83 protein-coding genes and 3 pseudogenes (1 of these 86 running past the window's edge) are annotated in these 115,343 nt (G+C 50.1%); 36 read left to right on the top strand and 50 right to left on the bottom strand.

Annotation, left to right across the window (positions count from 1 at the left end; genetic code table 11):
* The 8 genes and pseudogenes from ACLJR2_RS12410 to ACLJR2_RS12375 form a co-directional block, all read right to left on the bottom strand.
* Window positions 1-4,565: the 5' portion of a DEAD/DEAH box helicase gene (locus tag ACLJR2_RS12410; RefSeq protein ID WP_001064275.1), read on the bottom strand. It extends 1,384 nt beyond the left edge of the window; 4,565 of the gene's 5,949 nt are visible here — the first part of the coding sequence; it begins with the start codon at window positions 4,563-4,565; the stop codon falls past the left edge of the window.
* Window positions 4,566-4,579: 14 nt separating this feature from the next.
* A complete protein-coding gene (locus ACLJR2_RS12405) occupies window positions 4,580-6,619 on the bottom strand; it encodes a kinetochore protein (RefSeq protein WP_227491006.1) in 2,040 nt (679 codons plus the stop codon).
* Window positions 6,558-7,361, bottom strand: coding sequence for a hypothetical protein (locus ACLJR2_RS12400; protein WP_001534548.1), 804 nt, complete (start codon window positions 7,359-7,361; stop codon window positions 6,558-6,560). Before ACLJR2_RS12400 ends, ACLJR2_RS12405 begins: the two co-directional genes overlap by 62 nt.
* A 35-nt stretch (window positions 7,362-7,396) precedes the next feature.
* Window positions 7,397-10,162 carry a hypothetical protein gene (locus ACLJR2_RS12395; protein WP_001534530.1) on the bottom strand — a complete coding sequence of 922 codons (2,766 nt, stop codon included), beginning with the start codon at window positions 10,160-10,162 and terminating at the stop codon, window positions 7,397-7,399.
* A 9-nt stretch (window positions 10,163-10,171) separates the two neighbouring features.
* Entirely contained in the window at window positions 10,172-11,257 is a 1,086-nt protein-coding gene (locus ACLJR2_RS12390; RefSeq protein WP_000099893.1) for a DNA cytosine methyltransferase, read from the bottom strand.
* A 169-nt stretch (window positions 11,258-11,426) separates the two neighbouring features.
* Window positions 11,427-11,921 (bottom strand): GNAT family N-acetyltransferase, encoded by a 495-nt coding sequence (locus tag ACLJR2_RS12385; RefSeq protein WP_000622310.1) that lies wholly within the window; start codon window positions 11,919-11,921, stop codon window positions 11,427-11,429.
* Window positions 11,918-12,211, bottom strand: coding sequence for a DUF1778 domain-containing protein (locus ACLJR2_RS12380; protein ID WP_001110462.1), 294 nt, complete (start codon window positions 12,209-12,211; stop codon window positions 11,918-11,920). Before ACLJR2_RS12380 ends, ACLJR2_RS12385 begins: the two co-directional genes overlap by 4 nt.
* Window positions 12,212-12,534: 323 nt before the next feature.
* A pseudogene (locus tag ACLJR2_RS12375) lies at window positions 12,535-12,612 on the bottom strand (helix-turn-helix domain-containing protein); the annotation flags it as partial.
* Window positions 12,613-13,165: 553 nt separating this feature from the next.
* Between ACLJR2_RS12375 and ACLJR2_RS12370 the strand changes: the two are divergent.
* Entirely contained in the window at window positions 13,166-13,918 is a 753-nt protein-coding gene (locus tag ACLJR2_RS12370; protein ID WP_000842409.1) for a non-specific acid phosphatase, read from the top strand.
* 247 nt (window positions 13,919-14,165) lie between these two features.
* Here the strand turns inward: ACLJR2_RS12370 and ACLJR2_RS12365 are convergent, their stop codons facing one another.
* Window positions 14,166-14,657 (bottom strand): GNAT family N-acetyltransferase, encoded by a 492-nt coding sequence (locus ACLJR2_RS12365; protein WP_000626100.1) that lies wholly within the window; start codon window positions 14,655-14,657, stop codon window positions 14,166-14,168.
* Window positions 14,654-14,947: a DUF1778 domain-containing protein gene (locus ACLJR2_RS12360; RefSeq protein ID WP_001110452.1), complete on the bottom strand. Its 294-nt coding sequence runs from the start codon at window positions 14,945-14,947 to the stop codon at window positions 14,654-14,656. The genes ACLJR2_RS12365 and ACLJR2_RS12360 overlap by 4 nt, the downstream gene beginning before the upstream one ends.
* A gap of 316 nt (window positions 14,948-15,263) precedes the next feature.
* Between ACLJR2_RS12360 and ACLJR2_RS12355 the strand changes: the two genes are divergently transcribed.
* The 3 genes from ACLJR2_RS12355 to rtsB all read left to right on the top strand — a co-directional run bounded on the left by ACLJR2_RS12355 (window position 15,264) and on the right by rtsB (window position 16,905).
* A complete protein-coding gene (locus ACLJR2_RS12355) occupies window positions 15,264-15,485 on the top strand; it encodes a hypothetical protein (RefSeq protein WP_043991167.1) in 222 nt (73 codons plus the stop codon).
* A 260-nt stretch (window positions 15,486-15,745) separates the two neighbouring features.
* The gene (locus ACLJR2_RS12350) at window positions 15,746-16,621 is read left to right on the top strand and encodes an AraC family transcriptional regulator (RefSeq protein ID WP_000921676.1); all 876 of its coding nucleotides are present in this window, start codon (window positions 15,746-15,748) and stop codon (window positions 16,619-16,621) included.
* Window positions 16,618-16,905, top strand: coding sequence for a transcriptional regulator RtsB (gene rtsB / locus ACLJR2_RS12345; RefSeq protein ID WP_001269916.1), 288 nt, complete (start codon window positions 16,618-16,620; stop codon window positions 16,903-16,905). The genes ACLJR2_RS12350 and rtsB overlap by 4 nt, the downstream gene beginning before the upstream one ends.
* On the opposite strand, the gene ACLJR2_RS12340 is transcribed toward rtsB, so the two are convergent.
* Entirely contained in the window at window positions 16,881-17,081 is a 201-nt protein-coding gene (locus ACLJR2_RS12340; RefSeq protein WP_001534538.1) for an ATP-binding cassette domain-containing protein, read from the bottom strand. The genes rtsB and ACLJR2_RS12340 overlap by 25 nt on opposite strands.
* A gap of 19 nt (window positions 17,082-17,100) precedes the next feature.
* Here ACLJR2_RS12340 and ACLJR2_RS12335 point away from each other — a divergent pair.
* Both ACLJR2_RS12335 and ACLJR2_RS12330 read left to right on the top strand, forming a co-directional pair.
* Window positions 17,101-17,303: pseudogene (locus ACLJR2_RS12335) on the top strand (hypothetical protein).
* A 7-nt stretch (window positions 17,304-17,310) separates the two neighbouring features.
* Window positions 17,311-17,578, top strand: a pseudogene (locus ACLJR2_RS12330) (hypothetical protein).
* A gap of 294 nt (window positions 17,579-17,872) precedes the next feature.
* Here ACLJR2_RS12330 and ACLJR2_RS12325 read toward each other — a convergent pair.
* Window positions 17,873-18,778: an SdiA-regulated domain-containing protein gene (locus ACLJR2_RS12325; RefSeq protein ID WP_001268200.1), complete on the bottom strand. Its 906-nt coding sequence runs from the start codon at window positions 18,776-18,778 to the stop codon at window positions 17,873-17,875.
* Window positions 18,779-19,080: 302 nt separating this feature from the next.
* Between ACLJR2_RS12325 and ACLJR2_RS12320 the strand changes: the two genes are divergently transcribed.
* Window positions 19,081-20,481: a DUF1996 domain-containing protein gene (locus ACLJR2_RS12320; protein ID WP_000773793.1), complete on the top strand. Its 1,401-nt coding sequence runs from the start codon at window positions 19,081-19,083 to the stop codon at window positions 20,479-20,481.
* Window positions 20,482-20,564: 83 nt separating this feature from the next.
* Here ACLJR2_RS12320 and ACLJR2_RS12315 read toward each other — a convergent pair whose 3' ends face one another.
* From ACLJR2_RS12315 to ACLJR2_RS12300, 4 genes are all read right to left on the bottom strand, one after another.
* Window positions 20,565-21,158 (bottom strand): molecular chaperone, encoded by a 594-nt coding sequence (locus ACLJR2_RS12315; RefSeq protein WP_001524257.1) that lies wholly within the window; start codon window positions 21,156-21,158, stop codon window positions 20,565-20,567.
* A 74-nt stretch (window positions 21,159-21,232) separates the two neighbouring features.
* On the bottom strand, window positions 21,233-22,006 hold the full coding sequence (locus ACLJR2_RS12310; protein ID WP_000544929.1) for a dimethyl sulfoxide reductase anchor subunit family protein: 774 nt from the start codon (window positions 22,004-22,006) through the stop codon (window positions 21,233-21,235).
* Window positions 21,999-22,625, bottom strand: coding sequence for a DMSO/selenate family reductase complex B subunit (locus ACLJR2_RS12305; protein WP_000816143.1), 627 nt, complete (start codon window positions 22,623-22,625; stop codon window positions 21,999-22,001). The genes ACLJR2_RS12310 and ACLJR2_RS12305 overlap by 8 nt, the downstream gene beginning before the upstream one ends.
* 13 nt (window positions 22,626-22,638) lie before the next feature.
* A complete protein-coding gene (locus tag ACLJR2_RS12300; protein ID WP_000403495.1) occupies window positions 22,639-25,068 on the bottom strand; it encodes a DMSO/selenate family reductase complex A subunit in 2,430 nt (809 codons plus the stop codon).
* Between the two features lie 374 nt (window positions 25,069-25,442).
* On the opposite strand from ACLJR2_RS12300, the gene ACLJR2_RS12295 reads away from it, so the two are divergent.
* From ACLJR2_RS12295 to fumA, 5 genes are all read left to right on the top strand, one after another.
* Complete coding sequence (locus ACLJR2_RS12295; protein WP_000682910.1) at window positions 25,443-27,074, top strand: sensor histidine kinase; 1,632 nt, start codon at window positions 25,443-25,445, stop codon at window positions 27,072-27,074.
* Window positions 27,071-27,790: a two-component system response regulator DcuR gene (gene dcuR / locus ACLJR2_RS12290; RefSeq protein WP_000611311.1), complete on the top strand. Its 720-nt coding sequence runs from the start codon at window positions 27,071-27,073 to the stop codon at window positions 27,788-27,790. Before ACLJR2_RS12295 ends, dcuR begins: the two co-directional genes overlap by 4 nt.
* Before the next feature lie 316 nt (window positions 27,791-28,106).
* Window positions 28,107-28,373, top strand: a complete 267-nt coding sequence (locus ACLJR2_RS12285) for a hypothetical protein (RefSeq protein ID WP_001530565.1) — start codon at window positions 28,107-28,109, stop codon at window positions 28,371-28,373.
* A gap of 146 nt (window positions 28,374-28,519) precedes the next feature.
* Entirely contained in the window at window positions 28,520-29,860 is a 1,341-nt protein-coding gene (dcuB, locus tag ACLJR2_RS12280) for an anaerobic C4-dicarboxylate transporter DcuB (RefSeq protein ID WP_000899149.1), read from the top strand.
* Between the two features lie 95 nt (window positions 29,861-29,955).
* Window positions 29,956-31,602, top strand: a complete 1,647-nt coding sequence (gene fumA, locus ACLJR2_RS12275) for a class I fumarate hydratase FumA (protein ID WP_000037190.1) — start codon at window positions 29,956-29,958, stop codon at window positions 31,600-31,602.
* 97 nt (window positions 31,603-31,699) lie between these two features.
* Here the strand turns inward: fumA and melB are convergent, their stop codons facing one another.
* Window positions 31,700-33,130 (bottom strand): melibiose:sodium transporter MelB, encoded by a 1,431-nt coding sequence (gene melB / locus ACLJR2_RS12270; protein WP_000028070.1) that lies wholly within the window; start codon window positions 33,128-33,130, stop codon window positions 31,700-31,702.
* 83 nt (window positions 33,131-33,213) lie between these two features.
* On the bottom strand, window positions 33,214-34,569 hold the full coding sequence (gene melA, locus ACLJR2_RS12265; protein WP_001534541.1) for an alpha-galactosidase: 1,356 nt from the start codon (window positions 34,567-34,569) through the stop codon (window positions 33,214-33,216).
* Window positions 34,570-34,837: 268 nt separating this feature from the next.
* Here melA and melR point away from each other — a divergent pair, with 268 nt between their 5' ends.
* The 7 genes from melR to pmrB all read left to right on the top strand — a co-directional run bounded on the left by melR (window position 34,838) and on the right by pmrB (window position 44,328).
* Entirely contained in the window at window positions 34,838-35,770 is a 933-nt protein-coding gene (gene melR, locus ACLJR2_RS12260; protein ID WP_000106992.1) for a transcriptional regulator MelR, read from the top strand.
* Window positions 35,771-36,002: 232 nt separating this feature from the next.
* Window positions 36,003-38,270 (top strand): arginine decarboxylase, encoded by a 2,268-nt coding sequence (gene adiA, locus ACLJR2_RS12255; RefSeq protein WP_001538051.1) that lies wholly within the window; start codon window positions 36,003-36,005, stop codon window positions 38,268-38,270.
* Window positions 38,271-38,567: 297 nt separating this feature from the next.
* On the top strand, window positions 38,568-39,329 hold the full coding sequence (locus ACLJR2_RS12250) for an AraC family transcriptional regulator (RefSeq protein ID WP_001217074.1): 762 nt from the start codon (window positions 38,568-38,570) through the stop codon (window positions 39,327-39,329).
* A gap of 139 nt (window positions 39,330-39,468) precedes the next feature.
* Window positions 39,469-40,806: an arginine/agmatine antiporter gene (adiC, locus tag ACLJR2_RS12245; protein ID WP_000093130.1), complete on the top strand. Its 1,338-nt coding sequence runs from the start codon at window positions 39,469-39,471 to the stop codon at window positions 40,804-40,806.
* A gap of 133 nt (window positions 40,807-40,939) precedes the next feature.
* On the top strand, window positions 40,940-42,583 hold the full coding sequence (gene eptA / locus ACLJR2_RS12240) for a phosphoethanolamine transferase EptA (protein WP_001534544.1): 1,644 nt from the start codon (window positions 40,940-40,942) through the stop codon (window positions 42,581-42,583).
* The gene (gene pmrA / locus ACLJR2_RS12235) at window positions 42,580-43,248 is read left to right on the top strand and encodes a two-component system response regulator PmrA (protein ID WP_000697899.1); all 669 of its coding nucleotides are present in this window, start codon (window positions 42,580-42,582) and stop codon (window positions 43,246-43,248) included. Before eptA ends, pmrA begins: the two co-directional genes overlap by 4 nt.
* Window positions 43,249-43,257: 9 nt before the next feature.
* Window positions 43,258-44,328, top strand: a complete 1,071-nt coding sequence (gene pmrB, locus ACLJR2_RS12230; RefSeq protein WP_001212189.1) for a two-component system sensor histidine kinase PmrB — start codon at window positions 43,258-43,260, stop codon at window positions 44,326-44,328.
* A 7-nt stretch (window positions 44,329-44,335) separates the two neighbouring features.
* Here pmrB and pmrR read toward each other — a convergent pair whose 3' ends face one another.
* On the bottom strand, window positions 44,336-44,425 hold the full coding sequence (gene pmrR / locus ACLJR2_RS12225; protein WP_000844399.1) for an LpxT activity modulator PmrR: 90 nt from the start codon (window positions 44,423-44,425) through the stop codon (window positions 44,336-44,338).
* Between the two features lie 69 nt (window positions 44,426-44,494).
* Complete coding sequence (proP, locus tag ACLJR2_RS12220) at window positions 44,495-45,997, bottom strand: glycine betaine/L-proline transporter ProP (protein ID WP_000919710.1); 1,503 nt, start codon at window positions 45,995-45,997, stop codon at window positions 44,495-44,497.
* Between the two features lie 467 nt (window positions 45,998-46,464).
* Between proP and ACLJR2_RS12215 the strand changes: the two genes are divergently transcribed.
* The 6 genes from ACLJR2_RS12215 (at window position 46,465) to yjcO (ending at window position 52,483) form a co-directional block, all read left to right on the top strand.
* Complete coding sequence (locus ACLJR2_RS12215) at window positions 46,465-46,800, top strand: zinc ribbon domain-containing protein YjdM (RefSeq protein ID WP_000056482.1); 336 nt, start codon at window positions 46,465-46,467, stop codon at window positions 46,798-46,800.
* A 119-nt stretch (window positions 46,801-46,919) separates the two neighbouring features.
* Window positions 46,920-47,363 carry a VOC family metalloprotein YjdN gene (yjdN, locus tag ACLJR2_RS12210; protein ID WP_001131301.1) on the top strand — a complete coding sequence of 148 codons (444 nt, stop codon included), beginning with the start codon at window positions 46,920-46,922 and terminating at the stop codon, window positions 47,361-47,363.
* A gap of 151 nt (window positions 47,364-47,514) precedes the next feature.
* On the top strand, window positions 47,515-47,949 hold the full coding sequence (gene phnO, locus ACLJR2_RS12205; protein WP_001549776.1) for an aminoalkylphosphonate N-acetyltransferase: 435 nt from the start codon (window positions 47,515-47,517) through the stop codon (window positions 47,947-47,949).
* A gap of 257 nt (window positions 47,950-48,206) precedes the next feature.
* Window positions 48,207-49,115 carry a lipid A hydroxylase LpxO gene (gene lpxO, locus ACLJR2_RS12200; protein ID WP_000457034.1) on the top strand — a complete coding sequence of 303 codons (909 nt, stop codon included), beginning with the start codon at window positions 48,207-48,209 and terminating at the stop codon, window positions 49,113-49,115.
* A 354-nt stretch (window positions 49,116-49,469) separates the two neighbouring features.
* Window positions 49,470-51,617: a formate dehydrogenase H subunit alpha, selenocysteine-containing gene (locus ACLJR2_RS12195; protein WP_011233236.1), complete on the top strand. Its 2,148-nt coding sequence runs from the start codon at window positions 49,470-49,472 to the stop codon at window positions 51,615-51,617.
* A gap of 176 nt (window positions 51,618-51,793) precedes the next feature.
* Window positions 51,794-52,483: a Sel1 family TPR-like repeat protein YjcO gene (gene yjcO / locus ACLJR2_RS12190; RefSeq protein ID WP_000771449.1), complete on the top strand. Its 690-nt coding sequence runs from the start codon at window positions 51,794-51,796 to the stop codon at window positions 52,481-52,483.
* Between the two features lie 157 nt (window positions 52,484-52,640).
* On the opposite strand, the gene gltP is transcribed toward yjcO, so the two are convergent.
* From gltP to nrfA, 7 genes are all read right to left on the bottom strand, one after another.
* Window positions 52,641-53,951, bottom strand: a complete 1,311-nt coding sequence (gltP, locus tag ACLJR2_RS12185; protein ID WP_000793278.1) for a glutamate/aspartate:proton symporter GltP — start codon at window positions 53,949-53,951, stop codon at window positions 52,641-52,643.
* Window positions 53,952-54,295: 344 nt separating this feature from the next.
* The gene (gene nrfG, locus ACLJR2_RS12180) at window positions 54,296-54,916 is read right to left on the bottom strand and encodes a heme lyase NrfEFG subunit NrfG (protein ID WP_000083236.1); all 621 of its coding nucleotides are present in this window, start codon (window positions 54,914-54,916) and stop codon (window positions 54,296-54,298) included.
* The gene (gene nrfEF, locus ACLJR2_RS12175; protein WP_000551702.1) at window positions 54,913-57,135 is read right to left on the bottom strand and encodes a heme lyase NrfEFG subunit NrfEF; all 2,223 of its coding nucleotides are present in this window, start codon (window positions 57,133-57,135) and stop codon (window positions 54,913-54,915) included. Before nrfEF ends, nrfG begins: the two co-directional genes overlap by 4 nt.
* Window positions 57,128-58,084, bottom strand: coding sequence for a cytochrome c nitrite reductase subunit NrfD (gene nrfD, locus ACLJR2_RS12170; protein ID WP_000186600.1), 957 nt, complete (start codon window positions 58,082-58,084; stop codon window positions 57,128-57,130). Before nrfD ends, nrfEF begins: the two co-directional genes overlap by 8 nt.
* On the bottom strand, window positions 58,081-58,752 hold the full coding sequence (nrfC, locus tag ACLJR2_RS12165; protein WP_001278030.1) for a cytochrome c nitrite reductase Fe-S protein: 672 nt from the start codon (window positions 58,750-58,752) through the stop codon (window positions 58,081-58,083). The genes nrfD and nrfC overlap by 4 nt, the downstream gene beginning before the upstream one ends.
* Entirely contained in the window at window positions 58,749-59,315 is a 567-nt protein-coding gene (gene nrfB, locus ACLJR2_RS12160; protein ID WP_000115065.1) for a cytochrome c nitrite reductase pentaheme subunit, read from the bottom strand. Before nrfB ends, nrfC begins: the two co-directional genes overlap by 4 nt.
* 111 nt (window positions 59,316-59,426) lie before the next feature.
* On the bottom strand, window positions 59,427-60,863 hold the full coding sequence (nrfA, locus tag ACLJR2_RS12155) for an ammonia-forming nitrite reductase cytochrome c552 subunit (protein WP_000101787.1): 1,437 nt from the start codon (window positions 60,861-60,863) through the stop codon (window positions 59,427-59,429).
* A gap of 431 nt (window positions 60,864-61,294) precedes the next feature.
* On the opposite strand from nrfA, the gene acs reads away from it, so the two are divergent.
* The 3 genes from acs to actP all read left to right on the top strand — a co-directional run bounded on the left by acs (window position 61,295) and on the right by actP (window position 65,452).
* A complete protein-coding gene (gene acs, locus ACLJR2_RS12150) occupies window positions 61,295-63,253 on the top strand; it encodes an acetate--CoA ligase (protein ID WP_000083878.1) in 1,959 nt (652 codons plus the stop codon).
* 238 nt (window positions 63,254-63,491) lie between these two features.
* Window positions 63,492-63,806 carry a DUF485 domain-containing protein gene (locus ACLJR2_RS12145; RefSeq protein ID WP_000999620.1) on the top strand — a complete coding sequence of 105 codons (315 nt, stop codon included), beginning with the start codon at window positions 63,492-63,494 and terminating at the stop codon, window positions 63,804-63,806.
* On the top strand, window positions 63,803-65,452 hold the full coding sequence (actP, locus tag ACLJR2_RS12140) for a cation/acetate symporter ActP (RefSeq protein ID WP_000832536.1): 1,650 nt from the start codon (window positions 63,803-63,805) through the stop codon (window positions 65,450-65,452). The genes ACLJR2_RS12145 and actP overlap by 4 nt, the downstream gene beginning before the upstream one ends.
* A gap of 38 nt (window positions 65,453-65,490) precedes the next feature.
* Here actP and ACLJR2_RS12135 read toward each other — a convergent pair whose 3' ends face one another.
* Window positions 65,491-66,180 (bottom strand): LrgB family protein, encoded by a 690-nt coding sequence (locus ACLJR2_RS12135; protein ID WP_001067096.1) that lies wholly within the window; start codon window positions 66,178-66,180, stop codon window positions 65,491-65,493.
* A complete protein-coding gene (locus ACLJR2_RS12130) occupies window positions 66,173-66,583 on the bottom strand; it encodes a CidA/LrgA family protein (RefSeq protein WP_000257347.1) in 411 nt (136 codons plus the stop codon). Before ACLJR2_RS12130 ends, ACLJR2_RS12135 begins: the two co-directional genes overlap by 8 nt.
* Window positions 66,584-66,686: 103 nt before the next feature.
* On the opposite strand from ACLJR2_RS12130, the gene ACLJR2_RS12125 reads away from it, so the two are divergent.
* Entirely contained in the window at window positions 66,687-67,574 is an 888-nt protein-coding gene (locus ACLJR2_RS12125) for a LysR family transcriptional regulator (protein ID WP_000354959.1), read from the top strand.
* Window positions 67,575-67,668: 94 nt separating this feature from the next.
* On the opposite strand, the gene ACLJR2_RS12120 is transcribed toward ACLJR2_RS12125, so the two are convergent.
* The 4 genes from ACLJR2_RS12120 to soxR all read right to left on the bottom strand — a co-directional run bounded on the left by ACLJR2_RS12120 (window position 67,669) and on the right by soxR (window position 72,580).
* On the bottom strand, window positions 67,669-69,315 hold the full coding sequence (locus ACLJR2_RS12120) for a Na+/H+ antiporter (protein ID WP_000402189.1): 1,647 nt from the start codon (window positions 69,313-69,315) through the stop codon (window positions 67,669-67,671).
* A gap of 149 nt (window positions 69,316-69,464) precedes the next feature.
* Complete coding sequence (gene ghxP, locus ACLJR2_RS12115) at window positions 69,465-70,814, bottom strand: guanine/hypoxanthine transporter GhxP (protein ID WP_000106901.1); 1,350 nt, start codon at window positions 70,812-70,814, stop codon at window positions 69,465-69,467.
* 346 nt (window positions 70,815-71,160) lie between these two features.
* Window positions 71,161-71,829, bottom strand: a complete 669-nt coding sequence (locus ACLJR2_RS12110; RefSeq protein WP_000958575.1) for a glutathione S-transferase family protein — start codon at window positions 71,827-71,829, stop codon at window positions 71,161-71,163.
* A gap of 292 nt (window positions 71,830-72,121) precedes the next feature.
* Complete coding sequence (gene soxR, locus ACLJR2_RS12105) at window positions 72,122-72,580, bottom strand: redox-sensitive transcriptional activator SoxR (protein ID WP_000412686.1); 459 nt, start codon at window positions 72,578-72,580, stop codon at window positions 72,122-72,124.
* 86 nt (window positions 72,581-72,666) lie between these two features.
* Between soxR and soxS the strand changes: the two genes are divergently transcribed.
* The gene (gene soxS, locus ACLJR2_RS12100) at window positions 72,667-72,990 is read left to right on the top strand and encodes a superoxide response transcriptional regulator SoxS (RefSeq protein ID WP_000019483.1); all 324 of its coding nucleotides are present in this window, start codon (window positions 72,667-72,669) and stop codon (window positions 72,988-72,990) included.
* On the opposite strand, the gene ACLJR2_RS12095 is transcribed toward soxS, so the two are convergent.
* Window positions 72,978-74,579 (bottom strand): EAL domain-containing protein, encoded by a 1,602-nt coding sequence (locus tag ACLJR2_RS12095; RefSeq protein WP_000083652.1) that lies wholly within the window; start codon window positions 74,577-74,579, stop codon window positions 72,978-72,980. The genes soxS and ACLJR2_RS12095 overlap by 13 nt on opposite strands.
* 562 nt (window positions 74,580-75,141) lie before the next feature.
* Here ACLJR2_RS12095 and ACLJR2_RS12090 point away from each other — a divergent pair.
* Window positions 75,142-75,423, top strand: coding sequence for a YjcB family protein (locus ACLJR2_RS12090; protein WP_000719058.1), 282 nt, complete (start codon window positions 75,142-75,144; stop codon window positions 75,421-75,423).
* Between the two features lie 277 nt (window positions 75,424-75,700).
* Here ACLJR2_RS12090 and siiF read toward each other — a convergent pair whose 3' ends face one another.
* From siiF to ssb1, 7 genes are all read right to left on the bottom strand, one after another.
* A complete protein-coding gene (gene siiF, locus ACLJR2_RS12085) occupies window positions 75,701-77,767 on the bottom strand; it encodes an SPI-4 type I secretion system protein SiiF (RefSeq protein WP_000358564.1) in 2,067 nt (688 codons plus the stop codon).
* Window positions 77,768-77,806: 39 nt separating this feature from the next.
* Window positions 77,807-94,486 carry a non-fimbrial adhesin SiiE gene (gene siiE, locus ACLJR2_RS12080; protein WP_001534556.1) on the bottom strand — a complete coding sequence of 5,560 codons (16,680 nt, stop codon included), beginning with the start codon at window positions 94,484-94,486 and terminating at the stop codon, window positions 77,807-77,809.
* Window positions 94,487-94,502: 16 nt separating this feature from the next.
* On the bottom strand, window positions 94,503-95,780 hold the full coding sequence (gene siiD / locus ACLJR2_RS12075; RefSeq protein ID WP_001081935.1) for an SPI-4 type I secretion system protein SiiD: 1,278 nt from the start codon (window positions 95,778-95,780) through the stop codon (window positions 94,503-94,505).
* The gene (siiC, locus tag ACLJR2_RS12070) at window positions 95,777-97,096 is read right to left on the bottom strand and encodes an SPI-4 type I secretion system protein SiiC (RefSeq protein ID WP_001534559.1); all 1,320 of its coding nucleotides are present in this window, start codon (window positions 97,094-97,096) and stop codon (window positions 95,777-95,779) included. The genes siiD and siiC overlap by 4 nt, the downstream gene beginning before the upstream one ends.
* Window positions 97,086-98,474, bottom strand: a complete 1,389-nt coding sequence (locus ACLJR2_RS12065) for a MotA/TolQ/ExbB proton channel family protein (RefSeq protein ID WP_000875183.1) — start codon at window positions 98,472-98,474, stop codon at window positions 97,086-97,088. The genes siiC and ACLJR2_RS12065 overlap by 11 nt, the downstream gene beginning before the upstream one ends.
* Window positions 98,471-99,103: an SPI-4 type I secretion system auxiliary protein SiiA gene (gene siiA / locus ACLJR2_RS12060; RefSeq protein WP_000389232.1), complete on the bottom strand. Its 633-nt coding sequence runs from the start codon at window positions 99,101-99,103 to the stop codon at window positions 98,471-98,473. The genes ACLJR2_RS12065 and siiA overlap by 4 nt, the downstream gene beginning before the upstream one ends.
* A 1,039-nt stretch (window positions 99,104-100,142) precedes the next feature.
* Complete coding sequence (gene ssb1 / locus ACLJR2_RS12055) at window positions 100,143-100,673, bottom strand: single-stranded DNA-binding protein SSB1 (RefSeq protein WP_000168322.1); 531 nt, start codon at window positions 100,671-100,673, stop codon at window positions 100,143-100,145.
* A 247-nt stretch (window positions 100,674-100,920) separates the two neighbouring features.
* Between ssb1 and uvrA the strand changes: the two genes are divergently transcribed.
* The 3 genes from uvrA (at window position 100,921) to ACLJR2_RS12040 (ending at window position 104,658) form a co-directional block, all read left to right on the top strand.
* The gene (gene uvrA, locus ACLJR2_RS12050) at window positions 100,921-103,746 is read left to right on the top strand and encodes an excinuclease ABC subunit UvrA (protein ID WP_000357725.1); all 2,826 of its coding nucleotides are present in this window, start codon (window positions 100,921-100,923) and stop codon (window positions 103,744-103,746) included.
* A gap of 131 nt (window positions 103,747-103,877) precedes the next feature.
* Window positions 103,878-104,333, top strand: coding sequence for a hypothetical protein (locus ACLJR2_RS12045; protein WP_000432211.1), 456 nt, complete (start codon window positions 103,878-103,880; stop codon window positions 104,331-104,333).
* Complete coding sequence (locus ACLJR2_RS12040; protein WP_000146597.1) at window positions 104,320-104,658, top strand: hypothetical protein; 339 nt, start codon at window positions 104,320-104,322, stop codon at window positions 104,656-104,658. The genes ACLJR2_RS12045 and ACLJR2_RS12040 overlap by 14 nt, the downstream gene beginning before the upstream one ends.
* Here the strand turns inward: ACLJR2_RS12040 and ACLJR2_RS12035 are convergent, their stop codons facing one another.
* The 6 genes from ACLJR2_RS12035 to dnaB all read right to left on the bottom strand — a co-directional run bounded on the left by ACLJR2_RS12035 (window position 104,659) and on the right by dnaB (window position 110,368).
* The gene (locus ACLJR2_RS12035) at window positions 104,659-105,015 is read right to left on the bottom strand and encodes an MmcQ/YjbR family DNA-binding protein (RefSeq protein ID WP_000155665.1); all 357 of its coding nucleotides are present in this window, start codon (window positions 105,013-105,015) and stop codon (window positions 104,659-104,661) included.
* A gap of 2 nt (window positions 105,016-105,017) precedes the next feature.
* The gene (locus tag ACLJR2_RS12030) at window positions 105,018-105,434 is read right to left on the bottom strand and encodes a secondary thiamine-phosphate synthase enzyme YjbQ (protein ID WP_000270390.1); all 417 of its coding nucleotides are present in this window, start codon (window positions 105,432-105,434) and stop codon (window positions 105,018-105,020) included.
* A gap of 128 nt (window positions 105,435-105,562) precedes the next feature.
* Entirely contained in the window at window positions 105,563-106,276 is a 714-nt protein-coding gene (gene aphA / locus ACLJR2_RS12025) for an acid phosphatase AphA (protein WP_000724435.1), read from the bottom strand.
* Window positions 106,277-106,462: 186 nt separating this feature from the next.
* Window positions 106,463-107,656, bottom strand: a complete 1,194-nt coding sequence (tyrB, locus tag ACLJR2_RS12020; RefSeq protein WP_000486924.1) for an aromatic amino acid transaminase — start codon at window positions 107,654-107,656, stop codon at window positions 106,463-106,465.
* A gap of 185 nt (window positions 107,657-107,841) precedes the next feature.
* Entirely contained in the window at window positions 107,842-108,921 is a 1,080-nt protein-coding gene (gene alr, locus ACLJR2_RS12015; protein WP_001147297.1) for an alanine racemase, read from the bottom strand.
* Window positions 108,922-108,952: 31 nt separating this feature from the next.
* Window positions 108,953-110,368: a replicative DNA helicase gene (gene dnaB / locus ACLJR2_RS12010; RefSeq protein WP_000918353.1), complete on the bottom strand. Its 1,416-nt coding sequence runs from the start codon at window positions 110,366-110,368 to the stop codon at window positions 108,953-108,955.
* 64 nt (window positions 110,369-110,432) lie between these two features.
* On the opposite strand from dnaB, the gene ACLJR2_RS12005 reads away from it, so the two are divergent.
* Window positions 110,433-111,416: a quinone oxidoreductase gene (locus ACLJR2_RS12005; protein WP_000235545.1), complete on the top strand. Its 984-nt coding sequence runs from the start codon at window positions 110,433-110,435 to the stop codon at window positions 111,414-111,416.
* Window positions 111,417-111,590: 174 nt separating this feature from the next.
* On the opposite strand, the gene pspG is transcribed toward ACLJR2_RS12005, so the two are convergent.
* From pspG to ACLJR2_RS11990, 3 genes are all read right to left on the bottom strand, one after another.
* Window positions 111,591-111,833 (bottom strand): envelope stress response protein PspG, encoded by a 243-nt coding sequence (gene pspG, locus ACLJR2_RS12000; RefSeq protein ID WP_000891417.1) that lies wholly within the window; start codon window positions 111,831-111,833, stop codon window positions 111,591-111,593.
* Between the two features lie 167 nt (window positions 111,834-112,000).
* Window positions 112,001-112,999 (bottom strand): tRNA dihydrouridine(20/20a) synthase DusA, encoded by a 999-nt coding sequence (gene dusA / locus ACLJR2_RS11995; RefSeq protein ID WP_001182218.1) that lies wholly within the window; start codon window positions 112,997-112,999, stop codon window positions 112,001-112,003.
* A gap of 87 nt (window positions 113,000-113,086) precedes the next feature.
* Window positions 113,087-114,397 (bottom strand): conjugal transfer protein TraF, encoded by a 1,311-nt coding sequence (locus ACLJR2_RS11990; RefSeq protein WP_001039342.1) that lies wholly within the window; start codon window positions 114,395-114,397, stop codon window positions 113,087-113,089.
* Between the two features lie 246 nt (window positions 114,398-114,643).
* Between ACLJR2_RS11990 and zur the strand changes: the two genes are divergently transcribed.
* On the top strand, window positions 114,644-115,159 hold the full coding sequence (gene zur / locus ACLJR2_RS11985) for a zinc uptake transcriptional repressor Zur (RefSeq protein ID WP_000416271.1): 516 nt from the start codon (window positions 114,644-114,646) through the stop codon (window positions 115,157-115,159).
* Window positions 115,160-115,343: the final 184 nt, after the last annotated feature.

Genomic DNA, 115,343 nt, shown 5'->3' with positions numbered 1-115,343 from the left:
TGTTTAAGCATTCCACTATAACCAGCAGTAAAATAACGTCTTTTATCCTGAACCAGAATTTTCCCGGGGGCAAATTCCTGTATCGCAATATCCAGATCGCGATCCATGCTGGCAAATTCGATTTCTTTTTCGCCTGTGCTGACGGGCCTTGTCAGCAAAAGGCGTGATCGGGTCGGCATGCCATACATTGGGAATTTACCGTGTTCCGCCAGCGCTTCTGCCAGTCCTTTCGCCTCCATTGCACTGTCGTTCAGTACGACGTTAATATCCTGAATCAGTTGTTCCGGTGTCAAAGGCTGAATAACTCTCTGGAACAAATGATGGTCTTGCTGCGTGCAAGTCCGGGCAAATTCATCGCGCGCCAGGATGGTTGCTTCGATGGCCTGCCGGATTTTTGGCAGCCAGTCCGTTTGGTTTTCTTTCAGCCAGTGCACCGGAAAAAACTCACCGTGGTTATCAGGGGCGTGCGCGTAGTCGTCAACCGGCCATTGGTGATCGGCTTTTTCCGTTTGCTGCCTTAACCATTTGAATGCCGACACCAGCCAGATTTTTCGTACCAGTCTCTGGCAGATCATTTCCAGCTTTGTGGTCAGAAACGGTGGCGGAGGGAGATCGCCGGTAATTTTTTCCGGATGGCGGAAGTAAAACAGATCGTGACTCTTGCTACGACACGCAGTTAATACGAATGAAAACGCTTGTCCACGTCGTCCGGCACGACCGACACGCTGTTGATAATTAAAGCGCTGTGGCGGCATGTTGGCCTGAAAGACCGCACGTAAATCACCAATATCTACACCCACTTCCATGGTTGTGGTTACGGAAAGCACATCTACCACGCGAGCTGCCCGGTCAAGATCTCGATCGGGCGCAAAATCTTTCATTCCTTCCGGCAAAATATCATCATCGTCGGCAATCAGAATACCTTTAAACCGGCGTAGCCTTGCCGCCGGGTTTTCGGTCATTCCAGTCAGCTCCTCTGAGCGCATCCGGTGAATACCAGAAGAATGTGAGAGACGTTTGCCGAGATAGTGTTGCATCTGGAGCGTTTTTGCCTCGCTGCCCGGCGTTTCTGGTAAAGGAGAGTAGCAGCGGGTACAGATTCCCGCGCCGATGTGCATGTGTATACGCCCACAACGGGAGCAGCGCCAGACGCGATCGGTAGGTTCCGCCAGGCGAAAGTGCATTTTACCAATATCAATAATACCGCCCTGATGACCCGCCAGCTCCAGTCGTCGGAGAAAACTATCAATTAAAGATAAAGGCTCGCCTCCTGAACGCTGGCATATCGCCTGCGTAAAGCGGTACAGGCGATTTCTACGATTGACATCGTGCGCTGAACTCCATGGGGTTTCTGGCTTTGTATATTGTGAAGGAGTAACCCGGTACGCGTCCGCCAACACACGAAACATTGCGTCATAAATCGCGAGATGTTCCCGTGAGTCGTTTCCGGTAATGGGAAGGCAGGGATAACCCCAACCGGACTCTTCCAGCGCGAAGTAGGTTTTACTGAATACGCTTTCCCCCACCAGCCGTTTCAGATCGCGTGAAATCTCCTGTCTTGCCACAAGCAGGTTGTCTTCATAGGATGGAAGCGCCTTCCAGCACCACTCCCCCTGCGCGTTCTTTTCAAAGAGTTGTTGCCATGCAAAGGTCAGCGTGCCTTCTCCATATTTTTCAGGATCGGGAACCGGGGCAATACCAGTACGATCGGAAGGGTGAATGCCTGCATCTACCTGCGCCCTTAACAGCAAGCCAAGCGGTTGGCCTGCATCCGGTGATTCAGGTTCGAGGATTCCACGCAGAGGTATGCTGTCAGTTTCAGGTTTTGATAATAACCCTCTGATTTTCTTCCGTTCATCAGCGAGTCGATCCATCTCATCCTCTTCCTCATCTGACCTTACGTTGAGGTTAATCAGTGTTTTGTTCCGTTCCTCTATCTCTGCCTGGCGTATTTTTAGTTGGTTATGGGACGGTTTATCAGCCGCAATGGACTGTAGCGAATGGACAACAATTTCTCGTCTGACGTCGTCATGATGACCCGATTCCAGATCGAGCGCCGCCCTGGCGGCATCCTGACGACTGTCTGAAAACGTTACCAGTTGCTCACGGTTACCCGATCGCTGTAGTTCCGCCATTAGCGAGCTGGCCAGTAGCTGTGTAGTTTTCGAAAAACCGACGCGAAAGCTACGGATTGGGGAGAGCTTACCTTTGCCGTATTTGTAGGATGTACCACATGCCGGACACTGAAAAGGTAGCGCCGTTCCCGGTGACTGGCTGGATGACTGGCCTCTTTCCGAGGAGGCAAATTCACCGGGTTTGACGTAATAGAACCAGCCCGCGATATGGTTTTCCGGTAGCGGTTTTAAGAGCGATACTGGGTGTTGAATAGTGGCGGTAAATGGATCGTAGCTGGCTTTTACCCAAGTACCAAAAGTATTGTCATTATCGCTGTTTAGCTCCTCATCTCCTTTCGGCCAGAAACGTTCGACGACGGGCATAAATAGCGCGTATTCTTCAGCAGATCGGCGTTCTACCATGACTGATTTTGCGTGTTCGGGCAGTTGTTCCGTATCCGGGTCGTTGGGTAAAAGTTCAATTCGACTTTCTGAACCGGAAAAGACCGAAGGTTTACCCCCCAAAAAGAGATTACCGCAACATTCACAATAGAGTAATTCGACACGCCGCGATTTTTTATCTTTGCCGTAACGTAAGCCGGACTCCACGGTAAGATCGCCAAAATATCTGTGATTAATTTCTTGCGCAGATGCAGCGCTAGGGACGGGCAATGGCGCGACATATAACCCCTCAAGAGCGCGCAAAAAAGCATGAGCGCGGAAACGTGGCGCACCGATATCATCAGGAAAGGCATGTGAAAACCATTGCGGCCAGTCTCCCTCAGTCGAACGTAACCAGATTAATGCCTGGAGCGCTTTGTCACTATGGGGTTGGGCGTTAAAAAGGCGTGAACTAAGCATTTTGATTGACGTAGCTCTCGGAGAATGATCGTCCGTATAGCAGCCACTTTCAAGCAGGTTGCCCGCCTGTAAAACGACACGTTGCGCTAGTTGTTCTGTAGAGGCTTCACTGGCTGTCATTCCCATGCTGCGGGCGACATTCTGCCAGTGTTGTAATGAGGTAAATGGTGCTTGCTGTAACTGAAGCACTGCGTGATAAAACGCCTCCAGCTCCCCCAGGAAAAGAGACATATTGCCCGGGGGAAGGGTGTCACCTTTAATAATACATTCTCTCCAGTCGCTGGAAGAGGCACCTGCGGGTAATCCCCGCTGACCGAACATCCCCCACAAATACTCGACGCTTTGATCACCTTCAGACCCTTCAACGGGTAAAGAGGCGCTGGAGGCCAGAATACGCAATTTGTGTCGGTGTTTCTCCTGATCCAGCCCCAGCCGGTTGATCAAATGTTTAAGTAAGTAGCTGACTTCGGTACCGGCGGTTCCTCGCTGTAGATGAAGTTCGTCAAGGATAAGATAAAAATAGGCATCAGGGTCACGCTCAATCCACTGTCGGGTTTGTTCAAAAATAGGATCGTCCACCTCACGAACCAGCATCGTTGAGAGCATGCTGGTGTTGGTGATCAGAATATCGGGCGGTGTCTTTTGCATTTCCCAGCGACTGAGAACCTCTCCGCCAGCGGTTCTGGGGAAATTAAACGATAATTCGTTATCCTTGTCCTGCTGCGCTTGTCGTACCGCCTCCTGATGGGTCTCTTCCATTAATTGCATATACTCACGCAGCTCAGTGATTTTTTTAGCCACGCGCTTTTTCTCATTTTTTTCTTCATTGAGTCGGGGATGTTTGAGCCAGCCAGTTACTTTAGTTGCGCTGGTATAACGGCCAAAAAAGATTCGGTTGCCACCAAAATGCGCATCCATGACATCATGAGCTTCCCTAGAATCCAGTGCCCGTCGCATACGTACCAGTTGATCTTCTACCAGGGCATTCATCGGGTAGAGGATCAGCGCGCGTACCGCTTTAGGACGTGCAGCGGCTTCATGCTCGCGCATGAAGCTAGGCTGTTTATCCGCTACCTTATGCCACCACGGTTGCCAGTGCTTCAACGCCGAGCTTTTCGGCCAACCAGTGGCTTCTTTTGCGATCTGCGCCAGAACCGGCAGCAAAAATGATTCTGTTTTACCGGAGCCAGTTCCGGAGGTGACGATGCCCGGCTTCCCTGGCTGTACCCCTCTTTTCAGCATGTCCAGTTGATGGGTATAAAGATTAAAACGTCCCTTAGTCGGATCTGTTTTATTGCAGGGCAGAAGTCCACCTAAACAGAGATCGATGAATGCATTCCTTTGCTGCGCATTAAACCCTGGCAACCATATCTGACCATGAGCATCATTTCGTAATTCACTGATAGTTAAGCCATAGTTATGATATCGGGGCATCGGTTCAAGAAATAGATCTGCGCATAATGTCCCTTGCTGTTCCAGTAACGCTCGCCGTCCAGACTGTATGTCTGATGAATCAATACGGAAGGCCGTTTCAAGATATGAAATATAAAAATCTCTTATTGATTCAAATGTTTCCAGTGGGTTATTCATTGTTATTCCTTTGCTTATAACTGGAAAAGGTGCTCAAGTACGCTTGCCGATTCGCCGATAGTCATTTCCTGAGCATATGGCCCTAATTCTGGGGCAAGAACGTCAATCGTGGTCGCAATATCTTGTGTTGTACTACGGCCGAGACCGTAAGCCAGACGGGCAACGGCTTGCGCTTGTTCATCAGGAAGTAAAGAGAGTAGCGCTGCTTTTAGCACTTCCCATGGCGCACAAGCCTGGTACTCTGGCCGGTGGTTGTCCACAAAGATTGTCTGCCATAGTTCTGGAGTAATACGAGAAGGCGTGATGTCAGTATTTTGCTCAAATGGCCGTTCATCCGACCATATATTCTCTGCCAGAAACAGGGGTAACTGGTAAGCAAGAGGAGCCTGTAATGGAAACGTGCTTTTCCCGGTGGTGAATGTGAGTACAAAAAGTATCGGGTGCCGAATGGGTAAATGTCGTAGAGCCTCCCGCCGATCCGTCCAACTGCATGCGGCAGGATGGGGAGTTCTGAATAAACACTCGTGGAGCTCAGGGAGCAGAGTTTCTGGCGGAGTGCGGTTAAAACCACGCAATTCAACGATGCTCGCCAGCCCAGCCTCTTGTTGTTGGGTCAAAAAATCACCCAACGTCATGGTAAGAGTGTCGCCAGATAAGCGGATCAGTGTGGGGGAGTTCATTAAATCACTGAAGCTAAAATGATCGCTATGTACCGACACTTCCCCCCAAACATTACCAGCTAAAAGATTCGCTAATGAGGCGATAGCCTGTTTTGTCTGTTTTCCCATCAATCCGACCGCAGGTGTAATACTCGCAGTGGCAATCAGACTGGATAATAAAGATTCACTTAGTCCCGTCGCCAGTGCCTCTTTTTCGATAGCCGATATCAGTTGATGCTTGCGAGTCAGAGCATTTGTCTCTGCTAATGGGAAATTAGAATTTGCTGATTCGGCTACAGGTTCTGAGGTTATTCGTTGTTGGGCAGGTTGCTCCTGTGCTGTTTCATTTTTGATTATTGCCCGCAGTAACGCTGCCTGGGCCAGCGTTTCCATTCCCGCTTGAGATGCGGCTTCGAAGGTCTTTTTTATCCGTTGTTCCAGTTCATTTTCTTGCTGACGTAGAGTTTTATTAATGCGATCAGTTTCTTTCTTCAATTTTTTCTTCTGATCGGCTATTTCATTTTCAAGCTGTATTTTCTTTTCAGATAATACCGTTATCGATTGTTTAATCTGGTGCTGTTCGTCTTCGTAACGAGCCAATATTTCCTGTTTCTCAATATTAATTTGCGTCTCAACCTCAGGTAAAGCCAGTAACTGTTGAGTCGTATCATTAAGAAAGGATCTCATATCTGCTATCTGTTCCAGATGAGATACTGCGCGAAGATAAGATGCCTCGTTATCAGACTCATGTTCAGCAATAAAATGAGTTAAATTTTGTAGCTGCCCTTTACTGAATTGAGGGAAATATTTTGCTGAATCAGTTCGTTTAAGCAGGCGTTTAATCCACGTGCTGGCTTCCGCGCAATCATATTTTTCACTTACCTTAGGGAGTTCAGTGATCACCGTGAGGGCATGAGAGTCAAGTAGTGTCTGAGGAACCTGACGATAACTCTCCAGCGGCATATCAAAATCATATTTTCTAGGATCCGGCAAGTCACCCGGTAATCTCAGGGATACGCCATCACTTAGCTGAAAAATGACCGGCGTATCGTTTTGCGGCTGGTAGTTGGTGAGTAACCACTCCCTGACAGCATCAGGCTCATCGGAGGCATGGGGTAACGCGACTACAGGATAAACGCGCGACAGGTAGTCAGTAATGACATACTGCGCAGATTTATCAGACGGCTGATATCGGGCTTTCCATATTGCCATTTCACCCCGAACAAATTTTTTGCTGAAATGGTTCTCAAAACCAATGGCTTCACCGCCATGAGGGTAAAGATCTTTTCCCAATGCCTCTGGGAGGTCTCGTAAGTTGCCATCAATTAACAGACTAACCGGCGTAACAAAAAAAGCGCCGGACGCGGTTAACGCTAACACTTTTCCAATGAACATAACTTCGTCCATCGCACCGTCGATTTCTTTGGACACAACGGGAGGAGCTTGTATTACACTGGTACCATCCATTGTTTGAATGGTCGTTACTGGCTTCAAATTGTTCGATAAGTTCACCCAATTTTCGCGCCAGCGGTAAAGAATGTTCTGATAGCTTTGTTCTCCATTGATTATCGGCTGTGCGCGTTCCTTGGAGTGCATCAACTAATCCCCCAACAAATAGTGGAATAGTACGCTCTGGCATAGGAATTTTTTTACCCTGACTAATCAAGGCACATTGTTCAATGTCTTCATCAGTGACATTAATTGTCAGGGAGTCAGAAACACCATGTTGGGATAAATCAATTTGTTCGCCATTCAGGAATTTCGTTATAATTTCAGGGCAGTCAGGAGAAATATAGAATCCCAGAATTGTGCGCCATAGCGGTTTACAGAGATCAATATCTTCCGCATTACTTTCTGCTTCTAACAGATCCCTAAGAACGGTTTGTGGGTCATTTTGTTCAGAAAACGTCAAATTTTCACGAAGCCAATCAGACACAATAGGTTTGGCTTTAGGTGGTAACGTACGGAGAAAATGTAGCCTTTTTTCTGGCCCTCTCGGTAAATTATCCGCTTTAGCGCCATTTCTGGTGAGCCTTTGTTTGCACTCTAGCAAGCATCTGCTCAATTCATGAGATTCTGTACCGAAGTAGTACATTTGGCCCAGCCGGTCGCTGATAATACTTTTCTTTTTAGCCATCTTAAACGTTCTCCTTACTACCTGATTCTGTAAAATTATTGTAAGGTTCTGCGCAGCTTGCGTATTGTCAGCGCTCTGTTCCGTCGTGCCAACGCTCGTTGGCAGGAGGGGAAGGTCATTACATTATTCCAGAGTGGTACTTTGCCGCCTGCAAATAGGTAGCTACCATTATCTGTTATCGACAAACATCCGTGAGCAACGTGGATCCACCACTGTAAAATGGAGGGTGGTAATGCAATGATTTTCGTTGACCAGCACCAGTCACTATCGCCTTTTTGCACACCGAACATGACTCCTGAACATATCATCTGAGCCATTAAGGCCCAGGAGAAGCTATCGGTTTGCCAGTACCCGGCGTTCTGCCGAATAAAATAACGATAACGCTGTTTTTCCTGACATCGTATCAATAGGTTATTAACCGTTTGAGTTAGCCGCTGTTCTTCTGACCATTGATATTTTTCAGCTTGCCAAAGCGACACATGAAGATCCGGAGGTAAAGTCGGGATAAACTGCATTTGAGACAACGGTAGCAATAATCCACTCAAAGCATTGACGGGTAAATCGTCGTGATTAACCAAACGTAGCCCAAACTGCTCAATGAAAGCATGAACACGATCTCTGGCTGACAGATGTAATTCAATACACCCTATTGAACAGCCGTTATCCTCAACTAACCGACGCCCTATTCGCTCATCGTCATTAAGTGTTTCTTGTAGAAGATTACGTTCACTTCTTGTAAACATTCCCATAATTCGGGCAATAATTCTCTGTTCAGTAACATCAACGGAAATGGTTCTTTCAGCCAATGAGACTAACGAATATGGCGCATGACGTCGTTGTACTACACAAAGCCAGCCAGCAGCAAAGAGCACGCGACGCAATTGCCATTCGGGTATCCTCGTTACCTGTGATACGGGTTCAATATGTTGTTTTAATTCACCAAAAGGCAATGTGCTACGGCGTTGAAAACGCAAGGCCAGCGCCTCAGCGATCCAGTCAAATGCTGCGGGTATATTATGTAATTCGGTATATTGACATGTTACAGGAAGGCCATTTTCATACTGCCATAACATTTGAGCACTACCCAATGGCGTTATTTCTTCGCGTTTCAGTGAGGGGATCTCTGCCGTATCCCCTAACGCCATTAATACTCCTGATGGTCCATCAGTAAGCCAATCATGTGGCTCTGTAATTTTACAATAAGTGGCGTAAGGCGCATGATCTAACACGTGTACATCAAAATTTACTGGGATATCTGAATGCGCTAACGTAAGTTCATAGCGACAAAATGCCTGACCAGATATTTTCATCAACTCCTCTGGTGGAATGAATAATCCTTCAGTCCCCTGAGATAGCGATCCATGAGTTAATTCTTCTCCGTCTTTATTGCTAATGACATAGCATCCTCCTAGTACTTCAGGCATATGAATAATCGGTGTACTAGCAGGATTAAGCAGTATAGCCTGTCCAAACCGCGCTGCGCCTGACATACGAGGTCGGGCAGGCTGCCATCCCTGTATTAGAAAACGACGGGCTTCTTCTGGTAACAAACGGGCTATCTTATCCAGCATTTGCCTGCCAACTTTATCGGAAGAAACTATCGACCATTTGGTAGATTTAATATCCCGACGTTGTATTCTTTCACCAGCATTATTCAAGGCTATGAAAATACCGTCTGCATATTTATGGTGAAGAATCAAATAGAGTGGAGAATTATCATAATAATCCCCTTCTGAACTAATATGACAAAAATCATCACGAAAAAGCGGCAAACACCCAGACCGCAGTGCAGCCCCCGCTCGTGATTTATAGAAATAACCCTTCCGTTTTTTTAATAAAAAATCCAGAGAATTTAATGTGGTACCTATGTCTCGTTCATAATATATATTATTATAGCTATCTATTTCATTAGACAAGGAGTAATAACGCTTAATTTCTGAGGCAGTAACAGCAGCGTCATCCATAAGAAGATAAATCTCTGGATTACCTGAATCATTAAACTCCATGTGAATACAATACTTACCATTCTCTTTGAGTTGTTCTCTCTCAGTATGTATAGTGATATCACGAACCGCGCCCCAAAAAGGAGAGTCATAAGCCTGCCGTATGGCAGCCTTTGAAAGTAATGTTCTGAATTCAATAAATTCCTGGTTAAAAACCTCACTAAAATAAGATATATATTGATGCACTAACTTATTAACTGACTCAAAAGTTGAATGGCTATCTAATTCATTATTGACGAGTATATCCCGTAAAAAAACCTCATCCTTATAGGAGGGAAAAGCAATTCTCTTAGAATACCCAATCAATCTTTCATGTTTTGATGGTTCTGGAAGGACTAAACGGGTGCAGTTTTGTTTTCTACTACTCCACCGTTCTAATCTTTTCCATAAATCGGGTAATTCAGTAAAAACAAACTCTTTCTTTTTATCAAAACCAAGCAGTACAGAAAATCGAACCCGAAAATTCCCTTCGTCATGCGTCTCATCATCAGCACTGGCAGCAAGTAATGTTAAATATAAAATGGCAAAATAAGTAGGGTATCCTTTTATTTGCGCTAAAATGTCTAACCGCGACTCATCCCTGAGAGCATCCTGGATTTTAGACGCTTTTTTTCCAAACGAAGCCAGAAAACTTCGCTTAGCATCCTCTTTGCTACGTGGACCTGCAAGCTGCTCAAAAACGCGCCCCGTGGCATCAATCCGGCTTAAAGTCGAACCCGTATGCGAAGACTCAAAAAAGACGATCTTTACTAGTTCAGCATTCCATTCTTCTAAAGTAACCGGGAAAGAATCATCCATACTCACCACCTAATTACCGTTCGCTGTCATCTTTTTCAAACCAGCACCAGAAAATAAATGCCGAAAAAGTACCTCAGCCAGTAGTGGAGGAACAGCATTACCAATTTGGGTAAATTTTGACTCGACATCTCCTACAGGCTCAAAACCCTGTGGAAAAGTTTGTATTCGTGCACATTCCCGCCATGATAACCGCCTTGCCTGTTCCAGTTTGGGGCGAGAAGTATCAACAATTAGATGCTCATATTCATCAGAAAAGTCCCAGCGCTGCTTCCAGCCATCTTCCAGGTTTGACCATGTTAACTTCATCACCGGGCTGGCAGGATGTAATGTCACATGGCGCCAGTTAGCTACGACGGTGTAAGCAGGGCTGTCCCATAGAGCTTTACGATTTCGGGACATGAAATACCATGAGAAATGCCCTTCAGGATCATGTGGTCGTTCGTAAAACTCACCTTCAGGCCATAGTGGTAAATCCCTAATAGCTTCACCATGTGAAACATAGGGTTTTAAATGAGGGTTCTTTTTTGTCGCTTTGCCATGTGTTTCAGCAGGAAATTCAAAGGATTGCCCCAGATCGTTTCTGACGCCAATAATAAACAAACGCTTGCGCGACTGAGGCACGCCGTAAGCCCTTGCATTTACCATATGATAGCTGACCTGGTACCCGGCAGCTTTATATGCCGTGAGCTGTTGTTCCAGAAAACTACCTGCCCCTAAATGTTTCAAGCCAGAAACATTTTCAGCAACAAAATACTTAGGATGAATAGTCTCTAATACCCGCAGAAAGTGTTTATAAAGATTTGTTCTGTCGTCATTGTTTGGTTTTCTGTTACCTGCCATTGAAAATGACTGGCAGGGATAGCCACCAACAACAATATCAACATCTGGAAAAGACTGAATTTGAGAGATATCACCATGCCTGATATCAGTATCGGGGAAATAGTTCCCTAATGTTTTGCAGGCATTCTCTACAACATCGTTGGCAAAGACGATGTCTCCACCAGCTGAGGTAATTCCAAAATCCATACCACCACAACCGGAGAATAGTGAAAGTACCCGAATATTATCGTTCTCTCTCTCGAAAACACTGCTCATATGCCCATACCAAGTATCTTCTTATAACAAACCGCACCTGGTTGTTAATTTCCCATAAAATCATAGAGAAAGATTATACCCTCTGTGTAAGGAATCTTACATCAGCATGCTTGGCTTTTGAGGGTTAAGTGGTGTTTTTGTTGTTATAGTATTACTAAATGACCGTTTTTCAGATAGCACTTCCCACTAAATCCCCCAACGTCACCATCAACATCATCGGCTCTATCGGCGATGGCTCAAACCCCACCCTCTGGTAAAATTCCCGCGCTTCATCCGACAGGGCATGAACCAGCATCCCGCGAATGCCGATAGTCTCAGCCACCTGAATAACCCGTAGCCCTGCGTCGCGTACCAGCGCCCGACCAACACCCTGCCCATGTAGAGACTGATCCACCGCTAGGCGTCCCAGCACCACCACCGGGATCGGATCGGGCATATTGCGGCGAAAGCGGCCCGGCGCGGTATTCGTCATCACTGCGCTGGAGGCCAGCGAGTAGTAAGCCATTACCCTAGAATCGCTGTCACAGCAAACAAAGGTACGGGACGCACCAGTAATCTGATTTTTCATCGCCCGCTGTTTCAGCCAGTTATCCATAGAATCCACACCACAGAAAAACGAAGTCAGGATATGCCCAGCGTGAAGCGGTTCAGGGGCAGAAATCATTTTTTCTGTTCCCACGGCGCGGGAGTTTGCATGGTTTTACGCAGCGCGGCGTTTGGCGCAGGGGCCTGATCCAGCCGGACGAGAAACGCCTGATAAGCATCGGGATCGGCCATAATGATGCGCTGTTCAATCAACGCTTCCTCTGCGGCAGCACGGGCAGCTTCCAGCACAAAATCAGTACGGTTTTTCCCTCTGGCTTTCGCTGCACGATCGATAAGATCGCGCTCGGCGGGCCTGATGCGCAGATTCAACGTTTCGCGTTTAATAGTCATACTATTTGCGGCTGGCATGGTGTTATCCTCATTTGTGCCTCTGGAGGGTAATTATACAACATGCGTAACGCTGATGTCATTACAATACAAAATACATTGAGGGAATCGTACCGAGGAATCGAACAAAACATTGAAGGGAGGGTAGTTGATCTACAAGCAAAAAAAAACGGGTCAACACTCGGGTCTTGACTTTTATCTAGCCAGAGTTTTACTATATAAATCAGTTCAATAAACAACTGAATGTTCCCGAGTCCGGGCACCACTTATTCAGAAAACCCAGCCTATGGCTGGGTTTTTGCTTTTCTGGGAATGGAAATCCGTAGCCCCCATCTCTGGCCTGACTAGCTATAACGAGAAGGCCAGATTTTCTCTGGCGCAACGCCCAGCGCTTCGGCGATCAGCTTTTCCCCTTTGGGCCAGGGTCAAAAGCTTACTTAGCTACAGGGAGATTATTACCAGTAATAACGCCTATCACTTCATCTGACGGTTCGCTAACCCCGACAAGTGAGTCCAATATCTCCACCATGAACTTTTTCATCACTGAAAACAATAATCCCTTCGCCAGTTTTGGCATTTTTTCTTTGTCGGCTTCTTTATTCTTAAATACTGTTTCCGACTCTTGTTCATAATCATAAATTAATACTCAGCACATCATGACTGATGGTAGTTACCGGGGTAACAGAGCACATAGTTTAAAATACTTATTCATAGTTTGTTATTACGTAAACATTTTAACCTAATGCGTGTCAGTCAGGCACGCAGATAAAAAATAACCGGGGAGAAAAATTAAACAAAATGCTGTTAGCCGGAAGTACCGGTATTGTTCTGTTGTCCGCTGCAGTCAGTCCGGTATGGACAGACAATAATACCAGTGCAGCGTCCTGCTTTTTTACCTGTATGTTGAATAACCATTGCAATAAATCATTATAGGATTACATCTGTTTATTATTGTCTGATCCGGAGCGAGTCTTTATGAAAAGTCGTTATTTACTATTTTTTCTACCACTGATCGTAGCTAAATATACATCAGCAGCAACAGTGCAACCCTTTCATTCTCCTGAAGAATCAGTGAACAGTCAGTTCTACTTACCACCACCGCCAGGTAATGATGATCCGGCTTTCCTCTATGATAAGGAGGCTTATTTTAAGGGCTATGCGATAAAGGGTTCCCCACGATGGAAACAAGCTGCTGAGGATGCAGATGTAAGCGTGGAAAATATAGCCAGAATATTCTCGCCAGTAGTGGGTGCTAAAATTAACCCCAAAGATACGCCAGAAACCTGGAATATGTTAAAGAATCTTCTGACAATGGGCGGCTACTACGCGACTGCTTCGGCAAAAAAATATTATATGCGTACTCGTCCCTTTGTCTTATTTAATCATTCTACCTGCCGTCCTGAAGATGAGAATACTTTGCGAAAAGATGGCTCTTACCCTTCCGGGCATACTGCTTATGGTACACTTCTGGCATTAGTATTATCCGAGGCCAGACCGGAACGCGCGCAGGAGCTCGCCAGACGAGGATGGGAGTTCGGGCAAAGCAGAGTGATATGTGGTGCTCACTGGCAAAGTGATGTTGATGCTGGCCGTTATGTGGGAGCAGTAGAGTTTGCAAGACTGCAAACAATCCCGGCTTTTCAGAAGTCACTGGCAAAAGTCCGTGAGGAGCTGAACGACAAAAATAATTTATTGAGTAAAGAAGATCACCCCGAACTTAATTACTGAAGGTGAAAGTCTTCCCGCAAACTGGCCACAGCAAATGAAAGGAAGTGCAACTGCGTAGGAGCGGCCGGGCGTGGAGAATGCCTTTGGTTTCCCCGATTCGCATGAATTCAACGCCCCCTTCCCCCGTTTGCAGTCCGTCCAGACCGTCATGACGTCGTTGTCCGGCTGAAGCGGTAAAACCGGTCTGGCTCACTGACTATCCACAGCGAATTCCGGCCATCAGAAGCTAAGGGATGCGTTCTGGAGTTTAAACACTCTCCACCAAATCCCCCAACGTCACCATCAACATCATCGGATCCATCGGCGACGGTACAAACCCCACCCGCTGATAAAATTCCCGCGCTTCATCCGACAGGGCGTGAACCAGCATCCCACGAATGCCGATAGTCTCCGCCACCTGAATAACCCGCAGCCCTGCGTCGCGTACCAGCGCCCGAGCGACGCCCTGCCCATGAAGCGATTTATCCACCGCCAGACGCCCCAATACCACAACCGGAATCGGGTCAGGCATATTGCGACGAAAGCGACCGGGGGAGGTATTCGTCGTGACCGCGCTGGACGCCAGCGAGTAATAGGCCAGTACGTTCGAATCGCTGCCACAACACACAAAGGTACGGGACGCGCCAGTGGTCTGATTTTTCATCGCCCGCTGTTTCAGCCAGTTATCTATAGAATCCACACCGCAGCAAAACGGAGTAAGAATATGTCCGGCATGAAGCGGCTCAGGGGTGGAGATCATTTTTCCTGCTCCCACGGCGCAGGGGTCTGCATGGTTTTACGCAGTGCGGCATTAGGTGAAGGTGTTTGATCCAAACGAACGAGAAACTCCTGATAAGCCTCTGGATCGGCCATAATGATGCGTTGTTCGATAAGCGCTTCCTCTGCGGCAGCGCGGGCAGCTTCCAGCACAAAGTCTGTGCGGTTTTTCCCTCTGGCTTTCGCCGCTCGATCGATAAGATCGCGCTCGGCGGGTTTGATACGCAGGTTCAGGGTTTCGCGTTTCATCGCCATACTGTTTGCGGCTGGCATAGTGTTGTCCTCTTGTACTTCTGTGGATATTAAGCATACAACACGCGTAACGCAGATGTCATTACGATAAATTTAGAAGGAATAGAACCGGAGTATCAAACCGAAAGGTTTTCTACTCATTTAGAGATTCAGGACCAGGCTGTGCGCTGGCATTCGCTGTGAGTGATTCCTCCTCGGGGCCGACGCAACAAAAGATTCAATACTGCCGTGCCAAAACACGCAACATTATATAATCAGAAAGCATAAACCTAACGGATACGCACAGTAAGAACCTCAATAACGTGTTACACCGTTTTTCATAAAGCCAACCATACGATTGAATGCTTCCCCTCCCCTCAAACTTCCGGATATCGCTACATCGTCTACCCGCCGCAGTATATATTTACCGCGTTGTATGCCTTTCCTGGCCGAGAGCGTTAATATTTACATCCAGGATAAACCTTATCACAAATTAACATCAGATCTTATACCTCATGCTAACTACCTCCATGAAATTAAAGAGCTATTCTCTAAAAGATTAAAGGCAATTATTACTTAATTCAAATTTTAAAGAGATAAATTGATAATAACATGAGCCAATTCTTGTAAATTTCCATCTTTTTTTTATACGCGACATAGTTTTTTAACGATACTATAATATGTAGAAATGTAAAATAGCATTTTCCATAGAAAATGAAAAGATCGCCACCTGATACCTTAAGTTCGCAAATAATTATATAGCTATATATTAGTTTTCTTTTGAAATATTTTTCAGAATAATTTTTGATATACACGCACATTTAATAAAAGGAAATTATCATGCTAAAAGTATTTAATCCCTCACCTGTCCAGGTGGGGAGCATTGAATGTTTACAATCAGCGCAAAACTGGCAGAGGAAATCCTTATCACTTCAGGGATTAAATTTACTGCAGTCCGTACTCATCAAGCTCACCACGGGTAAAATTTCAATTACGACATCGTCCGGGGAGTATATTACGGCATCAGGGCCAATGTTAATATTTTTAGCTAAAGATCAAACTATTCATATCACTATGGAAGAGACTCATGAACAGTTAAATTATAACTTAATTGAATTAGATTCAGCGTCAATAAAAAATGCTTATAATTTTTTTCTGTATGAACATGCAGACTTTTCGGCCCCATTAACAAAACCGACGACAAAACATCTGTTAGCGCCAATAGAAACAGGCGTAGCAAGAGTATTCAACCTCTTACACTCTTCAAATAAAAGCCAAAAACTGTCCCAAGATAAAAAGGAATATTTAATAAGATTTCTACTTTCAGAATTCATCTATGAACCCGAAGCATTTGCTCTCTTCAGAGAACTATCGCAAAATACATTAGCCGAAAACATTTATAATATTATTATAAGCGACATAAGTCGAAAATGGGCGCTCAAGGATATTTCTGACTCACTCTATATGAGTTGCTCCACATTAAAAAGGAAATTGAAACAAGAGAACACCTCATTCAGCGAAGTTTACCTTAATGCGCGAATGAATAAAGCGACAAAACTTCTACGCAATAGTGAATATAATATTACTCGAGTGGCTTATATGTGTGGTTATGATAGTGCTTCTTATTTTACATGCGTTTTTAAAAAACATTTCAAAACTACACCATCGGAATTTTTAGCGTTTTTATCTTCCTCTCGTCATCAATATGTTAATTGAGATATCTGACAATGCAGTATAAGAACAAAGCAAAACACATTAATATAAGAGATGGGATTTTGTTGCTCGCTAAAAAATTCGATCTAACGTTGAGCGAGAAAAAAGTTATTTATTACGTGGCAGCAGGATTATCTGTTAAAAGTTGCTCAAATTTATTAGATCGAAATATAAAAACGATTTCAACACAAAAGAGATCAGCCTATAAAAAAATGGATATTACTACTGATGTTGAATTAATCCATTTGATGCTGAATGAGTTTTACATATCAGTCGATATTACGTAATTTTTTTCTAAAATGTTGCCAGAGTGGTAGGCAAGGCAATTCTGGATATCATCTTCAGAGATCGGTGTGATATCTACGTTGTTTAATTTAACTGTTCCCGTATAGCAATGACTGGAATTTGATAGTGCTTTGATTAAAGAAGATTTACCTGAACCTGATGTACCGATAATACCCATAAATTCTCCGGGAACAGCAGTGAATGAAAGCTGTTCAATCAGTGTTCGTTCCGCAAACGCTATGGGTAATTCTTCTCTTTCTATCGGCTGGCTGACGTTCGACTCAACACCGCCAGTACGTTCCATGGAGGATAATAGTGATATCGGCGCCGGAGGCGATAATATCACTAACATCAATACATCAATCTTTATCGGCTCCTCAGAAGCTCACGCAACAATTAAGCCGACTATTGATACACAATCGCCCGCCGAACCAACGTTAGGATCGACTGTTAGCAGTCTGGATAATACCGTCACCCTTCAGGGAGTCGTGGAGGTGCATCAGGATATTCAGGTGAAGGTCACGGTCAACAATACGGACTACACAGCCAGTGGAACATTTACAGGTACATCGCCCGGAAAACCCGGTTAACAAGAGTTCCGGCGTAGATGAAATGATTTCGCTTAGCGAGGCGACATGGCATTCGGTAAGTGTTGATGAAGAAAATCATGCCTGATAACTAAACATCACCCTGCGAGGCCTCTTCGGAGGCCTCCTGAAAAAAACAGAATAATATTTATTGTCTGTTAATTATTACAGAGAGAGTTAATTTATAAAAAAAAGCGGCAGACTACGCTGCCGCAAATATGAGGAGGACAATTACCGTTACGCTACACCACAAAGTAATCCGTTACTGAGGTAAGTAAAACATAAATATCCCCAACAATGAATCAACGAATCAAGCAATCGTCAAATCATGGTATTAATAACCTTGTTCTGTTTTAGCATACTGTGACAGTAAAAATAGATTTTAGTCATTCTGTATATCACACGAAAATTTATAAAACAGATTTGGTTCACTCACAATATACAAATTATTTTCATTATCCATGGCAATCCCTTCTGGTTGGGGGATATCGTCTCTGAGCCCTGACCACTCCGCCGTCAGGAACAATCGATCGCGCACCCGCCACTCGGAACTGACCTCCAGAATCATTTTTGACTCGTCCGACAACACCAGCAGCGAATCCGTTGGGGCATGGTATTCAAGTCCGGAAACATCGCTCACACTCGCAGTGATGGCAGAAGGCAACGCTCTGGTGATACCATTTTTGCTCATCTCTACTTCTTTGATCATAATGGGTTTTCTTTCTTTTGCGGCATATAATCTCTCATTTTTCGCATCCCATGCCGTACCTTCCAGCCCTTTATTTTTTGCTTTGTCATAGCCCTCAAGCTTCACCATGGAGATTATCTGCATGGTGCCGCGCTGAATATCCACCTGTGTTTTATAGACCGCGCCATCTTTCTCACTGCCTATCTGGAACTGGTTGCCCCCACTCCATGCAATAGACTCCGGGTCGTGGATGCCCTGCAGCGGCATCCGCCCTACCAGCTGCCCTTCTGTCGTTAACCAGACCAGTTCAGGGGGATTATTAATAACGGCGAAAAGCATCCTGTCTTCGGCGGAGTAGGTCAAACCTGAAAGGTTACTCTTAACTCCTGCGACTGGTTTTTGCTGAATAACCGCTTTATAGCTACTCAGTGCTAGCGCCGAGGGTTTATCACCATATTTGAGGATCAGTTGATAAACATAGCGTATATCGTCCCTGACCATAAATAAAATCACGCCCAAGAGTACAACCACAATAACGCGTTTTAGTAATCTCATAAAAAATCCATAGCAGATCGCGTCACGACTGATGTCGTAACGCATTTCTTAAAAAGAAAGCCGATGTCCGATAGAATCGTTATTCGGTTATGGCGAGCGCCATTAGCATAGGCAAAATGAAATAGTGAGGGTTATCACAAAAAGCCCGATTTTAATCACTAACGTACACTTTTTGTAAATTGACATAATCAAGAGGAGGGTAGTTTCGGCTAATTATTTAAATAGTACGTCTGCAAATTCGCCCCTGTATGCAGGGCAAATGACAAAAAGTGATAATTAATGAGATGTAACACCGCAATCTGATCTGCTATTGCTGCTCCCACTTCTATTCAACCGGGCAGCAAAAAATGAAACTCAACCTTATTACCGTCAGCCTGGCTACGCTCGTTGCCGCTGGCGCATTCCCGGCCCATGCCGGTCCTCAGGCGCATGTCGTGTGCGGCTATCACCACACGCTGGGCGATGACGCGATTATGATGTTTGGTAAAGCGAATCAGGCGATGTGGCATGACTTTTTTGGCAACACCCACACCGACGCGGTCTCTACCTACCAGACGTTGCGCGCGCAACCCGATACCACCTGTGATAATAAAGCCGACAGCTCCGCTTACTGGGCGCCGTCCATGAAATTACCTGATGGTGAAATCGTAAATCCGGCCTACCAAAAGACCTATTATCAATCCACAAATGTAGCGCAATATCCGCTCCATCCATTCCCGACCGGGCTGGAGTTACTGGCAGGCGATCATCACGGTACTGGCCCCAGTTCCGCAATCACCTTTTTATGTGCCAACGGCAAAGGTTACACCAACAAGGTAGGCGAAATATGCGGCCTGCGTAAAGCGGGCGATGCCGTCCAGTTTAATATCGGGATCGCTTTCCCCAACTGTTGGGATGGCGTCAACCTGAAACCGACCCATAGCCACAATAACGCTATCTATGCCGACCACGGGAAATGTTCCGCAGACTATCCGGTAAAAATCCCAACGGTGAATATGAACATCGCCTGGGTACTCCCGCAGATCTCCTCGCTGGATACGTCTAAAGTGGAATTGTCGATGGACCCGGTAATGCATGGCGAAACCCGGGAAGAGCGCTGGGGAAGTCTTTATACTGCCCATGCCGATTTTATGAATGGCTGGACGGAAGATGGCGCGCAGTTTATGACGGATCTGTGTATGAATCAGGGACTGGATTGCGGCACTACGGTTCCTTACGCCTACAGTAAAGCGGAAGAAAATACCTGGGTAAGCAGCGAAGACGACAAGCCTCATGCCAGCGTCGATACCTTGTACGTACAGGATGACTGGACAAATGGCGGACGCACGCAGCCCCCGGAAACGCTCACGCTGGTGAAATTTAAGATCCCGCCCCTGCCTGCCAATATGGACGCTTCGCTATTCAAATACCGTATTCGCCTTTTTGGCGGCAAAACGGAAACGAACGGCGCCGATCAAATTTTCTTTTACCCGACCAGCAGTGACTGGCACGTCAGTACCGTGTCCTGGAACAATAAACCGGCGATCAACTACCGTTCCGATGCCGTGTTATATCTGGACCATTCACATGAGTATCGCATGGTTGATGTCGATAAAGCGGTGCGCAAAGCGCTGGCGGAAGGGAAAACGGAAATATCCTGGTATATCGGCGGCGACCGTCAGGGAAATCACTACGATTTCATGCCAGCGGACTCAAAACAGAGCCTGGTGCTGATGCTGACCGGTTTCAAAAAGACGCCGGAGCTGTAATAGTAAACTGTGCCCGCTGACACAACAGCGGGCACGATGGCGGCACAAGCATTATGGCACGCCATCAAAACCTGACCAATACCTCAGAAAAACAACCGTTTATTCTCAGGCTGTAGTCCCTGTTGCTGCTGAACATCCTGCAGATAACAGGTCGCTACGACGGCAAGCCGGGCATAGAAGGCGCTGACGGTATTGCGTTGCAGCAATTCCAGATAGCGGAATCCCCAGGGCAGCAGATGCGCCTCCAGTAACCGGTTGGCCGCCACGTTGTCGCCTCGTGCCAGCAGATCGCTACAGGCTAATAGCATCAGGCCAAACTGATCTTCCGGCTCGCGTTCACGGTCAGTGAATACCATTCCCTGCGACTGTAAAAAAGCTCGATAATCGGCGGTGGTTTCCCCCATCAGCAAATTATCTTTTTCCAGATAGACCGATCCCCAGGGCGGGACGGGCATCTTTCCCTGGCCTTCAAACAACACGGAAAATTGCCATGTAAGCGCATCATCATCCGGTAGCGACCATGACGCACACAGTGATTCAATAGGTCCGCGATCGCGCCAGGGGTAAAGCTCAGGCAACGTTGGCAAACAATCGAACAACGCTTTCACCTCCGGCCTCTCAGGGGAGTAGTAAAACAGTGCGCCGAGGATACGCGGCAAAACAGCACGGGAAGGCATAGCAATAGCTCCTGAAATATTTCGCCTGATGACGCTACGCTGATCAGGCTTACATGGCACAAGCCGGGCAAAAACTACATTGGCAGCGTCCACAGATTGTAAAACGCAATCCTACCCGCCAACTCCGCCGCGATAACCACCACAGCCGTCATGGCCAGCACCGCAGCGCTCGATTTCAGGCGCGCGCAGACCACCACCCCGACCACGCCCGCCGCCAGCAATATCGCCTGGGCGGTAAACCAGCTATGCTGCGCGGCGGTCAGAGCGCTATCGGCGCTCATCAGCGTCGCCATATAGCCCGGGCGCAGACAAAAGCTCACCAAAATCGCCAACACGCTGACCAGTAGCCCCAGACGGCGCACGCCAAACAATGCCGCCAACGCGCCGCCGCCAATCAACGGCGTCAATATCATCATTGCCGTGGTGTAAGATGAACGCCAGGTCGCCACCGTCGGCAGTTGGTAAATCTGCGGAACGGCGTATAAGAAGACTACTCCGACTATCGCCGCCAACCAGACCAACGCGTTACACAGCGGCGTCGCCCGGTTCAGCAACAAACCGAGCGCCCCCAGCCCGCCGAGCGCCGCAAAAGCCGCCGACAGGACAATCTCGTTACTCATCGGCGAATGTCCGACGCGCAGCAGCATATTCAGCGCACGCAGCGGTTGCCCGACGTGGAAGGTGCCGACAATGACGCCCAGCCCAAACAGGCACATCACCGAGAACAGACCGATAGCCTTGCGCCGCGGCGCGACCAGCCCCATTGCGCCGCCAATCAGCAGCAGAATAAACGCGCCGACCGCGCTCTGGGTAAAGACCGTAAAAAAGACCAGCGGTAACTCATGCATGGCGCACCTCCCGAATGTTCATGATTGCGCCTTCCGTATCGCCCGTGGGTCTCGCTTTCGGATGCGGTTTAATAATGAGGTTAGGATGGGTGAACGACGCCGAAGGCAGCGGCGCGATTTGATTCTCCGTGCCATATTTTGCCCGTAATTCATCGACAGGGCCGAAATCCAGCGCTCGCTGCGGGCAAGAATCCACACAGATAGGGCGCAGATTGTTCTCCAGTCGGTCAAGACAACCGTCGCACTTACGCATCACGTTCGCCTGCGTATCAAACTGCGGCGCGCCGTAGGGGCAGCGCATTTCACAATAACGACAGCCGACGCATACGCTGTCATCCACCACGACCAGACCATCTTCTTTGCGTTTATGCATCGCCCCGGTCGGACAGCCGGAGACACATACCGGCTCATCGCAATGGTTACAAGCAATAGAGAGGTAGTAGGTAAAGGTGTCGTGATGCCAGCTTTCCCCCTCTTTCACCCAGCTTCCGCCGCCATATTCATAGACGCGGCGCAGTTTCGGACCGACATCCAGATCTTTATTATCCTTGCAGCTTACCTGGCAGGTTTTACAGCCTGAACAGCGCGAGGAGTCAACATAAAAGCCATACTGTTTCATCGTACATCACTCCTTAAGCGCGTTTAATTTCAACCAGATTGGTATGCTGCGGATTGCCTTTCGCCAGCGGCGAAGGATGGTGGCTGGTCAGCGTATTGATACAGCCGCCGACATCAACGCCGTTGCCGTCAAGCCGCGTCCACGCGCCCTGCGGCATCGCCGCCACGCCGGGTAAAATGCGCTGGGTCACTTTACAGGGAAGCTCCACCACGCCGCGGTCATTGAATACATGCACCCGATCGCCGGACTTCAGTTGGCGGGCGCTGGCGTCAATCGGGTTAATCCAGACTTCATCCGGCACCGCCTCATGCAGCATCAGCACATTGCTGTAGGTAGAGTGGGTATGCCCTTTGGTATGGAAGCCGCTTAACTGCAACGGATACTTCGCCGTCAGCGCTTTGTTAAGGTGCGACTCTTTCGCCGGACAAAATTCCGGCAATGCGGGAATTCGCTCGCCTTCTGGCAACGTCCACGTTTGCGCCAGATCCGCCAGCGCCTGGGAGTAAATTTCAATTTTGCCCGACGGCGTGGAGAGTGGATTAGCCTCGGCGTCGGCGCGGAAATCGGCAAACGCAAGGCTCTGCTGCTCGGTAGCGATACGCTGGTCAATCACACCCATCTCTTTCGCCACGCTCCACTCCGGTAGGTATGGACGTTTTTCACGGATCTGCTGATAGTGCATCTCCGCCCACTGCGCCTGAGTTCGGCCCTCGGTATATTGCTCGCGCAGTCCAAGATGCCCGGCGATATCCGCGCAGATGTCATACGTGCTGCGCACTTCCCACATCGGTTTAACGGTTTTCTGAATCGCAATCATATAGTTATGCGATCCCGCCGCATAGGAGCTGTCCACCAGGTCTTCCGCCTCAAGATAGCTGGTCTCCGGCAACAGCAGATCCGCATACATCGCGCTGGGCGTCATATGGTTTTCAATCACGATAATGGTTTCACACAGCGATTCATCCGCGAGAATTTGTCGGGTGCGGTTCGTTTCGCCGTGCTGATTCAGCAAGGTATTACCGGCCTGGTTGAAAAACAGCTTAATCCCGGTTTTTAGCCTGTCCGCGCCTTTCACACCCATTGTCGTCGCGGTCATTTTCTCCGGATGCTGAATGGCGTCCGTCCACAGATAGCAAGGAATAGAGGTTGTGATCGGATTCTTACCGACAGGCAACAATGGCACGCCATACGGCGTACCGTAAGGCCAGTTGCCATTGTTGGTGCCGGGCCGCCCGAAGTGGCCGGTTAACGCTGGCAGCGTCTGAATAGCACGCACGGTTTGTTCGCCGTTGGCATGACGCTGCGGCCCCCAGCCCTGGCAAATATAGCAGGCACGCGCCGAGGCGATTTCGCGCGCCAGTTGGCGAATACGCGTTGCCGGAATTCCGGTGATATCCGCCGCCCATTCCGGGGTTTTCGCGATACCGTCATCGCCCGTGCCAAGAACATAGTCTTTATAGCTGGCGTGAGGCGCAGCCGTGTCCGGCAAGGTGCTACGGTCATAACCGACGCAATAGCGGTTTACCAGCGCCTCGTCGAGAAGCTGTTCGGTAATCAGCGTATGCGCTATGCCGGCGACTAACGCAGCGTCCGTGGTTGGGCGAATCGGTAGCCATTCGGCGTGTTCGGTAATCACCGAATCGGTATAGCGCGGATCGATAATAATGACTCGGGCTTTCGAGGTCTCCAGCGCCCGGCGCAGCTCTTCAACCTGACCGCCGCCGGACATCCGCGTTTCTGAGAGATTCAGGCCAAATAGCACCACCAGATCGGAATGCGCGATCTGCGTAAAATGGCTACCGACATAGGTACCATGCATATAGGGCGTTGCCGTCGCGATTTGCGCGGTCGAGTAGGTATTATGGTAATTTAAATAGCCGCCGGTGAGATTTAATAATCGCTTCCAGGCGGGCGATCCCTGCGTATGATAATATGCCCCGGATTGATAATTATAATAAATAGCTTCCCGGCCATATTGTTCGCTAACACGCGTTAATTCCGCCGCAATAAAGGCCGTGGCCTCATCCCATGAAATACGTTTAAATTTTCCTTCGCCGCGTTTTCCCACTCTTTTCATCGGATACTTAATGCGATCCGGGCTATAGACGCGCCAGCGACTGGAACGCCCACGCAGGCAGGGACGAATCTGATGCTCGCCGAATACCGCGTCATCTTTCGCGTCTTCCGGCTCAATACGCACAATGCGATCATTTTTCACGATAACCTTAAGCGGGCATCGACTGCCACAGTTGACCAGACAGGCGCTGTGCCTGACGGTTTCGCCGTTGGTATCCTTCGGTATCGTGGTCTCCTGCGCCTGGGCAGTGGTAGCAAAAGGCAGCGTAATCGCCTGGCTTAGCGTCACCGCCGCCCCTACTTTTGCAGTAGCGACAATAGCATCACGTCGGGTTATGGTTGTGTTCAGCCATTTTTTTATTTCCATTTTTTATTTCTCACATTGCTTCCATAATTATTAATAATATGTAATGAAAACTAATCATAATAGATTAAATATTTGTGCTGATTGATTGTGATCAAACGCATTCTGAACGTCAGTAAAAATAAAATGTGATACCGCATACGTTATTATAAAAATTAATGAAAAATTATTTTATGCAATTCTGATGAAAATAAATTACCCATCACGGTATCCGGCGATATTAATTAACGACATGACGTTTGCCAGTCGACATGAGCAGGTAGCGCCCCCTGCAAGGCAAGACGGGCCTTTCAACACTGGAGCAACATCGCCTATGCCTTTGAATTAGACGCCTCATCAGGGATAATAACCTTACGATTCGTCCGCTCAGGTCCACTATGAAACACTCCCTGCCATGCCGGGCGTTACGCAAACGCCCCATGAAACTCGGCACTACCGTCATTCTGATGGTCAGCGCCGTTTTGTTTTCGGTGCTCGTTGTGGTCCATCTGATCTATTTTTCGCAAATCAGCAGCATGACGCGCGACGCGCTGGCAGATAAAGCGCTGGCGGTGGCTCGCTCGCTGGCGGACTCTCCGGCAGTTCGCGAGGGGCTGAAAAAACCGCCTGCGGAAAGCGGCATTCAGCCGCTCGCCGAAGCGGTAAGCCAGCATAATGGCTTTTTGTTTATTGTGGTGACCAACATGCAGGGCATCCGTTATTCGCACCCAGAAACGCAGCGAATCGGTCAACCGTTCAAAGGCGATGACATTCTGCTCGCGCTGCAGGGAAAGGAAAACGTTGCCATTAATCGCGGCTTTCTTGCCAAAGCGCTGCGCGTTTTCACACCGGTTTATGATGAACGTCACCGGCAGATCGGCGTGGTAGCGATTGGCCTGGAACTCAGTCACGTTACGCAGCAGATCAACAATAGCCGCGGCAGTATTATCTGGTCCATTCTGTTCGGCGCTCTGGTGGGGTTATTAGGCACGTATGCGCTGGTCAAGGTGCTGAAACGTATCCTATTTGGCCTCGAACCCTATGAGATCTCAACCCTGTTTGAACAACGCCAGGCGATGCTGCAGTCAATCAAAGAGGGCGTTATCGCCGTGGATGATAGCGGCGAAGTCACGTTGATTAACCATGCGGCGCAGGCGCTGCTCGATTATCGAAAAACGCAGGATGACGCCAGATTATCCACCCTGAGTCATGCCTGGTCGCAGGTGGTGGACATTAGCGAAGTGTTGCATGACGGTACGCCGCGCCGCGATGAAGAGATCATCGTCAAAGGCCGCCTGCTGCTGGTGAATACCGTTCCGGTGCGCAGCAACGGCGAAATTATCGGCGCGATATCCACCTTCAGGGATAAAACAGAAGTTCGCCAACTGATGCAGCGGTTGGACGGGATGGTGAACTACGCGGATGCGCTCCGTGAACGATCCCACGAATTCATGAACAAATTACATGTGATTCTGGGATTATTGCACCTGAAGAGTTATAAGCAGCTTGAAGCGTATATTATCAAGACGGCCAATAACTATCAGGAAGAGATCGGTTTGCTGCTGGGTAAAATAAAGTCGCCGATTATCGCTGGCTTTTTGCTCAGTAAGATTACTCGCGCCTCTGATTTCGGGCACAGCCTGGTGATAAGCAGCGACAGCCAGTTACCGGATAATAACAATGAAGATCAGGTTACGGTGCTGATTACGGCGCTGGGTAATTTGATTGAAAACGCGCTGGAAGCGTTGAGCCAGGAATCCGGCGGCGAAATCAGCGTCTCGTTACACTACCGTCATGGCTGGCTGCATTGCGAAGTGAGCGATGACGGTCCGGGTATAGAACCTGAGCGCATCGAGGCGATTTTTGAAAAAGGCGTCTCGTCGAAAGGCGCCGAACGCGGCGTCGGTTTAGCGCTGGTTAAACAGCAGGTTGAAGCGCTTGGCGGCGTAATTTCCGTGGAGTCCGAGCCTGGGATCTTCACACAATTTTTTGTACAGTTACCCTGGGATGGAAAAAGGACCAGCCTATGATCAATGTATTAATTGTCGATGACGATGCGATGGTCGCGGAGTTAAATCGCCGCTATGTCGCGCAAATCTCCGGTTTTCATTGTTGTGGAACCGCTTCGACGCTGGGAAAAGCGAAAGAGTTTATCTTCAACAGTGAAAATCACATTGACCTAATCCTGCTGGATATCTACATGCAGCAGGAAAACGGATTGGATCTGCTGCCTGTCCTGCACAGCGCAGGCTGCAAAAGCGACGTTATTGTCATTTCTTCTGCCGCTGACGCCGCCACCATTAAAGATTCGCTTCACTACGGCGTGGTGGATTATCTGATCAAGCCTTTTCAGGCCACGCGCTTTGAAGAAGCGTTGACCGGCTGGCTACGTAAGAAAACGGCGATGGAAAAACGCCAGTATTACGAACAGTCTGAGCTTGACCTGCTCATTCACGGTAATTCATCCAGCGAGCAGGAGCCTCGTCGGCTACCAAAAGGGCTGACGCAGCAAACGCTACGCACCTTATGCCAGTGGATTGATGCGCATCAGGAGCAGGAATTTTCTACCGACGAGTTGGCCAACGAAGTGAATATCTCGCGCGTCTCCTGCCGTAAATATCTCATCTGGCTGGTGAATTGCCATATCTTGTTTACCAGTATTCATTACGGCGTGACCGGCAGGCCGGTTTACCGCTACCGCGTTCAGCCGGAACATTACTCTTTACTGAAACAATATTGTCAGTAAGGATACCGCATAAAGCCGACGCGAAGCGTTATATCCTGGTAACATTTATTATAACAATGCCAATAAAAACGCTATCACATTAATAACAAACCTGGGAAATTGTGTCAGATCAAATATACTCAACCCAGGCCTGTTAACGTTATTTTCTATTATTACAGCGCTCTGCGCTGTTTTTAATTTCAAAACGCTAACAAAAGTTAATTAAGTATTATCCCATGCCGAGAGTGTGTATTTTTATTAAAAAAGGGATTTGTCCGGAATTTTCCTGACACTTAAATAAAATTATGTTTGTAGCAATGGAGCTTGTGCTACGCCTATGGACAATACGTATATTGGTGAGCAGATACGCGTCTCCACACGCCATACTAATAATTTAAAAAAATGGCGTGACAATGATCACATAAGTCACATTCTGTTCGCTTTATCTCGTGATTTACCTGATGGCGAGACACAAAAATTAAAGAATAAACGCCTGTTTTTAAAACAGACAAATCATAATTTACTGCTCTCGCTGACTCCACCTGCCCATCGCCAGAGGGTACTCCCCTCTGAACATCACCATCGCAAGAAAATAATTACTTAAAGCAACTCTGTAAAAAGCTTAATCGTTAATCGTCGCCACTGGCGCATTGAATATTCGCCATTTCCTGATGCTCATTCACACAAATCAGAAGATGGCTGTGATCCATTTATCAAAATTGACTGGGTTTATCGCGAGGATAAATAAAAATGTTATTTAGTATACAGCTTCTCATAATATTAATATGTCTGTTTTATGGTGCCCGAAAGGGCGGGATCGCGCTCGGGTTGTTGGGCGGTATTGGTCTGGTCATTCTGGTGTTTGTTTTCCATCTCCAGCCAGGTAAACCGCCCGTTGACGTAATGCTGGTCATTATCGCGGTAGTCGCCGCGTCGGCGACGTTGCAGGCGTCAGGCGGGCTGGATGTGATGCTGCAGATTGCCGAAAAGCTGCTGCGTCGCAACCCCAAATACGTCTCTATTGTGGCGCCGTTCGTCACCTGTACCCTGACGATTCTGTGTGGGACAGGCCACGTGGTCTACACCATTTTGCCGATTATCTATGACGTGGCGATCAAGAATAATATCCGTCCGGAACGTCCAATGGCGGCCAGTTCTATCGGCGCGCAAATGGGCATCATCGCCAGTCCGGTTTCCGTCGCCGTTGTTTCTCTGGTAGCGATGCTGGGCAACGTGACATTTGACGGAAAACATCTGGAGTTCCTCGATCTGCTGTCGATCACCATCCCGTCAACCCTGCTCGGTATCCTGGCAATCGGTATTTTTAGTTGGTTCCGCGGTAAAGATCTGGATAAAGACGAAGCGTTTCAGAAATTTATTTCCGTACCGGAAAACCGTCAGTACGTGTACGGCGATACCGCGACGCTGCTGGATAAAAAACTGCCGAAAAGCAACTGGCTGGCGATGTGGATCTTCCTGGCGGCGATTGCCGTGGTCGCTCTCCTGGGCGCGGACTCCGACTTACGTCCAACCTTCGGCGGCAAACCGTTGTCGATGGTGCTGGTCATTCAGATGTTTATGCTGCTGACCGGAGCGCTCATTATCATCCTGACCAAAACCAATCCTGCGTCTATCTCAAAAAACGAAGTTTTTCGTTCCGGTATGATTGCGATTGTCGCGGTATACGGGATCGCCTGGATGGCGGAAACCATGTTCGGCGCGCATATGTCGGAAATTCAGGGCGTGCTGGGCGAAATGGTCAAAGAGTATCCGTGGGCCTACGCCATCGTTCTGCTGCTGGTCTCCAAGTTTGTTAACTCCCAGGCAGCGGCGCTGGCGGCGATTGTTCCCGTCGCGCTGGCTATCGGTGTCGATCCGGCGTATATCGTGGCCTCTGCGCCGGCATGTTATGGCTACTATATCCTGCCGACCTACCCAAGCGATCTGGCGGCGATTCAGTTTGACCGTTCCGGCACAACCCGTATTGGCCGCTTCGTCATTAACCACAGCTTCATTCTGCCGGGTTTGATTGGCGTGAGCGTCTCCTGCGTCTTTGGCTGGATCTTTGCCGCAATGTACGGATTCCTGTAATGGCCGCGCGCGCCGCCCGGTTATGCGCGGCGCGCGACTTAGAGCCTGGCCCATGAGGTTCTTAATACATTTTCTTACTATTAGGCTGGAAGCACATGTCGAAAAAAGAGTTTATCTATCAGGCGCCTTTCCCGATGGGAGAGGACAAAACAGAGTATTATCTGCTCACCTCCGATTATGTCAGCGTCAGTGAATTCAACGGAGAATCTATCCTCAACGTTGAGCCGCAGGCGTTAACGTTGCTGGCTCAGCAAGCCTTCCATGATGCGTCTTTTATGCTCCGTCCTGAACACCAGCAGCAAGTCGCCGCCATTCTCCATGACCCCGAAGCCAGCGAAAACGACAAATATGTGGCGTTGCAATTCCTGAGAAACTCCGAGATCGCCGCCAAAGGCATTCTGCCGACCTGCCAGGATACCGGCACGGCGATTATCATGGGTAAAAAAGGCCAACGCGTCTGGACGGGCGGCGGCGATGAAGCCGCGCTCTCCAAAGGCGTGTTTAATACCTATATCGAAGATAACCTGCGCTACTCGCAGAACGCGCCGCTGGATATGTACAAAGAGGTCAATACCGGCAGCAACCTGCCAGCGCAAATCGATCTCTATGCCGTCGATGGCGACGAGTACAAGTTCCTTTGCGTGGCGAAAGGCGGCGGTTCAGCAAACAAAACGTATCTCTATCAGGAGACCAAAGCGCTGCTCACCCCAGGCAAGCTGAAAAACTTCCTCGTTGAGAAAATGCGCACGCTGGGCACCGCAGCCTGTCCGCCATACCATATCGCCTTTGTCATTGGCGGCACCTCGGCGGAAAGCACGCTGAAAACCGTTAAACTCGCCAGCACCCACTATTACGACGCGCTGCCGACGGAAGGTAACGAGCACGGCCAGGCATTCCGCGATCTCCACCTGGAACAGGAACTGCTGGAAGAAGCGCAAAAACTTGGCCTCGGCGCCCAGTTCGGCGGGAAATATTTCGCCCACGATATTCGCGTAATTCGCCTGCCGCGTCACGGCGCTTCCTGTCCGGTGGGGATGGGCGTCTCCTGCTCGGCCGACCGTAACATCAAAGCGAAAATCAACCGCGAAGGCATCTGGATCGAAAAACTGGAGCACAATCCGGGCCAGTATATTCCGCCAGCGCTGCGTCAGGCGGGCGAAGGCGACGCGGTGAAAGTCGATCTCAACCGTCCGATGAAAGAGATCCTCGCCCAGCTATCGCAGTACCCGGTCTCGACTCGCCTGTCGCTGACGGGCACCATTATCGTAGGTCGCGATATCGCCCACGCGAAGCTAAAAGAGCGTATTGAATCCGGCGAAGACCTGCCGCAGTATATTAAAGACCATCCCATCTATTACGCAGGTCCGGCAAAAACCCCGGCAGGTTATCCATCTGGCTCATTAGGCCCCACCACCGCAGGCCGAATGGACTCTTATGTCGATCTACTGCAATCCCACGGCGGCAGTATGATCATGCTGGCGAAAGGCAACCGTAGTCAGCAGGTCACGGATGCCTGTAAAAAACATGGCGGCTTTTATTTGGGCAGTATCGGCGGCCCGGCGGCGGTACTGGCACAGCAGAGCATTAAGCATCTGGAGTGCGTCGAGTATCCGGAACTCGGCATGGAAGCTATCTGGAAAATTGAAGTAGAAGATTTCCCGGCCTTTATCCTGGTGGATGACAAAGGCAACGATTTCTTCCAGCAGATTGTCAGCAAACAGTGCGCTAACTGCGCGAAATAACCTGGCAGGCCCGGCGTTCTCCCGGGCCGCGTTATCGGTTAATTGCCGGATGGCGCTACGCTTATCCGGCTTATCCGGCCTGCACGAGAGAACATGCTCACGCTTTTACATCGCTGGTCGCTACCACAGAAATCGCCGGGCTATCCGGCTGTTCGACGAATGGCGGCGTTTTCCGGTATTTATCCAGCAGGTGGATCTGAATCTTGCGCAGCATGTCGCCATTCAAACGGTAGTAGCGGAAGTAGAGAACCAACGTCATCATGAAAAACAGTACCGGCAGGACAATCATAATAAACTGCATCCCCTGCAGGGTTTGCGCAGACTGTGCCACGTTCGGCGTGTAGCCAATCAGCCCCAGCACCAGAGCGATAAAGAACGCCGCAAACGCCGAGCCGCCCTTCACAACCATCGTCTGTACGGAATAAGCGATACTCTCGCAGCGAATATTGAGCTTAAATTCCCCATAATCGACCGTATCCGCCACCATGATTACCTGAAGCACCCAAAAGAGCGCGGTCCCGATATTCAGGAAAATACCCGCCGCCACGATTAAAGCGGCATTATGGACATCCGCCAACGCCATCGCGAAGAGCCCTGCGCAACTCAGAACGGGCATCACGGAGGCGCCCGCCCACAATATCCGTCGCGATAACATTTTCACCAGCCGGGGGAAGACAATCAGCGTCAGCAGATTCGCCGCGCCGGCGTAAGAAAGGTAATAGGGAAAAAGATCGGCATCGCCAATCACATAGGTGAAGTAGTAGATCGCAAAGCCATTGATAATATTGGAGGCAATGTTATACGCCAGCGCCATTCCCAACAGGCAAGAGAGCTGATCGTTTTTGTATATCAATCCAACGATCGTTTTTAACGTCAGATGTGGGCGGCCCGCCGTTACACCGTTGTCGGAGGAGTACACCTCATGTACGTTGCGTAATGTCACGATAGTCGAGGCGATAAAAAACGCAATCAGTACCAGCGTAAACATCTGAAAGCCGAACCCACGATCCGCTCCGCCAACGTAGTTCACAAACGGCAGCGTTATACCGGCAGTGACGAAGCCAGCCAGACTGGCGAAGAAACGCGGGAACGGCACCAGTTGTTCGCGTTCTCGCTTATCAAGCGTAATAGTCGGCACCAGCGACCAAAATGGGATATCCATAATGGTATACGTCATGCCCCACAGGATGTAGGTTACGCAGACAAATACAACCTGCGCGGTTCCCTCAAAAAGATGGGCGCTGAACAGCAGGAAAAGCACCAGCGAATTGGTTAAGGTGCCGATCAATATCCACGGCTTAAATTTCCCCCACCGCGAACGCGTGGCGTTGACAATCCAGCCCATGATGGGATCGTTTATCGCATCCCAGATTCGCGCGACCAGAAAGAGGGTGCCGACGAGGCCGACCGAGAGTCCCACCACATCGGTGTAGTAATACATCAGGTACATATACACAATGCCGATGGCGAAATCCTTACCAAACGCACCGAACCCGTAACTCAGCTTTGTTGTCAGAGAGATGCTCATAGGGTACCGGGTCGCTGTTACCAGCGCCCGCCTTCTGTTAGTAGAGGTTAAACGCCGGATCTGCCGTCCAGCGCGGCTGGAGATTAACGGCGTAACCAGGCCGGAAGCCAGTCGCCATGCGCGGCGATCAGATCGTCAACCAACGCATAGATTTCTTCGATACCCAGCACCGCTGCGGTATGAGGGTCCATCATCGCCGCGTGATACACGCGATCGCGGTTTTCCGTGAGGATGGCTTCGGTCAACAGCGTTTGCACGTTGATGTTGGTCTGCATCATCGCCGCCAGATGAGAAGGGATCGTCCCCACCTTCGTCGGTTGAATGCCGTTGGCATCTACCAGACAAGCCACTTCCACGCAGCTTCCCTGCGGCAGGTTATCAATCAGCCCCTCATTACGCACATTGCCGTAAATCACGCTCGGCTCGCCGGTCCACAGAGCGTTCATAATGGTGCTGGCGTACTCGCGGGACGGTTTGATGTCGATACGCTCGGCGGTTTTATACTCCTCCAGCTCTTTATGCCAGTTCGCCAGTTGTTCTACGCAGCGTTTCGGATATTCATCCAGCGGCACCTTGTAGCGCGCAATCAGATCTTCGCGTCCCGGTTTAATAAACCACGGCGTGTACTCGGCAAAATGCTCTGATGATTCGGTGACGAAGTAGCCCAACTTTTTGAACATCTCATAGCGCACAATGTTCTGGCAGCGTTCATTGCCGTGAATATTGGGCTTCGGCGCCTGTCCGGCGTCATAGGCCGCCAGCAATTCAGGATAGAGATCGACATAAGTCCCGTCAGCCGTTTTGCGCTCCAGTTCGAGGTAAAACGCCATGTGGTTAATGCCGGCGCAGCGATAGCGCAGCGAGGCGGGATCGATATTCAGGTCGCGCGCCAGTTCTTCCGCCGTTCCCTGTACCGAATGGCACAGGCCGACCTGTTTGATATGCGGATAGCGGGCATACATCGCCCAGGTATTCATCGCCATCGGGTTGACGTAATTGAGCATGGTGGCCTTCGGACAGACTTCCATCATGTCTTCGCAAATCCGCCACAGATGCGGGATAGTCCGCAGCGCGCGCATAATGCCGCCCGGCCCCAGCGTATCGGCGATCGTCTGTTCCAGGCCATGACGCTTACAAACCTCAAAATCGGTCACGGTGCAGGGTTCATAGCCGCCAATCTGAAAGGCGACCACCACGAAATCCGCATCCTGTAGCGCCGCTTTCTGGTGGGTATGGCAGGTAATCCGGCCTGAAGCGCCCGCTGAGTCCATCAGTTTCCGTACCACAATGTGCGACTCTTCCAGCCGGGTTTCGTCAATATCCATCAGGGCGACATGCGCTGATTTTAGCGCCTCGCGGTGAAACACATCGCCGAGGATATTTTTGACGAAAATCGTAGAACCTGCGCCGATAAAGGTAATTTTGGGTGCCGTCATCATGACTCTCCAGAACAGTAGTGAACACCTTCATGGTGGCACGCGTTCCCGGTGAAAACCTCCGTCTTCCCCAATGAGCATTCCCGAAAACTCAGATCGTATGCTGACGCGCGGAAGATCTGAGTTTTTGGGACAAAATGGCGTAAAAAGCAGAGTATTCGGCCTGATAGTCAGGCTACGCTCTACAATATCGACGGATTCTGTGTCCGGATTCCCGGTTTCCTCCCGGCTAAAGGGGCATAATTCTGATAATTCAGGAAATGGAGTGACGATGAGTACGCAAGCAATATCCCTCCTCCCGCCCGACCCGCACATGTGCAACGGCGATGAAAAGCAAACCCGTAGCCCGCTGTCGCTCTATTCCGAATATCAACGACTGGACGTTGAACTGAGGCCGCCGCACAGAATGGCCAGCAGTCACTGGCATGGGCAAGTAGAAGTGAATGTTCCGTTTGACGGCGATGTGGAGTATTTAATCAACAATGAAGTCGTGCAGATAAAGCAGGGACATATCACCCTGTTTTGGGCCTGTACGCCACACCAGCTTACCCGCCCCGGCAACTGCCGCCAGATGGCGATTTTCAGTTTGCCGATGCACCTGTTTCTCTCCTGGCCGCTGGATCGCGATCTTATCAACCACGTCACGCACGGGATGGTGGTTAAATCACTGGCGACCCAGCAGCTTAGCACCTTTGAAGTGTTGCGCTGGCAGCAGGAAACAAGCAGCCCGAATGAGCAAATTCGCCAGTTGGCGATCGATGAAATCGGCCTGATGCTTAAACGCTTTAGCCTTTCCGGCTGGCAACCCATTTTGCTCAATAAAACATCACGCACCCACAAGAATAGCGTCTCACGCCATGCGCAGTTTTACGTAAGCCAGATGCTGGGATTTATTGCCGATAACTACGATCAGGCGCTCACCATTAACGACGTCGCGGAGCATGTCAAACTCAATGCTAATTACGCGATGGGAATATTCCAGCGGGTTATGCAATTGACGATGAAGCAGTACATCACGGCGATGCGCATCAATCACGTACGTGCCTTATTGAGCGATACTGACAAAACGATCCTCGATGTCGCTCTGACTGCCGGGTTCCGATCCAGCAGCCGTTTTTACAGTACTTTTAGCAAATTTGTCGGTATGTCGCCGCAACAATACCGCAAGCTAAGTCAGCAACGACGCCAGACGATGCCCGGCTAAAGCCGGATACCACTATCAGCCAAAAAAATAATTCACCTGTCGATAAACGGCGGGTGAAATCGCTCGCTATCAATAATTAACCCATTGTTTATTAAACAATAATAACAATAACTGACCATTATTCCATCACTTTACACCCCCTATTTGACGGGGTAATACTTGCCCACGTCACATTCATACGGCGGGTCGGCAAGGCGTAAATTGCACGGCCTCCACAACCGGGTAAAAGATGATGAAAGTATTAATTGTTGAAAGTGAGTTTCTGCATCAGGACACCTGGGTTGGCAACGCGGTTGAGCGTCTGGCGGATGCCTTGAGCCAACAAAATGTTACCGTCATTAAATCGACATCCTTCGATGACGGCTATGCCATCTTGTCCGCGAACGAAGCCATTGACTGTCTGATGTTTAGCTACCAAATGGAACAACCGGATGAGCACCTGAGCGTCAGGCAATTGATCGGTAAGCTTCACGAGCGTCAGCAAAACGTGCCCGTTTTCCTGTTAGGCGACAGGGAAAAAGCGACGGCATCGCTGGACCGCGACCTGCTGGAGCTTGTCGATGAATTCGCCTGGATTCTGGAAGACACCGCTGACTTTATCGCCGGACGCGCCGTTGCCGCCATGACCCGGTATCGCCAGCAACTGTTACCGCCGCTGTTTAACGCGTTGATGAAATACAGCGACATTCATGAATATTCATGGGCGGCGCCGGGACACCAGGGCGGCGTCGGTTTCACTAAAACGCCTGCCGGTCGCTTTTATCACGATTATTATGGCGAAAACCTGTTCCGCAGCGATATGGGGATTGAGCGTACCACGCTCGGTTCACTCCTCGACCATACCGGCGCGTTTGGCGAAAGCGAGAAAAACGCCGCCCGCGTATTCGGTGCTGACCGCTCCTGGTCCGTGGTTGTCGGGACCTCCGGTTCTAACCGTACTATTATGCAGGCCTGTATGACGGATAATGATGTCGTTGTACTGGATCGTAACTGCCATAAATCCATCGAGCAGGGGCTGATCCTCACTGGGGCCAAACCGGTATATATGGTGCCAAGCCGTAACCGTTACGGCATTATCGGGCCAATCTACCCGCAGGAAATGCAGCCTGAAACCTTGCAGAAAAAAATCAGCGCCAGCCCGCTGACCAAAACTAAAGCCGGACAGAAACCGTCTTACAGCGTAGTGACCAACTGTACCTATGACGGCGTATGCTATAACGCCAAAGAGGCGCAGGATCTGCTGGCAAAAACCAGCGATCGCATTCACTTCGACGAAGCATGGTACGGCTATGCGCGCTTCAACCCGATTTATTGCGATCACTACGCGATGCGCGGCGAGCCAGGCGACCATAACGGTCCGACCGTGTTTGCCACCCACTCCACGCACAAACTACTGAATGCGCTTTCACAAGCTTCCTACATTCACGTCCGTGAAGGCCGTGGCGCGGTGAATTTCTCCCGCTTCAACCAGGCATATATGATGCATGCCACCACCTCTCCGTTATATGCCATCTGCGCATCCAACGATGTGGCGGTATCGATGATGGACGGTAACAGCGGTCTGTCCCTGACTCAAGAGGTGATTGACGAAGCAGTTGATTTCCGTCAGGCGATGGCGCGTCTTTATAAAGAGTTTACCGATGAAGGCGACTGGTTCTTTAAACCGTGGAATAAAGACGTCGTCACCGATCCACAAACCGGTAAAACGTATGACTTCGCCGACGCGCCGGCAAAACTGCTGGCCACCGACCAGAACTGCTGGGTCATGCGCCCCGGGGAAACCTGGCACGGCTTTAAAGACCTGCCGGATAACTGGAGTATGCTGGACCCGATTAAAGTCAGTATCCTGGCGCCGGGTATGGGCGACGATGGCGAACTGGAAGCATCCGGCGTACCTGCTGCGCTGGTCACAGCATGGCTTGGCCGCCACGGTATCGTGCCGACCCGCACCACCGACTTCCAGATTATGTTCCTGTTCTCTATGGGGGTAACTCGCGGGAAATGGGGAACGCTGATCAACACGCTGTGCTCCTTCAAACATCATTACGACGCGAATACGCCGCTGGCGCAGGTGATGCCGGAACTGGTGCAGGATTATCCTGACACTTACGCGAACATGGGTATTCATGACTTGGGCGATAAAATGTTTGCCTGGCTACGTGAAAATAACCCGGGCGCCCGTCTCAACGCCGCTTATTCCACCCTGCCGGTTGCGGAGATTACCCCGCGCGACGCCTACAACGCGATCGTGAACGACAATATTGAAATGGTGGCGATTGAAAATCTACCGGGTCGCATTGCGGCGAACTCCGTTATTCCTTACCCGCCAGGCATCCCGATGCTGCTCTCCGGTGAAAACTTTGGCGATGAAAACAGTCCGCAGGTGGGTTACTTACGCTCACTGCAATCCTGGGATCATCACTTCCCTGGCTTTGAGCATGAAACCGAAGGCACGGAAATTATTGATGGCGTATATCACGTTATGTGCGTGAAAGCCTAATCACAAAGAGTCTTTTTTTTGAGGATGGCATGTATTCCCTGAGTATTGCTGCAAAACAATAATACTGTCATACCTTTTTGCGCGGGCCCCATCCCGCGCTTTTTTTATACAAAAATGACAAGTTTCCACTCGCGTACAACTTTTTGTACACCCTAATTCATCGTACAAATATTGTAATATTATTCAGGAAAGTTATTTTAGTGCAGTTTCAATTCATCACACAATTGACTCAGTCCCCGTTATCTCTCCCGTTTGGCGAGATCCGGTCTTTTATGTTCATATTCCAGGAGTTCGGGTATGAGGATTTGCAGCAACGAGCCTTGCATAGTGTTATTAACCGAAAAAGATACATGGTTACGAGTAAATGGTAAGGAGCCAATCAGTTTAAAAGCGAATCATATGGCCATTCTGGCTTGTGAAAATAACGTTATTGACATTTCATCATTAAATAGCGTGCTAGTAATACAAGTGAGTCGCAATAATATTAAAGACTATTTACAATTCCTGAATAAAGATCTCTCACACCTTCCCGTCTGGCAACGCAACGCCGATCCCTTATTGACCGCCAACTGTCTGACGCCGGATATCTTCAGGGTCGCCGCCCGCTACAGCGCGATGGAAGCACCGGATGAAATTGTTAGTGAACGTACCCGTGCGCTCCTTTTCACCGTTTTATCCCGCTTTCTTGACCACAAAAAATTTATTTCTTTGTTAATGCACATGCTGCGCAGCCGCATCAGTGACAGCGTTTACCACATCATTCAGAGCGATATTCATAAAGACTGGAATCTGAGCGCCGTTGCCAGCTGCCTGTGCCTGAGTCCAAGCTTGTTAAAGAAAAAGCTCAAAAACGAGAATACCAGTTATAGCCAAATAATCACGACCTGCCGAATGCGTTATGCCGTAAACCAATTATTAATGGACGGAAAGAATATCTCTCAAGTCTCACAGCTGTGTGGGTATAACAGCACATCGTACTTTATTTCCGTGTTTAAAGAGTTTTATGGTATGACCCCCCTGCATTATGTTAGCCAACATCGGGAACGATCGGCTGCCTAATTTTTCTACACTCAACGATAAGACACGATAATAACAGCATTGGCGATAACCCGTCTCCGACATAATTCAGCGGCATTCTGAGGGGGTATGATACGACGTAATTTATCGTAACGAAGTCACCTTTTCAGGAGTCCAAATTATGTCTTCGGATGCTGATGCTCACAAAGTGGGCCTAATCCCCGTCACCTTAATGGTATCGGGGAATATTATGGGTTCAGGGGTATTCTTACTCCCTGCCAACCTGGCGGCCACTGGCGGGATTGCAATCTACGGATGGCTGGTCACTATCATCGGCGCCCTGGCGCTGTCGATGGTTTATGCCAAAATGTCGTCCTTAGATCCCAGTCCCGGCGGTTCCTATGCCTACGCACGCCGCTGCTTCGGGCCGTTTTTGGGCTATCAAACGAACGTGCTGTACTGGCTGGCATGCTGGATCGGTAATATCGCGATGGTCGTTATCGGCGTCGGCTATCTGAGCTATTTCTTCCCGATTCTGAAAGATCCGCTGGTATTAACGCTTACCTGCGTCGCGGTGCTGTGGATTTTTGTTCTGCTGAACATCGTCGGGCCGAAAATGATTACCCGCGTACAGGCCGTCGCCACCGTACTGGCGCTGGTGCCTATCGTAGGGATTGCGGTCTTCGGCTGGTTCTGGTTTAAAGGCGAAACCTATATGGCGGCCTGGAACGTGAGCGGCATGAATACCTTCGGGGCGATTCAAAGCACGTTGAACGTCACGCTATGGTCATTCATCGGGGTAGAAAGCGCCTCCGTTGCGGCCGGTGTGGTCAAAAACCCGAAACGCAACGTGCCTATCGCCACCATCGGCGGGGTACTGATCGCCGCCGTCTGCTATGTGCTCTCCACAACGGCGATTATGGGGATGATCCCCAACGCGGCGCTGCGTGTGTCGGCATCGCCTTTCGGTGACGCGGCGCGTATGGCGCTGGGCGATACCGCAGGGGCTATTGTTTCCTTCTGTGCGGCAGCGGGTTGCCTGGGCTCTCTCGGCGGCTGGACGCTGCTTGCCGGTCAAACCGCAAAAGCGGCGGCGGACGATGGTCTCTTCCCGCCGATCTTCGCGCGGGTTAATAAAGCCGGTACGCCAGTGGCTGGGTTGCTTATCGTCGGCGTGCTGATGACTATCTTCCAGTTCAGCAGTATGTCGCCGAACGCCGCGAAAGAGTTTGGTCTGGTCTCCTCCGTGTCGGTTATCTTCACCCTGGTGCCTTATCTTTACACCTGTGCCGCGCTGTTACTGTTGGGCCACGGTCACTTTGGTAAAGCGCGCCCGCTGTATCTGCTGATTACCTTCGTCGCGTTTGTGTATTGCATCTGGGCGGTCATCGGTTCCGGCGCCAAAGAAGTGATGTGGTCGTTCGTCACGTTGATGGTGATCACCGCGCTGTATGCGTTGAACTACAACCGCATTCACAAAAACCCGTATCCGCTGGATGCGCCGGTTAAACAGGATTGACCACGTGTAGTTAATGTTATCGCAACAGGCCGGATAGCGCAGGTTATCCGGCCACCACCAACATTAAGTTCTTAAGGTTCACTTAATTTTACTTTGTCACGATTAGCGTCACCGAATCGATGGACGCATCAACATGTTAAAGCGCTTTCTTAAAAGACCTGTTCTTGGGCAAATCGCCTGGCTTCTGCTTTTTTCCTTTTATATTGCCGTCTGCCTGAACATTGCGTTCTACAAGCAGGTACTACAAGACCTACCGTTAAACTCGCCGCGCAATGTACTGGTGTTTATTTCCATGCCGGTCGTCGCGTTTAGCGTGGTCAATAGTGTGCTGACGCTGGCCTCATTTATTTGGCTAAACCGACTGCTGGCCTGCGTTTTTATTCTGGTCGGCGCTGCCGCGCAGTATTTTATTTTGACTTACGGCATCATCATCGATCGCTCCATGATCGCCAATATGATGGATACCACGCCCGCGGAAACCTTTGCGCTGATGACGCCGCAAATGGTGCTGACGCTGGGATTAAGCGGCGTTCTGGCAGCCGTGATTGCCTTCTGGGTCAAAATCCGTCCGGCGACGCCGCGCTTACGTAGCGGGCTTTACCGCCTGGCCAGCGTCCTGATCTCTATTTTATTAGTTATTCTGGTCGCCGCCTTTTTCTATAAAGATTACGCCTCGCTATTTCGAAATAATAAACAGTTGATCAAAGCGTTAAGCCCATCGAACAGTATTGTCGCCAGTTGGTCATGGTATTCGCATCAACGGCTGGCGAATTTGCCGCTGGTACGCATTGGCGAGGATGCCCATCGCAATCCATTAATGCTGAAAGGCGATCGCAAAAACCTGACGATTCTTATCGTTGGCGAAACCTCGCGCGGTGATGATTTCTCTCTTGGCGGCTATCCGCGCGACACCAATCCGCGGCTGGCGAAAGACGATGTGATCTACTTCCCGCATACCACCTCTTGCGGTACGGCGACCGCGATCTCCGTTCCCTGCATGTTTTCTGATATGCCGCGCAAACATTATGACGAAGAGCTGGCGCATCACCAGGAAGGGCTGCTGGATATTATCCAGCGCGCGGGGATTAACGTACTGTGGAATGATAATGACGGCGGCTGTAAAGGCGCATGCGATCGCGTTCCGCATCAAAATGTCACCGAGCTAAACCTGCCCGGACAATGTATCGACGGCGAGTGCTACGATGAAGTGTTATTTCACGGTCTGGAAGACTATATCGACCATTTGAAAGGCGATGGCGTTATTGTATTACATACCATCGGCAGCCACGGCCCAACCTATTACAACCGTTATCCACCGCAGTTTAAAAAATTTACCCCAACCTGTGACACTAATGAAATTCAGAACTGTTCCCAACAGCAGTTGATCAACACCTATGATAATACCGTGCTGTACGTGGACTATATTGTAGATAAAGCTATTAACCTGCTGAAATCTCATCAGGATAAATTCACCACCAGCCTGGTCTATCTTTCCGATCACGGCGAATCATTGGGTGAAAATGGCGTTTATTTACACGGTTTGCCGTATTCCATTGCGCCGGATACGCAAAAACATGTCCCGATGCTCATTTGGCTTTCTAAAGATTATCAACAGCGTTATCAGGTGGATCAGGCCTGCCTGCAAAAACGGGCGAGCACGCTGGATTATTCACAGGACAATCTTTTCTCAACCATGCTGGGATTAACCGGCGTACAAACGACGTATTACCAGGCCGCAGATGATATTCTGCAACCGTGCAGGAGACTAAGCGAATGAAGATACTGATTGTTGAAGACGACACGCTATTATTACAGGGGTTAATACTCGCCGCGCAAACCGAAGGCTATGCGTGTGATGGCGTTTCGACAGCGCGTGCCGCCGAGCATAGTCTGGAGTCTGGTCATTACAGTCTGATGGTGCTGGATTTAGGGCTGCCCGATGAGGATGGCCTGCATTTCCTGACGCGAATCCGACAGAAAAAATACACCCTGCCGGTACTCATTCTGACCGCCCGCGATACGCTCAATGACCGCATTACCGGGCTGGATGTCGGCGCAGATGATTATCTGGTTAAACCCTTCGCCCTGGAGGAGTTGCACGCCCGCATCCGCGCGCTGCTGCGCCGCCATAATAACCAGGGTGAAAGTGAACTGACGGTTGGCAATCTGACGCTCAATATAGGCCGCCATCAGGCATGGAGGGATGGACAGGAACTGACCCTGACGCCTAAGGAGTACGCGTTGCTCTCACGGTTGATGCTCAAGGCAGGCAGTCCGGTGCACCGGGAAATTCTTTATAACGATATCTACAACTGGGATAACGAACCCTCGACCAACACTCTGGAAGTGCATATACATAATTTGCGCGACAAAGTCGGCAAGTCGCGCATTCGCACGGTTCGCGGGTTTGGCTACATGCTGGTTGCCACTGAGGAAAGCTAAGTGAGCCTGATGCGTTTTCAGCGAAGAGCGATGACCCTTCGCCAGCGTTTAATGCTGACAATTGGTCTTATTCTGCTGGTGTTCCAGTTAATCAGTACCTTCTGGTTATGGCATGAAAGCACTGAGCAAATCCAATTGTTCGAGCAGGCGCTGCGGGATAATCGCAACAACGATCGCCATATCATGCACGAAATTCGCGAGGCGGTCGCCAGCCTGATCGTCCCCGGCGTATTTATGGTTAGCCTGACGCTGCTAATTTGTTACCAGGCGGTACGGCGTATTACCCGTCCGCTCGCCGAACTGCAAAAAGAGCTGGAAGCGCGGACGGCGGATAATCTGGCGCCGATCGCCATTCACAGCTCCACGCTTGAGATTGAGTCCGTCGTCTCGGCGATCAATCAACTGGTTACGCGTTTGACCACCACGCTCGACAATGAACGCCTTTTTACCGCCGATGTGGCCCATGAGCTACGCACGCCGCTGTCGGGGGTGCGTTTGCATCTGGAATTATTGTCAAAAACCCACAATGTTGATGTCGCGCCGCTTATCGCCCGTCTTGACCAGATGATGGATAGCGTCTCCCAGCTTCTGCAACTGGCGCGCGTGGGCCAGTCATTCTCTTCCGGGAATTATCAGGAAGTAAAACTGCTGGAAGATGTGATCCTCCCCTCCTACGATGAGCTGAACACCATGCTGGAAACGCGCCAGCAAACTCTGTTGCTGCCGGAAAGCGCGGCGGACGTGGTGGTGCGCGGTGACGCGACGTTACTGCGTATGCTGCTGCGAAATCTGGTGGAAAACGCGCATCGCTATAGCCCTGAAGGAACCCATATCACTATCCACATTAGCGCCGACCCCGACGCTATTATGGCGGTCGAAGACGAGGGGCCGGGTATTGATGAAAGCAAATGCGGGAAGCTAAGCGAAGCGTTCGTGCGGATGGACAGCCGTTATGGCGGAATTGGCCTGGGGCTGAGTATCGTCAGCCGCATCACCCAGCTACATCAGGGACAGTTTTTCCTGCAAAACCGTACGGAAAGAACAGGCACCCGTGCCTGGGTGCTGTTGAAAAAGGCATAACAGGCGTTTAATACGTCGTGACCCACACATAGATAAAACTGCTGACAATCAGCACACTACACAGGGTCGTCAAACTTTTATAAATATAGCTTTTCATGACGCTCTCCTCCAAAGGTATGGAGGAGAGTATGCCCGCGAGAGATTAAGCGAACCTTAAGCGCGAAATTTATTCATCGATACGCGGATGTTGCTGTACCAGACGCGAACGTTTGACCTGCAGCTCCGCAATTTCCTGATCGATGTCGTCGATTTTCTGCTCAATATTATCGTAATGCTCGCCCAGAATTTCCTTCGCTTCCTGAATGTCCGACGCCGCTGGCGTTGCGCCTTTTAGCGGACGATTGGCCGTCTCTTTCATGGAAATACCGGTAATCAAGCCTATCACCGCGATGACCATCAAATAATACGCCGGCATCATCAGATCCTGCGAGCTTTCCACCAGCCAGGCCGCCAGCGTTGGCGTCAGACCGGCAATCAATACAGAGATATTAAAAGCCGCCGCCAGCGCGCTGTAACGAATATGCGTCGGAAACATCGCCGGCAATGTCGAGGCCATCACCCCGGTAAAGCAGTTCAGAATCACCGCCAGCATCAACAAACCGGCAAAAATCAGGCCAATAACGTTACTGTTAATCAGGATGAAGGCCGGGATCGCCAGCGCGAACAGCGCAATGCTGCCCATAATCACAAACGGACGACGACCGAAACGGTCGCTCAGCAGCCCCATCACCGGCTGCACAAACAGCATCCCGATCATAATGGCGATGATAATCAACACGCCGTGATCTTCAGAATAGTGCAGGTTATGCGACAGGTAGCTCGGCATGTAGGTGAGCAGCATGTAGTAGGTCACGTTGGTGGCAATCACCAGACCGATACATGACAACAGGCTACGCCAGTGTTTGGTGGCAATCTCTTTAAAGGAGACTTTCGGCCCATCCTGCAACCCTTCGCGGTCGCCCTGCTCCAGTTTATCCACGTGCTGCTGAAACGCTGGCGTCTCCTCCAGCGCATGGCGTAAGTAGAGACCAATAATCCCCAATGGCAGGGCGATAAAGAACGGAATACGCCAGCCCCACTCAAGGAAATTCTCCTCGCCGACAATCGTTGAGATCAAGACCACCACGCCCGCGCCCAGCACGAACCCGGCGATGGAACCAAAATCCAGCCAGCTTCCCATAAATCCGCGTTTACGATCCGGCGAATATTCCGCGACAAAGATCGACGCGCCGGTATATTCCCCGCCAACCGAGAAGCCCTGCGCCATTTTACACAGCAACAACAGTATTGGCGCCCAGATACCGATCGTCGCGTAAGAGGGGATTAACCCGATACAGAAGGTACTGATCGACATAATCACAATCGTGATCGCCAGGATCTTCTGGCGCCCGTATTTATCGCCGAGCATACCAAAGAATAACCCGCCGAGCGGACGAATCAGGAAGGGAACGGAAAACGTGGCCAGCGCGGCAATCATCTGGACGCTGGGATCGGCGCCGGGGAAAAAGACTTTACCCAACGCGTAGGCAACAAATCCATAAACACCAAAATCAAACCACTCCATCGCGTTGCCCAGCGAGGCGGCGGTAATCGCTTTGCGAAGTTTACCATCATCAATGATGGTCACATCGCCCAGTGTAATCGGTTTTATTTTTTTCCTTTTCAGCATAGCTGTCCTCATAGGCTAAGCCCTGTAGCGCTATATACGGCGGGCACTGGCATACCGCGCCAGCGTCGCCGTCGAGCGGAGGGAGGGGCGCGAACGCTATCCCTCATACAAGCGTAGCAGGTTTACTTACACTGTCCGGTTACGGACTGTACAACCGAACCTGTTGACGCCTGAATGGGCAGTTAATGACCTTTTTACCCTAACAGGGTTTAAATATGTGATCAACTTCACACATATATGTCAATTCGGTCAAAAGGTGTAAATAAGGACGCCCTAATGCGCTGTGGTGACAGTAAAAAAGCGGTTATTTGAGTGTAAACCATTGCTGACTGGCGTGGCGCAGACCCTTTTATAAAAGCGGCAATAGTCCCGACAACGCTAAGGATTTTGTGTATAATTGCGGCCTTTTTCGGCGATCTGCCATTTTTGGGCGCGTTTGCCCCCGCTGACTTTTTGAGGATACCAACATGTCATTACCCCACTGCCCGCAATGTAACTCCGAATATACCTACGAAGATAACGGCATGTTCATCTGCCCGGAATGCGCTCACGAATGGAACGATGCGGAACCCGCTCAGGAGAGCGATGAGCTGATTGTCAAAGACGCCAACGGCAACCTGCTGGCGGACGGCGATAGCGTCACCATCGTGAAAGATCTGAAAGTAAAAGGCAGCTCTTCCATGCTGAAAATCGGCACCAAAGTGAAGAATATTCGTCTGGTTGAAGGCGACCATAACATCGACTGCAAAATCGATGGTTTTGGCCCGATGAAACTGAAATCCGAGTTCGTGAAAAAGAACTGATTTACCGTGTCATTGCCCGGTAGCGCCTCGCTTACCGGGCCTGAGCGGCCCTGCCACCGACAATATTGTGCCAATTTCGAACTACACTTAACGAGCATCTCTTACCTGAGGTAACCATCATGCCGTTAAGTCCCTATCTCTCTTTTGCCGGCAACTGTGCCGACGCCATCGCGTATTATCAACAAACGTTAGGCGCAGAACTGCTTTATAAACTCAGCTTCGGTGAAATGCCCCCCTCGGCGGCGGATAACGAAGAGGGCTGCCCGTCAGGAATGCGCTTTCCCGATACTGCTATCGCCCACGCCAACATGCGCATTGCCGGCAGCGATATCATGATGAGTGATGCCAGCGCGTCGGGAACGGCGCATTATTCCGGCTTTACGCTGGTGCTTGATACCCAGGATGTAGCAGAAGGGAAGCGCTGGTTTGATAACCTTGCCGCACAAGGGCAAATCGAAATGGACTGGCAGGAGACCTTCTGGGCGCAGGGTTTCGGCAAGGTCAGCGATCGTTTCGGTGTGCCGTGGATGATTAACGTGGTTAAACATCAGCCTGCCACCTAACTCCCCGGGAGGCTCGCCCTCCCCCTTGCCATCAGAGTGATCTTTGGCTGCACGTTATCCGCCGTTTAACTGCCATAGAATAAATAATGACGGTAGTTTGCTACAGTCTGTCGAAAGATGGTTGATCCTGATGAAGCGTCGGGAGGACATTATGCCAGTCTGTGAATTACGCCACGCGACAACAGAGGATACCGATTCTGTTTACGCGCTTATCTGTGAGTTACTTAAAAATGAGCTTGATTATCAGGCTTTCAGGGATGGATTTGCCGCTAATTTACTGGACCCCAACGTTCATTATCGTTTAGCGCTGCGCAACGGAGAGGTAGTCGGCATGATCAGCCTGCATATGCAGTTTCATCTCCATCATGCCAACTGGATTGGCGAAATTCAGGAGCTGGTGGTATTACCGCAGATGCGGGGACAAAAAGTTGGCAGTCAGCTTCTGGCCTGGGCAGAAGAAGAAGCACGTCAGGCGGGCGCCGAGCTAACGGAGCTTTCCACAAATATTAAACGCCGCGATGCACACCGTTTTTATCTTCGCGAAGGTTACAAGCAAAGTCATTTTCGGTTTACGAAAGCATTGTGATCTGGCAGCCGTCATCGGGAGATAAGGCATAACGTAATCAACCGTCACCGGGTGAAGTAGCGGAGCCATCTTAATTCTACTGTCGGCAAGCCTGGATAAAGGTTAAACGAGCTGACTCGCTTCTTTAGCAAAAATGGCCCTTTTAAGTTGTAGAAATGTAAATTTATTGTCAACGAACTACACTTTTCTCTTTGGCATCACCGGGAGGGTTGCCTGAAAATCCCGGGATGAGGTTTTCTTAGAAGGACAGTGACGTTATGTTCGCAGCAATCATTATCGGTATTTTTATTATCAGCGTCATTTATGCGCATTCACGCGGGGTGGAAAAACAAAAACTTTCCCGTCAGCTCTTTGACCACTCGACGTTTATGGCGCCGATCAATATGTTCATGACTCGCTTCTCAACGTTACCGGCAAAGCAGCCGTACTTTGATACCACGGCATTTCCAGAGCTGCAGAAGCTGACGGAAAACTGGCAGGTGATTCGTGAAGAGGCGCTACGGCTTCAGCATCACATAAAAGCCGCGCAGGCCAATAACGACGCCGGATTCAACACCTTTTTCAAGCGCGGCTGGAAACGGTTTTACCTTAAATGGTATTCCGATGCCCACCCGTCGGCGGAAACGTTATGCCCGATAACGACAAAGCTGGTCAACAGCGTCCCCTCTATTAAAGCGGCGATGTTCGCCGAGTTGCCTCCCGGAGCCTATCTGGGAAAACATCGCGACCCCTATGCCGGTTCAGTACGTTACCATCTTGGATTAAGCACACCGAATGACGACCGCTGTTTTATTGAAGTTGATCGACAGCGCTATAGCTGGCGCGACGGCGAAGCCGTCATCTTCGACGAAACCTACGTTCATTGGGCGGAAAATAAAACTGAGCAGACGCGTATTATCCTCTTTTGCGATATTGAGCGTCCAATGAAATGGCGCTGGGCGCAGAGCGTAAACCACTGGGTCGGCGCATCGTTGATGTCCGCCGCCAGTTCGCCAAACGACGAGAACGATCGCACCGGTGCGATTAATCGCATCTTTAAATACGTTCACGCAGCACGCGATGCCGGGCAACGGCTGAAAAAGAAAAACCGCACTCTCTATTACGCGCTGAAATATCTCGTTATTGCCGCTATTTTTGCCGCGATAATCCTTTTCAGCCTCCTCTGAAGCCGGGCCGCGGTATGGCACTGCCTGCCGCGGCCTGTTCTATCCTGGCGTTAGTCTCAACGCGTTCCCTGGCCTTGAGTCTATCCATCCGGGTAATTTCCACTTCAGGCAGAGCAGATTGCCGGATGGCGGCTCCGCCTTATCTGGCCTGCGCTCAGCGTTTCTCCCCATAATAAATGTCATGCGGCATTTTCTTTCGACACGTCAAAACTGACGATAGCCTGTTTTTCGTCAGGGTTTTGAGCAAAATTCGCCCGTAATATCAGGGAAAGCCCATACTAAAAAAGTGGCATAAAACATGCATACTGAGGGCGACAGCGCGTATGCGCGATTTGATTAACTGGAGCGAAACCGATGAAAAAAGTCGTCACGGTTTGCCCGTATTGCGCATCAGGTTGCAAAATCAATCTGGTGGTCGATAACGGCAAAATCGTCCGGGCTGAGGCGGCGCAGGGGAAAACCAACCAGGGTACCCTGTGTCTGAAGGGCTACTACGGCTGGGATTTTATTAATGATACCCAGATCCTGACCCCGCGCCTGAAAACCCCAATGATCCGTCGCCAGCGTGGCGGCAAACTGGAATCTGTTTCCTGGGATGAAGCGCTCAATTACGTCGCTGAACGTTTGAGCGCCATCAAAGCGAAGTACGGTCCGGATGCAATCCAGACAACCGGCTCCTCTCGCGGTACCGGAAATGAAACCAACTATGTAATGCAAAAATTCGCACGCGCCGTTATTGGTACCAATAACGTTGACTGCTGCGCTCGCGTCTGACACGGCCCATCGGTTGCAGGTCTGCACCAATCGGTCGGTAACGGCGCAATGAGTAATGCAATTAACGAAATTGATAACACTGATTTAGTGTTCGTCTTCGGGTATAACCCGGCGGATTCCCACCCTATCGTGGCGAATCATGTGATTAACGCTAAACGCAACGGGGCGAAAATTATCGTCTGCGATCCGCGCAAAATTGAAACCGCGCGCATTGCCGACATGCATATCGCGTTGAAAAACGGCTCGAATATCGCGCTGCTCAACGCCATGGGGCATGTCATTATTGAAGAAAACCTGTACGACAAAGCGTTTGTCGCCAGCCGTACCGAAGGTTTTGAAGAGTACAGTAAGATTGTCGAAGGCTATACGCCGGAGTCCGTCGAAGAGATCACTGGCGTGAGCGCACAGGAAATTCGTCAGGCGGCGCGGATGTATGCCAGCGCGAAAAGCGCAGCGATCTTGTGGGGGATGGGCGTCACCCAGTTCTATCAGGGTGTGGAAACCGTGCGTTCACTGACCAGCCTCGCGATGCTGACCGGCAACCTCGGCAAGCCAAGCGCGGGCGTTAACCCGGTTCGCGGCCAGAACAACGTTCAGGGCGCGTGCGATATGGGCGCGCTCCCGGATACTTATCCGGGCTACCAGTACGTTAAGTTCCCGGAAAACCGCGAGAAGTTCGCTAAAGCCTGGGGCGTAGAAAGTCTGCCTGCGCATACCGGCTATCGCATCAGCGAGCTGCCGCACCGTGCGGCGCATGGCGAAGTGCGCGCGGCGTACATTATGGGTGAAGATCCGCTGCAAACCGATGCGGAACTCTCTGCAGTACGTAAAGCGTTTGAGGATCTGGAACTGGTCATCGTGCAGGATATCTTCATGACCAAAACCGCGTCGGCGGCGGATGTGATTTTACCCTCTACCTCCTGGGGCGAGCATGAAGGCGTCTTCTCTGCGGCTGACCGTGGCTTCCAGCGCTTCTTTAAAGCCGTTGAGCCGAAGTGGGACCTGAAAACCGACTGGCAGATTATCAGTGAAATCGCCACCCGGATGGGCTATCCGATGCACTACAACAACACCCAGGAGATCTGGGATGAGTTGCGTCATCTGTGCCCGGATTTCTACGGCGCCACTTACGAGAAAATGGGCGAGCTGGGCTATATCCAGTGGCCGTGCCGCGACACGTCGGATGCCGATCAGGGAACCTCGTACCTCTTTAAAGAGAAGTTCGATACCCCCAACGGTCTGGCGCAGTTCTTCACCTGCGACTGGGTAGCGCCTATCGATAAACTCACCGAAGAGTACCCGATGGTACTGTCGACGGTGCGCGAAGTCGGCCACTACTCCTGCCGCTCAATGACCGGTAACTGTGCGGCGCTGGCCGCGCTGGCCGATGAACCGGGCTATGCGCAAATCAATACCGCCGACGCCGCGCGTCTGGGCATTGAAGATGAAGCGCTGGTGTGGGTTCATTCGCGCAAAGGCAAAATCATCACCCGCGCGCAGGTCAGCGATCGCCCAAACAAAGGGGCGATTTACATGACCTACCAGTGGTGGATTGGCGCCTGTAACGAGCTGGTGACTGAAAACCTCAGCCCGATTACCAAAACGCCGGAGTACAAATACTGCGCCGTACGCGTTGAGCCGATCGCCGATCAGCGAGCCGCCGAGCAGTATGTGATTGATGAGTACAACAAGCTGAAAACCCGCCTGCGCGAAAGCGCAATGGGTTGATCTGCCGGATGGCGGCATCAGAATGCTTTATTCGGCCTGCGTCTACTGTAGGCCTGATTAGATGCATTAGCATCGCCATCAGGCATTTTCCCTATAACAGCCTCCACCCGGAGGCTGTTTTTTTATCCATACGATCTCTTTATACTGTCTTTTCCGTACCCTAAATAAAATTCAAAATGAAACTACTTCTTGCATTGATGTTGTTTATGACATTCTTTGCCCATGCCGCAGATCCTGAGCCGGGTAGCCAGTATTTGCAGGCAGCAGAGGCAGGTGACAGACGCGCGCAATATTTTCTGGCCGACAGTTGGTTGAGCTATGGCGATTTGAACAAAGCTGAATACTGGGCGCAAAAAGCCGCCGACAATGGCGACGCCGACGCCTGCGCGCTACTGGCGCAAATCAAAATCACTAATCCTGTAAGCCTGGATTATCCCGACGCGAAAAAGCTGGCTGAAAAGGCGGCTAACGCGGGCAGTAAAGCGGGCGAAATTACGCTGGCGCGGATCCTGGTCAACACCCAGGCCGGGCGTCCGGACTACCCAAAAGCCATCTCGCTGCTGCAAAAGGCCTCTGAAGATCTGGATAACGACTCCGCGGTGGATGCGCAAATGTTGCTTGGCCTGATTTACGCCAACGGCGTGGGCATTGCCGCCGATGATGAAAAAGCCGCCTGGTATTTCAAACGCAGTTCCGCCATTTCCCGTACCGGCTATTCAGAATACTGGGCGGGAATGATGTTTTTAAACGGTGAACCGGGCTTTATTGAAAAGAACAAGCAGAAGGCGTTGCACTGGTTGAATCTAAGCTGTCTGGAAGGGTTTGATACCGGTTGCGAAGAGTTCGAAACGCTAACAAATGGCTGATGTTTATTGTCGGATGAACGTAGTCGTTGTAGGCCTGATAAGCGTAGCGCCATCAGGCAACCTGGAGTAGGTTGCCGGGTGGCAGCGTGAACGCCTTATCCGGCCTACATTCTCTTTCGCTGTAGGCCGGATAAGCAAAGCGCCATCCGGCAATCCGTTATTGGGCGGTCTTATCAAATTTGCCCAGCACGTCGCGCTCGTAGGCCAGCGCTTTTTTGCGGTCAAACTTGTGTTCCCACTTGGCGATCACCAGCACCGCCAGCGCATTCCCCACCACATTTAGCGCAGTACGCGCCATGTCGAGGATACGGTCGACACCAGCGATAAACGCCAGCCCTTCCAGCGGAATGCCCACGCTGCCCAGCGTCGCCAGTAACACCACGAAGGAAACGCCTGGCACGCCGGCAATCCCTTTCGACGTCACCATCAGCGTCAGCACCAGTACAATTTCCTGCCACAACGACAGGTCGATACCGTATAGCTGCGCGATAAAAATGGCGGCGATGCTCTGGTATAACGTGGAGCCGTCGAGGTTAAATGAGTAACCGGTCGGTACCACGAAACTGGTGATAGAGGCTGGTGCGCCGTAAGCTTCCATCTTCTCGATAATGCGCGGCAGCACGCTCTCGGAGCTGGCGGTCGAGTACGCCAGAATCAATTCATCTTTCAGAATGCGAATCAGAATCCAGATACTTAACCCGCACAGGCGCGCCACGATGCCCAGCACTACAAGCGCAAAGAAGATAATGGCAAAGTGTACCAGCAGCACCAGTTTCGCCAGCGGCCACAGCGACGCGAAACCAAAATTCGCCACCGTGACGGCGATCAGCGCAAAAACGCCCACTGGCGCATAGCGCATCACCATATGGGTGACTTTAAACATGGTTTCAGAGATGGAACGAAATACCGTCACCAGCGGTTCGCGGTGCGTTGCCGGCAGGGACGACAACCCCAGCCCAAACAGGACCGAGAAAAAGATAATTGGCAGCATATCCCCTTTGGCCATCGATGCGATGATATTGGTCGGCACCAGCGACAGTATCGTCCCCATCAGCCCATGCGCATGACTTTGTACTTCCGCCGTGGTGTTCTGGTATTTCGAAATATCGACGGTCGCCAGTTGCGACATATCAATGCCTGAGCCTGGCTGAAAGACATTCGCCAGCGTAATGCCGAGGATAATCGCCACCGTGGTGATCAGTTCAAAATAGAGAATGGTTTTGGCGCCGATACGGCCTAGCTGTTTCGCATCGCCAACGCCGGCGATGCCGACAATCAGAGTCGAGATCACGATCGGCACGACGATCATTTTAATCAGATGGATAAAGATATCGCCAGCAGGCGACAGCAGGTTGGCAATCAGCCATTCACGACTGTCACTGTGATAATGCAGATAGCTGCCCAACAGAATGCCCAGCACCATAGCCAGCAAAATTTGCCAGGCCAGGCTGACTTTCAAATTTTTCATAACAACAGACTTCCTCGATGAAGCGTTGCTCTCCGCCGAAAGCATGAGAGCAATACATACTGAAAGGGTATGATTTGTGTTGCGTTGGTTTGTAGAGTTTTTTAACGCGCATAATCAGTATCATTTGCATAGCGTCTTGCGCAACCCTTTCATAACAGGGCTTTTGGCTGTTTTTATGCATAATAACGCGAGTTTATGGCGTTAATGATGAATAACTATTTGTTATGGAAAGTTTTTTACTTCGTCAAAAACGAATAATACACTGAGGTAATTAATTTTTACCTGTGGCTCATTCGCCGTTTTTTTAAACAGCACACATGACAAAAGTCACAAAAAAGAAAAAATTATTTCTGCCGATTTTGTAACAATTTAGCCAAATTAATGGCCTCTACCAGCTGCGCGCGGTTCACTCGCGGCGAGTTGGCATCCAGTAAGGTTTGCCACAGCGACACGGCTTGCGCATAATCCGCCTGCATAAACGCATCCGCCGCCAGCAGCATCTGCGCGGTCACTTCTGTCGCATCCAGCGCTAACGCTTTATTAATCATTTCACGCGTCGCAGGCGTCATATGTTGCCCGGCCTGGTAATACAGCACCGTTGCCAGCGCGGCGAAAAGCTGCGCGTTATCGCCTCGCAGACGCAACGCCTGACGATATGCCAGCAGCGCATTGTCATACGCATTGCGATAGAGATAATACTCGCCCAGCCGCGCCCATTGCTCGCTATCCTGCGGATTGGCGCGGATTTTTTCTTGCAGCCTGGAAAGCTGCGCCTCTGGCGTTTGCGGGTTCGTAAAGTCACGTAGCGGATCGGCCAGACGCTGTTGCTCGCTACGCACAGCCTGCCATTTCGGCGTCATCAGATAGCCGCCGACACAGGCAGCCACCATCAACACCGCCGCAGCCGCCAGACGCTTTACGGGCATGGGACGTAACGGCGCAGTGGAGTGTTCAGACTGGCTCATTGTTCCCCCTTTTCTGCGTGCTGACGCTTTCTCACCCGCCAGACTACCACGCCCACCAGCAATAACAGCAGGCACGGCAGCGCCCACAACAGCAGCGTTTGCTCATTTAACGGCGGGTTGTAGCGCACGAAATCACCATAACGGTCGGTCATCCAGGCGGTGATTTCCGCTTCGCTTTTACCTTCGGCCACCATGCTGTAAACCTGATGGCGCATACTGACCGCCACGGGCGCATTGGATTCCAGCAAATTCTGGTTCTGACACTGCGGACAGCGCAGTTGACCGGCAATAGACAGCGCTTTTTCCTGCTGTTGTGGATTGTCAAAGCGCCAGGTATCCACCACCTGGGCGTGGGTGGTAAAAGGCAGAAAAATCAGAAAAGCCACAAGTAACATCATCTTGCCGGATGGCGGCGTGAACGCCTTATCCGGCCTACCATGCTTTTCACTCGTAGGCCTGATAAGCGCAGCGCCATCAGGCAATAACTCAGGATGCTTCCTCCCCCGCCATCCGCTCAGCAGCGCGCCAAACACCATCAACAATCCCCCTCCCCAGATCCAGCGCACGCCAGTCTGCACGTATAAGCGCATGGCGTAACGGTCCGCTCCGGTTTTTTCGCCCATCACTGCGTACCAGTCATGTAGCAGGTTCCAGTGAATCCCCGGCTCCATCATCTGTTGACGACGCGCGGCATAGAAGCGCCTTTCAGGCTGCAGGCTGCCAATGCGTTTTTCATTCCGCCACAACGTGATCAGCGCTTTTTCACTGGTGTAGTTGCCTTTGGCTTCCAGATCCAGACGCTCGAAACGAAAGGTATAGCCCGCCAGTACTACCTGCTGACTGGGGCTGAGGTTAAGACTGATTTCATGCCGACTGCCGCTGGAAACCATGATCCCGGCGGCGAAGATAAATACGCCCGTATGCGCCAGCAACGCCGGAAGCTGACAACGCACAGAGACTTTGCGGCTTCTGATTGTCGCCAGCACGATAACTACCAGCATCAGCAGGCCAAACGGCAGCGTGACGCGATTAAAATAGGGCGCGCCCACCGAAAGCCTTCCCCAGCCCATCAAACCATAAATCATGGGGTAGAGCGTCCCGACCAGCACGATCAACAAGACGGCGCTAAAGAGTAGCAGCGTCGTCAGAATGAGCGTTTCGCACTTTCCGCCGCCCAAACGCGTCGCCGGATACGGCTCCCGCGCCCGCCAGCCGTACAGAGCAAGCGATGCCAGACTTAACGCAGCAAAAAGGGTAAACAGCGGCACCGCGCGCACGTTATCCAGCGCAAAGGCATGTACCGAAACAAGAATGCCGGAACGCACAATCAGCGTTCCCAGCAACGAGAGGATCAGCGTCAGTATCGCCAGCAGCAACGACCAGTGACGGAAGCTCCCTCGCTGGCGGCTGACATACAGACTGTGCAGCAAGGCGCTGGCGGCAAGCCACGGCAACAACGAGGCATTTTCCACCGGGTCCCAGAACCACCAGCCGCCCCAGCCCAGTTCGCAATACGCCCACCACGATCCGAGAATGATCCCCAGCGTCAGAGCGCACCAGCCGGGTAACGCCCAGCGCCAGCAAACCCAGGCGGTTGCCGCGTTAAAGCCGCCGCACAGTAGCGAAGCCAGCGCTACGCTCGCCGCGGTCATCAGGCCGCCATAACCCAGATAGAGCAGCGGCGGATGTAAGATCAGCCCCAGATGTTGCAGCATAGGATTAAGGTCGCGCCCTTCCATGGCGGGAGGGAAAATACGCAGGAACGGATCGGACCACAGCACAATAAATAGCAGCAGCGAGGCCATAATGAGGGACAAGATGCTCAGGGTCAGCGGAAAAAGCGCGTCAGATTCATGCCGGGAGCGCCAGGCGAATAGCGCCGTCCACCCCGAAAGAAGCAGCGCCCACAGCAGGAGCGAGCCTTCATGACCGCCCCATACCGCCGCCAGTTGCAGTCCCCATGACAACTGACTATGGCTATGCTGCGCAACATAAACGACCGAAAAATCGCTGGTCAGAAAACAGCTAACCAGAATCGCAAACGCCAGTAGCAGCAGCGTGAACGCCGTCCACGCGCCGCAGGTCGTCAGGCGCATGACGCCGCGCCAGTGCAGCCCCATCCCGCACCACGTCGCCAGCGGGGTCAACACGTTGACCCCGAGACTCAACAACAGCGCCAGAAATCCGGCTTCAGGAAGGAAGATGTCCAGATTATGCAACCGTTAGCTGTCCCGCATAAAGAATGAAAAAGCGCAGCAGCAGCACGCCGGTCAAACTGGCGCCGCAAACGGCCAGCACGCCGTGAAACGTGACGCTACGGTTTGCCCAGGGCTTCAGCAGCAGCGGGATAATCAATCCCAGCCCTACGACCCCAAGCCAGAACCACCAGCTCCAGAATCCGCCGCCCAGCGCCGCCGCCAGCGCGCGCATTTTGCCGTCATCGCCCAGCGCCAGCCCGATAAAAAAGGCCGCCAGCAGGAAGATCTCCAGCCATACCACTGGGGTTTCCATGCGATGTACAAAGCGCGCCTCGGTGCTGTGCGGGTTGCTACGATGGCGTAACGCCATAGCGATCAGCGCCACCGCCGCGCCGGAGGAGATGCCGGAGAACAGGAACAGCGCCGGCAGGATCGGGTTATTCAGGAACGGATAGGATTTCAGCGCCGACAGCAGAAAGCCGGTGTACGCTCCGAGCAGAACCGCCAGTACCAGCATTAACGTCTCCAGCGCGCGATGAAACGGCGTTATTAGCGCCAACACTTTCTGCACGATCCCTAACCGCGGCAGCCAACGCTGTTGCAGGGCAATCACCTCTTTTTCAAAGATTTTCGCCAGCCACAGCACCAGCACTACCATGTACAACTGGAACAGCATGACCCCCATCGACATCACCGAGGTAAAGCTGTAGTGGAACATCAGCTTCCAGAAGGTCCACGGGCGCGTCAGGTGGAAGACCAGAATCAGCAGACCGAAGATAATCGCCCCCGGCCCTAACACCAGCGTAGTGCGCAGCAGCGTGCTGTCCGAACCGCCCGCCTCCGGATGGAAGCGACGCAGCAGAATCGCCAACGTGACCAGTCCGGCTGAGATGCCAATCAGAAACAGATAGATGGCGATGGGCCAGTCCCACACCAGTGATGCAAAATGAAATGCAGAAGCGGGGGTCATTGGCTCACCTCCCCATAGTTAAAGGGAACGCGATAGACCTTCGGTTTTGTGCCCAGCGCCAGCTTGTAACGATAGGTGGTTTTTTGCCGCAACAAACGGGAGATATCGCTGTTGGGATCGTCCAGATTACCAAACGTCAGCGCCTTCGTCGGACATGACTCAACGCAGGCGGGCTGTTTGCCCGCTTTCAGGTTGGTTTTCCGGCAGAAATCGCACTTATCCGCCGTCTTACTGACCGGATGGATAAAGCGCACGCGGTAGGGACACGCGGCAATGCAGTACTGACAGCCAACGCAAAGGTCCGGGTTCACGTCGACAATACCGCTGGCGGCATCGCGGAATGATGCGCCGGTCGGGCAGACGTCAACGCAGGGGGCATGGTCGCAATGCTGGCACGAGTGGCGGAAGAAGCGATATTTCACATCAGGAAACGTCCCCTGCGGCTCGCTGCGAATAATCGTCAGGCGCGATACGCCTTCCGGCACGGTGTTGACTTCCCGACAGGCATCCATGCAGGCCGTGCAGCCGATGCATAATGACTCATCGTGTACCATGCCATAACGCACGCCGTTAATATTCAACGTGTTCGCTACAACGCGTCCTGCCATCCCACTGACCGCCGCCAGCGCGCCGACGCGGGTAATAAATTGACGTCGGGTGCAACTCATGGCTGCTCCTTAAGCAACGGAACGGACGCCGGATTAAAGTGCGGGTTAGTACGCTGATCGCTGTGGCAATCCACGCATATTTTGATCCGACCTTTCTCGCTTAGCGTCTGCATCGTGTCTTGCTGCGGATGCAGGGAATGGCAACTGGCGCAGGTCACTTTAGTAACATGAACATCGTGCGGCCAGAACGCTTTTTGCAGTTGTTCAGGCAGGTGGCAGGACATACAGACGCTGTTCTGCTGCTCTACCGTATACATCGGGTCGTTAAAACGCATCACATCTTTCACCCCTTCACGGTGGTGAAGCGACGGTTGACCGTGGCAGTTGGTACAGGTTATCGGCAATTTATTGTTCGGGTTGATAGCGCCCGTATGTTTACCGTGCATACCTTCGGTGTCCGGCTTGTGACAGTCCAGACAGGCAGCATCCGGATTACGCTGCTGGGTGACCGTCCAGCGTTGATCAGACTCCTGCGGCGTTGGCGTGGCAGTAATTCCACTCAGGCTCCAGAACAGGCCTGACGCCAGCACCCCAGCAGTTAATAACGAACGTAATACGCTCATATTCACTCCATTACATAATGCCTGATGGCGCGCAGCTTTAAGGCCTACAAGACTTCTGTAGGCCGGATAAAGCGCTTGCGCTGTCATCCGGCAAATTTGTCACATGTGAGGTTATTGGCTTAACAGACCGTTTTTACGCGCCTGATCTTCCCACTGCGGAATCACCGTTTTGATGAAGTCCTGCTTCTCCGCGTTGATTTGTTGCATATTCAAACCAATCGCTTTCTGCGCCTTCTCTTTCGTCGAAATATCCGGCAGCGGAATTTCATGGGTAATGCCTTTGGTCGCCAGCAGTCGCGCCAGTTTAGTACGGGCATCCGCGGCTTTATCCATCGCACTGCCTAACATCCGTAGACCTTCTTCCGGGGCATGCATATGAATACCGTGTGACGCAATCGCCAGATCCCAACGCCACTGCGCGTGGCGAATATCGTTCAGAATCGGTTTCATTTCCGCGTCTGTCGCCCCCGCATCCCATGCGGCTTTCGCTTCGAAGTGCGCACGAACCAGCTGATCTTCAACCTTGATTTTCAGGTCATGAATCGCCTGTTTACGCTCGGCGACCACCTTTTGCAGGGACGCTTTGTCCTGGGTGTGGCAGTTGGCGCAGGTTTGCGCGAAATTGTCGAACGGGTTGCCGATTTTATGGTCGGTGTAGAGCTTGCCTTCGGCGTTCTGTACTTTCGGCATGTGGCAGTCGATACAGGTCACGTTGTTCTTACCGTGAATGCCCGCGCTCCAGGTTTCATATTCCGGGTGCTGCGCTTTGAGCATTGGGGTTTTCGACAGCGAGTTTGTCCAGTCAGAGAAGGCGATGGCGTCGTAGTATTGCTCCATATTTTCGACCTTCATGCCCTCATCCCACGGGAACTTAACGGCTTTGTTTTTACCGTCAAAGTAGTACTCCACGTGGCACTGGCCGCAGACCATCGATTGCTGATCAAAGCGACCGGCTTTCTCAAACGGTTTGCCGATAGCCTCCATCGCCCGTTCGGCATAGGGGCGCGACAACGTTAATGCTGGCTTCCCCTGGGCGAAATCGTCCGACGCGGTGTTATGACAGTCGGCACAGCCCAAATCGTTGACAATTTCCGGGCCGCCGCGCGCCCATTTGCCATGGAAGTAGCCGTCTTCGCCTTCTTGTTGGATAAGGCGCGCGACATCGGGGCTTTTACAACTCCAGCAGGCCATCGGCAGCGGGCCGTCTTCCGCCGTTTTTGGCGCGCCAGTACGCAGTGTTTCGCGCACGTCAGTTACCGCATACGCGTGGCCGCGTGGTTTGTTGTAATCACGGGAGAAGGGATAGCCCGCCCACAGGATCACCAGACGAGGGTCTTCCGCCAGCGCATCTTCACGGGCAGACTGTTCTGACGTCGCTTTCCATGACTGATATTGGTCGGGGTGTTGAGGCGCGAACGTTTCATTTTTCGCTTCAACAGTAACGGTTTTTGCGGATACAGGCGTTTGCTCAGCGTAAACAGAGGTAATGAAGAAAAAAGGAAATATAAGGCTGAAGAAACGGCGTGCGCGTAGTGTTTTCCTTGCCATAGAGGTCTCATCCAGATTGCGCCATTATTTTTAACGGCGATTTTTTATCGTTTTCCATAACAGCAACCGCACAAATACTGTTATTACATTGCTCTCCTCTATGTGTAACAAATAACCACACTTAAAATGTTGTCTTTAATCAATTGTAAGTGTATGTAAAATACCACTTTAGAGTTAGTAACCTGGACAAAACTCCCTCTCTTTTCTGATTTCCGGACACGGATCACTTTTTTAAAAAATTTCATATAACGTCATGTTATCCCGAAAATTTATCTAATTTTGCGGGACACAATCAAAAAATAGATTGCTGCTTATTTGCACAGTTCCCTTTTTGCGTGATCTGTCGCCCAAATACTAAACAAAACTTATTAAGACCCTACATTTAACGTTTATGCGACATATTATTAACATCTTACAAGGAGAACAACAGCATGAGCCAAACACATAAACACGCCATTCCCGCCAACATTGCGGATCGTTGCCTGATAAATCCAGAGCAGTATGAGACTAAATATAAACAGTCTATTAACGACCCCGATACGTTTTGGGGCGAACAGGGAAAAATTCTCGATTGGATCACGCCGTACCAAAAAGTGAAAAACACCTCCTTTGCGCCAGGCAATGTGTCGATTAAATGGTACGAGGACGGCACGCTGAATCTGGCGGCGAACTGTCTTGACCGCCATTTGCAGGAAAATGGCGATCGCACCGCCATTATCTGGGAAGGCGATGACGCGTCGCAGAGTAAACATATCTCTTATCGCGAACTGCATCGCGATGTCTGCCGTTTCGCGAATACGCTGCTGGATCTGGGCATTAAAAAAGGCGATGTGGTAGCGATTTATATGCCGATGGTGCCGGAAGCGGCGGTGGCAATGTTGGCCTGCGCCCGCATCGGCGCGGTGCATTCGGTGATCTTCGGGGGCTTCTCGCCGGAAGCCGTCGCCGGACGCATTATCGACTCCAGCTCGCGGCTGGTGATCACCGCTGACGAAGGTGTACGTGCCGGACGCAGTATCCCGCTGAAAAAGAATGTCGATGACGCGCTGAAAAACCCGAATGTCACTAGCGTTGAGCATGTGATCGTCCTGAAGCGCACCGGCAGCGACATTGACTGGCAAGAAGGCCGCGACCTGTGGTGGCGCGATTTGATTGAAAAAGCCAGCCCTGAGCACCAGCCTGAAGCGATGAATGCCGAAGATCCGCTGTTTATCCTTTATACCTCCGGCTCCACCGGCAAGCCGAAAGGCGTGCTGCACACCACCGGCGGCTATCTGGTCTACGCCGCGACCACCTTTAAGTATGTCTTTGATTATCACCCTGGCGATATTTACTGGTGTACCGCCGATGTGGGTTGGGTGACGGGGCACAGCTATCTGTTGTATGGCCCGCTGGCCTGCGGCGCGACCACCTTAATGTTTGAAGGCGTGCCGAATTGGCCAACGCCCGCTCGCATGTGCCAGGTGGTCGACAAACACCAGGTCAACATTCTCTATACCGCCCCGACGGCCATCCGCGCGCTGATGGCGGAAGGCGATAAAGCCATTGAAGGCACCGACCGTTCTTCACTGCGCATTCTGGGTTCCGTCGGCGAGCCGATCAATCCCGAAGCGTGGGAATGGTACTGGAAGAAGATCGGCAATGAAAAATGTCCGGTCGTCGACACCTGGTGGCAGACTGAAACAGGCGGTTTTATGATCACGCCGCTACCGGGCGCTATCGAACTGAAAGCCGGTTCCGCCACCCGTCCTTTCTTTGGCGTACAGCCTGCGCTGGTGGATAACGAAGGCCATCCGCAAGAAGGCGCGACGGAAGGCAATCTGGTCATCACCGATTCCTGGCCGGGCCAGGCGCGCACTCTGTTCGGCGATCATGAACGTTTTGAGCAGACCTATTTCTCTACCTTTAAGAATATGTATTTCAGCGGCGACGGCGCTCGTCGCGATGAAGACGGCTATTACTGGATCACCGGTCGCGTGGATGACGTGTTAAACGTCTCCGGCCACCGTCTGGGTACGGCGGAAATCGAGTCAGCGCTGGTGGCGCATCCGAAGATCGCCGAAGCGGCGGTGGTGGGTATTCCACACGCTATCAAAGGCCAGGCGATTTACGCTTATGTGACGCTCAACCACGGCGAGGAACCGTCGCCAGAACTGTACGCGGAGGTGCGCAACTGGGTACGTAAAGAGATTGGCCCGCTGGCGACGCCGGACGTGCTGCACTGGACCGACTCACTGCCAAAAACCCGTTCCGGCAAAATTATGCGCCGTATTTTGCGCAAAATCGCGGCGGGCGATACCAGCAATCTGGGCGATACTTCGACTCTCGCCGATCCTGGCGTGGTGGAGAAACTGCTCGAAGAGAAGCAGGCCATCGCGATGCCGTCATAACCATAAATGCCGGATGGCAACGCGAAGCGTTTTATCCGGCCTACGACCCTACCCCTGCCCTCTCTCAAACCGGGAGAGGGAAATATAAAAAAACCTCCCCCAAAGGATTTCGTGTTACAGGAAGGCGGCAAGCGAGCACACCCTCAGCAGCATAGTTCACTATGTGGCTGGGGCGCGCGAGTGCGGCCAACGCGCCTGTAGCGCGAAAGACGCAGGGGGACCTCTGGAGAGCTCTGTGATGAATGACCAAATTTATCAGCGGATAGAAGACAGTGCGCGTTTCAGGGAATTAGTTGAAAAACGGCAACGGTTTGCCACGATTCTGTCGGTTATCATGCTGGCGGTTTATATCAGCTTTATTTTACTGATCGCCTTCGCGCCTGGCTGGCTGGGCACGCCTCTACATGCGGGAACCAGCGTCACCCGAGGAATTCCCATTGGCGTCGGGGTGATTGTGATTTCTTTTGTGTTGACCGGAATTTATATCTGGCGGGCGAACGGCGAATTCGATCGTCTTAATAACGCCGTACTGCATGAGGTGAAAGCATTATGAAGAGAGTTCTGACGGCGCTCGCCGCCGCACTCCCCTTCGCCGCTCATGCGGCGGATGCCATTAGCGGCGCGGTTGAACGCCAGCCCACCAACTGGCAGGCGATTATCATGTTTTTGATTTTCGTCGTGTTTACGCTCGGTATTACCTACTGGGCCTCTAAACGCGTACGTTCCCGTAGCGACTACTACACCGCAGGCGGCAATATCACCGGGTTCCAGAACGGCCTGGCGATTGCCGGCGACTATATGTCCGCCGCGTCATTTCTCGGCATTTCCGCGCTGGTGTTTACCTCCGGTTATGACGGGCTGATCTATTCGCTGGGCTTCCTTGTCGGCTGGCCAATCATCCTGTTTTTGATTGCCGAGCGCCTGCGTAATCTGGGACGTTATACTTTTGCTGACGTTGCCTCTTATCGCCTGAAACAGGGGCCAATCCGTATTCTTTCGGCCTGTGGCTCCCTGGTAGTGGTGGCGCTTTATCTCATCGCCCAAATGGTCGGCGCCGGTAAACTGATTGAACTGCTGTTCGGCCTCAACTATCACATCGCCGTGGTGCTGGTCGGCGTGCTGATGATGATGTACGTGCTGTTCGGCGGGATGCTGGCGACAACGTGGGTGCAAATTATCAAAGCCGTCCTGTTGCTGTTTGGCGCCAGTTTTATGGCCTTTATGGTGATGAAACACGTCGGCTTTAGCTTCAATAATCTGTTTACCGAAGCCATGGCGGTACACCCGAAAGGCACAGCGATTATGAGCCCAGGAGGGTTGGTACAAGATCCGATTTCGGCGTTGTCGTTGGGTCTGGGACTGATGTTCGGCACCGCCGGCTTGCCGCATATTCTGATGCGTTTCTTTACGGTCAGCGATGCCCGCGAAGCGCGCAAGAGCGTGTTCTATGCCACCGGTTTTATGGGCTATTTCTACATTCTGACCTTTATTATCGGCTTCGGCGCTATCATGCTGGTGGGGGCGAATCCAGCCTATAAAGATGCCGCGGGCGCGCTGATTGGCGGCAATAACATGGCGGCGGTGCATCTGGCCAACGCGGTAGGCGGCAACCTGTTCCTCGGCTTTATTTCGGCAGTGGCGTTTGCCACCATTCTGGCGGTGGTCGCAGGTCTGACGCTGGCGGGCGCATCGGCGGTGTCGCATGACTTGTACGCCAACGTGTTCCGCAAAGGCGCAACCGAACGTGAAGAGCTGAAGGTGTCGAAAATCACCGTCCTGGTGCTGGGCGTGATCGCCATTATCCTCGGCGTCCTGTTTGAAAATCAGAACATCGCCTTTATGGTGGGCCTGGCATTTGCTATCGCCGCGAGCTGCAACTTCCCCATCATTCTGCTTTCCATGTACTGGTCAAAACTGACCACGCGCGGCGCTATGCTGGGCGGCTGGTTAGGTTTACTGACAGCGGTGGTGCTGATGATTCTTGGCCCTACCATTTGGGTGCAGATCCTCGGCCACGAAAAAGCGATCTTCCCGTATGAGTATCCGGCGCTGTTCTCTATCAGCGTGGCGTTCCTGGGGATCTGGTTTTTCTCGGCCACCGATAACTCGGCAGAAGGCAACCGTGAACGTGAGCAGTTCCGCGCTCAGTTTATCCGCTCCCAAACGGGATTCGGCGTACAACAAGGGCGTGCGCATTAATCTTACCGTTTCCTCCGGCCCCGTGGGTCGGAGGAAAATCAGAACATCACCCTCGCCACCAGCGGGGCTGCCAGCACCATCACCACGCCGGACAGCATCATTACCAGACTGGCGACGACGCCCTCCTGCTGACCAAGTTCATAGGAACGCGCCGTGCCCGCCCCATGTGACGCCGCGCCGAATCCTGCCCCTTTTGCCATGCCTTCCCGGATAGAGAGACGCAAAAATAGCGCGTCGCCGACCGCCATGCCAAACACGCCAGTGACGACCACGAACAGCGCCACCAGATCCGGCTGCCCGCCCAGGGGTTCTGCCGCCGCCAGCGCAAACGGCGTAGTAACGGAACGTACCGCCAGACTACGCTGAATCTCATCCGATAACGTGAACAGACGCGCCAGCCAAACGGAACTGGTGACTGCCACCACCGTCGCCGTCACTACGCCCGCGGTGAGCGACATCCAGTGACGTTTGATAATCGCGAGGTTATCGTACACCGGCACCGCAAAGGCAATAGTCGCCGGGCCGAGCAGCCACAATAGCCAGTGCGATTCACCAATGTAGTTTTGCCAGGAGATATGACCGAACACCAGCATTAACACCAGCAGTGCCGGCGTCAGCACTAATGGCATCAACGGCAGTTTGCGAAAACGGCGATACAGACGCTTATTGGCGAAGTAAATCCCCAGCGTAATCACCAGGCACAGTACGCTTAACTGAACGTTATTCACGGTTTAGCCTGCTCATCTCATAGCGATACACTTTATCCACCACCCACGCCGTCGCGCCGAGTACCATTAAGGTACTGATCGCTATCACCGAGAAGATGCGCCAGCCGTCCACCAGTAACAGATGGGCATAGTTCACTACCGCCACGACGGCGGGAACAAAGAATAACAGCATCTCCGCCAGCAGCCAGCGTGCGCCTGCGCGTACCCAGCTAAGCGGAATAATCCGGCAAACGATCAGCGCCAACATAAGCACCATGCCGACCAGATTCGCGGGCAACGGCAGGTGCAGCCAGGAGACAAGATATTGGGAAAAAATGAATAAACCTGCATAGAGCAGTACCTGAACCGGTACCTGGAGTCGTTGCACAACGGCAGGCGTAACGCGGCTTATCGCCACAGCCATGAGGGAATGTCCTGAAAAATAATACGGAGCGCCAGTATAGAGAACCTCCGTCACGGGCAGAAATGAATTAAAATCATTGCAGGCATAGTCGGAAGGAATAATCATGGATATCAGAACGCTGCGTTATTTTGTCGAGGTGGTGCGCCAGCAAAGTTTCACCCGCGCAGCGGAGAAGTTATTTGTCACCCAGCCCACCATTAGCAAGATGCTGAAAAATCTTGAAGATGAGCTTAACTGTACGCTACTGATCCGCGACGGACGTAAGTTATTGCTGACCGATACCGGACGCGTGGTGTTTGAACGCGGTCTGGCGATCCTCGCTGAGTTTCGCCAGTTAGAGGCTGAGTTGAGCGATATTAACCATCTCAATAAGGGCGTGCTGCGGCTGGGTATTCCCCCGATGGTCGGCATGTTGATGGCCGGGCCAATCAGTTTGTTTCGACAACGCTACCCTGGCGTTGAACTCAAAATTTCGGAGTTTGGCGGCCTGACGGTACAGCAGGCGGTAATGAATGGCGAGCTGGATGTTGCGATGACCGCGCTCCCGGTGGAAGAAGCAAGCGGGCTGACGACGTTATCGCTGTTCAGTCATCCGCTGTGCGTGCTGGTTCCCCGTTCCGGTCAGTGGACAAGCTGCGACTCCATCGCGCCTGAAGCTCTGGCGGAGCATCCTCTTCTTATCTATAACGAAGACTTTGCCCTGAGCCGCCAGTTGATGACCTTATTTAGCCAGCATGACGTAAAACCACGGATTGCCGTGCGCAGCGGGCAATGGGATTTTCTCGCCGCCATGGTGCAAGCGGGCGTCGGTATCGCCATTTTGCCGGAGCCGATTTGTCAGCGTCTGGATAAGGCCACGCTGCGCTGGCTACCGCTGGAAAGCGATCTCCGCTGGCAGTTGGGCATGATTTGGCGCGAGGGCGTGTATCTGTCGCACAGCGCCCGGGCATGGTTAACCTGTTGCGAAGGGTTTTGGCTGAAACAACCGTAAGCCATGGGTTAAAACCCTTGCCGGATGGCGGCGCAAGCACCTTATCCGGCCTACTTGTAGGCCCGGTAAGCATGGCGCCACCGGGCCACAAGGACTACTGATTTTCTATCAGTAGCGCTTCCATCAAATCCAGGTCGTGCAGCAGCTTTTGCAATGTTTCATTGCTGATTTCTCGCGTGGCGCGCAGATGATACAACTCGGCGCGTTCGGAACGCAGCGCCGCCAGACGGAAACGTCGCTCCAGGTTTTCTTCCTGTATGGAGCTTTCGACATCGTTTCGCCCATCGGCACGGCGACGCAAGTTACCAATGACACGCGAGCTTACTTCAGTAAGCAACTGATTATCGATGTTTTCTTCGGTATCCGCCGCCAGACGCTCTTCCATTTTCTGAATGGCGACAATCGCCACTTCCGCCGTCGCCGCGCGGGCGATACGCTCCTCTTTCAACTGTTGCGCATGATCGGCGACTTCCAGATGTTGCAACAGCAGCGGCAGCATGATCACGCCGACAAATAACGAGAACAGAATGACGCCAGCCGCCAGGAATACCAGTTCATAACGCGCCGGAAATCCGCTGCCATCCGGCAAAAGTAACGGTATAGAGAGCACACCAGCCAGGGTGATCGCCCCACGAACGCCAGCGAAGGAGGCAATCAGAATTTCACGCGACGTCCAGCTGGCGAACTCCATCGGTTTCTTCTTCAAAAAGCGCAGGCTGAACTTTTTCATGGTCCACAGCCAGCCGAAGCGAACCAGCATCAATGCCGCATAAATCAGCACGATATCGGTAAAGAGCATCCAGGTTTCGACATTCGGGTCAGCTTCCGCCGCCGCCAGCGAAGATTCCAGAATACCCGGCAATTGCAGTCCCAACAGCAGAAAGACCATACCGTTAAAGACAAATTCCAGCATCGCCCAGGTACTGTTCGCACGCAAACGCATTGCCAGCGGCGCGCGGCGCATTACGCCAGAACGGGTGATGGTCATCCCGGCGGCAACCGCGGCCAGGATGCCTGAGACGCCAATATGCTCGGCAATCAGGTAAGACGCGAAGGGCAGCAGAAACAGCAGGACAATTTGCGTCGCGGGCTCATCGCCGCCCCAGCGGCTCAAAAAACGCAGCGAGCGGCCATACAGCCAACTGACCACAAAACCCGCCAGAATACCGCCGATAGCGACCTTAAAAAATTCCAGCGTCGCGCCGCCGACGGTAAAGACCATCGTCCCCATCGCCACCGCGACGGCGAATTTCAGCGATACCAGACCGGAGGCGTCGTTCATTAACGCCTCTCCCTGCAGAATGCCCATGATTTTTTTCGGGATGCGCCCCTCGCCCACAATTCCGGAGAGCGCTACCGCATCGGTCGGCGACAGCACGGCGGCCAGTGCAAAGGCGGGGATCAGCGGAATGCCGGGCACCAGCCAATAAATCAGGAAGCCGATTCCAACGACCGTTACCAGGACCAGCGCCAGCGCCAGCCCGAAAATCTCTCGTCCATGCTCAAGAAATTCACGGGTCGGCGTCTTCCAGCCATCCGCAAACAGCAGCGGCGGAATAAACAGCACCAGGAAGAGTTCCGGGTCGAATTCCACATGCAAACCAAACGTCGGCCACGCCAACAGCGCGCCAATGGCGATCTGCATAAGGGGTAAAGGAAGCTGGAAGGGTAATACACGCGTAAATACCCCCGACAGCGAGACCACAAGGGTCATGATGAGTATTGTGAAGAAAATTTCCATGCGTTCCCTGTTTGCGATGTTTTTTATGATGGAGAAAGGCATCATGCCTCGGTTTCACCTTCTTCAGATTAACGCAAAAGGTAACGTGATGTGTCCTGAAAATGAAAACGGGCGGCCAACGCCGCCCGTTTTTCAGAATGAAGGCAGAACTAGATAGCCCAACCGCCGGCATAAAAAGCGACCAGCGCGACCGCAATGACGACAGTTCCGATATTCAGCTTACGCCATTCGCCGGAAACCAGACGCCCGACGACCAGCGTGGCAAAGCCGATCATAATCCCGGTGACGATGTTACAGGTCAGTACAATAAATACGGCCGTTACCAGCCCCGCCATCGCATCGACGAAATCAGCAAAATCGATTTTCGCCACGTTACTCAGCATCAGCAGACCGACATACATGAGCGCCGGGGCGGTTGCGTAGACGGGAACGAGATAAGAGAGCGGCGAAAGAAACAGGATCAGCAAAAACAGCACGCCCACGGTAATCGCCGTCAGGCCCGTTTTACCGCCCGCCGCCGTACCGGCCGCAGACTCGATATACACCGCGGCTGGCGCCGCCCCGACCAGGCCGGAGAAAACGCTACTCAGGGAGTCGGTGGTTAGCGCTTTGCCGCCATCGATAATTTGTCCGTCTTTGTCCAGCAGATTAGCCTGCCCTGCGACCGCACGGATCGTGCCGGTCGCATCAAACACCGCCGTCATCACCAGCGCCAGTACGCTTGGCAGAACGACAGGGTTTAACGCGCCCATAATATCCAGGCTGCCGATCAGCGAGTTGCCGTTTTCATCGCTCAACGAAGGCATGGCGAAAATGCCGGAAAAATGGACGTTAGGATCGAAGAGCAAACCCACAATAGAAATGCCAATAATGGTCAACAGAATGCCGCCGGGGACTTTCAGCTTTTCCAGACCGAGAATAACAGCCAGCCCTACAAGCGACATAATCACCGGGAAGGTGTCGAAATCGCCCAGCGCGACCGGCAGGCCATCCAGCGGGTTTTTAATGACCAGGCCGACGCCGTTGGCGGCAATCAGCAACAAAAACAGGCCAATACCGATACCGGTTCCGTGGGCCACGCCCTGCGGCAAGTTACGCAAAATCCAGCTACGAATGCCGGTGGCGGAGATAATGGTAAACAGTACGCCCATCAGGAATACGGCGCCAAGCGCGACCGGGACGCTAATATGCTGCCCCAGGACCAGGCTAAACGCGGTAAACGCCGTCAACGAGATAGCACAACCGATAGCCAGCGGCAGATTCGCCCATAGCCCCATAACAATAGAGCCGACGCCTGCGACCAGGCAGGTCGCTACAAAGACGGCGGCAGGCGGGAACCCGGCTTTACCCAGCATCCCTGGCACCACGATGACGGAGTAAACCATCGCGAGAAACGTGGTTAAGCCAGCAACGACTTCCTGGCGAACGGTGCTCCCGCGTTGTGAAATTTTAAACCAGGCGTCGAGTGAACCGCCGGTACGCGCTGAAGGCGTAGACATAGAAAACATCCCCTGAGAATTTATTATTCGTCGGTATACGTGGGAGGTAATCCACTAACAGCGCAACGTTATCTCCTTGTGCTACATTTACGACAACTGGGGCGCCGCAAAAAAGCAAACGTTTAGCTCCACGTATACAAAACGGGTGGCAAAAAAAAGCAAACGATTATCCAGCGATCATCAACGCTTTTTCAACTGAACTTTGCCGCTTTTTATGCTTTTCTGCTTAGTATGCTCAATAAATCGCCAGACGATGCGCAAACGTTATCGTCCCTGCGCAATCCAGCAACAATTTTTCGCATCGCTGTTAGCAAATACGTTGCGCAATCTGCTCACAAAAACACCGTTATCCGCCGGGAATGGTAAACGGACCGCCCTGCTGAATCGCTCGCTGCCAGGCTGGACGCATTTCTACCCGCGCTTTCCATGCGTTGATATGGTCGAGATGAGCGATCCCGCCTCGGGCAAGCAGCGCAAATAGCGGGAAGCTCATCTGGATATCCGCCATACTTAACTGCTCTCCGGCAAACCAGGGGTGATTTGCCAGATGCCCGTCAATAAAGCGCGCATGGGTTTCCAGTTGCGGATTAAGGTACGCTTTTTGCGCGCCCTTACCGATCACGCCGCCCAACGTTCGCAGGCCCAATGGTACCGGCGGTTTACCCAAAGAGGTAAAGAGCAGTCTCATCAATAGCAAGGGCATGAGCGAACCTTCAGCGTAATGTAGCCAGAATCGATAGTGTTGTTTCCCCTGCGCATCCGCAGGTTTAAAGCGTCCGATACTGTCGTAAGTGTCCTGCAAATATTCCAGGATGGCGCCCGATTCCGCAATAACCATACCGTGATCTTCGATAACCGGAGACTTGCCCAGCGGATGCACTTTTTTCAATGCCGGCGGCGCCAGCATGGTCTTTTCACGCTGGTAACGCACAATCTGGTAAGGCAACGCCAGCTCTTCCAGCGCCCAGAGGATGCGCTGCGAACGAGACTGATTTAAATGGTGCACCGTCAGCATGGCTGTCTCCTGTAAGGTATGCCAACTAACTATAGAAAATTATGGCAGTTGCCGTAAAAATTTCGGCTAAAAAATCAGCATTTCGCTGGCGAACAGGGCGTCGTCGCTTACACTTACAGTATCAACACAAACCGGAACCTCCACCACGTGCTCGATATGAGGGGTGTTGACGTCGGGGGAAACCCTCCTGTAATCAGCGGGATAGAGCGAAAGACAAAGACCGGAAACAAACTAAAGCGCCCTTAGCGGCGCTTTAGTTTTAGGTGAGCTCAGCCCGATGGCCGAGTGCATGTTAATCATCTTCAAGCAGCCGGGCACCCGTCCCGTGTTCGCCAAGCCTGTCGCCTGGATTTCGCAGCGGACAGTCGCTACGCGATAAACAGCCGCAGCCGATACAACCGTCCAGCTCATCGCGCAACGCCACCAGCGTATGAATACGTCGGTCTAACTCTTCGCGCCACTGCGAGGAGAGCTGCTTCCACTCTTTCGCGCTTAACGTATGTCCTTCCGGCAAGATACCAAACGCGTCGCCGATAGTTGCCAGCGGGATGCCGATACGCTGGGCGATCTTGATAATCGCGACATAACGCAACACGTCACGCTTGTATCGCCGTTGGTTACCGCTATTACGGATACTGGTAATTAGCCCTTTGCTTTCATAGAAGTGCAGGGCGGACACAGCAACACCGCTACGTTTCGCAACTTCCCCCGGCGTCAGTAAGGCTTTTAAACGGGGAGATTTTTTTTCCATAAATCGCTTTACCTCAAGTTAACTTGAGGAATTATACTCGCCCGCAGACAAAACGACGAATCGAATACTGTTTAAGAGGCAACAATATGTCGCATCAGCAGATAATTCAGACCCTTATCGAATGGATTGATGAACATATCGACCAACCGCTAAACATTGATGTGGTGGCAAAAAAATCGGGCTACTCCAAGTGGTATTTGCAGCGGATGTTTCGTACGGTAACGCATCAAACATTAGGCGAGTATATTCGCCAGCGCCGTCTCCTGTTGGCGGCCGTTGAGCTACGAACGACCGAGCGCCCGATTTTTGATATCGCGATGGACCTGGGCTATGTATCGCAGCAAACCTTCTCGCGTGTATTCCGCCGCGAGTTCGATCGCACTCCCAGCGATTACCGTCACCGCCTGTAGGGCGTCTGCCCGCGTATCGTCAGAGGCGCGGGCGTTTGTTGTAGCCAGGAGATGAATTCCTGCGGTGGTAACGCCTTCGCAAAGTGCCATCCCTGACAATACTGAACGCCGCGTTTTAGCAACCAGCTAACCTGTTCAGCCGTTTCAACCCCCTCCGCAATGATTTTTAGCCGCAAACTTTGCGCCATTTCAATAATATGTTCCACAATCAAATGGCTGGCGCTATTAGTGGTTAGCGTGTCGACAAAAGATTTATCAATTTTTAAAAGGTCGACATTTAATGAGTACAGGTTATGCAAGTTCGAATAGCCGGTACCAAAGTCATCAATTGCCACCTCGTATCCCGCCTGGCGAAACGCCTGAATAATCGGCGTCATTTTAGGCACATCAATAAATCCGCGCTCAGTCACTTCAACCTTTATCTGTTGCGCAAGCACTGAATGCTGACGCGTTTTTTCATGAATCATCACAATTAGCCGGGAAGAGAGAAAATCGGCGGCAGAGAGATTGATAGAGACATAAAGATGTGGGTGCGCCGCCAGAAAACCACCTAAATCATTAAATACCTCTTCGACGACATAATCGGTGATCTGCTCAATCATCCCCTCTTTTTCCGCTAGCGGAATAAATTCGCACGGGCTCATCACCGGACCGTGATAGCCCGGCCAACGCAATAGCGCTTCGGCACCTACACATGTCCCGTTTCGGATATCAATGATCGGCTGATAATGAAGGCAAAGCTGGTGCCTGGTAATGGCCCGTTGCAGCAATCGACGCGGTGAGTAATATGCCTGCCGGGATCGTGACCACATAAATAAGACGATAATGCTACAGATGATCCCTAACGGTAGCGTTAACGTAAGCTGATGAAAGAGGTTCTGGTAAAAGCGTTGCTTTGAGGTTGACACAATCGCGGCAACCGGTCGTTTTGCTGATTTAACCAGAGTATAGAAACGCTCACCCTGTTGGAACACAGGTTCACTCCGTCGTACCAAAGGTAATAGCTGATCAGCCTGCGCCTGTTCACTCAGGGAGAAAAAGGTGTTGGTCACCGTATCATACATTCCCCAGGCCAACGCCGGATCGTCTGACATCACCTCGCTATAAGATAAGGGATTGATAACCGCGACATAGTTTCCCCGCTGCATATATGTCATTTTATAACCGTTGAAAAAAGGCGTATCACGATAGTAATAAATAGCGATGTCAGGCTTTCGTTTATAGTCAGCGCGGGGAATAAAATAAGGACTTGTTGGCGTCATAACCGTAGAGCATAGAAAACGCTGGCCCTTAGCATAAATCAACTCATTAATGTACAAACGACCGCGGATAATATTCAGCATTCGCTGTTGATGGGCTGGCGTACAGGCTTGCCCCTGATATTGTTCAGCGGCATCGCGGGCTAAATCTGCTTGCAGGATAACCCGCTCCGTTTTATCTAATACCAACTGCGCAAATGAATGTAACTGATTTCTGGTTTCAGAGACTGCCCGGATATGAGCAAACCAGATCGCCAGCAATACAGGAAGTAATACCACAATGATCGTTCCGAGAAATCTCAACACCTTGCGTCGTGTGCTTTGACTCATTTTCAGCCTATTTCCCTGCATTATTTGTGACTATTGTTGGCAAAATAAGACGTGAACCAAATGGAGGTTTACGGTGCATGAATTTATCAATATTAGCAACAGACTTTTACCGTTCAACATTTATCATTAATAACCACGCGCAATCTCTCTCGCATACCTGGCAGGACGCTAAATATTTTTGATAATATCAGATTTATACCTAAGTAAACGATGGGGTATACATCTTTACTCCTTTCTTTTGATAAATAACTTGATATTTTTATCAGGTCTGAATTTCACGAAAAAAAATAAAAGAGTAGTAATAATACATCTTTGCTTTCCGGCAGTTTCTCTACGGACGCGCAGAAGTCACACAAAAAATAAGGTTATAAAACGCACAAAAAATACATTGCCGATCTGGCGAATAAGCCTGTTTTTGTGATATAGTTCACAAAAACAATGAAACAGAAACAATGTTTCATTCGATGTTGATGTGATGTCCGTTGATAGCCAGAATGTCCCACGTTTCCCGGGAACAACGCCGTGCTGTCCTAGACAAAGGTCTATTCAGAGGAAATGTTTCATGGCTGCCATAACCACTGGTGTCGTTCTTCTCCGCTGGCAACTGCTGAGCGCCGTGCTCATGTTTTTAGCCAGCACGCTCAATATCCGTTTCCGTAAATCAGATTATATTGGTCTGGCGGTGATCAGTAGCGGTCTGGGCGTGGTATCCGCCTGCTGGTTTGCCACCGGTTTACTCGGTATTACCATGATGGATCTCGCTGCGATCTGGCATAACATTGAAGCCGTAATGGTCGAAACGATGAGCCAGACCCCACCAGAATGGCCGATGGTGCTGACCTGATACGCCATCGCTGCCGCTGAAGTCGCCCACCGGTTATCTCAACGCGGAATCGCGCGCCAGGGGTAGCCTTGCGAACCATCACGTCCCTCGCATTGCCGTTGATGAGGGCCGCCAGGTGTGGTTATCCAAAAATGGCAAGTGGAATAGCCCTAACAGAATCGAGCTAAACTTATTGAAGACATTGCCGACTCGTTAAATGACAAAAAAGACCCGTTTGTGCAACGGGTCTTTTTTATTAAGCAGTACCACCTGATAACAGCGACAAGCGCTGCTTATTTTACATTAATAATTTATCCGGAGAACAATCACGGATTATTTTTCCACCTTTCATTACCAGAACCCGGTCAAAATACTTTATCAGATATCGACGATGCGTCACCATGATCAACGTTTTCCCATGAATAAACTCATCTAAGTTATCAAAAATTTGCTTCTCGGTATTCTCATCCAGATTTGATGTTGGTTCATCCCATAAAAAGACGCTGGCGTTACTGCTCAGACTACGTGCTAATAATAACTGCTGCTGCTGTCCGGATGACAGGTTTTTAGCCATAAAATTCACCGGAAACTTCAGCCCCATAGGATGTTGCAAGATAAAACCACAGTTCGCCAGATGAAGCGCCTTGAGTACCCGGCCCCTGTCATTTTGCGGTTTTAACGCGAAATTACTTTCAATGGTTCCGGTGAATAAAACATCATGTGTCGTCACCACACTTAAATGCTGAGAAAAAAAGTTCTGCGATAAATGTCCTAAGTTATATCCATCATATAAGATGGCGCCGTCTGTTGGCGAAAGGTAGCCAGATAGCATTCCCAGTAATGAGCTTTTTCCTGCTCCACATTCGCCTACCACCGCGACACGTTGCCCCGCAGGTATGTCTATAGACAGTCGGTTAATAATCATCGGAGATTGAGCATCATACTGATAACTCACGCCCCGGATAGAGATATCGCCATTGCACTTTGATATGGACTGTAATGCCGGTGTTTTTTCTGCCTGATCTTCATCAAAAAAAGAAAGCAGATCTTTACCGGTTTTTTCTGCTGATAAAATAGAGATTAATGTAGAAGAAAAATTCGAAATGATCCCGGAGATACGGCCAGAGACAATGACAGATGAAACAATTGCGCCAGTGGTAACATCACCCTTAATTACCATAAAAAAGGCTATTACCATAATAGTTATTTGGGTAATAGATGACATACTACCCAATATAGATTGATAGATAAGATTTAATTTCCTTATCTTCAGGTTAAGATACGACTGTTCATTTGATGTATTAACCCAATCAAAAAGTAAACCTTGATTATTTAAGGTATGGATCATTTTAATAGATAAGAAAACTTCTGAGATGAAAATATTCCTGTTCTTCTGTCCTTCTTTTTGTTTGTTCATTAACTCATTAGTATAATGGTGGTTAACGATGGAAATAATAATAGAGACGATAAACATGGTAACAGGTACAATAACAACCAGACCTAAATTTACATATATAACAATGAGAAATATAATAAATATTGGAATATCGGCTATACGTTGAAAGATCGAGTTTAATAAAACGGGTTTAATTTTCTGAAACTCATTCCATAGCACAAATGCTGATGACATGGATCTGCCATTTTTCTTTTTACTATAAAGGACCGCTTCAAGAAATGCGATATCAATATCGACGTCATCCTGCCTTGCTGTGATAGACTGATAAATATCTTTCGAAGTACGAAGAATAAACTCAAAAACAATAAATACAGCAACAATTATAGCCACGCCAAATAAAGATGAAATCGAAGCACTTGGAACAAGCTTATCATAGAATAGATTACTAAATACTGGGATAGTTAACGCAAAAATTGCCATAAAAAGAGATGAAAAGAAGTATTTAGTATAAAAAATCTTGTTCATCGATAAAGAGTTTTTTATGATGTTTTTTACTCTTATACTATCAACAACTTTATTTAAAGGTAGTATACTAAATGCAGATAACTCTTTTAAATATTCATCTTCAATTTCAACATAACAGAGTTCACCGCGCGCGTTTACCAACTTTATTTTTTGCCCGCCGCTCACACACACCATCCACTTCATTTCTGGCGTTAATAGTAAAATCGGCATAGGCTCATTTAGTAAATCCTCACCATTATTAAATAATATATCCTGTAGAGAAAGCCCTAACGACAAAAAGAAATTCTTCATTTGTATAGAGTCGTCAGTGTTATTTCTGTCGTACTTTTTAAATCTTAAATTTATATCATCCTCTTTGATGTCAATTTTTATGTTGAATTTTTTAGACACTATAGATAATGCCGTTTCCGCACTTAAATAATAAGGTTCTAGTTTTTTATCCATAAGTAAACCCCCTCACCCAAAGGTGAGGGGCCTCCGTTATTATGCGTGTTCTTCTTGATTATCTACAGGTAACGTAACTTCATTAACGGCGAAAACATCAATAGCGCCGTTATTGTTGTGCCCTACAGAACTCGTTGAAGGGGAATCATTAATATCATCCTCGGTCTTTCCTCTTGCATTCATTGCGTTCACAATATCCGCCGAGGAGTGATCGACTGAGAATGTTTTCTCCTTAATCAGGAAATCATCGTCCTTATCAATGAATTTCACGTCCATAGTATATTCACCATCTTCCAAAGATAGCGGAACTTCGAATATTGCTTTCTGGTTAGTTATCGGCAGAGTAAACTCTTCTCCTTCAAACATAACACTGACATTAACAATATTCTCAGGTACTGATATTTCAAAAGAAGGTGTCTGACTAATTGAACGATCTATTTCATCCCCGGAGTCAGCGTTTAACAATGTAATACTATAGGCTGTCTCCTTCACCACGCTTTCTTCCGCCACAGACGGCACTGTACGAAGATGCGTAGCGCTTTCGGCATTCACTGTTTCAGACTCCGGTGGAGTAACCGCTGTTGCCGTGGCGTCATCGCTCGCATCGTTATGCTGGCTATCCGCTGTTACCGTCACCGTTGAGTCAACCGTCACCGCTAGCGAAGCAGATTGCTGTGAGTTCCCCGCGCGATCCACCACCGTCACGCTCAGCGTGTAGGTACCGTCATTCCAGGCGGCTGGCGGCGTGAAGGTCCAGCCATCCGCGCCTTGCGTCGCCTGGTAAGTGTCTGTCACGCCGTTATGCGTCACGTTTACGGTCACCCCGGTCACGTCAGCATCAATATGCTGCAGCGTGAACTTAGGCTGGGTGTGATTCGTCACGTTATCGCTGTCTGAAGCGCCATTGTCTTCACCTGCTGCCAGCGCAATCTCCGGCACGGTCAGCGTACTGTCGATCGTAACGGTAATGGGTAACGAGTTTTTCTGATTACCCGCGGCATCGCTTGCGATTACCGATATCGTATAGGAACCATCAGCTAACGGTGTACCTGGCGTAAAGAACCAAACGCCATCGGCATTTTTTTCAGCATTATATACGGTCCCATTGATATCGACCTGAACGACCACAACATCGCTTTCCAGATTCCCGATAATAAAGGTAGGTTGCTTATCTCGCGTAATATTATCGCCCACCGTACCACTGTCTGAGTCTGGAGATAATGAAATAACGGGAACCTCTTTCATGATATCGAGAGGGACATCATCACTCCGGTTACCAATCGCATCCACACTCGTAATGGTAAACTTCCCTTCCGATGGATACGGGATCGCCATACTCCATTTACCATTATCAGGAACGGTTAACATATAAGTATTCCCATTACTATCGGTTATTATTAGCTGAGATTTGGCTTCCGCCGTCCCCTGCATAATAATTAGATCGTTGACAATATCTGAATAAGTTACGACCGGAGCGTTTGGCGGCGTTCGATCAATAAATATTTCATGTACCTCTTCCTTACGGTTGCCTGCGTTATCCTCAATACTCAACGTGATATCGTATTTCCCTTCCGGAAGCTGATCGGTCGATAACTCCCACTTCCCATTAGCCGCAACGACAGCGGTTGCCAGCGTGACCCCTGCCACGATTAATGATACCGTAGCGCCAATTTCCCCCATACCTCTCATGGTAATAGTGGAGCTATTACTCCACCAGTCCGTTTTCGATGATGATTTATTGTCATCAAGCTCGCTGGTAAATACCTGGATATGCGTATCGACCCAAATGGAATACTTTTCCTGATTTACGTTACCAGCACGGTCCGTAGATTTAACATTGATATCCAGCTGGCCTTCTGTGAAATAAAGCGGGTTCACCGGCATCTGCCAGTGGCCTTTGTCATTAGCCCAAACTTCCCCCACATTTAAGCCATTAATGATGATTTCTATTTTGCTATTGGGCTCGGCACTGCCACTAAACAATAAGTTACGTGTCGTGTCCGTTATATATATTTTGCCATCACTACCGGTCATCTCTGCTAACGTTTGTCCACCGATAGAATCAATGGCGACAGGCGTCGTATTAAAGGTATCGATAGTAAAGTTTAGCGTTTTCGAGGTAGCCGTGTTGCCTGCTTTATCGGTGATAACATAATAAATGCTATGGGAACCATCGCCCAACGGTGACTCAGGTCGATAAACTTGATTTCTGTCGGTCACCGTGATCGTATCGACTAACACCCCATCAATGAAAATCTGAACACTCTGGTTCATTTCTCCATAAATACTAAACGCAGGCCGGGTTTGACTCGTTATACTATCATTACTGAAAATACCGTTATCAGAACCTGCCATCATAACAGGATTATCGATAAACGTACTGGTATCTATCGTGACGAGTAAGCGAGGCGATTCTGCTGTATTACCTGCCGGGTCTTCGGCAACCACTCGGATAGAATATTCACCATCTTTTAACGCATTATCAAACTGATAGGACCAGGTTCCATCTTCAAGCACAAGCACATTTGCCACGATCTTTTCATCCACATAAATATGGATTGTGGCTCCCGCTTCTGCGGTGCCAACTAACACAGGCTTGTTGTGACTAGTAATCAGATCGTCAAGTGAACCAGAGTTGCTCGCATCTTCAAGGTTGAGCGTTGGGAAGTCGGTTGATGAATCGACATCCACGCTATAATCCTTGCTCACTTCAGTGTTGCCAGCAACGTCAGTAATGCTGAAATGAATATTAAACGTACCATCATCTTGCAGCAGTATCGGCGCGCGCCATGTGCCATCAGCCTCAACCATAACAACGTTGACTAATTTACCATCGACAAAGATGCTGACCTGAGAACCTGCCTCCCCGACGCCTGAGACTGACAACGCCCGGTTATTAGAGAGGGCCGGTAATGAATCTTCATCAATGTCAAAGACAGCAATTTGAGAATCGATTGTCACGGTTGTAATCGCAGACTCAACCCGGTTACCAGCAGTATCCGTAGCAACAAATTGCACCTGATACTCGCCGTCGGCGCTATTTGCCGGCATGGTATAGCTAATATTACCTGACGAACTCGCCTCTACTGTGCCTTGTAACACACCATTAATATAAACCTGTACCGTCGCGCCGGGATCGGTCATGGCAACCAGTACCGGAGACTTATTATTGGTAATCAGATCATATTTATCACCGCTATTAGTATCCCGACTTAATGAAATATCGCTGATTTCAATCTGCGTATCATGTTCTATCAGAATCTCTTTTTGTTGGCTGTTGCCCGCTTTATCTTCCGATACCACGACAAAGGCATTACTACCTTCACGCAGATCTAATTCTGCGCTCCATCGACCATCATTGCCTACCACCAGGGTAGCAATAACCACTCCCTGCGGATTCCTGATGGTTAAAGTACTTCCGGCTTCGGCAGTACCATCGATGGTGACATGAGATTTATTGGTGATCCAGTCGCCAACTTTGCCACTGTCATCAGCTTCGCGTAATACCACGGTTAACGGCGAAATTACCGTATCCAGTATCACATTCTGCGGACCAAACTCTCTGATATTGCCGGCAACATCTTCAACTTTAAACGTTAATACATAATTACCGTCATTACCCAAAGCAGGTAATACTACGCCCCAGTGTCCTGCGCCTGTCGTATAAGCAATCGCTTTTTCAACGCCATTCACAAAGATAGTGATTTTGCTGTTTGGCTCACTGGTGCCGCCAATCTCCGGCGTCACCGTGTTGATATATCCGCCCTCATGCATTCCAGATATATTCCATACCAGTTCAGCAACCTCGGTATCGATAGTGAGATCAACGGCGGTAGAACGCAGTTCGCTATTATCGCGAGGGTTGACGATACCCACCTGGACGACATAATGGCCATCTTTCATTTCCGATAACTGGAAAGTATATCGACCCGCTGTATCCGCTGTCGCCTCGCCGACCTTCACGCCATCCACATAAATACTCACAATCGTATTAGGTAACGTGCTCCCAATCAGGGTCGGCGTTTTATTATTCGTCGTAAAGTCTCCTAAGGCACCACTATCGCTCTCCTCGCTGAGCTTTATGGTTGGAGGCGTGACATCAATAACAGGTATTACTACAGGAAAGTCGACCTGCGACGATTCATTACCCGCTTTATCTTTGGCAACAATGCTCACAACATAGGAGCCTGGCGCTAATACTGATGGCGGCGTCCAACTCCATTCGCCATTCGCATTGGCGTTTGCGGAGCCGACCACTTTCCCATCCCACTGAATCATAATCGTCGAGAACGCTTCGGCAAACCCTTTGAACTCAGGACGCAGGCTGGTTGCTTCATGCTGATCATCAATAGATGGATCCGAAAGGCGAATGGTGGGATCGATCGTAACCGTATCGATAGTGAATCTTTCCTGCGTTTGCGCAGTATTTCCCGCGACATCTGTTGCGACGACGTTGATGGTATACATGCCATCCGGCAGTATATTCGGCGTCACACTCCAGTTGCCATCAGCGCCAACCGTAATCGTTTGTTTTAAAACCTCCCGACCTGACTTATCGTCAACAATGGTAATCACCAGTTTCGCATTGGGCTCTGCAGTACCTTCGAATTTGGGATTTTGCTTATTCGTAAGGTTATCGCTATTGGAATTTCCGGTATCAGACGCTGGCTCCATTCTGACACTGACGCTTGTCGTGGTATCAATGGTAAAGGGCAGCTTAGTTTCAGAAGTATTTCCGGCAATATCTCTGAAGACAACAACGGCTTCATATACGCCATCGTTTAACGCAACGGGAACCTGGAATTCCCAGAGGTTATTGCCATTTGCCGTAACCGGATAAGAAACGCCGTTAATTCTGATTACAACAGTATCAATATCGGCGGGTACATTGCCAATAACGAAACGTGGTTTAGTGACACTCGTAATATTATCAACAGCGCTTTCGCCAGTATCATCCGCATCCAGCAAATCAATACTGGGATCAGAAACAATAGTGTCTATTGTGAATGATACCTCTTTGCTAATTTTATTACCTGCGATATCTTCAGCCACTATTTCTATTTTGTAAGTTCCATCCACTAACGGTGTATCAGGGGTAAACAGCCATTTATTACCTGCCCCCTGAGTCAGTGTGCTGGATTTCCCGTTTAAAATTACCGTCACGCTCTGCAGCGGTTCTCTGGCTGAAATTTCAAAACGTGGAGAGGTAATATTCGTAATACCATCCGTAGAATCCTTTCCGGCGTCGTCCAGCATCACGACGCTCAGGCCGTCAATCTGCGTATCCACGGTGAAGCCCAGCGTGGAATTTGCCGTATTCCCTGCCCGATCCGTCGCCTGGACATGGAGAGTATAATGACCATCAGGCAATGCGCTACCTGCAGTAAATTCCCACTGCCCGGCCGCATTTTTACTGATGGGCGTCCAGTTTACGCCATCGAAAGAAACCAGCACCGATGTCACATCATCAGGCGTTGCAATTTCAAAAGAGGGACGGGTAGCATTGGTGACATTATCGTGATCGTTGACGCCGCTATCTGTTGTTAACGTAACACTGTCAATCTGAACCTGCGTGTCGATTTCAATCTTCAGTTCGGCCGATGTTTTGGTATTACCAGCAATATCCGTTACGGTAACAGAGATCGTATGCTGACCGTCAGACAGCGGTTGATCCGGCGTAAAGGTTAAATTCCCCCCTGTGTTTTCAATGGTGTAATCCCGACCATCAATATGAACCACAATGTGTGATACATCATTATCGACATTACCGATAATAAACACCGGTTTGTTAATCCTGGTAAGATTATCATTAGTATCATCACCAGTATCATGGGTGGGATCGAGTACAATTGTCGGCTCTCGCAGAGTCGTATCAATCGTAAACTGCAGCGTTTCTTGCGCAACGTTGCCGGCGATATCAGTCACATCAACCAAGAGAGTGTGTTGCCCATCAGGTAATGCCGAACCGACATTAAATATCCAGCGGCCATCCCCTCCTTTTGTGAGTTCAATCCAATTAGCGGCGTTATCGATTTTAACGCGCACATGGGTAATATCATCAGCGGTAACAATACTAAACTGCGGCTTGTCGACTTTGGTAATGTTATCTACATCACTATCACCGCTATCTGTAACCAACGTGACGCTTTCAATTTCAGCCGTCGTATCTATCACAACAGGTAATGGTTTCGATGTCGCGGTATTTCCGGCCTTATCTTCAACCGTAACGGTAATATTATAAGAACCATCCGGAATGGCATTGCCTGGCGTAAATTGCCAACCAGCCCCAACCTTAGTCGCGCTATAATCATGACCATCAATCGTCACCACGACTTTGATAACATCGGGGTCAACATTACCAATCGTAAAGGTGGGTCGTGAAATATTAGTGATATTATCGGCTGTATTCGCTCCGGTATCTTGTCCTGCGTCTAAAGCAATAGTCGGAACCTGTATATTAGTATCGATATTAAATACTAAATCTTTATTCGCAATATTACCTGCCTCATCCGTGGCCTCTACGCGAAGGGTATATGTGCCGTCAACCAGAGTATTCGGGCTGTCAAAAATCCACTGTCCGTCGGCATTTTTGCGTATCACATTCCAGTTAGCGCCACCATCCAGGGTTACGCGTACCTGGACGACATCACCGGGAACGTCAATTCTGAATGACGGTTTGGCAACATTCGTTAATTGATCATTCTGCACGCCAGTATCATTAAGCAATACGATATTGTTAATGGTTGTCGTGGTATCAATACGCACCTCAAACGGCGCAGATTCTTTTACATTCCCCGCCAGATCTTCCACCACAACGGCTAACTGATATGAGCCATCAGCCCAGCTCGCAGAAGGCGTAAAGCGCCATTGACCATTGGTGAATACCGCCGCTTCCTCGTGCGTTTTACCGTTGTAAGTTACTTTGACCATCACGCGCGTAACGTCAGAATCAACCTGGCGTATGTCGAACACAGGCCGATCGTGATTGGTGAGGCGATCGCCAACAGTACCGCTATCTTCGCCAGCTGCCAGTTCAATCACCGGCGTAGTCAACGTACCGTCTATCGTCACCTTTAAAGGCGCGGATGTTTGCTGGTTGCCTGCCACATCTGTTACCGTCACGGTGAATGTGTAGCTACCGTCCGCCAAAGCAGAATCCGGTCGATAGCGCCAGCCGTCGGCTGATTCGGTGAGTACCACCGTTTTAAACGTGCCGTTATGCTCAATACTCAATTCCACGTGTCGAACATCTTTATCGATACTCCCCAACACAAATACCGGCTGAGTGACGCTGGTCAGATTATCGTTCTTATTCTGTCCGGTATCCTGATCGGGCGCCAGCTCAATGGTTGGCGTCAACAACGTGATGTCGATAGTGAAATCGAGCGTCCCCGTCATCTTATTACCCGCACCGTCAGTCACTTCCACGATCAGGGTATGCTGTCCCTCTGGCATATCCGTCGGCCAGGTGTAATCCCAAATGCCAGCCGTCGAACTCTTGATTGCAGTAACCCAGGTCGTGCCGCCGTCAATACTCAGAAGAACCTTTTCCACATCATCCGGTACCGAGATCTGGAACTGCGGACGCACATGTTTTGTCACATTATCGCCAGGGACGCCGCTATCGTTGACTAATTCAATATGATCAATGGCTATTTGCGTATCCACTGTCACCGTCAGCGGCGTAGACGGACGCGTATTTCCCGCCCGATCCTCCACTGTCACCGTCAGCGTATAATCACCGTCGCCCCACGGCGCTGGCGGTGTAAAGCTCCAGCCTCCAGCCCCCTGTGTCGCGGTAAACGAGGTTGTCGTTCCATTATGCGTGACGCTGACTGTAACGTTGATAACATCCGAATCGATATTCTGCAGAATAAAGGTCGGTCGGGTGCGATTGGTCATATCATCGCCAGGCGTACCGGTATCATCCGTGCTATCCAGCGCAATAGTCGGCGTCGACAACCGGGTGTCGATGAAAAATTCAAGCGTTTGCGTCGCCGTATTGCCCGCTCTGTCGGTGACCATGACGGTTAGGGTGTGTTTTCCATCGCCCATATCCGTTGGCCAGGTATAGCCCCAGACGCCTTCAATACCCTGCGCCGCGCTCACCCAGTTTGCGCCCCCATCAATGCTCAGTTGCACAGAATTCACATCCGCCGGCACCGTGATCTCAAACTGCGGACGGGTGCTGTTAGTTAGATTGTCATCAGGCACGCCATGATCATTGACCAATGTAATATCAGTAATGCTGGTTTGCGTATCTACCGTCACTATCAGCGGAGTGGACTGACGAACGTTTCCTGCGTTATCCGTTACCTCTACCGTCAGTGTATAGCTACCGTCCGCCCAGTCAGCATCTGGCGTAAAGCGCCACTGTCCTCCAACCTGGGTTAGTGTCACTTCCTGGCTATTGCCGCCCTGTGTGATCCGCAAAATGACCGAGTGCGCATCGGCGTCAATATTGCCAATGGTAAAGCCCGGTCTTTTGACGCTCGTAATATGATCGCCAATGGCACCTGTATCGTCCCTGCTATCCATAGCGATGGTAGGCGTTGACAGCCGGGTATCAATGGTAAAATCGAGCGTCTGCGTCGTCTTATTTCCCGCCTTATCGGTCGCTTCTACCGTCAGGGTATGTAGCCCGTCGGTCACATCTTTCGGCCAGGTGTAATCCCAGATCCCTGCCGTGCCCTGTGTTGCACGAACCCACGTATTACCGCCGTCGATACTCAGACGTACCTCGTTGACATCCCCTGGCACCGTGACGCGGAAGTGTGGACGAACGTCATTGGTCAGGTTGTCGCCGGGAATACCGTTATCATTAACCAGTTCAATAACATCAATGGTGATTTGGGTATCAACCGTGACCGTCAGCGGCGCTGAGTATTTTACGTTCCCCGCATCATCCTCCACCCTCACCGTCAGCGTATAGTCGCCATCTGCCCATGTGCCGGTCGGTGTCACGCTCCAGATGCCGGTCGCGCCTTTGGTGGCCGTCAGCACTTCTTTCGTGCCGCCATACTGCACCTCAACCGTGACATACCGCGCGTCTGCGTCAATATTGCCCAGTATAAACGTCGGCTTATTCGCGTTGGTCAGGTTATCGCCTTTTGTTCCGCTGTCGTCCGTGCTGTCCAGCACGATAGTCGGTTCTGACAGCATGGTATCGATGATGAAGTCCAGTTTCTGCGTCGTCTGGTTTCCCGCCTTGTCGGTCGCCTCTACTGTCAGGGTATGCTTCCCCTCTCCCACATCAGCCAGCCAGGTATAATCCCAGACGCCCGGCGTCGCGCTCTGGGTAGCGTTGAACCACGTCTTGCCGCCGTCAATGCTCAGGCGTACCTCGTTAACATCCGTCGGTACCTTCACCTGGAAGTGCGGACGCACGTTATTAGTCAGATTATCGTCGGGAATACCGCTGTCATTGACCAGTTCAATGTTATTAATGGCGATTTGCGTGTCCACCGTCACCGTCAGCGATGCAGAATGGCTGGTGTTCCCCGCTTTATCTTCGACTGACACACTCAGGGTATAATCGCCCGCCCCCCATGATGTCGGCGGCGTAAAGGTCCATCCGCCTACGCCTTTCGTGGCGTCAAATGTGGTGGTGACGCCGCCATGCTCCACGCTGACCGTAACGCGAACGGCATCATCATCAATATGTTGCAGGTTAAATGTCGGCTGGGTGCGATTGGTCATGTTATCGCCCTGGATGCCGGTGTCGTCCGCGCTATCCAGTACGATGACCGGCGTCGACAGCGTGGTATCAATAGTGAAGTGGAGTGTCTCCGTCACCGTATTACCCGCATTGTCAGTCGCTTTCACATTCAGCGTATAGTCGCCATCCGGCACGGTGCCCGGCCAGGTATAATTCCAGACGCCCGGCGTCGCGCTCTGTGTCGCCTTAACCCAGGTCACGCCACCGTCAATGCTCAGACTGACTTCGTTAACGTCCCCCGGTACCGTCACGCGGAACTGCGGATGGGCGTCGTTAGTCATATTGTCGCCGGGAATACCGTTATCATTAACCAGTTCAATAGCATCAATGGTGATTTGGGTATCAACAGTGACCGTCAGCGACGCTGAGTGTTTTTCGTTCCCCGCCTCATCTTCCACCCTCACTGTCAGCGTATAGTCGCCATCTGCCCATGTACCGGTCGGTGTCACGCTCCAGTTGCCGGTCGCGTCTTTGGTGGCCGTCAGCACCTCTTTCGTGCCGCCATGCTGCACCTCAACCGTGACATACCGCGCGTCTGCGTCAATATTGCCCAGTAAAAACGTCGGCTTATTTACGTTGGTCAGGTTATCGCCTTTTGTTCCGCTGTCGTCCGTGTTGTCCAGCACGATAGTCGGTTCTGACAGTAGGGTATCGATGATGAAGTCCAGTTGCTGCGTCGTTTTGTTTCCCGCCTTGTCGGTCGCCTCCACTGTCAGGGTATGCTTACCCTCTCCCACATCAGCCAGCCAGGTATAATCCCAGACGCCCGGCGTCGCGCTCTGGGTAGCGTTGAACCACGTCTTGCCGCCGTCAATGCTCAGGCGCACCACGTTGACATCCGTCGGTACCGTCACCTGGAAGTGCGGGCGCGCTTCATTGGTCAGATTATCGTCGGGAATACCGCTGTCATTGACCAGTTCAATATGGTCAATGGCGATTTGCGTATCGATGGTGACCGTCAACGGCGCTGAGTGGCGAATATTACCCGCCTCATCTTTCACCGTTACCGTCAGCGTATAGTCGCCATCAGTCCACGCGCTGCCGGGTACAAAACGCCACTGCCCGTTAGTCTGCGTCAGCTCCACCTCCTCGCTGTGACCATCGCGCATCACCTGCACGACGACCTGAGTCACGTCAGAATCAATACCGCCGATAATAAAACCCGGCGTTTTAACGTTAGTCTTATTATCGTTGGCGGTGCCGCTATCATCTGCGCTATCCAGCGTGATGGTCGGTGTCGACAATGTGGTATCAATGATAAAATTGAGCGTTTCCGTCGCCGTGTTGCCTGCAACATCGGTTGCTTTCACTGTCAGGGTATACGTATTTTCGACCAGATCTGTCGGCCATATATACTCCCAAACGCCGTCGGACGTCAGCGTTGCGTTAACCCAGTTGATGCCGCCATCAAGACTCAGTTGCACAGAGTTCACGTCCGTCGGTACCGTAATATGAAACTGTGGACGTGCTTCATTGGTCAGGTTATCCCCGACAATACCCGTGTCATTAAGAAGTTCAATGCGATCAATAGACGTTTGCGTATCGATAGTCACCGTCAGCGGCGCAGAATAATTTGTATTACCCGCCTTATCTTCTACCTTTACCGTCAGCGTATAGTCGCCATCGGTCCAGGCTGCGCCCGGCGTAAAGCGCCACACACCGCCGTTCTTAATCAACTCTATCTGTTGGTTCTTACCATCATGCGCCACCGTCACCACCACTTTGGTCACGTCGGCGTCGATATTACCGAGGGTAAAGCCTGGCATCTTAACGTTGGTGATGTTATCGCCAGCGGCGCTGTCATCCGCACTGTCCAGGGTAATCGTCGGTTCTGACAGCATGGTATCGATGATGAAGTCCAGTTTCTGCGTCGTTTTGTTTCCCGCCTTGTCGGACGCTTCCACCATCAGGGTGTGAGGGCCGTTAGCCACATTCGTCAGCCAGGTATAATCCCAGACGCCCGACGTCGCGCTCTGCGTGGCGTCAAACCACGTTTTGCCGCCATCAATACTCAGTCTTACACCGTTAACATCCGCCGGTACTGTCACCTGAAAGTGCGGGCGCGCTTCATTGGTCAGATTATCGCCGGGGATACCGCTGTCGTTAACCAGTTCAATACGGTCAATGGCGATATGCGTGTCCACTGTCACCGTCAACGGCGCGGACTGCTTCACATTTCCGGCCCTATCTTCTACCTTCACCGTCAGGATATAGTCGCCGTCCGCCCAGTCGCTGGTCGGCGCAAAGCGCCACTGTCCGCCGGTCTGAACCAGTGGCACCTCCTGTTTAATGCCATTGTGCATTACCTCCACTGTTACCCGGCTGACATCGGTATCAATATTGTTGAGGGTAAAGCCCGGCGTTTTAACATTGGTGATATTATCGCCCGCGATGCCGCTGTCATCTGCGCTGTCCAGCGAGAGGGTCGGCACAGACAGAGTGGTATCGATGGTGAAATCGAGCGTCTGTGTTGTCTTATTTCCCGCCTCATCGGTCGCTTCTACCGTCAGGGTATAGCCTCCGTCGGCCACATCATCCGGCCAGATATAATCCCAGACGCCCGGCGTCGCGTTCTGGGTAGCGTTGAACCACGTCTTGCCGCCGTCAATGCTCAGGCGCACCACGTTGACATCCGTCGGCACCGTCACCTGGAAGTGCGGACGCACGTTATTAGTCAGATTATCGTTGGGAATACCGCTGTCATTGACCAGTTCAATGTTATTAATGGCGATTTGCGTGTCCACCGTCACCGTCAACGATGCAGAATGGCTGGTGTTCCCCGCTTTATCTTCGACTGACACACTCAGGGTATAATCACCATCCGCCCACGCCCCTGTCGGCGTAAAGCTCCATCCGCCTACGCCTTTCGTGGCGTCAAATGTGGTGGTGACGCCGCCATGCTCCACGCTGACCGTAACGCGAACGGCATCATCATCAATATGCTGCAGGGCAAATGTCGGCTGGGTGCTATTCGTCATGTTATCGCCCTGGACACCGGTATCGTCCGCGCTATTCAGTACGATGACCGGCACTGACAGCGTGGTATCCACCGCGAAATCGATGGTCTTCGTCACTGTATTGCCTGCTTTATCAGTCGCTTCCACCGTTAGCGTGTATTGACCATCTGCCAGGTCTGTCGGCCAGATATACTCCCAGCTTCCTGCCACGCCCGGAGTTGCCTGAACCCACGAATTACCACCGTCAATGCTCAGACGGACTTCATTGACATCCGTCGGTACCGTCACACGAAAGTGGGGACGGTCGTCATTGGTCATATTATCGCCTTTCACGCCGCTATCGTTGACCAGTTCCACCCCATCAATGGCGATTTGGGTATCGATAACGACCGTCAGCGGCGCTGAGTAGTTGGTATTTCCTGCCTTATCTTCTACTTTCACCGTTAACGTGTAGCTGCCATCCGCCCACGTATTCCCTGGTGTAAATAACCAACTACCATTGAGGTGAGAAAGTTCGATCTCTTCGCTCACGCCATTGTGCATCACCTGTACGACGACCCGATGCGCATCGGCATCAACACCGGAAATAGCAAAACCTGGCTTATTGATATTGGTCAGGTTATCGCCTGTAACCCCCGTATCATCCTTAGAAAGCAGGGAAATCACCGGCGTTGATACTGTGGTATCGATAGTAAAATCGAATACCGCGCTGTTCGCTTTATTACCCGCAATGTCCTCAACCTTGACATAAACCTGATGCAAGCCTTCCGTTAAATCTGAAGTAAAGGTATAGGCCCATGAACCATCAGGTTGTTGCGTGGCAACACCGATCTGCGTATCAGACGCGGCATCCCATACCTGAACACTGATAATGTCCGGATCAATATCTTTTAGGTGCAAGGTAGGTTTAACGATATTCGTTAAATTATCATCTGAAATTCCCGAATCTGAATCCGGGCTCAATGAAACTATCGGTATTGAAATAGCAGTATCGACGCTAATTAAGAAAGGATCCGAATGGGCAATGTTGCCAGCGATATCTTCAACTGAAGCAGTTATTCTATGATCGCCATCAACCAAACCTTGATCGGCTTTCAGAGTATACTCCCATCTGCCATCTTTATTTGTTCTGACCTCAGCGATCAGTGCACCATCAATATAGAGTTTAACCGTTGAATAGGGTGCAGCAGTTCCTGTCAGTGCAGGATTCTTTTCATTAATAATATGGTCTGTATTATCAACCCCCGTATCGTTGACCAACTCTATTGTTGGTTTTTGCGTTTGCGTTACGATTTGGAAATTATACGCTGATGAGGAGGCAGTATTACCGGCAATATCTTCTACCTTTACCGTTACGTCATGCGAGCCATCGGATAACGCTGTGGTAAATTGAAAATTCCATACACCATCATCGCCAGCAATAGCCTCGCCACTTAACACACCGTCGACATAGATGGAAACCTTAGCATTAGCTTCAGCCATCCCGGTAAACAACGGCGTATTAATTTTAGTAATCATATCGCCTTTAACGCCAGAATCAGCGCTATCATGCAACATAACAGTAGGGATCGGCGTAAAGCTATCAATGGTAAGCTGATAATCTACAGATGACGTTCTTCCTAAAGGATCGATGGATTCAACCGTAATCTTATAAACATTGTCAGACAGATTTCGGGAAATATCAAAATTCCAGTTACCGTCTGCATCCGCAGTCGTCACGCCTATCGTTTTACCATCGATAAGGATATTTACGGTAGCAAACCTATCCGCTGTTCCCAGTAATGTCAGAGCATTATGTTTATTGGTAATCCAGTCGCCTTTTGCACCGGAATCATCACTGGCATCGAGTTCCGCTTTTGGAGGTACAACTTCAGTTTGAATAGTAAAAGAATATTTAACAGTAGAGGATTTATTACCGGCGGCATCCTGAGAAATGATTTCAATATCATAGGCGCCCTGAAGAAATTTATTACTAAACTGATAATTCCAGGTCCCGTTTGAGTCAACCTCAATGCTGTCATATAATTTACCATCTCGCATCAATAAGATGGTAGACTTTGGCTCTGCCGTACCGACTAAAGCCGGTAAATCATTCCCTGATAAAATTATACCATTCGGTAAAACAACAAAATCCTCCAAAGAAACCGTCGGAGGTACAGGGGCAACAGTATCGATAACGTAACTAAAGGAAAAATCCTTTTTGTTGCCAGCGACATCTTCAACGGTGAACGTAAGATTGTTAACCCCTTCCACTGAGTCGGAAGTGAAATTGAACGTCCATTCACCCTGGTCATTCGCTTTAAAAATAACCTCTTCGCCAGTCTCACTATTTATGACACTGATAATAGCATTTGGCTCAGTTTTACCTGTAAAGGTTGGGCGAGTATTGTTAGTAACGTTATCTCCGACAATACCGCTATCATCAGTCGTTTCAATCTCAGCGCTGAAATAGCTGATACGTGTATCAATAGTAAAAGGCAGATTTGCCGTCGCTGAGGTATGCCCGGCAATATCAGTAGCAGTTGCTGTTATATTGTATTCGCCATCCTTGAGCGGCGTAGTAAGCGTATAGCTCCATGTCCCATCTTTAGCAACAATGACCTCACCAAGATGTTTAAGTCCAAGATAAATAGAGACTGTAGAACCGGGTTCCGCCACACCAATAAATGTTGGCAGGGTGCTATTTGTAATGTTGTCATTTTTAATGCCGGAATCACTACTATCATCCAGCTCAATCGTCGGCTTTTCCGGAGGAATGGTGTCGGTTATGATACTATCCGTCGTTTCGTTTTTATTACCTGCTTTATCTACAGCAACGACTTTTATACTATTTTCGCCCTCAGATAATTCATTATCCTTAAATTCATAACTCCAGTTTCCATCTTTATCGACATCAACGCTGGCAACCAGTTTATTATCTACATAAATGTCAACCTTAGCATTCTCTTCCGCCGTACCAACAATTGAAGGCGTCAAGGTCGGCGTTAAGCCCTTATGACCGGACACACTACTTTCAGGCGAAAGTTCAAATGTTGGTTTATCGGTAACGGAATCGATAGTAATGACAAGTTTGGCGCTACCGCTCCCATCAGCAGTCTTGGCCTCTGCCTCCAGATTATATGTTCCATCAGTCAATGTTTCAGGCGCAGTGAAGGTGAAGTTACCCAAACTATCCGCTACAGCCTGACCGACAGCAATACCATTAATTTTAATAATGACCGTGGCATTGGGAGCAGTGCTACCTACAAACTGAGGTTTGGTAAAATTAGTTATACTATCATCTTTGCTACCGCTGTTACTTTCGGCCGCAAGCGCTAATGTGACTTTAAGCGGCTCTTTAACAGACTCAGCATCGAGCTTATTTTCCTCATTTTTACTGCTATTACTTTTGCCAGTACTGGTATTTTTATTAATAGGTTGAGGAAGAACTTTTTCAGCATCGTTCTGTTTAGAAGCCTGCGTTGCTTTAGCCTGTGTATTTTGCTGGGAAGCATCGCTTTGCTGAGCCAGATTGTCTTTTGCTACATTGTCAGCCAAAAAGTTCTGCAGCATTTCTTCAATTTGCTTTGACGAGTTCTGTACTTCAAACGCTTCATTGAGCGCTTTTTCTGCAGCCTCCTTAGCTTTCTCTGCTTCTTCCTTCGCCTTATCAGCTTCTTTCTTTGCATTTTCAGCATCGTCAAGCTGCTTTTTTAATTCCTCTTCTTCCTTCTTATTTCGTCGTTTGCCATTACCTTTCTTTTCTACCTGAGCAGAATCAACCAATGAGCTGTCAATTCTCTCCAGTTGAATATCTTTTAAATCTACGCTGCCCAGAATTTTAGCGCCGGTAATAGTCTTATCTTTAAATTTAACAGCGAGGTTATTGCCTTTGATACTTGAATAAAGAGCGCCATTGACAATGATCACTGAACCACGCGGCGTGGTAATGTTCATGTCTGGCCCGGAAAGAGAAACTTTTGCGCCTTTGGCATTACCCAAAGAAGATAAATCAATTACAGAATTTTGATCGGCAAAAAACTTTTGTATGCTTTTATTTCCCATAATATTATATTCACTCTCAAGGTGTATCTAATCGTTTAGTATTAACTGGTTCTGAAAAGGCTTTGTCCACGCCTTTCATCAAGGGAGATAACAGGTATTCCATAATGCTGTGTTTTCCGGTAATTACACTGGCGTCAACAGTCATACCTGGTTTTAACCACCGTAAATCATCTTCATTAACATCGAATGCAATAATTACTTTATAATAACGCTGAATTGTTCCTCCGGTATTTTCCTCATAGGAATCAGGGCTAATATTATCGATAGTCGCATTATACGATTTTATCTTTGGTTGGATAATTGACTGCACATCCAGTTTAACGGCTTCATCTACATATATTTGGTCACGGTATTTGGGTAATATTTTCACATCGGCCAGCATAGTCCTTACTTTTGGTTTTATTTCAAAAAGTAAGTCCGCCGCCTGAATCACACCACCATGAGTAGTGGCACTTTTATTGATTTTATAAATTACACCGTCAACCGGTGAATAGATATCCTCCTCATTTATCTGCTTCTCTATTACTTTTAATGTAGAGTTAACAACCTCAAGTTCCTGAAGATTTTTAGATATTATTTTAGATAAAGATAGTCGCAATTCATTATTAAGCGCCTCAATATCATTAACAACCAGCTCAATATCATCTTTTTTTAAAGTGATGCTACTTTCAATATCATTAATTTCAGACTTAACTTTTATATACGCCTGTTTCTTGTTAAGAAAATTGGTATATGGGCTAATTCCTTTTTTTACCAGTGGGGAAAGAATATTTATTTCTTCGGCAAGCAATGCGAGTTCTTTTTCTTTCGAACTCAGCTTCTCTTGTAATCCGCTAATCTCAGAATCAAGAGAGGTTTTTTTTAACTCTTTAGCTCTTATCTGACTATGCACTAATTCAATATTCGCTTTTACCTCTTTATTACTTAAAGAACGGGTGCCATCCAGGGTAATCAATCCACTCTCATTTTCTTTATCAAGAATGAAAGATATTTCGTTAACATCTTTATCCAGATACCCTTTTTGAGTTCTATACCTTTGATATTCTTTTTGCAGATCAAGGTTAACGACCTTTGCAAGGAGTTCTCCTTTTTTTACAGTATCACCCTCGGCTACATAAATATCTTGTATCGTCCCTCCTTTAGAAAGAGATATTAACTGAGCATTATCTTTAGTGGTGATAACGCCCTGACCATGAACCACTGAATTAATTTCTATAAAGTAGGTAAGGATAATAATTAAGATCGTCAAAGAAATAATTATCATCATGAGATGATCGCTTTGTCTTCTATTCATTTCATTACATTTAACTCACTTTCAGTATTTCCTTTTAAATAATCCATTAAATGAAAAATCAATGAGAGTTGCTGTAACTTTAAAATATACAGGCTATATTTGCTGTCGATCATGCTTACATATGCCTGAAATGCTTCATTACGGCTTGAAATTAAATCAAGCAAACTTTTTTGCCCTAACTGAAACTCCTGCTCATATAATTCAGTAAGCTGTAACGCGTTTGTATGTGAACGTTCCGCCACTGAGTAAGTCTCTTTTGCAGCGGCGTATCTTGAAAGTTGCGAATCAATGTTATAACGCGTTTTAATCAAAAAATCGTCAATTTGCAGCTTAGCCTGCGAGTAACTTGCCACCATTTTTCTTTCCTGGGCTGAATTTCTGAACCCATTAAAAATGTTGAAACTGACATTGATACCCGTTTTAAATTCATCTTCATAATCACTTTTTTTGGCACTACCGCTCGGATTATTCTGTACATAGCTGGACACGAGATCTACAGTCGGAAAATAGGATGATTTTGCGGCATTAATATCTTCGGTCGCGGCTTTTCGGGTATTGACAAGCATCTTATAGTCATCGTTGTATTTCATCACCATGTCCATAAGTTTTTCAGGACTTTCGACAAAGATATATTTTTTGAAGAGGTTGAATTTTTCATCGCTTTGAATCTGATCTGGTGACAAATTCAGACCAGTCATATTCTGCATTTTATACATTTCATCATCCAACATCGACTGATACATAATGCTTCTGGTATTTAATGCATCGATAGATACTTGTACTTTACGCATATCAGATTGCATAGCTACACCGGAAGATACCAGCAGCGAAAAAGTTTCCAGCATCTTTTTATAAAACTCTTTCTCCAGATTTACGCCATCAATCATTTCACGATATTTACTGATGTTGTAATAGGTTGTCACAACCTCCTGAGACACTATATTCTTTGTTTTTTCATAGTCAGTTTTACTATTATCTCTTTCATATTCAGATTTCCTGATATTAGCCCCTCTCACTCCAAAATCCGTTATTCGGTATGATAAGGACACCTTATTTTCAACGTTTCTCTCGGTACCTGACGACTCCTTTCTGTTATTATTAAGGCCAGATGTTAGATCCAGGGTAGGATAAAGTGCTGCCCGTGAAAGATCTAAGTCACTGTTTTTCTTTTCAGTCTCATAATATGAAACAGCAACAGAGGGCTGATGCGTTAATGCGGCATTAACTAAATCTCTTAGAGGAATGACCGGAAGCTCGCTGGCGTATGTACTTTGTGTAATAAAAGCAGTCGTCAGAAAAAATATCTTAATCTTCATTTTTTTCCTCCTTGTTTAACAAACGTTGCTTTACTATTTCCTGATGCATAGATGTTATTTTTTCCATTAATGGCATATAGGTATCACGGTAGCTAACCATTTCAGCACTAATCTCTTTAGTATTGGTAATAATCTTTTTATCAGTAGCCGATAGATCGGATAGAGCTAAATGAACATTGTTCATATCCTCATCCATTTCTTTTCTCAGCCCATCGAGAGTATGAGAAATATCGGCACTGCCAGCGGCAATATCGTTTATGGTCTTACCATGTGAAAGAGATTCCTGATAACATTTATCAACTGATGTCATTATTGAATCATTCTTTTTATCTATAATATTTTGTATTGTACTCATTGCCTCCAGTCGTGCATTATTATCAGCAAGCAGGATATTACCTTCAGATAAACGAGAGGTAATTGTTATTACACCGTCAGATAATTTTTTGAGATTTTCGTTACTGCTTACCAGATAACCATCAATCAGCGTAGAAATTTGTTCCAGTTTTGCTGAGTTATCCAATAGTCGGTTTTGCAAAGTGACAAAGCTATCTGATAGCATCTCTCGTTTCTTTTCTTCATCCTGCGTCCGTAAGTTTTCAACTGTCAGGTAGTTATCAAAAAACGCTTTAAACAACTCTTTAAATTCTACAAGCGTCTCTGATTCAACCCGCAGGCTTCGCTGTTTATTATTGGATCTGTTGCTTATGATTTTTAATTTTTTGATTTCCGTAGAAACAAGGGAATAGGAGCTGCGAACAAAAACACTTTGTGAGGTCAGGAGTATGGCGCAAACAACACCATAGATAGAAGATACAAATGCGGTATTCATCCCTTTCAATGGTTCAGAAAGCGACGCTACCATTGTCACGATCATATTGAGTGTATTACTTGCATTATCACCGCCAACATCTGATGGCGAGCTCAATAAGTTCCCGATTGAACCAATCGTAATAGACAGACCCGCAAACGTCCCCAACAGGCCAACAAGCGTCGACACATTGCTACAGCTCATAATAAATGACAATCGTTGATTACGGGCGGTAGACACATTGTCATCTAATTCCATCAGTAAATTGAAATCACACTGTTTGGGCTCCCCGGCAAACAAAACCTGATTGAGGTTAGAAAGAATGCTATTTTTTCTACTGGCGTCCTGAGCTATTAATATGTCTTTTGCTGAAATATTTTTAAGAATAGTGAATAATGCACACAAAGAACCTGTAATATAAATGGCAATAATGACTCCATTGTAAATTGCAGAAACCATAAAGTTATCAAAAACATACTCTCTTATACCGGGAAAAGATAAAGCGAAAAAAGGGAGTATGGCAAGGAAAAAACAGACAAACAAATAGCGGTAATGATTTATATATTTCACTCTGACACCTTTTTATTAATAGTCGTGATAATAGCTTTACTCGTTGTACTTGATGCTGCGGAGTTAACACTCATGTCAATAACTACATCAGGATATATTTTCTTAATCTCTTTCATTAAAATAATTCCCCGTTCATATCCCAGTCGTAAAGAGTCAGAGAAAGAGATGTCTGCCTGAGGAATAACCATTTCTATCAATAAATTACTATTAGTTTTGTCTTCTAACCAAGCCTTTATTTTATGAGTATCCTCTTCTGAAAAGCTTCTCAGCCTGCCATGATACGTAATAACAAGCTCATTTTTTGTAGACGTTATATCAGTTTTCTGACCATCGGCGATATCGTATACTCCAACCTCCTTACCTGACATTGTAGTCATTCCGTCCGACACATCTTGAGTATTCACTTCCTTATTAACTATTTCATTAGGATTTGAATCGTCATTGGCTCCGCTATTTTGAGCAGTAGATTTAGTCTTATTCTCTATATTTGCTTTATAAACTTTAATTGAGTTGTCATACATAATAATCATATTATTAAGTGCAAACACCAACATAAGAAATATAAAAATACACAATACCGTAGAGAATGTATCAACAAAACTAGGCCACGGATTACTTTCGTCTTCCATGTTGTCTCCTGATATTACATTGTGAATAAAATGTTTTTGTGGATTAGAAAGGATAAAGGATGCTCAACTTATTCAGAAAGTGAACGCTACCGCCCTTGGCTTACTGCTACCAATACGCTTTATAGATTTCAGTTTTCCTACATCTCGTAATCAGAAAAATAAAAACAACGACGCCATTTTTATGCGCCCACAACAAAGATGAGTGCTTTAATTAAAAACACTCTTCATTTTTTAATTAGGTAGACATCAATTATTGCACTAACTATATCTTCCCCAATAATAGGTATCGCATAAGCTCTCAGCTCATAAATAAAAAATAGTCATCAGCAAATTAAAACCACCCGCCGATAAATAGATTTGTTAGCTAATCATTGAAACTCTAAATCATTTTAAGGACATATTTCTTTTTAATACGCGTTATAACCATACGTATTTAATAAATTTGCCTCCAGAGGATAAAATGAATTTTCACAATTAAAACATAGGGTCATAGGGACTTCAATATAACTTAAATCATTGAAAATATAATAAGTGGGGAGTAAAAAATCAGAATTGCGTAAAAAAATACACAAATAAAACCATTTTTTATATAAAGCCAGCTATAAGTAACAATTTTATCTTCAGCAATTAAAAATAAAGCAAGATACACATATCATATTTGAGCTCATCACAAGCTAAAGCAAACATTTAATTAACTATTGATAATACCGACCATTCTCTACCGTTATTTTATAATATCTTTTTGTTGTCAAAAAATGGCTATAAATTATATATTTTGCAGATGAGATTTCTCTTTCATATTTAAGACAATCCGGGTTATTGCAGTACATTTATGAACTTCGGCTGGATAATGATGTGCCGAGGCGAGTCGGCCAGAGGCGATAAGCGACATTTTTCCGTAAGATATGCGCTTCTCTTTTTTGAAAGGGATACAAAGACAATAATACCAGGTAAGAAAATGCCTGGTTTACACCAGGCATTTCAGCAGACGAGAGCTATAGCGAAAATGCAAATAACGCTTTGACTTTTTTAACAAAAATCAGAACGGAATGTCGTCGTCAAAATCCATTGGCGGTTCGTTAGACGGCGCTGGCGCGGATTGCTGTGGACGCGACTGCGCGCCGCCGCTGAACTGGTTGCCGCCCTGCGGCTGCTGAGGTTGTTGTGGCTGACCCCAACCCCCCTGCTGCTGACCGCCTGCCGGTGCGCCGCCGCCCTGGCGACCACCCAGCATCTGCATTACGCCGCCGATCTGCGGAACGTTAATTTCAGTCGTATAGCGTTCCTGGCCACTCTGATCGGTCCACTTGCGGGTACGCAATTGACCTTCGATATACACCTGAGAACCTTTACGCAGATATTCGCCGGCCACTTCCGCCAGTTTGCCGAACATCACCACCCGGTGCCATTCAGTCTGCTCTTTCATTTCGCCGGTCTGCTTATCGCGCCAGGATTCAGAAGTAGCCAGCGTTAAGTTGGCGACAGCGCCGCCACTCGGCATATAGCGTACTTCCGGGTCCTGGCCCAGATTACCAACGAGAATCACCTTGTTTACGCCTCTGCTGGCCATAATTGAGTCTCCTGAATACGTTTCATAAATAGTGTAAACGCGTGAGTGTACCATTTCCACGTAGCATTTTAATAGCTGCGATGCAGGTTCCAGGTCACTCGCGCGAACCTCATATTGTTGCATACTTTAGCTGAAGATGCATTCCAATACTGTATATTCAAACAGGTTAAATTGTGTCATAATTAGCCGTTTCTGCCGTTTGTCCTTCAAACAAACCAGGCATCCGAGTCTCTACCGGGAAAGGTGAATGGATAAGATCGAAGTTCGGGGCGCCCGCACCCATAATCTCAAAAATATTAACCTCGTCATCCCCCGCGACAAACTGATTGTCGTGACCGGGCTTTCGGGTTCAGGCAAATCCTCACTGGCTTTCGACACTCTGTATGCCGAAGGGCAGCGTCGTTACGTTGAATCGCTCTCCGCTTACGCGCGGCAGTTTTTGTCGCTCATGGAAAAACCGGATGTCGACCATATTGAGGGGCTATCGCCCGCGATCTCAATTGAACAGAAATCGACATCTCACAACCCGCGCTCTACGGTGGGTACTATTACCGAGATCCACGACTACCTGCGCCTGCTGTTTGCCCGCGTGGGCGAGCCGCGTTGTCCGGACCATGACGTGCCGCTGGCGGCGCAAACCGTTAGCCAGATGGTCGATAACGTACTGTCACAGCCGGAAGGCAAACGTCTGATGCTGCTGGCGCCGATTATTAAAGAGCGTAAAGGCGAACACACCAAAACGCTGGAAAATCTGGCAAGCCAGGGTTACATTCGCGCCCGTATTGACGGCGAAGTCTGCGATCTCTCCGATCCGCCGAAGCTGGAGCTGCAAAAGAAACATACCATTGAGGTGGTGATCGATCGCTTCAAAGTTCGCAACGATCTTTCCCAACGCCTGGCGGAGTCGTTCGAAACGGCGCTGGAATTATCCGGCGGCACGGCGGTTGTTGCCGATATGGACGATGAGAAAGCGGAGGAGCTTCTGTTCTCCGCCAATTTTGCCTGCCCGATTTGCGGCTACAGTATGCGCGAGCTGGAACCGCGTCTGTTCTCATTCAACAACCCGGCAGGCGCCTGCCCGACCTGTGACGGGCTCGGCGTTCAGCAATATTTCGATCCGGACCGCGTGATCCAGAATCCCGACCTGTCGCTGGCAGGCGGCGCGATTCGTGGTTGGGATCGTCGCAATTTTTACTACTTTCAAATGCTCAAGTCGCTGGCGGAACACTATAAGTTCGACGTAGATGCGCCGTGGGCAAGCCTCAGCGCCAACGTACATAAAGTCGTGCTGTACGGTTCCGGCAAAGAGAACATTGAATTTAAATATATGAACGATCGCGGCGATACCTCCGTGCGCCGCCATCCGTTCGAAGGCGTGCTGCATAATATGGAGCGCCGTTATAAAGAGACGGAATCCAGCGCGGTGCGCGAAGAGCTGGCGAAGTTCATCAGTAATCGCCCCTGCGCCAGCTGTGAAGGCACGCGACTGAATCGCGAAGCGCGCCATGTATTTGTGGAAAATACGCCGCTGCCTGCTATTTCCGATATGAGCATTGGCCATGCGATGGATTTTTTCACTAATCTCAAGCTTTCCGGGCAACGAGCGAAAATCGCCGAAAAAGTGCTAAAAGAGATCGGCGATCGCCTCAAGTTTCTGGTGAACGTCGGCCTGAACTATCTCACGCTCTCCCGCTCGGCAGAGACGCTTTCCGGCGGCGAAGCCCAGCGTATCCGTCTGGCGAGCCAGATAGGCGCCGGGTTAGTCGGCGTGATGTATGTGCTGGATGAACCGTCCATCGGTCTGCACCAGCGCGATAACGAACGGCTGCTGGGTACGCTGATTCATCTGCGCAATCTTGGCAATACCGTGATTGTGGTGGAACACGATGAAGACGCCATTCGCGCCGCCGACCATGTGATCGATATTGGCCCCGGCGCGGGCGTTCACGGCGGCGAGGTGGTGGCGGAAGGCCCGCTGGAAGCCATTATGGCGGTACCGGAATCGCTGACCGGCCAGTACATGAGCGGTAAACGCAAAATTGAAGTGCCGAAACAACGCGTGCCGGCAAATCCAGAAAAAGTGCTCAAACTCACCGGCGCGCGCGGCAACAACCTGAAAGATGTGACCCTTACGCTACCGGTAGGGCTGTTTACCTGTATCACCGGCGTCTCGGGTTCCGGTAAATCGACGCTGATTAACGACACGCTGTTCCCCATCGCCCAGCGTCAGTTAAACGGGGCGACTATCGCCGAACCGGCGCCGTATCGGGATATTCAGGGGCTGGAACATTTCGATAAAGTGATCGATATCGACCAGAGCCCAATCGGGCGCACCCCGCGTTCCAACCCGGCGACCTATACGGGCGTCTTTACCCCGGTTCGCGAGCTTTTTGCTGGCGTGCCGGAGTCTCGCTCTCGCGGCTACACGCCAGGGCGATTCAGCTTCAACGTGCGCGGCGGTCGCTGCGAAGCGTGCCAGGGCGATGGCGTCATTAAAGTCGAAATGCACTTTCTGCCGGATATTTACGTGCCGTGCGACCAGTGCAAAGGCAAGCGCTATAACCGGGAAACGCTGGAGATTAAGTACAAAGGCAAGACCATCCACGAAGTGCTGGATATGACCATTGAAGAAGCGCGTGAGTTCTTTGATGCGGTTCCGGCGCTGGCACGTAAGCTGCAGACGCTGATGGACGTGGGACTGACCTATATCCGTCTTGGTCAGTCGGCGACGACGCTTTCCGGCGGCGAGGCCCAGCGCGTGAAGCTGGCGCGCGAACTGTCGAAGCGCGGTACCGGGCAGACGCTGTATATTCTCGACGAGCCGACCACCGGCCTACACTTTGCCGATATTCAGCAACTGCTTGACGTTCTGCATCAGTTGCGCGATCAGGGCAACACCATCGTGGTGATCGAACACAACCTGGACGTCATTAAAACGGCGGACTGGATTGTCGACCTCGGCCCGGAAGGCGGCAGCGGCGGCGGCGAAATTCTCGTCTCCGGTACGCCGGAAACCGTGGCGGAGTGCGAGGCGTCGCATACCGCCCGCTTCCTTAAACCTATGCTCAAATAACCTTCACGCCGCTTTCCGATTCGCCGGGAAGCGGCATCATTTTTCCTCATCCCACCTCATTGTATCCGTGTTGAGCATTTGTGATTTGCGTGCCGCCTAGCTCTGACATGTGATAGCGCAAACGGTCTGTTATGGAAAACACCATGAAGTTGCCCTACGCAATCACACTACTGCTGTGCCTGTTTTTATCCGCCTGTACGCTGCCTGACCGCTTTAGCGCCGTGGCTTTTCAACAACTGACGCTATTACAAGCGCGCTCAACCCGCTTCCTGCAGGACGCGGCGCGAATACCGTGGCAAAAAGAGACACTGCTCAAGGATGACCGCGATATCCGCCAGACATTTTTTCAGGCTGAGCGGGTCGCCTGTCAAGGTGGGGATAAACACCGTCTCGATAATCTGGCGCTGCTGAAAAATCACTATTTGCGTCTTTATGCGCGTGTTATGCAACGTAAGCAACCACTTACTTACATCCAGGCTGAGAGATACCAACAGCAAAATAATCAGGTCTGGAAATTAGCCATACAGGGTGAGTGCCTGCATTGGGGCGCCCGCTGTACTCAGGGAGAAGAAAATGGCGTCTATTAACGAAATACATTACCTGATGACCACCGCCCGGGCCGAACATCCTGTAGCCTCCTCGGCGATTGCCGAGTTTATCCAGGCGTATAAGCAGGCAAGAGAAGACAGCGACGACGGTATACGCGAGTCCGCCGCGTTTATCGCCCGCGCGCTTCAGGAACATGCTCGCGGCTGGCTGGACGACGACGATATGATTATTCTGCTGGAAGGACAGCGGGACCTCGCCAGGCTACGCGCCAATAATGCGCAAATCGCCCTCGGCAGCCGTATCCGGTCTACGGTCATCCGCCTCATTGATATCGCCCTGGCGTTGTTGGTCGGCGCGCTATAATCAGGACTGCGGCAACTGCTTGCGTTTATCTTCCGGCAGCGCATTTACCGCCTGTTGATAAGAGGCATCGACCAGATAATAGAGTTGTGAATCCGGCAGCGATCCGTCCAGATAGACCGTGCTCCAGTGCGCTTTATTAAGGTGCCGACTCGGTCGTACATCGCTGTGCTGCTGACGTAACAACTCTGCCAGTTCCGGGCTGGTTTTGAGAGAGGCTGCCGGGCGTCCTTCAACTTCTTTTACCATCGCGAAAAGTACATCTTCCACTTTAATTTGCGTCGCTTTCCAGTCGCTGTGGACGCTCTGCTCTGCGCCAGGTTTTGCCATGCAGTATTGCAGTAATTCCGAAATGGTCATTATCATTCCCCTTGTAGTGTCGCGATGATTTTACGTGGACCGCCGTGAATACGGTGCTCTCCCAACCAGATACCTTGCCATGTTCCTAACTGTAAACGCCCCTGGCGTACAGGCAGCAGCAACGAGACGCCCAATATTGACGACTTAATATGCGAAGGCATGTCATCCGCGCCTTCGTAATCATGTTCATACGCCGCATTATCGGGAACGGTTTTCAGGAAATGGCGCTCCATATCAGCGCGCACGGTGGGATCGCAGTTTTCGTTTAGCGTCAGCGAGGCCGAGGTATGTAGCAACAACAGATGCAGCAAACCCGTTTCGACAGGCGGTAAGCCAGACAATTTATCGATAATTTCATCTGTTATCAGATGAAACCCGCGCGGCTTCTCGCTCAGTGTAATGGTGCGCTGATACCACATAGGCTGCTCCTTCCTAAAAACAAACGTCTCCTGAATAGTGTGCAGCAAGTCTGGAAAAGGTAAAAGCCAGCGGGGCAAGTTTGTGCAAAAATCATGCAAAAAAGGAGAGCCTGACGCTCTCCTGATTTTTAGTACTCCGAGTTGACAATGACTTCCTCGCCAAACGCTCCTGCCTGCGGCAGCGGTTTGTAGGTGGAGTTAGCCGCGCGCAGGATGCGAATACCGCGGATACCACAATCACGGGCCGCGGTAATATCGTTATCCGAATCGCCGTAGAAGATACGCATGTTCTTCTCCTGCAGCCACTGTACTTTCGTATTTTGTTCCGGTTTATCGCCGGCGAAAATCACCGGATTCATATTCGCCGCCGGAATATGGAAGTTATCCGCCAGCGTTTTCGACACGGTTTCCGTTTTCGTCTGACTACGACCAGTGACAAAGTAAATACTGTCGCCACGGCGAACATGCATATCAATGAGCTGTCGGGCCACTTCTTTTGGAATACTGAACTCATCCCAGCCGTTGTTCATTTTTTCCCAAAAGGCCGGATTTTTCAGATAATCGTCGCTGTCCGGGGAATAGGTTTTCTTTCCGCGCCAGAATCCGGGGCTGGAAAATAACACGGTGTCGTCAATATCAAAGCCGACCGCCATCGGCGGGCGTCCGGTGAGGCTGTTTTCAATCTGGGCGACAGAGACCCAATGGACAGGCGCTTGTTCCGCGAGTTTTGCAACGTTAGTGCCCGGATTGAGCGTCGAAGGGGAAGATACTAACGCATTCGCGGAATGGTTTAGCGTAAACAACAAACAGACGGCACTCAGCGCCAGGGTTATTTTTTTCATGCTTTTCCCTTAAAATTCAAAATATTATAATTATTAAGATGAGTCTTTGCTCAAAAAACTATCTGACCATAACGCCAGTAACGGTCAAAAGGAAGGATTATCTGCGGTTTTGTTACGAAAAAAGAGGATGATCACAACAGCTATTGTCAGGCCGGAGGGCACTGTTATCGCCGTCCGGCCTGAATATTACATGACAGCGGCAAATGCCTTCGCCACGCGGTGTACATTTGAAGCATTAAGCCCGGCGACACACATGCGGCCACTGGCAATCAGGTAAACGCCAAACTCATCGCGCAACCGCTCGACCTGCTCCTCGCTTAACCCGGTATAGCTGAACATACCGCGCTGCTGTAACAAGTAATCAAAGTTGCGGTCAGGCATCTCCGCCTTCAGCTCCTTCACCAGCGTCTGGCGCATCGATATAATGCGGTTACGCATCGCGTCGACTTCCGCCAGCCAGCCCGCTTTTAACGCCTCATCGCCCAGGACCGTAGCGACCACCTGAGCGCCGAAACACGGCGGACTGGAGTAAATTCGGCGCACCGTCGCTTTTAGCTGTCCCAGAACCCGCGCGGCGATTTCAGCATCTTCACACACCACGGACAGGCCGCCGACGCGCTCGCCGTACAGCGAGAAAATCTTCGAAAAAGAATTACTGACTAACGCAGGTAACCCAGCGCTGGCAATGGCGCGAATAGCGTAAGCATCCTCGTCCATGCCTGCGCCAAACCCCTGATAGGCAATATCAAGGAACGGAATCAGATCGCGCGCTTTCACTATTTCAATCACCGCATCCCATTGCGAAGGCGTTAAATCCGCCCCGGTCGGGTTGTGACAACAGGGGTGCAGCAACACGATACTGCGCGCAGGTAACGTATTCAGCGTGGCCAGCAGATCGTTAAAACGGATGCCGTTAGTCGCGTCGTCATACCAGGGGTAAGTACTCACTTCGAATCCTGCCCCGGCAAATATCGCAATATGGTTTTCCCAGGTGGGGTCGCTCACCCATACGCCTGCGTCGGGGAAATAACGCTTCAGGAAATCCGCGCCCACTTTCAGCGCGCCGGAACCGCCTAATGTCTGGATAGTAGCCACGCGCTGTTGCTGAAGAACCGGGTGATCGGTGCCAAAGAGCAAAGGCGCGATAGTATGGCGATAAGTATTGAGTCCCTCCATCGGCAGGTACAGCGAAGCGCCATGCGGCTGCGCGTTAAGCCGGGCTTCGGCTTCGGCCACCGTTTTAAGCTGTGGGATAATCCCGTCTTCGTTGTAATACAGGCCAATGCTCAGATTTACTTTGTCGTAACGGGAGTCGTCTTTAAAACGCTCCATCAGTGAAAGAATCGGATCGCCGGCATAGGCGTCAACTTTTTGAAACACGCGATGGTTCTCCAGGTTTACAGAGGGCAGGAAATAACACAATAAACCGGAAGGACGAGAAGATCGAGAGGATGTTGTGGTGGATGCGCATATTACCGGATGGCGGCGTGAACGTCTTATCCGGCCTACAGCCAATGCGCGATACAAGCCGGATAAGCGCAAGCGCCACCCGGCCCACCGCGTATTTAATCAATATACTTCATCGCCACCCTTGAGGTCAGGCGCGTGATAAGTTCGTAAGCACTTACTTTTGTCATTTCAGCGATACGTTCAACCGGCAGACCTTCACCCCATAAGACCACCGGATCGCCCGCGTTATCCTGCGCGTTTGGCCCCAAATCCACGCAAATCATATCCATCGCCACCCGCCCGACAATCGGGACTTCACGACCATTGACCAGTACTGGCGTACCGGAAGGCGCCGCTCGTGGGTAGCCATCGCCATACCCCATCGCCACCACGCCCAGGCGCGTGTCGCGCTCACTCACCCATGTCCCGCCGTAGCCCACCGGTTCGCCCGCTTTGTGGTCACGCACCGCGATCAAACTGGAGGTTAAGGACATCACCGGCTGAAAACCAAAATCCGGCCCCCAGGGTTTGTGCTCCAGCGGCGATACGCCATACAAAATGATGCCCGGACGCGCCCAGTCAAAGTGAGACTGCGGCCACAGCAGAATACCGCCAGACGCGGCAATAGAGCGCTGACCGGGTTTACCCTGACAGAAGGCATTAAAAATGTCGAGCTGATGTTCGGTAGCGCCGCATTCCGGCTCATCCGCACGGGCAAAATGGCTGACGATATTCACCGGCTGGCGTACATTTTTACAGTGCGTCAGACGCTGGTAGAACGCCTCCGCCTCTTCGGGACGCACGCCGAGACGATGCATACCGGTATCCAGTTTCATCCAGACCGTTACCGGCTCCGCCAGCTCCACCGCCTCCAGGGCGGCAAGCTGCTCTTGATTATGTACGGCGGTATGCAGACATTGCGCGGAAATGGTCGGCAGATCGGCGGCGTCGAAAAAACCCTCCAGCAGCAGGATAGGCTGCGTGATCCCGCCCGCTCGCAGACGTAGAGCCTCTTCAAGACGCGCCACGCCAAAAGCGTCAGCATCAGGGAGCGTTCGCGCGGTCTCCAGAAGACCGTGTCCATAAGCGTTCGCTTTCACCACCGCAACCAGCTTACTGGCAGGCGCCAGTTCACGCAGACGTTGCAGGTTGTGTCGCAGAGCGCGGCGGTTAATGACGACTGTTGCCGCTTGCATTTGAATTCCTTGTTAAAAGAATGACGGAGAGTTACTCATCATCGTATTGCGGTCCCGCATAGTTATCGAAGCGCGACCACTGACCATTGAACGTCAGACGAACCGTACCGATAGGACCGTTACGTTGCTTACCAATAATAATTTCAGCAATGCCTTTTAAGTCGCTGTTCTCGTGATAAACCTCATCACGGTAGATAAACATAATTAAGTCGGCATCCTGTTCAATAGAGCCGGATTCACGCAGGTCGGAGTTCACCGGACGTTTATCCGCGCGTTGTTCCAGGGAGCGGTTAAGCTGCGATAGCGCCACGACCGGCACCTGGAGTTCCTTCGCCAGCGCTTTCAACGAGCGAGAAATTTCGGCGATTTCCAGAGTACGGTTATCAGAAAGCGACGGCACACGCATCAATTGCAGGTAGTCGATCATAATCAGACTTAACCCGCCATGTTCGCGGAAAATACGCCGCGCGCGCGAACGGACTTCTGTCGGCGTAAGACCTGAGGAGTCGTCAATATACATATTGCGTTTCTCCAGCAGAATGCCCATCGTGCCGGAGATTCGCGCCCAGTCTTCATCATCGAGTTGACCGGTACGAATACGTGTCTGATCGACGCGGGACAGCGAGGCCAGCATACGCATCATGATCTGTTCGCCGGGCATCTCCAGACTAAAGATCAGTACCGGTTTATCCTGCAACATCGCCGCGTTTTCGCAGAGGTTCATCGCAAAAGTGGTTTTACCCATGGAGGGGCGCGCCGCGACGATAATCAAATCCGAACGCTGTAACCCTGCCGTCTTTTTATTGAGATCCTGATAGCCGGTATCCACGCCTGTAACGCCATCGTGCGGTTGCTGGAACAACTGCTCAATACGCGCCACGGTAGCGTCGAGAATCTGGTCGATGCTTTTCGGACCTTCGTCTTTGTTGGCCCGGTTTTCCGCGATCTGGAAGACGCGCGACTCCGCCAGATCCAGCAGTTCGTCGCTATTGCGCCCCTGTGGATCGTAACCGGCGTCCGCAATTTCATGCGCCACCGCGATCATATCGCGGACCACGGCGCGTTCGCGCACAATGTCCGCATAAGCACTGATGTTCGCCGCGCTTGGCGTGTTTTTAGACAGCTCCGCCAGATAGGCGAAACCGCCGACGCTGTCCAGTTGGCCCTGCCGCTCCAGCGATTCCGCGAGCGTAATCAGGTCGATAGGACTGCCGCTTTCCTGCAAGCGCCCCATCTCCGTAAAGATATGGCGATGCGGACGGGTATAGAAATCTTCCGCCACCACGCGCTCGGCCACATCGTCCCAGCGCTCGTTATCCAGCATTAAACCGCCCAACACCGACTGTTCCGCTTCAATCGAGTGCGGCGGCACTTTTATCCCGGCAACCTGCGGATCGCGGTCGCGGGCATCAGTCTGTGGTTTGTTGAAGGGTTTATTTCCTGCCATAGTGAATGGAGTTACCGAGATAGTGATTGGGTCGAAAGATTACCACATTTCTTTTGGAGGAAGCATGGCAACGCGTATTGAATTTCACAAGCATGGTGGTCCGGAAGTGCTTCAGAGCGTGGAGTTTACGCCAACGGAACCGGCGGAACACGAAATCCAGGTTGAGAACAAAGCCATTGGTATCAACTTCATCGACACCTATATCCGTAGCGGACTCTATCCGCCCCCATCGTTGCCTGCGGGCCTGGGAACCGAAGCTGCGGGTGTGGTCAGTAAAGTCGGCAACGGCGTGGAGCACATTCGCGTGGGCGATCGCGTCGTCTACGCGCAGTCAACGCTCGGCGCTTACAGTTCTGTCCATAACGTCCCCGCAGATAAAGCCGCGATTTTACCTGACGCCATTTCCTTCGAACAGGCGGCAGCCTCTTTTCTCAAGGGGTTGACCGTTTTTTACTTGTTGCGCAAAACCTATGAAGTGAAACCCGACGAACCCTTCCTGTTTCATGCCGCTGCGGGCGGCGTCGGTCTGATCGCCTGCCAGTGGGCGAAAGCGCTGGGCGCGAAGCTTATCGGTACCGTCGGTAGCGCGCAAAAAGCGCAGCGGGCGCTGGACGCTGGCGCCTGGCAGGTAATTAATTACCGTGAGGAGAGCATTGTCGAACGGGTAAAAGAGATCACCGGCGGCAAAAAAGTCCGCGTGGTCTATGACTCCGTGGGGAGAGATACCTGGGAAGCCTCACTGGACTGCCTGCAACGTCGGGGACTGATGGTCAGTTTCGGCAATGCGTCCGGCCCCGTCACTGGCGTGAATTTAGGTATTCTCAATCAGAAAGGTTCCCTGTATGCCACGCGACCTTCACTACAGGGGTATATTACGACACGTGAAGAACTGACCGAAGCCAGCAATGAATTGTTCTCATTGATCGCCAGCGGCGTGATTAAAGTTGATGTGGCTGAAAATCAACGCTATGCGTTAAAAGATGCCCGTCGCGCGCATGAGGTGCTGGAAAGCCGGGCCACACAGGGCTCAAGCCTGCTGATTCCGTAATAGCTCTGCAAAGAAATTGGGCTTCCACCCGGGAAGCCCTTTCTTTTTTTGTTCGGCTGTATGTAGGGTACAGCGCGATGAATTCGTTACCTGCGCAATCATGACAGATTTAATAATCGATTCCTATTTGCCTGTGAGGGCAAAGTTCCAGGTTGTGACGAACCGCTCAATACCTTAGTAAAACCGACGGTTATTGCGCTGATACTGTGGGATTTTTGGCGTTTTTACTGCTTTGATCACCCACACCACAGCCACCGCCAGCAGTAGCCACGGTAACAGCTTGATCATCAGGGCGAACATTCCGCCCAGGAACATGACGGCAGTCGCTACAACCAGCGCGGTCAGAATGCCCAGCAAGGAGACGCCCGTCACCATTAACATCAGAAAAAAGCCAAGCACAAAAAGTAGTTCCAGCATAGTCGCTCCCCATAGAGATGGCATTGCCCGGCGGCACGGCGCTTACCGGGTTTGGTCAGGTAAGCTATTACAAAAAACATGCCAATATTTATGTTTTTGATATATAAAGAAAACGCCCTGCAAGACCGCACAGAGCGTAGTGAGATTGACTAATTTTTGGCGAACTTTTAACGCTTGTCTGCTACCAGTTTTAGCGCCTGCTCCAGTACAGCAACATCCGCGCCAGCTTTATGGGCGTTTTCGCTCAGATAGCGACGCCACTGCCGCGCGCCGGGGATGCCCTGGAACAACCCCAGCATATGGCGAGTGATATGCCCCAGATACGCTCCCTGGCTCAATTCACGCTCAATATAGGGATACATCGCGCGAACCACAGCAACCGGGTCGGCATCGGTGGTATCGGCGCCAAAGATCTCCCGATCCACCGCGGCCAGTATACCCGGATTCTGATAAGCTTCACGGCCAACCATGACGCCATCCATATGGCGCAGGTGCTCCTTCGCCTCTTCCAGCGATTTGATGCCGCCGTTAATGGACATGGTCAGGTGCGGAAAATCCCGCTTTAGCTGGTATACGCGCGGGTAATCCAGCGGCGGGATCTCACGATTTTCTTTCGGGCTTAAGCCAGAAAGCCAGGCTTTGCGCGCATGGATAATAAACATCTCGCATTCGCCCTGACCGGAAACCGTATTGATGAAATCACACAGAAACGCATAGCTGTCCTGATCGTCAATACCAATGCGGGTTTTTACCGTCACCGGAATCGAGACGACATCACGCATGGCTTTAACACAATCGGCGACCAGTTGCGCATTGCCCATCAAACAGGCGCCAAACATACCGTTTTGCACGCGATCGGAAGGGCACCCCACGTTGAGGTTAATTTCATCGTAGCCACGCGCTTCCGCCAGCTTTGCACAATGCGCAAGCTGAGCCGGATCGCTTCCACCAAGCTGTAGAGCGACCGGATGCTCTTCTTCGCTATAAGCCAGATAGTCACCCTTACCGTGAATAATCGCGCCCGTGGTCACCATTTCGGTGTAGAGCAGCGTCTGGCAAGACAGCAAACGCAGGAAATAGCGGCAATGTCTGTCCGTCCAGTCGAGCATAGGCGCGATGGAGAAGCGATAAGCAGGAAAAGCGGAGGACTGGGTTTCAGGCTGCATGGCGAATAAATAAGCATCTGGTTAAAAAAGGGGCGTTACTATAGCATAACGCTAAACCGGAGGCGTAGCGCCTCCGGTGAAAGCACCTCAGAATGTCATTGTAAGCTGCGCGCCTGCCCCCCAGGTTTCATCTTCGCCGTACAGTCCCATTAAATCGAGATGCACACGGTTAAAGGGCGCAAAGCCAAGACCGCCGGTAACCACATTGCTATCGTTATTTTTCACATCCGCACGATACCCTGCGCGCACCGCCAGCCATGACAACGGTCGAACTTCAGCGCCGACGCCAACGTACTGTGAATTGTCTTCGCTCTTAAAGCCTTTCGTTTCCGTCAGATCGCCATCGGCGCTTACGGTCAGCAAATCGTTATGCCATGCGATGCCCGCGGTAACCAGGGGGCGGATTTGGTATGTATCTTTGTAGTTGGTGGTTTCTCCCGTCATACCATTAGTGATGTAAATATCTTTCGTATCGATATCGCGAGATACCAGATTTTGCCCGCTCAGCCCCAGCGTCCAGTTTTCACCGATATCGGCAGCAAGCCCCGCATCAATGTTAAAACCCGTATCGTCATTGCGATAACGGCTGCTATTCCAGTCGCTACTGTCGTAGTTATAAATTGAGGTGGTGTAGTTATAGAGCCAGGTTTTTTGCAGTTTTGGCGTAACGCCAATGGAAACAGGCACCTCGCCCACCACAAACTGCTTCGCCAGCGCAATACCGTAGTCAGATACAATCGCTACCCGCCCCGACGCGGTAGAGTTTAAATGCTTTGTAATTTCGTCAGACCCCAGCAAAGCAGCGCGTCCTGCTTCACGAAGCGCGACACGTTCATCATGCTGGATATCGCGCAGATACTGAATATCGTTCTGATCAATGGACGAACTCACGCGCCCATGCGCATAACCTTTGGCGATAAACGCCACGGAAAGCGTTTGCCCTGGAATACTTACCGCCAACCCGGCGCCGGCATTGGCGCGGGCGGTTTTTCCGTTGAGATATTCCAGCTCATCGGCCAGGTCGCGCGCGGCGCCCTGAAATTGACTCAGCACGCCTCGCGGATTGAGCAGAATTTGCCCCAGAGTAAGGTTATCGACGACCTCATCGTAGTAATCCACTTTATCGCTGATATCGTCAATTTCATCCTGGAGATTGTCTTTATCCGTAATCTGGACGCCGACCGCAGGAAGGACAACAGTGATATTGTCTTCCGGTTTGGCTTTTGCCAGTAACGCCGGATTTAATAGTACTCCGCTGCCATAATTCGCGGACGCGACGCCCGTCCCGCCCATTGCGTCATTACGCGCTTCCGTCCAGGTATTGGCGGCGCTCGCCTGCTTTGCCATAAAAAGCGAGACCGCGATAGCAATCAGTGAAAGTTTGACGTTTTTGTTCACAGTTAGCCCATCTTATTATCAGGTGAAGTAATTCCTCCGCCACGCTTTACCGGACAGAGGCGAACTATTGCTGTGAAATAGTGATGTTAAATCCTGTTGTTATAATATCGACCCTCATTATGTATAGATGAGAATACTGGCGCGGAAAAGCTTAGCAGGCGATATATTGTCGCGGGGTAATTTCAGAGTTTTAAGCAGCTCGTGGTAAAGTAGCGGATTAGACTTTCATGCCATTCGAGGTGCTACATGGAAAAGACCACAACGCAAGAGTTACTGGCGCAAGCTGAAAAACTCTGCGCGCAGCGCAACGTGCGCCTGACGCCTCAGCGCCTCGAAGTGCTGCGCCTGATGAGTCTGCAACAGGGTGCCATCAGCGCATACGATTTGCTCGATTTGCTGCGCGAAACGGAACCACAGGCCAAACCGCCCACCATTTACCGCGCGCTGGATTTTTTGCTCGAACAGGGTTTTGTCCATAAAGTGGAATCCACCAATAGTTATGTGGTTTGCCACCTGTTCGACCAGCCGACGCACAGCTCGGCCATGTTTATCTGCGATCGTTGTGGCGTGGTGAAGGAAGAGTGTGCCGAGGGCGTGGAAGACATCATGCATACGCTGGCGGCTAAAATGGGCTTTGCGCTACGACATAACGTTATTGAGGCGCACGGTCTGTGCCCTGCGTGCGTAGAAGTGGAAGCGTGTCGCCATCCGGGCGACTGTGGTCACGATCACTCGGTGCTGGTGAAGAAAAAACCACGTTAGCCTGAACGGAAAAACGGGCGGCAGTAGAGAGGGGCACGCCCGCATTCACAGGCAAACAGGGGGAAGCACATCCATGTACTCCTGGTGGGAGTGTTAGAAATTCTGTGTCATTCCAGTAATATACAATCAAAAAGGAATGACACATGTCCCAGCCCTTCGATTTCGATAAAGCGCTTAAGGCACT

It is taken from the genome of Salmonella sp. SAL03688 (assembly GCF_046551895.1).
GTDB classification, from domain to species: Bacteria; Pseudomonadota; Gammaproteobacteria; order Enterobacterales; family Enterobacteriaceae; genus Salmonella; species Salmonella enterica.
This window is presented reverse-complemented; position numbering and strand designations above follow the sequence as displayed.

Bases quoted from the DNA above. Each gene is read 5' to 3' on its own strand.
- pspG (WP_000891417.1), bottom strand. From the start codon at position 111,833: ATGCTGGAACTACTTTTTGTGCTTGGCTTTTTTCTGATGTTAATGGTG.
- ACLJR2_RS12110 (WP_000958575.1), bottom strand. From the start codon at position 71,829: ATGCTGACGGTGCACCATTTAAATCAGTCTCGTTCGCAGCGCATCCTC.
- soxS (WP_000019483.1), top strand. From the start codon at position 72,667: ATGTCGCATCAGCAGATAATTCAGACCCTTATCGAATGGATTGATGAA.
- acs (WP_000083878.1), top strand. From the start codon at position 61,295: ATGAGCCAAACACATAAACACGCCATTCCCGCCAACATTGCGGATCGT.
- proP (WP_000919710.1), bottom strand. From the start codon at position 45,997: ATGCTGAAAAGGAAAAAAATAAAACCGATTACACTGGGCGATGTGACC.
- ACLJR2_RS12215 (WP_000056482.1), top strand. From the start codon at position 46,465: ATGTCATTACCCCACTGCCCGCAATGTAACTCCGAATATACCTACGAA.
- ACLJR2_RS12360 (WP_001110452.1), bottom strand. From the start codon at position 14,947: ATGCCAGCCGCAAACAGTATGGCGATGAAACGCGAAACCCTGAACCTG.
- siiD (WP_001081935.1), bottom strand. From the start codon at position 95,780: ATGAATAGAAGACAAAGCGATCATCTCATGATGATAATTATTTCTTTG.
- ACLJR2_RS12005 (WP_000235545.1), top strand. From the start codon at position 110,433: ATGGCAACGCGTATTGAATTTCACAAGCATGGTGGTCCGGAAGTGCTT.
- siiE (WP_001534556.1), bottom strand. From the start codon at position 94,486: ATGGGAAATAAAAGCATACAAAAGTTTTTTGCCGATCAAAATTCTGTA.
- ghxP (WP_000106901.1), bottom strand. From the start codon at position 70,814: ATGTCTACGCCTTCAGCGCGTACCGGCGGTTCACTCGACGCCTGGTTT.
- zur (WP_000416271.1), top strand. From the start codon at position 114,644: ATGGAAAAGACCACAACGCAAGAGTTACTGGCGCAAGCTGAAAAACTC.
- adiC (WP_000093130.1), top strand. From the start codon at position 39,469: ATGTCTTCGGATGCTGATGCTCACAAAGTGGGCCTAATCCCCGTCACC.
- yjcO (WP_000771449.1), top strand. From the start codon at position 51,794: ATGAAACTACTTCTTGCATTGATGTTGTTTATGACATTCTTTGCCCAT.
- ACLJR2_RS12340 (WP_001534538.1), bottom strand. From the start codon at position 17,081: ATGGGTATTATCGGTACATCAGGTTCAGGTAAATCTTCTTTAATCAAA.
- melR (WP_000106992.1), top strand. From the start codon at position 34,838: ATGAGTACGCAAGCAATATCCCTCCTCCCGCCCGACCCGCACATGTGC.
- ACLJR2_RS12035 (WP_000155665.1), bottom strand. From the start codon at position 105,015: ATGACCATTTCGGAATTACTGCAATACTGCATGGCAAAACCTGGCGCA.
- gltP (WP_000793278.1), bottom strand. From the start codon at position 53,951: ATGAAAAATTTGAAAGTCAGCCTGGCCTGGCAAATTTTGCTGGCTATG.
- ACLJR2_RS12120 (WP_000402189.1), bottom strand. From the start codon at position 69,315: ATGGAAATTTTCTTCACAATACTCATCATGACCCTTGTGGTCTCGCTG.
- ACLJR2_RS12250 (WP_001217074.1), top strand. From the start codon at position 38,568: ATGAGGATTTGCAGCAACGAGCCTTGCATAGTGTTATTAACCGAAAAA.
- siiA (WP_000389232.1), bottom strand. From the start codon at position 99,103: ATGGAAGACGAAAGTAATCCGTGGCCTAGTTTTGTTGATACATTCTCT.
- melA (WP_001534541.1), bottom strand. From the start codon at position 34,569: ATGATGACGGCACCCAAAATTACCTTTATCGGCGCAGGTTCTACGATT.
- ACLJR2_RS12325 (WP_001268200.1), bottom strand. From the start codon at position 18,778: ATGCGTTACGACATCAGTCGTGACGCGATCTGCTATGGATTTTTTATG.
- siiF (WP_000358564.1), bottom strand. From the start codon at position 77,767: ATGGATAAAAAACTAGAACCTTATTATTTAAGTGCGGAAACGGCATTA.
- fumA (WP_000037190.1), top strand. From the start codon at position 29,956: ATGTCGAAAAAAGAGTTTATCTATCAGGCGCCTTTCCCGATGGGAGAG.
- nrfC (WP_001278030.1), bottom strand. From the start codon at position 58,752: ATGAGTTGCACCCGACGTCAATTTATTACCCGCGTCGGCGCGCTGGCG.
- pmrA (WP_000697899.1), top strand. From the start codon at position 42,580: ATGAAGATACTGATTGTTGAAGACGACACGCTATTATTACAGGGGTTA.
- pmrR (WP_000844399.1), bottom strand. From the start codon at position 44,425: ATGAAAAGCTATATTTATAAAAGTTTGACGACCCTGTGTAGTGTGCTG.
- melB (WP_000028070.1), bottom strand. From the start codon at position 33,130: ATGAGCATCTCTCTGACAACAAAGCTGAGTTACGGGTTCGGTGCGTTT.
- ACLJR2_RS12320 (WP_000773793.1), top strand. From the start codon at position 19,081: ATGAAACTCAACCTTATTACCGTCAGCCTGGCTACGCTCGTTGCCGCT.
- yjdN (WP_001131301.1), top strand. From the start codon at position 46,920: ATGCCGTTAAGTCCCTATCTCTCTTTTGCCGGCAACTGTGCCGACGCC.
- ACLJR2_RS12045 (WP_000432211.1), top strand. From the start codon at position 103,878: ATGGAAAACACCATGAAGTTGCCCTACGCAATCACACTACTGCTGTGC.
- ACLJR2_RS12030 (WP_000270390.1), bottom strand. From the start codon at position 105,434: ATGTGGTATCAGCGCACCATTACACTGAGCGAGAAGCCGCGCGGGTTT.
- nrfB (WP_000115065.1), bottom strand. From the start codon at position 59,315: ATGAGCGTATTACGTTCGTTATTAACTGCTGGGGTGCTGGCGTCAGGC.
- phnO (WP_001549776.1), top strand. From the start codon at position 47,515: ATGCCAGTCTGTGAATTACGCCACGCGACAACAGAGGATACCGATTCT.
- ACLJR2_RS12285 (WP_001530565.1), top strand. From the start codon at position 28,107: ATGGACAATACGTATATTGGTGAGCAGATACGCGTCTCCACACGCCAT.
- adiA (WP_001538051.1), top strand. From the start codon at position 36,003: ATGAAAGTATTAATTGTTGAAAGTGAGTTTCTGCATCAGGACACCTGG.
- ACLJR2_RS12380 (WP_001110462.1), bottom strand. From the start codon at position 12,211: ATGCCAGCCGCAAATAGTATGACTATTAAACGCGAAACGTTGAATCTG.
- ACLJR2_RS12125 (WP_000354959.1), top strand. From the start codon at position 66,687: ATGGATATCAGAACGCTGCGTTATTTTGTCGAGGTGGTGCGCCAGCAA.
- ACLJR2_RS12315 (WP_001524257.1), bottom strand. From the start codon at position 21,158: ATGCCTTCCCGTGCTGTTTTGCCGCGTATCCTCGGCGCACTGTTTTAC.
- siiC (WP_001534559.1), bottom strand. From the start codon at position 97,096: ATGAAGATTAAGATATTTTTTCTGACGACTGCTTTTATTACACAAAGT.
- ACLJR2_RS12350 (WP_000921676.1), top strand. From the start codon at position 15,746: ATGCTAAAAGTATTTAATCCCTCACCTGTCCAGGTGGGGAGCATTGAA.
- uvrA (WP_000357725.1), top strand. From the start codon at position 100,921: ATGGATAAGATCGAAGTTCGGGGCGCCCGCACCCATAATCTCAAAAAT.
- pmrB (WP_001212189.1), top strand. From the start codon at position 43,258: ATGCGTTTTCAGCGAAGAGCGATGACCCTTCGCCAGCGTTTAATGCTG.
- ACLJR2_RS12300 (WP_000403495.1), bottom strand. From the start codon at position 25,068: ATGGAAATAAAAAAATGGCTGAACACAACCATAACCCGACGTGATGCT.
- ACLJR2_RS12400 (WP_001534548.1), bottom strand. From the start codon at position 7,361: ATGGCTAAAAAGAAAAGTATTATCAGCGACCGGCTGGGCCAAATGTAC.
- ACLJR2_RS12405 (WP_227491006.1), bottom strand. From the start codon at position 6,619: ATGTTCATTGGAAAAGTGTTAGCGTTAACCGCGTCCGGCGCTTTTTTT.
- ACLJR2_RS12305 (WP_000816143.1), bottom strand. From the start codon at position 22,625: ATGAAACAGTATGGCTTTTATGTTGACTCCTCGCGCTGTTCAGGCTGT.
- ACLJR2_RS12090 (WP_000719058.1), top strand. From the start codon at position 75,142: ATGGCTGCCATAACCACTGGTGTCGTTCTTCTCCGCTGGCAACTGCTG.
- nrfG (WP_000083236.1), bottom strand. From the start codon at position 54,916: ATGAGCCAGTCTGAACACTCCACTGCGCCGTTACGTCCCATGCCCGTA.
- ACLJR2_RS12370 (WP_000842409.1), top strand. From the start codon at position 13,166: ATGAAAAGTCGTTATTTACTATTTTTTCTACCACTGATCGTAGCTAAA.
- nrfD (WP_000186600.1), bottom strand. From the start codon at position 58,084: ATGACCCCCGCTTCTGCATTTCATTTTGCATCACTGGTGTGGGACTGG.
- aphA (WP_000724435.1), bottom strand. From the start codon at position 106,276: ATGAAAAAAATAACCCTGGCGCTGAGTGCCGTCTGTTTGTTGTTTACG.
- ACLJR2_RS12095 (WP_000083652.1), bottom strand. From the start codon at position 74,579: ATGAGTCAAAGCACACGACGCAAGGTGTTGAGATTTCTCGGAACGATC.
- ACLJR2_RS12310 (WP_000544929.1), bottom strand. From the start codon at position 22,006: ATGCATGAGTTACCGCTGGTCTTTTTTACGGTCTTTACCCAGAGCGCG.
- ssb1 (WP_000168322.1), bottom strand. From the start codon at position 100,673: ATGGCCAGCAGAGGCGTAAACAAGGTGATTCTCGTTGGTAATCTGGGC.
- nrfA (WP_000101787.1), bottom strand. From the start codon at position 60,863: ATGGCAAGGAAAACACTACGCGCACGCCGTTTCTTCAGCCTTATATTT.
- ACLJR2_RS12130 (WP_000257347.1), bottom strand. From the start codon at position 66,583: ATGGCTGTGGCGATAAGCCGCGTTACGCCTGCCGTTGTGCAACGACTC.
- ACLJR2_RS12365 (WP_000626100.1), bottom strand. From the start codon at position 14,657: ATGATCTCCACCCCTGAGCCGCTTCATGCCGGACATATTCTTACTCCG.
- ACLJR2_RS12040 (WP_000146597.1), top strand. From the start codon at position 104,320: ATGGCGTCTATTAACGAAATACATTACCTGATGACCACCGCCCGGGCC.
- actP (WP_000832536.1), top strand. From the start codon at position 63,803: ATGAAGAGAGTTCTGACGGCGCTCGCCGCCGCACTCCCCTTCGCCGCT.
- lpxO (WP_000457034.1), top strand. From the start codon at position 48,207: ATGTTCGCAGCAATCATTATCGGTATTTTTATTATCAGCGTCATTTAT.
- ACLJR2_RS12390 (WP_000099893.1), bottom strand. From the start codon at position 11,257: ATGAGCAGTGTTTTCGAGAGAGAGAACGATAATATTCGGGTACTTTCA.
- ACLJR2_RS12295 (WP_000682910.1), top strand. From the start codon at position 25,443: ATGAAACACTCCCTGCCATGCCGGGCGTTACGCAAACGCCCCATGAAA.
- ACLJR2_RS12385 (WP_000622310.1), bottom strand. From the start codon at position 11,921: ATGATTTCTGCCCCTGAACCGCTTCACGCTGGGCATATCCTGACTTCG.
- eptA (WP_001534544.1), top strand. From the start codon at position 40,940: ATGTTAAAGCGCTTTCTTAAAAGACCTGTTCTTGGGCAAATCGCCTGG.
- soxR (WP_000412686.1), bottom strand. From the start codon at position 72,580: ATGGAAAAAAAATCTCCCCGTTTAAAAGCCTTACTGACGCCGGGGGAA.
- dnaB (WP_000918353.1), bottom strand. From the start codon at position 110,368: ATGGCAGGAAATAAACCCTTCAACAAACCACAGACTGATGCCCGCGAC.
- alr (WP_001147297.1), bottom strand. From the start codon at position 108,921: ATGCAAGCGGCAACAGTCGTCATTAACCGCCGCGCTCTGCGACACAAC.
- dusA (WP_001182218.1), bottom strand. From the start codon at position 112,999: ATGCAGCCTGAAACCCAGTCCTCCGCTTTTCCTGCTTATCGCTTCTCC.
- dcuR (WP_000611311.1), top strand. From the start codon at position 27,071: ATGATCAATGTATTAATTGTCGATGACGATGCGATGGTCGCGGAGTTA.
- dcuB (WP_000899149.1), top strand. From the start codon at position 28,520: ATGTTATTTAGTATACAGCTTCTCATAATATTAATATGTCTGTTTTAT.
- ACLJR2_RS12395 (WP_001534530.1), bottom strand. From the start codon at position 10,162: ATGGATGATTCTTTCCCGGTTACTTTAGAAGAATGGAATGCTGAACTA.
- ACLJR2_RS12145 (WP_000999620.1), top strand. From the start codon at position 63,492: ATGAATGACCAAATTTATCAGCGGATAGAAGACAGTGCGCGTTTCAGG.